This is a genomic window from Methylobacterium sp. NFXW15, assembly GCF_049887755.1.
Taxonomy (GTDB): Bacteria; Pseudomonadota; Alphaproteobacteria; order Rhizobiales; family Beijerinckiaceae; genus Methylobacterium.
Map to the genome: position 1 here is coordinate 504,662 of NZ_JAGEKG010000001.1, position 111,472 is coordinate 616,133.

Here is a 111,472-nt window from a genome sequence, read left to right on the forward strand (position 1 = left end):
GGACTTGGCTGCTGATAGCTGCCATCTGTTCCGGGCTCATCGCTCCGATCTGACCGGCGAAGCGGATGCCATCACCCAATCGAGCACGGGCAACCGCGCCAGCGTTGGCGGGAACCTCGTACTGTCGGGTCCAGATGTCGTTGCCCGCCCGCACGTCGTCACCAGCGGCCAGCAGCGCCTTGAGAACGTGCCTATGGCTGCCGTTGAGTTCGTTGCCGATGTGAGCCACCTGAGCGCGGGGATCGGTCCACGATGTTCCCATCTCCTGCGCCGTGCGACGCAGGGCCGTTGCTCGACCCTGGTTCCACTGGCCCATACCGATGCTGTCGGAGCCATCGCGACCATCACCGGGGTTGAGAGCGGCGGGGTTCAACTTCTCTCCGCTCTCGCCAATCATCGAACCCACCGCACCAGCAGCAGCGCCCGGCGAAATGCCCAGTTCAAGGAACTTGTTATAGAGTAGCAGTGCGTTGGGGCTGATGCTGTTCGCCATTCTTAGCGTGGCCTTTCAGTGTTTTTCTTATAGTTAGTTCACGGTGTAGGTTACACCGTCTGTTCCCCGGAACTGGTCGCCCTTCTTGAGAGAGCGCAACTTGGGATCGTTGGGGGCGAACGTGGGCAGGCTGGGAGCACCACCACCCAGCGCGGGAGGTGTTGCCGGTGCAGCACCACCACCGAGGGCGGGAGCACGAGCAGCGGCCTCCTGAGCGGCCTTCTCAGCCGCCAGTTCCTGCGGGCTCTTCCAAGCCCCGTGCAGTTCGGAGATATCCGGGATCACCATGGTGGGATCGATGCCACCAATCTTGCCCGCGAGCGCACGCTGGTTGTCGCGCTGCTTCTCGTATGTCTGGCGCTGATCCTGATACTTGCTGTCCATGTTCTTGAGGATCTTGATCTTGTTGTCCTCGCTCATGCCGCCGCCGTTGGCAGCCTGATTGATCGCCGCCACGAGGCTTTCAGGCATGCTCTGCGTCTTGGTGCTAAGCGAGTTGATTTCGTTCTGGCTCACAACCGAGCCGGGATCGTTCAACTTGTACCAGTCCAGCACCAGCTGCACCGTACCGAGGCCACTGTTGTCCTTGTAGGCGCGATCAAAGCCTGCGCGGATGTTGCTGGCAGCCAGGAACTTCTTGTTGTAGTCGCTCTGGTTCCAGCTGTTGTTCATGTCCTTGGCGCGGTCATCGAACGTCTTCTTATCGCCGCTAGCGTCCTTGGCAGCCTGCTCCTTGACGCGCAGATTGCTCTCGTAATCCGCCATGGTCATCTTGCCGGGCATTTCGCCTGCGCTCTTGCCAGCAGCCTCAGCCTGCGCGACCTGACCCTTGCCAGCGGCATAGCCGGGCACGGCACTCAGGGTGCCATCGGGCATGAGAACCTGACCGTTGTTGAAGGCATGCTTCTCCAAGGCCATGGCCTGATCGCTGTAACTCTGCGCTGCGGTGTCGTAGCCAGCCGCGCGAGCCTGACGGGCCTGCTCGTTCAACTGCTTGATGCGGGCCATGAGCACAGTGCCGGTGTCCATGGGCGCGCCCGATACGGCGGGAGCCGCAGAAGCCCCAGCAGGGGCGTTGGGCGCGGCAGGGGCACCAGGGGCAGCAACGGGCGGCTTCGCCCCTGCTGGGGCAGCCTGGGCGTTTCCTGGCTGCACGCCGGGCGGTAGGATCGGAAGCGGCTGACCGGTGGGCGCAGGAGCCTGACCCGGAACAGCAGGTGCGCCAGGAGCAGGCTGACCCGGAGCAGGAGCACCGGGGGTGGTGTTGATCACACCGTTGCCGGTTCCCAGCGGATTGGGCACGCCGTTAAACTGCGCACGAGCAGCAGCCTGAGCCTGCAACTGAGCCGCCTGTACGCCGTGCAGCGAGGTGTTGGCCTGTAGGTTGCCGATTTGGGCACGGGTGTAGGCGCGCTTAAGAGCGTCGTCCGCGCTGCCGCTGTAACTCTTGCCGAAAGCGCTCATGCCGTCGCCCAGCGCACCCAGCATGTTGTTGGGGGTGTAGCTGGGGCCACCTGCCTTCATCATGCTACCGCCGAGCGCGATGAGGCCCTGACCCAAGCGAGCACGCTTCTCCGGGTCATTGAGGCCGAGCATACTGAGGAAGCCACCACCGGCATCCGGCGATGCCGGGGCTGCGCCAGTACCGGGGGCAGCACCAGCGCCGCCACCCAAACCGAGAATGTCCAAAAGTCCCATGGATTGCTCCCCTTACTTCGCGAGCAATCCGAGAGCGGACGTTGCCAGTCCCATGCCCTGTGCTGCGGTGTTCGTGTAAATCGGCTTTGTCTGCGTGCCAGTGGTGCTGTTGTATCCGCCACCAGTGAGGATGTTGGCCTCGTTGAGGAGACCAGTCCAAACCGCGTTCTGCTGCCCGTTCCACTTGTTGATGTCGTCCTGCAAGAAGGCGCCCTGGCGTGCCTGATCTGCCTGACCCTTGGCCAATAGTGCCTGTGCATCCGCATAATCGTTCTGGCGGATGGCACCGGCCATACCCGCTGCCTGCAACTGCTGACCTGCCTGCGCGTTCTGCGCGGCGGTCTGGCCGTTGGCGGCGTTCAACTGCAAGTTGGCATTGCTCAGCTGATTGGCGTAGTCCTGATTGGCCAAGTTGGCACCAGTGTTCATCGCGTTGACGCGGTTGGTGGTGTCGTACTTGTACAGATCGCTCAGCGAGTTCAGGTAGTTGAGATTGCTAGTCTGCTGCGCAACACTCTGGTTTCCCAACTGGTTAGCCGCGTTCAGGAACAGGCCACTGGTGGCATTGCTGAGGTTGCCCGCGTTGAGCAGCGCGTTGTTGTTGGTCTGCTGCTGCTGAGCGTCGATGCCAGCTACGTTCTGACTGGCCGAGATCATGTTCTTGGCAACGCTGTCCGCAGTGCTGCCCATGCCGGTGATAGCCGCAAGGCGCTGGCTCTGCTGCGTGTTGTCGATGTTCGCGGCGTTCTGGTTGGCTGCAATGGCGTTCTTGGTGGCGCTGTCCACGGTGCTTCCGAGGCCAGTGATCGCCGCAAGTCGCTGAGCCTGCTGCGCATTGCTGGTGCTGCTGAGGCTATTGAGCGAGTTTTGTAGGTTGCCGATGTCGCTGTTATAGAGCGCGCCGATTGCGTTCTGCGCGTTCAATTGGTTGCTGCGTTCGTTCGCGTAGTTCGCACTCATCATGTTGCCAGCATTGGTGGCCATGGCATTTGCCGTGGTCTTTTCCGCGCTGTTGCGCAGGCTGGCGTATGCACCCGAGCCCAAGCGGCCAGCCGCTGCCATGGTGCTGTCGATGCCAGGAGCGATGCTGTTGTTGAACTGATCAACAGTGCTCTGGTTGGCGTTCTTAATTGCCTGATCGATGTAGGGATTGCTGTTGAGGTAGTCGCCATTGGCGGTCTTGCCCAACAGGCTAGCCGCAGGATTGCTGTTGCTGCCGAGGTACTGGCTAAGAGCGGTCTGACCGCCCATAGCTGCGTTGGTGTAACCGGCTTGACTGCCGAACAGGAACGAGGCCGGGTTGAACCCCGCTGTCTGGCTCAGGGCATTGGCCTGCGCGCCAGCGCTGTTGGTGTAACCGGTCTGGGCCGCATAGGCTGCCTGGGCAGGGTTGCTGCTGGCATTGGCCGCTGCCTGCTGCGCGAGAGGCATCCCGGCGTTACTGCCAGTCATGCCGTTCTGCATCAGTGCATTACCGGCATCGTTGTTGATGGTGCCTGCGGCTGCGCTGGTGGCTGCAACGCCAGGGTTCTGCCACTGCGCACCCTGAGTAAGCGCGCTGGTGCCGAGGAAGCCGTTGGCTAGAGCGCCGTTCGCTACACCGTTCACCATGCCCGTGTAGGGGTTGGCCGTGGGGTTTAGGCCCTGCTGCAAGCCCTGATAGGTGTTGGTGGGTGTTGGGCTGTAGGCAGCGCCAGTGAGAACGTTATTCGTCGCGTTGCTGGCGTTGCCCAGTAGGGGCGAGCCAGCACGGGCAGTGGCCTCCATGCTCGCATAAGCGTCCTGGGTGGGCTTGCTCCAATCGATCACCGTGCTGTTGGGATACGGCGAAGGGCTACCGTTCTTGCGGGCCTGATCGGCTGCCGCATAAACGTCGAGCAAGTAGGGCTGAGCGCCGTACCACGGTTCAGTCTTTTGGGTGGTGGTTGTGGTTTCGGTCTTTGGACTGCTTCCCATTGCTTCTCACAATCTCTTAATCAAATTTGTCGTCGAATAGGCGTATCCAAGCGTGCGCAATTCACGCTCCCAGCCGCGACGACCGCTCAAAACAATTGAAGTGCAGCCCTGCGAGCGAGCCCAGTCTTCAACAACGGGTCCAGCTACGTGCTCGATCTCCCGGAGATCGCCACCAGCGAGAAAGATGAAAAGCGTTCGGGTGTGCTCGTTGGCGTCGATCTGCGTGACGCCAGCGGCGTTGGCCGTGCGCCACAGTTGGTAATCGCCCTTGAGCAGGCCGCGAAGCAAAGTATCCTCTCGGATGCGTCCATCACCGTGGGCTAGCGCCGCCAGCAACCAGGCGCGGCAATGGGTGTATTCGGTTACGATGGTGGCAAGATCACTGCTGCAAAACTTAACGTTCAAACCGCCACCACATAACGAAAGGTTCTATCGGTCTGTGTGAGGTTGCGATGGGTGATCGTAAATGTGCCAGCGTTGTAGGCGCTCACGTAGCAAGCGCCGCTGGCCATCTCTGCCGCCGCAGTTGCGGTCTTGGCGCAAAGGCTCACAGCAGCATCGAACCCGGCTTGCAACACAGTCACCACGGTTGAGGTGGTGTTGGCAGCTAGGGTGACTTCGCCCTTGATATTCGTTTTGCGCTCCAGGCGATTGCACTGGTCAATCACCTGCTTGAGCGTTCCATCACTTCGTGTACTCATGCGTTTATTTATCTGGAACCAGTGGGAACCGCGTCGATTTCCACGCCCATTGCCTGGGTCCAGTTTCCCGAGAGGGTAATGCGGTATCGGTGATAGCGAGCATCACTGCGCAGGGGGCACCAGCCATTCACGTTGATGGGGCTGGCCGCGCCGTAGTTGGTGTTCTGCTGCGGAGTGACTTTGCCGCTTACCTGCACGCTGACATCGCCACTGCCGTGAACCTTTGGCGAAGCTGCGCGGACGAGAGCCCTGTCGCCCTTCACGTTCTGCATGATCTGAGCCAGCATTTGACCCGTGGGGTATTCGCCGGTCTCGATGGTGGCTGGCATGTTGGCACCGGAGAAGGAGTAGATCACTCCTGCCTCGTCCATTCCGGCCAGGAAGGCTCGACCGCCGCTCCACACCGGGCTGTCCAGCGAGGCCGGCACGTCATTGAGGCTGCCGTACTTGTCCAGCGCAGCTAGGGTGGTGGGCAGGCTGAGCGTGTTGAACAGGAACGTGGGCTTGGTGGTGGCTGTGCTCCATGCGCCAGTGTCGTAGTTGAAGACGAGAACCTGATCCGGCTTGAGGTCGTAGCTGTCCACGCTGGCGTACATCCAGACGACAAGTTTGTTCAGGGGATCGATACTCACGGTCATACGGTCAAAGCCTGCCTGATTGGCGTTGGCCTTGAACCACTGATCTACCTTGCCTTTGCCGATGGCGTTGAGACGGTCATCCTGCAACATGTAGAAGCCGTCTTCTCCGTAGAAGAAGATTTTGCCATCAGCGGCGATAACGCTCTGCGGAATGGCACAGCCCTTGTTCTGATAGATGCACTTGAACTCAAAGATCGCAGGGGAGCCCACGTAGATCATTTTCACGATCTGCGTCTTGAGCAGCACGGTGCCTTCTTCACCGCCCACAACCGCCTGCACGGGGCCGCCGCCTAGGATGTCCTGAAAGTCGGCCTGCGTGGTGGCGCTGAAGTTCCAATCCGCCGGGTTGCCGATGGCGCTCCATCGCACACGGTATGGAACTGCACCGTCGAAGGCATCGAAGGTGTTCCCCACGAGCACGAAGTCGCGCAGCGTGGTGATGTATCGGGCCTTTACCAGCGTGGTAAGGTCGCCAAACTTCGTTCCCTTGGTGGTGTCGATGAACTGGGGGCTGTCGCTGTAGTTGGTGCCGATCACGAGGCCGTAAGCCTCTGTGAAGCGCCATCCCTCGATGTCAGCCGTGGTGTATCCAGCAGCCCTGCCGATGTCGGTCCAGTTGGAAGTGCCGGGGTCCTGCGTGAACAGTTTGCGCTGGGTAGCTGTGTAGACGTGGGCGTTGCCGAGGTTGTCGCGCAGCGAGATAGCCGCATAGGGGCGGCTGGGCAGGCAGGTGGGCGCATACTGAGTGGCACTGGGAAACGGCTTGTAGAAGGGGCCGCTGCCGGGGATCACGTTCTGAGCGCGTGTGATGCCTGGATTGTTGAGCGCTGGCTGATCGGGAAGCCACTCCGCGAACGGCACATTGAGGCTCATGTGAACCTCCGTGTCTGCAAGGTGCTGCCGCTGAACGAGCCCTTGGCGTGATCCGCAGCGAGATTGGCCAGAGCCGTGGCGAACAGTTGGCTGTAGGCAGCCGCCTTGTCCTGATCCTGCGCCCAGATCGCGTACTCAAGCAGCACGCCGTAGAGGTACACATCGGGGAACGCGGTGAGCAGCCAGTTGGTCTGGTTGGCATCAGTGAGCGCGGGAACGCGGCTGTAATAGACGAGCGCAACCGTGGCATCCTTGGCCGGTCGGCTCTGCAACCGGATGGTATTGCCCACGATGGCATACTGGTTGGTGAGCCCGGGATCAGCGTTCAAGCTGTCGATGCTCGCAAGAGTGAGCGGCTGGTGATTGATCTTGATGCTGCGGCCTTCTTTGAAGTCCACGGGAAGCGGGAACGAGGCCGAGCCCGCTGCAACCGCGATGTCCACGTACTTCTCGGATAGGCGATGCTTGATCACGCTGGCGAACTTGGTTTCAGCCAGTGCGATCAGCACGTTGAGCGGCAGATCACTGCGGGTGGTATAATCGACTACAGCCGACTTGAGTTCGTTCACATTCGCCAGCGCCATCGTTACACCTTGAGATTGTTGGTGCGGATGTGCTGGAAGTCGCCGTCATTCAGTCGGCGCTTGAATGCTGCATCGTCATCGAGGATGCCTTGCTTGTGCCAGTCCCAGTACATACCCGTGGGGATGCTGGCCACTTTCACCATGTCGCCCAGTGCGCTGGTCTTGCTGAAATCTACCTGTGCGCTCTTGTTGGCATCGAGCAGGGCATCAACCTTCCACTCGGTTTCGATGATGAGGTGTTCGCCGTTACGGATGAACCAAACACGCTTGTCGGGAGTGTCCTCCCAAAGAATTCTCTCGCCCACGACGACCTCAAAATTTTTAAGAATTAAATGTTTTGCGCCCCAAACGAGCGCGAACATGTTTGTTCAAACAAACAAGTGAGGGGGTGGCTGAGCCACCCCCTCAACCCAATTAAGAGGCCTTCACGTCGGCAATCTTGGCGTTGCCGAGTTCGTTCTTGCTCTCAAGGGTCCACTCAGCCAGCAGTGCCACGCGGTCAGCGTCGCTGGTCTTCGCCAGCTTCTCAGTGGTGAAGTTACGAGCAACAGCCACGGCCCACAGAGAGGGATCGAACAGGATTACGGTGCTGGTGCGCATGTAGCGGTGGGGGATGATCTCGTGACGACCGAAGTCGCTCACGTATACGTCCACACCAGCGGTCAGCTGCTGGTCCTTGCTGAGGGTGTACTTGGTAGCACCACCAGTGAAGCCCGAGATGGCCTGCTTGAGAGCGGGGCCAACGATGACCTTCTTGACGTCGCCGCCGTTGGTCCATGCCTTCTGGATCACGCCCTTAAAGGTGGCCTCATCGAGAACACGCTGGGTGCCATCGGTGGGGGCAGCTACAGTGCCGCCAGTGAAACCAGGGGTAGCACCGCCGGTACCAGCGCTGACGTTGGTGGCAATCCACGATTCCATACCTGCGCTGCGACGAGCCACACCAGCACCACCAGCGTTGCTGGCGCTGTTGCCCACGATGGCAGCCTCGATGTCCTTGCGCAGTTCAACACCGGCCTTGCCCACCTGACGGCCAAACTCGTTGTTGCTGCCCACGGTCTTCACGGCCTGGAGGGTACCGGAGACGTTGATCACCTTGGTGCTGATCTGGGTGTAGTTGCCCAGACGAACCGGCGATGTGAGCGCGCTGTCAACGAAGTCTGCGCCTTCTGCGGCAGCGTTGCTGGCGTTGGGAGCGTTCAGGGTCTCCGTGAAGAACTCGTGACGGGTGTTGGTCGCCTTGGTCTTGGCGATCATGCTGTACACCGGGGTTTCTTCTGGTGTGATGTTGTTGATCACGCTGCCGATATCCTCAGCGACGTGTACCTGGGTGTTAGTAACGAGAGTGGCCATTTGCTGGCTCCTTATTATTGGGCTCTCTACGTCTTGTGTTAGAGTAGCCTGCCTAGGATGCTTGCAGCATCATCGATGCTGCCGGTTCGTTTGAGACGCGCCATCTGATCCTTGTGGCTGCTGTGTGCGAGCGTGGCTTTGGCAGTGGTGACACCGGGCTTTGCCAGCGGAGGCTTGCTTGCCACTGCCTGGATGGCCTTGGGCTCCTGTGCCTTCATGCGGCGATAACGCATTGCATCGTACATGAGGCTGAAAAGCCTTGCGTCAGTCACGCTCTGCAACAGTTCTTCGGGCAATCCCACCTCGTTAGTGGCGAAATTGACCAATTCTGCGCTGGCCTTGCTGACCTTGCCATCTTCAGTTCGGGCAAACTCCGGGTGCAACTGCACCAAGTTTGTATATGCCTCTGCCTGTGCCTGAGCGATTTGCGACTGACGCAGTGTGTTAGTTGCCTGCTCCTGCTGTGCTCGCAACTGCCTGACCGCGTTGAGATCAGTGATGCGCTTGTTCCACTGTTCCCTCTCGACTGCGTACTGAGCCGGGTTGTCCTCGGCTAGCTGCATCCAATTGGGCTCTTGTGGGAAGTGATCCACCAAACTTTGCTCAATACGAGCAAGGTGATTGGTGTACTGCGCAGTGAGTTCGTTACGAACTTGACTTTCGGCGTGCTGGCGCTGTGTTGCCAGTTCCTGGGTCTTGCGCGTGTAGTCCGACTGGCGAAGGTAGCCGCTCTTGAGGTCCTTGACCTTGATGCGCTCTCCATTCACCTCAACCTCGGTGTCCTCGCTGATGGCGGGGGCTTCGGTTGCTTCGGGCTCTGCATCCTCGGTGGGCTGCTCTACCTCGTCGGTATCCGTCTCCGGGTGTACCTCGGTGGTGTCTGCATCCTCGTGGGACGGTACTTCAGCCTCAACGGCCGGGGTTTCAGCATCACGGGGCTCGTCGTTACCGAAAAGTGCTGTGATCTGGCTTGCTGCGTCGTGCAGCGAAAGACTTGCAGTTCCCTGTTCGGGATTGTTGCTGTCTGACATCGATTGCCTCGATTGTTGTTTCTTGTCGTTCTATTTAGTGGGTGAGCCCCAGGAAGCCGCGTTTGCGGGCCTCGACTAGGGTTTCCAGTGCTCGCTTGTCGATTTCGCCGCTGGCAATGGTGCGGCCTACAAACTCGTCCAGCTTCGCCAACAATCCCAGCATGAGGTAGATGCGCTCGCGTGTGGCGGTGTCGCCGGCTGCGGTCTTGGGGAACGCATCCATGAGCGCTTCGCGTACCTTTTCCCAAGGTTCACGGAAGGTGGGATCGTTGTGGTATTGCTTGTAAAGTTCTGCCCTGCGGATGTTGTCTTCCATGAGTACTCCTTACTGCGGGTTGGGGATCTGAGGCTGAGTGTTCTGCTTAGTGAGGATCTGTAGGCCCTTGAGTTGTGTCTCAACGCCCACTTCCTGCTTTCGCAGTTCCATCTCCGCTTGGAACTTGGCCCATTCCAGCTGCATCTTGGCTTGGAATTCCTCGCGCTGCATCTGCATCTCCGCGACATGCTGCTGCTGCTTGATCTGCATTTCCATCTGCATGCGCTGCATTTCGGCTTGAGCCTTTGCCTGCTCGGCCTGCGCCTTGGGATCGGGCTTCTCCGGCGGCTGCGCTCCACCCTGCTGCATCTTGGCTGGGTCGTTCCAGAAGCGCTCAGCGTTCTTGAAGCCGCTGTTCTCCGCGATCAGCGCCAGGGTGTTGTAGATTTTGCCCATGTCCGTGATGGGTGCGCCCGTCTGCATGGCGGTCATCTGCTGGCTTAGGATGTTGCTGAGCGAGGCCAGTTTCTGCGGCTTGTCGGTGATGCCGAAGGTGATGTTGGCCTTGATGTCGAGGTCGGGGTTCCACTGGTCGGTGCCGTAGGGAATCCAATTACCGCGCAGCTTCACCGTCATGGCCTGCGTGTCTTCCATGTGGCCGATCAGCAGGCTGGTCACGAGGCGGAACAGGTAGCGGTAGCCGGTCTCAGCGAACATGCGGGCGATCAACTCCACTCGGAGTTGGCTCATGGTCTGGCGCTGGCTGCTGGCGGTAGCCGTGGTGTTCTGCAGTTGGGTGGGGTCCACGCCCATGAGGTTGGGACCCACGCCAGTGCGGTGCTCGATGCTCTGGTTGAGCATGTCGATGACGCCGAACGCCTGACCGCCCACGAATGGGGTTGTAGCAAAGGAAAGGGCGTCCTTGTCCTTGACCCTGATGATGCTATCGGGACCGCTGTTGAGCAGGTCGTCGATGTTGACGCCCTCAACATCGGCGATGCGCTGCGGACGAAGCACCTGGGTGAGGTTGTCGTTGATGCCTCGCATGAACATGCTCTTGAGGCGCTGATCTTTGCCGACGAGATCGCCCGTGCTCATGCCATTGATGGTGTTGGGCATCATGTACGGCACGAAGGGAGCGAACGGAGCCAGTTCCACTTCCTCAGTGGCCAGCAGCACTGCACCGCTGGCCGGGCTGCCACCGATGGTGAGGCGCAGCAGTTCGCGCACGCCGTCGCCGTTGGCATCGAGGCGCATGAAAATCTCATAGAGGTCCACTTCGGCCTCTACGTCGTTGGTGCCGTCGCTGAAGCCCTGATCCTTGTTGCGCTCCAGCGCATAGCTGCTGGTGTCGCCACCGCTGGCCGGGATGCGGTTCACCTTGGCAGCGTCGTAGCCCATCTCCACCAGCTCAGCGCGTGGGAGGATGCGCTTGAAGCCCTGTAGGTCGGCTGCAATGCCGCCGGTCTGGTAGTCGAACTGGGCATCCTTGCTGACGAAGAAATCCTCCGGGGGAACCACGCTCATGCGCACGCGGCTGCGGGTGTGAGCCTCGCGCACCTTGAGGTCGCGCATCTCCATGCCCGGAATGTGCTCCATGCCCGGCAGCGGATAGGGCTCACCGGCCTCTAGGATTTCGTGATCCTCGCTGTTCTCCAACTCCACCGCATGGGTGTTGGGAACGCCTTGCAGCACCTGCGCGGGCTTCCAGCGCTTGTCCTTGTAGAACTCGGCAGTGACGATGCCGAGGCCGCCGATGAGGCCATTCTTGAGCCAGTCGTGCAGCACCAGGGCGTGGTTGTTCTCCTGGGTGACAACGAAGTTCACAACGTCCGTCTGCTGCTCAGCTAGCGCCTCGTCCTCGGGTCCGGTGGGGGAGAACTGAACAACCTTCTCCTGCCCATCGAACAGGGCCATGAGGTTGGCCAGCGTCCATTCCACGTTGTCGAAGGTGTCGCTGGTGACGTAGCGGCTGCGGCCTACGATCTGCTCGTCGCCCGCAAACTGGTCCCTGTTGTACAGTTCCAACCCAGAGAGACGCTTGGTCTCCAACGTGTTCTGAGTGTAATTCTGCGTATGCGGGAATGCAGTTGCTACGCGGCTGAGAATTTCTGTGTCGTTGAGCGGCTTTGCGTCAGCCTCTGCGGGCTTGGGAGCCTTGGTGTTTTCCTCTTCCATCAATGCCTTTCACGGGCAGTTTTCCTGCCTCTTGTTGGTTAGACGATGTTCCAGCCACGATTGATGGCGATGGGCTTGTTCCAGGCGTATTTACCGAATTGGGTACTCCTGGCATCGCTCGCGAACGTGAGGCACAGAGCATCCGCCAAGTCAGGGCTTTTGCGCCCGTTCTTGCGAATGTCCTTCTTGCTCTCGACCTTGTGCTTGAGGCCTACGAATTCGTACTTGGGCAGGCAAAGTTCGCTGATGAGCGCGCTGTGGTTGGGGATGCTCACGTTGCCGGTGGCAAACCAGTCGCGGCACTGAAACCATAGTTCGTCGCGCAGGCTCATGTACCTGTCGGGATCGCGAGGCTTGTGGGAGACGATCACCTCTTTGACCGGCAGGCCCATGGTGCGCAGCAGCCCGGCGATGCCGTGACCCACGCCGATGCCGTCCACGCAGATTTCCGTGGGCTGATCCGCCTTGGGGGTGCGATCGAATTCCTCGCGCACACGGGCGGCCAGCTGCTCGGGCAGCATGGTGCCATAGATGATGGGATCGCCCATCATGAGGTTATCGCGGCGCTTGATGAGGACGCTGCGGTCCTTGCCCGTGCCCGATGGGTCGAAGCCCCAAACCACCGGGAATTTGGGGGTGGGGATCACTGCGCGGTCGATGGCCTCGACCACGATGTCCCTGGGGATCACACCGTCTTCGTCTTCCAGCGGGAACTCACCCAGCCCCTTCACGCGGTACTCGTTGGTGCCCACACCGCCGAACGAGGCCACCATGGCAGCCATGTCTTCCGGGGTGATGTTGGGGTTATCAGTGATCTTGCCGTGAACCTTGGTCCACCCTTTGCTGATTTCCGGGTGCTCCCAAGTGTCGAAAAAGAAGCCGCTCGTCTTGGAGGGGTTGCTGATGATGCACAGTTTGGGATTGCGGTCGGTGAAGATATTCTTCAACTCCGCAAACACCGCATCCGGTACGCCCGTGGCTTCGTCCACGAACACGAAGTTGTTGATTTGGTGGATACCTCGCGCTGTCTCGATATTGTCCTTATTAGCTAGACGCGTTTCCGCAAATGCGCCTGTGGGGTTCTCCACGCGGTACATCTTGGTAGCTGTGTAGTCGATGTTGTCTTTGAGATACGGAGGCAACTTCGCGTAGAGGTTGCCCACTTCCTTCCAGATGCCGCTTTTGATCTGGTCCTCGCTGGGGCCAAAGATCGTCACCTGCACATCGTTATGCGTGAGCAGCGCCCAGTGGATCAGTACCGCCATCGAAAACGTCTTACCGAAGCCGATACCCCCTCGGAACGTAATGCGCTTATTCCGCTGGTAGGCTGTCACGAACTCCACCTGTTTGGGTGTGAGCGTGCTACCAAAGGCCTGTTTGGCAAAGAAGGGAATGTCGTTGCGGAACTGCTCTAGTAGCAGTACCAAATCGCTGTCAGATGCCATAGAATACCGAAGTTTTTACAACTTAAGTATTTATTGGTAGAGCGGTTATGTCGCGCTTTCGGGGCTTGGCTTGGTTCGAGGTTTGCTTGCAGTTAGGTCGTATCTGACGATAGGCGAGAATGGGGTAATCGTCATGAGCCAGATGCCAATCCACGATGTGGTTGAGTTCGTAACTCAACCGAGTTGTAGCCCCAGATCCTACACGAGTGCCGCTGAAGATTTTCGGTCGATGGGCGCACTCGCCATCGCGATAGTTTCCATGGCCATTTTGGTCGCCGCAATGTCAATCTGGATCGATCGTGAGATTGAACGACGCTGGGCCGATGCTCAATACAAATAAGTTATTTACAGCTTACTTCGCTGGCTTGTTTTGTAATTCGCCAATCGTACTCAGCGCTTCTTTGATGGCTCGCTCGATCTCGTCTTCCGTTTCCGTGATGGCCGAGCGGTTGAGCCAGTCCGCGCTTAGTGCTGCAATCGGAAGGCCCTGCGGGCTCACTTGTCCGCATGCGATCTTGAGGTCAGTGCCGTTCTTGTCGAAGCGGCTGCGCAGATAGGCTCCTCGAATGTCCTCGGGGTGCCATGTGCCGCACGCTCCGTCCCTGTCTCCCTCGGGAAACATGCGGATCTGCATCTCGCTGCTGAGGCTGGCTGGCATGCCCTGCGCGCCCGCGAGATCGTAGTCCACACCGGGTTTCGGGTACACGCACACAGCGCTGATGTAGCGCCACGGGATGGGGTTCTGCGGGGTGGGCTGGCTCTCGCCGCTGTAGCGGAAGTAGATGAGCCGATGCGCGCTTACGCGCTTGCCCACGGCCTCAACCACGTTGCAAACGGCATCCTCTTTGCGGATGTCCTTGCGGGCCTTGCTGGCCTGCTGCTCCAATCGGGTGCTCTCGCTAGGCGGTAGGTAGCTGAGCAGCGTGTCTCGGAACGCTTCGTTGCTGTAGCTTGCGTACCCAACCGCGCCCACGGCCAGGATGCTGGTGACGAGCAGCGCCGAGACAGGGCTGCGCTGGAACACGCCCACGATGCTGCCGAAGGCGTTGGCGATGCTGCCGGGGTCTTTGTACGTTGGGGTGCCGCTCTTGCGCTTGCGCTTGGGGCGAGGGGGAGCCTGCTCTTGATCGCAGGTGATGTCTTCTTCTTGCACCTGCGGGTCTCCCAGTTTGGTGTTGCCGCGTATTTATCTCTGGCCCTCCATCTTGGGCTTTCTCTCCGTCCATTCCGGCCTATCTGCGGATGTGCCGGGCTTGGATTGCCCCCTCACCAAGCCCAGCAGCCTGACGGCCTCGGCAGCCTGTGTCCTCGCGACTTGGGATGCCGAGGCCGACAGAAAGGAAAGGCCCGCACTAGGCGGGCCTCGAAGTGCGTTAGGAGCGTGCTAGGCGGGCTTCTTGGCCTTGCGGCTGCCCTGCATGCGTTCGCTGCGCGCCTTGCTGTTGGTGGCGATCTGAGCCTTGAGAGGGTCGCTAGCCTCGATCACCTGCCGGGCCATGCTCAGCCGCTCGATAACATCATCGAGGCTGTCGGCCCGGAACCACTGATGCTCCCCGAACTTCAGCCCTTCCCGGCCGATCTTGAGCCGGTAGCCGCTGCCATCGCGCTTGAACCAGGCCACGCGGGCATTGGTGTCCTTTCCGTCTTTGGCCTCCCGAGCCAGCGCAATCTGCCGGTCGATCTTGCGGAAGAACACTGCAACGGGATCGCGGTCCGTGATGGTGTTCTGAGCCGGGGCAGCGAAAGCGATGAACTGATCCATGAGAGACTTCGTAGCCATTGGGTTTCTCCAAGTGCGCCGTTTGCGCCACTCGTCCCGGCTACAGCCGTGTGCCACAGGATCAACCGAAGAAATGCCAGAGTGTGAGAAATCCGCTCAACCGCGCTGTTCCTGTTAAATACGTGACGGCCATCCACAGAGCAGGAGACACATGGCAATTTCAATCACATCGGGCACCAGCGTTTCTAGCGCGCCCAAGGGCATCACCATTCGCGTGCGCATCGCCAACGGACACAAGCCGCAGCTGGACAACATCATCGAGAGCAACCCCGGCATGAGCGCAGCCGCAGCAGCCCAGCAGTGGGTGGCTCAGCGCTACGGGAGTTGGATCACTGGCAACCTCGGCAGCAGCTTCGCATTCCTCAACGTGTGCCCGGCATCGTTCGATGTGAGGTTCGACCTGCGCTCGGATGCAGAGGCTTTCCAACGGGCCATTGGTGGCCAGGAGGTTGCCGATGGCGCGTAAGCAGAACGAGCCCGACGCATGCAAGGCCCGAGGCTTCCAGAAGGGTAGGAGCGGCAACCCCAAGGGCCGACCACCCATCATCCGCGAAGTGCAAGAGATGGCCAAGGAACTCACCCCGGCGCTGATCAGCAACCTCTTTGAGATCGCCACCAACGACAAGGCCAACGCCAGCGCGCGAGTGCAGGCCAGCGTGGCACTGCTGGATCGCGGCTGGGGCAGGCCCAAGCAGAGCGTGGACGTGAAAGTGGACCACAACGCCAGCGGACTGGCAGCGGCCATCGCGGCGGCTCAGGACCGCATGCGGGTGAATTCGATCCCACAGCAAGCCACGGACATCATCGAGGGCGAAATCATCGCAACTGAGCCGGTGGCCTCCAAGCCGGGTTCTCTCTAGCTTGGCAGCGCATCCACTGCGCAGGCCCCCGCATGCCCTACGACCTCACCCCGGAACAGTTGGTTGTAGAGCGTGAAGTGCGACTGGGTTTGCATGGGCATGAGTTTTACACGCTACTCGGCTATTTCACGCTGAACTTTTGTACCTGCGAAGCCATCATCACCCGCCTGTTGAGTTGGGTTCTCGACATGCAGGACGAAAACAAATTCGATCTGCTCGTGCGTGGCATGGATGCACGCACAAAATGCGAGCGGTTGAGACAAGCTGCACAGGTGTACTCGCCCATGGAAGCCAAGTTGGAAGCTCGCGTCCTCCACTATTTAACAGTGGTCATCCCCACCCGAAACAAACTCATGCACAGTTGGCCCCAGATGCACGGGGACAGCATCTACTTTACCACTGTGAGCCTTAGAGCACCCGGACTGGAATTTCTAAATCCTCATACCACGCGGCCCCTCGCGCCTCACATCGAGATCAACGAGTTCTTCCGACAAGGCATGTGGCTGGGAGAGTTTGCGGATGACCTGTTGAGGGCCAGCCAAAATTTCACCGATCACCGGCACCTGGGCATCATCGCGCCGCATTCCAGCTTGCCCCAGATCAACCAACCCAAGAAGAAGAAAGCAACCAAGCGTTAGCCCTGGCAGCTTGGCATGCAGCAGCGGTGACATCACGTTAAGTTGAGCCCGGCTAAGCCTCCCTCATACGGGAGAGCAAACATGGCTAGGCACGAGTATCGCGTTCAAGTCGAAGAGCGGCGCTTCTACGAGGAAGATCGCAAGGGCAACGATGTTCTGTGCAAGAACAACCGAGTTTTCTTCCACATCGACAATCCCATCCAACAGGATCACAAAGCCCGTATTCAACTGCGCAGCGAAGGCGCACGTTGGATGGGAGTGGATGTCACTCGACCCAAAAACATGGATGGCGCCAAGTACACCCTGCTGCTGGCCACTCTAGCGGCGGAAATCCAAGAATGGCTCACGCTTACGAATGCCCATCAGGACATTCAAGTGATGCTAAACTACAGCGTGTGTGGGGGAACCCTGTTGGATGTGGTGTTTGCTCACACCAGCGAATATGATCGCGGGGAGTTCTCGTTCTTCTGGCACGACCGCGTGATCGAGTACAACGGCCGCAGCAGCATCCGGTACGCCAAGCCGGAAAAGGCCGAGCAGCAAGAGGCAGCCTAACGTGGCACTCACCACCATTCGGCTGCTGAGCGAACTCCAAGCTATGCGGGCCGTGGGCACGCGCAGCGTGGGCAACTGGACGTTCAGCGTGGTGGGGGACCGAGCGCACGAGGTGATCCAGTGGGTGGAGGGGCAACCGCTCCGCTGCACCATGAACGCCCACTGGAACCGCGATGAGCTGATGGCCGTGTACGTGATGTTTGAGCGCACGGCGCATTCCGAAGCCAACCGCACCGAGATCGGCGCTGCCCTTACAATGTTCGCCACAGCGTTCAAGGGAGTGGACGGCTGGCAGTGGGAGGATGGTGACGTAACGGCTAAGGTGAGCCGGGTGTGCTAGGACCGGGCAGCCACGGTGGCTATGAAGAAGAAGCGGCAATTCGCATTTCTAGTGAGTTCCGCCACGGACCACCCGGCTCCGGTTTATGTGGTGATAGCTGCGCGGGCCGAGGATGCGCTTGCAGTGGCGGCACCTGAATTTGCCGAGGATGAGCCGCCAAAAATCGTAGGGCGGCTGGCTGACCGGGTGGCCAAACGGTTGCGGCTCACAGCGGATCAAGCGCACCGGGTTTGAAGCATTGCAAAATCATACCAAATGGTAGCTGCACAACCTCGACCCGATCCAAGACAGAAAAGGGGGTGTATGCCCCCTGTGAAATCCAGGCTTGGTCCTGGCACTGTCCTCGCCACCTAATGGATAGGACTTACTCTTACAGCCTACTCCGCTCTCTCCTTGCTGTGCTCCATCACTCCAATAGTGTAGCACCACTATCCTTGTTCGCAACCGCTAAGGCGAACTAAAAGACGCTGCACCGATGTGGGATGCCACTGCCCGCCCGTGCGAGTGGCAATGCCCCGTGCGTTGAGCGCTGCTGCTGTGTCCCTGACGCTGTGTGCCCCGCTGGCTCGGATCTCTGACAGCGCAGCAGTGAGAGTGCTGGCGTAGGCATCCGCCGCTGCACGGGCTTCCTTGGCGTGCTGGGCGATGTTGTTGTTGCCCAACTTCACACCCCTTGCCTTTGCCGCTGCCAGCGCGGCCTTGGTGCGGTCTGAGATGGCCTTGGCCTCCTGCTCGGCTACGGCTGCCATGATGTGCAGTGTGAACCTGTTGGCCGTGGGCATATCCACGGCAACCATCTCCACGCCGCTCTCCATGAGATTGGCTATGAACGCCACGTTGCGGGCTAGCCGATCCAACTTGGCTATCACCAGCGTGGCCTTCTCCCGCCGTGCCATAGCTAGAGCAGCAGCCAGTTGCGGTCGGTCGTTGCGCCTGCCGCTCTCCACCTCCGTGAACGCTGCCAGCGGCGATCCCTGGCAGTGGGCGAGCACTGCGGCCTGCTGGGCTTCCAGGCCGAGACCGCTTGCACCCTGCTTGGCCGTACTCACCCGGTAGTATGCGACGTACCTCACAACCGCCTCCGTGCACGACAACAACGTGCGTTGTGTTCGTGTACAGCCGCGCTCCTAGCTGCGCGAATGAAGAATTCTGCGAGAACAGCGAAATCTTCGGTTGATTGCGATTGGTTATGGCGCTCCAATGGGTGCAAGAACAGCGCAAACGGCGCAGCGCAGCACTTGGTACTACGCCTCGCGAAGTGCTTTTCTAACTTGTTCAGAACATTGATGTTTTTTCGCAGTTTTCTACACTTTCCGAGTGCAGGAGATCGCTGGCGTTTGAGCGAACCAGGGCGGCGGCGCGCAGTAATACGATTGGAGCAATTGGATTGCGGAAATCGTATGTAATCTACAACTGCACGTTGTCTGTGATTGATGCTGTGTTGAAGTTTGACCTTCTCTGCGGCTCCTTGGACTTCCTAATCCTCTCGCTCGCTGATTGCGATTGCGTTCTCGATGTACCTGTCCTTGAAGTCCGAGAACCACATGTGTCCGCTCAGTTTGTTGCCGCTCACCCATTTCCTGAATGCAGCTAGGTCGGCTTTGCCCGAGCGGAACTGCTGACGCCTTGTAGTGTCGAGAAACCACAACTTGCCGTACGGTTGCTTGAACGCCAGCGATGTTCTGAACTTGGGATGTGTGAGCCTGAATGTGGTTTGCCAGTCTTGCGCTGGGCTGATGCTTACTCCCAACACACTGAATTGCTCGGGTTTCCTGGCTTCAACCGTCACATCCACTTGTGCACCCATGATGTCACCACGCAAGTGAGTGGGTGAAAGCCGCTCGGGGTCTTGCAGCATGCCATCTGGTGGATTGTCCACGAGGTCACGCATGTGAATGGTGATCCTGTTCTCTAGCATCCACAACAAGATGCCGTGGTAGAGAATTATGCTTGGTGCGGTTGTGCTCTTGATCATGCCACCGCTTGTAATGCCGTGTGCTTGCAAGAGCGAGCACAGAGGCTTTGTGGAGTTAACTGGCGCATTGTGTGCGGCGCCACATGCTCACGGCTTCACATGATCACTCGCTCGTTCGTTGGTGCGGCTGAGAACTTTTAACTGTTAAAGGTTTGGCCGCCCCATGTGAGTTTGTACCTCACGGCATCCCTGGGCTTGCGGAACTCGATCCATGCTCGGCGGCTGTAGCTGTGATCGCTGTGCCTCTGCTGGCTCATGTGCAAGCTGTACTCGCTGGGCACCATATTATCGTTCAGCCACTCGCGCAGTTCCTCCGGCAGCAGTGCTCGTGCAAATGCCTGCGGGTCCAACTCTGCCAGTGCTTGGTGAAAGCGCAGATCAGTCATGCTCTGGCTCAGTGCGATCCAAGCGCCGCCCATGAGATGCGTGGTGTCCTCGAAACTTTCTCGATGATATACGAATTGGTTGCTCATGTGGTGCCCTCCCTAGTGCTCGTATTTACTTGCACAGGGCCATTGGGGGCATCTTTGTGTCCGGCAGTGCACACAGCACGGGGAGGGCTTGACCGCAGGAACCCAATGGTGTTGTTCACGTTCCGTTCCCAAGGAGATTGCCCCATGAGCACTACTGCACACAAGCGCGCTCCCAGGGACATCGCAGGCACTGCCAGCGCCTACCTTGCCCGTGCCCGTGGTGATGCCGTGCTGGCCCTGCACGAGGCCATTTGCGATGCCATGTGGGAGCGTGACCTAGCCCAGGAGCGGCAGCAGCGGTTGGAGCAGGCTGTGAGCCACGGCTATGTGCGGGCGGCGTCTGCTCGTGGCCAATGAGCCGTGTGCCCACTCGGCTGAGCGACTTCCCCTATGTGATCGTGCGGTTCAGCTGCATCTTCTGCCCCACGCGTCGTGGCGTGTATCGGCTGGCGAGGCTGGCTGAGCGCTTTGGGGCGGAAGCATCGTTGGATACGGTGCGGGAAACCATCAGCGCAAGTTGTCCGCGCAGGCGCGCAAGGGGCAACCAGTACGTGCCTCGCTGCCACGCATGGTTCACCGACATACCCTGTTATCGCAATTGGGACGTGCCCAGCGACACGATTTGATCGCGCGAATTAAATTTCACATTTGCGAGTTTGTCGCCGCTGCACATTGGCAAAATATCGTACCATGTTTCAAAACGCCGTGCGCGCGGGTCCACGTGGCATCTGTCATGCCTATGTGGTCTCCGATTGGTAGCAAAGGGCAGTCAAGAATTCATTGCGCACAAGGAGAGCGGCACCATGCTCGAAGGCAGGACGAGTGAACCAGCCAGAGACCCGAACACGTTCTCAAGCAAGAAGAACGCCGTGTACTATCTGCGGAGGCTCAATGAACGGGGCCTGCCAGCGGAAACGCGCTGCATTATAGCGATTGATGACGAAGAAGCCATTGATTTGGCCTATATGTCTTGCGGTCGATACCGAGCCCAGCTGTGGCAGCGAGCGCGCTTGGTACACGAGATACCGGCTTTCGAGTTCAAGCATGCTCCGGGCAGCGGGTGAGCAGAGAGATCGCTTGTTGCTAGCGATACAGCGGTAGGCACAAGCCCAGCGCACCCAGCCCCACTACCACGAGCAAACCCGCGATGGTTTCCCAGCGGGCTGCATCATCTGGATTGCGAGTGGATACGTAAGCAGCAATGACGCCAGAAACGAGTATGGGAAGCGCTAGAACACACATGAATTAGGAACTCCGTGCGCTAATAGTCACGCGCGAATTCCGTATTCAATCAGCAGTTCGCCCCATTGAGCCGTTTACATTAACGGGGGTGCAAGCCGGGCAGCGGGTGAGCAGCCGACCTTTGAATGATGGGGATGCTGCCCAGCTGCAAGGCATTTACTCGAAAGAAAGCCCCGGACATGGCATCCAGGGCTTTCTCTACGTAAGGAGATTTTACAATGTCTGCAGGGGGCACCACTCCCTGCATTCTATCTATCTCTGGCCCCTCATCTCTCGCACCCACTGGTTCACGCTGAGAGTGCGAACGCCCTGGTTGATCAGTTGGGGTTGGCCCATGTCCTCACAAGGGTAGAACTCGCTGTTGCGCAGGCTCCATGGCCGGTTGGTGTCCAACCGAATGATGCGACCCGGCTCCGTGGGATCAGGCTGCCGCTGCCACAGGCCCAACCATTCGCGATGGGTGATGTTGAAGGGCTCGCTGTGTTTTGCGGCCATGCGGCGAGCGTGATGGTACTGTTGGGCAATCTGACGCTTGCGGGCTTCCAATATCTCGAACAGCACTAGGCTTGCCTCCACTCAATACCGTTCTTTTCACACCAATCAAGACACATGGGTCCATGTCTCATGCTTCTTGATTTTATATATGGTGGACATAGAGATGCTGAACTGCTGACCGAGAACTTTTGCGGTCTCGGCCGATGATCGGATTATACGAACGTCATGTTCGGAGAGATGAGTTTGAGGTCTATCTGTTCCTCGTACGACTGACACGTTGCGCCGCCCTTTGGCATCCATGTCAGCAACGTTGTCAGCCGGTGAGCCACACCAGAGATGCTCTGGGTTCACACATGCCGGGTTATCGCAGGTGTGGCACACGTACATTCCATCGGGTATCTCGCCTTTGAAATGTTCGTAACTCCAAAGATGAGCATACGTGCCACGGAATTGCCCATAGGGCTGCTCTGGCCAAGTGGTCTTCCAGCACCAGCAATTGTCGCTGGTGATATCGTACTTTGCATGAAATCGAGCCAGTATGTTTTCCGGCTTCATTTTTCTTGGTTTGTCTCTCACGCCTTACTCCATGCGATACCATTCTTCTGACACCAGTCTGCGTAACTGGTCTTGCTGTTCTTTGCGATTTTCGTTTGCGGATTCTGGAACCGGATCTCGATGCGATAGTCCGGGTGCTGCTTCCGGATGGCACGCATCTTGGCGCGGTCGCTCGCTGGGAACCGCCCCTTCACTTCGATGATGCGCTTGGCAACTGGGTCGATGAAGTCGGGCAGATAGCGATGCGCGAGGGTGTAGGGCAGGTAGGTGCTCTCGTAGCTGTACTCAGGTCCGAGGGTGGCACCCACGCGGGCTTCCAGGCGATTGCGATAGCCGCTCACGGGTGAAGGAACAGAGCGCGCTCTGCTTCCCTGCGGCGGGTGAGCCCCGCCAGTACGCGGCCACCGGCCTTGTTCCACACAACGAACTGATCCGCTGCCTCTTGGGTCTTGCCCGCGTTGAGCCGCCTGATCAGCGTGCTCTTGGACAGCGCAGCAGCGCCGATGTTGTAGGCGAGGCTGACGAGGGCACTGAACTGGTTGGCTGTGACAGGCACGCGGAGTGCAGCAGCTACAGCGCGCTCGAAGCGGGCTAGGTCCAGCTGCAACAGTTCCACCGCCCGTTGGGCTGTGATGGTGAGGCCCGGAGTAACGTCGTTGCCCGTGTGGCCATACCCGATTGTGAGAACCCCAGCGGGGCACTTGTAGGCGTGAAGTTCACAGCCCTCGAATTGGCGGATAAGATCAACGCCACTGTTGTTTGTCTTCATGCCGGTATTTACCGGCCATGCGCAAACTCACTCCCAGATGGGTGAAGGGTGAAGGCGGGTGAAGGCAGATACCCTTCACTTTCACTGCTGGGACAAAATAGAAAAGAAAATTATTACACCTAAGAAAGTACCCTTCACTCCCTTCACTCCCTTCACCCCATAAGAAAATCCATGTATCTCAATGGGATACACCCATCGGACGCATGGCTAAAGGGTGAAGGGAGGGTGAAGGGAGGTTGTTCTCCCTTCACCCTTTTGCTCACTTGTACTGATATCCGCTTCCACGCTTGGTGCTCTTGGACTTCCATCCCAGTTCGGGGTGGTTGTTGATCACTCGCTTCATCTCCTTCGCGAAGCTGTTGTAGTTGTAACTCTGGCCACTGAAGTAGGTGTTTGCCCAAAGGTCGTATTCCTTGAACAAATCCGCTGTGGCCTGCGGCCTGCCATGTTTGCAGCTGGGCACTTCGTGCTGTTCCAGCCACTGCTCTACCTGACTGCGCTCGCGCCATTCAGCCTGCTTGGCCTTGAGGATGGCCTTGAAGGGCTTCATGGGGTCTTCGCCGTGCTCGTCCACGCTCTGCCAGAGAACGCCAGCGTCGATGAGGTTGATGGTGGCGTGATCGGGAGTGCTGGTAAAGCGCAGCGCTGCAAATCGACGGTTGCCAGTCTCGTCTCGAATTAGCTGCTCGATTTCCTTGTTGCTGCACCCAATAAACGTGGCGTTCTGACGGATGTTCACGACATCGTTGCTGCCCATGGGGCGACGTTGCAGCATGGGCAGAGTGATCAGGTTCTTCACCGTGTCCATGTCAGCTTTGCCAGCGTGGCTCATCTCGTCCATGAACAGCACGTAAAAGCGCCACATGTCGTGGTTGCGATTGTCGGTGATCTCGGAGAAGTCCGTGTTCATGGTGACTTCCTCTAGGGGCTTGAGGAAGATGTCACGGATAAGCGTGCTCTTGCCCACGCCCTGCGGACCCAGCAGCACCGGCATGAGGTGATCCGTGATCGGTAGGCCCAGCATCTTGCGCTTGACCTGCCACATGAACTTGCTGAGCACCGCGCGAACGAAGTCGGCATCGTGCTCCTCGACACAGAATGCCCCGGTAATGCGCTGCCAGTTGGCTGCCACCGCTTCCTTGCTCTGGGGAGCGAACGCCACATCCGAAAACAGTTCCAGCTTGCGATCCTCAATGGCGTCGAGAAACCAAGTGGTCACTGCATCGCTGATGGCATCCTTGGAGAAGCCCAAGCCGTACTGCTCGTTGATCATGCGCAGTTCGCGCTTGAACGTTTCCGTGTTGACCTCTCGGCTCTCCTTGATCCGAGCCACGTTGTCGATGAGGCGATCACGAGCGCGATCCTCGGCAGTGATGATGTCGCCTTCAAAGGCTACCGGCGCGCTCCTGCTGATGCTGCGGTTGTAGGCTACGCGGATGCCCCTATCCCCGGACACAGCGCGCAGCAGTTCCACGGCTGTTGCCGGGAACAAGCCCAGCGCATCCTTGACCTTGGCGCGATGCACTGCGGCCTTCCAGTCGCGCTTGGTGTGCTCGGTGTGTTCGATGACCCACTTGCGAACCTGATCGAGGTTCTGGCTGTGGTCGAGCGCATCTACAAGGCTCTGTAGTTCGATAGCTTCGCTGCGGATGGCCTTCTCATGAAGGCCAGCGAGGATGTCGGCGATATAAGTTGTCGTGGTCATTTTCTTATTCCTTGGTCAAAAAGAAAGTCCGAGAGACCGCACGACCAGTCTCTCGGACACCAAGGAAGAAATGCAACAATGCCTGCTGCGTATCTATTTATAAGATATCCTTGGTATCGAGAGCAATATGAAAGTCGTGCATTGCCTCTAACGCCACTATGCATTCCTGCATTCTGTCCCGTCAATTTTATTTATGCGCACTAGTGCAGAATGGCGCTCAAACGGTTGCCATACTCTAATATCGCTCTTTTATGCTCACCTGTATAAATAAAATTACAACAAACAACAGGAGCACATCATGCGAAAAGGAACTCGACACACGGACGAAACCAGGGCCAAGATGAGCGCCACGCGCAAGGGCAGGACACGTTCGCCCGACCACTGCGCAGCCCTCAGCGCAGCTATGCGAGGCAAGACCCAAACCGAGGCCAGTAACGCCAAGCGCGCAGAAGCCATGCGGGCCTATTGGGCTGCCAAGCGTGCTGGCAAGTAAGAGGTTGGATGTAAGCAGAATTGATAAAAGGAAGAAGAAAATGAATGATCTATTCGAAATGCCCGACAGCACTCAGCCGCAGCCCCCCGTGGTTCGCACTCGCACGCCCAAGATGCTTCACGCTCTCAGCGAGCGAGTGAAGGTGCCTGCCAGCAACGGCAAGACTGTTGAGTATGCCCGTCTAAGCGATGCCGACCACCACGAGGTGCGCGAGGTGATCCGTTCCTTCTATGACTTTCGTGATGACATTCGCATCGTACTGGATCAGCCTAGCGGGCTGTTCGGCAGCAGGGGCAAGGGCAGTGCGCAGACCTTCTGGGACGTGCTGGTGGGCATGTACGAGAAGATGCACAAGCGCCATCCCATCCTGCACGCTCGCGTGGGTCAGGACCTAACCATCAAGCAGCTAGACGAACTCAATCGCCTGATTGACGCACTGAACAAGCAGTTCGGGGGCGACCTTGCCTACATCCCAGTGCCTTAGCATTGAGATCCAATAGATCAATGCTCACAGGGGCGCTGCCTATAGCGCTGGCTATGGCTAATTCCGGATGTTCCTAGGTGGCCCACTGCCGGGTGCTTGCGGTTGAGGCAGCGACTTTCGCGGATTGACCCATGCCTATATGGCTTCCTCAATCCGGCCACCCTTGTAAGTAGCACATGACGGCTTGGCCCGCTTTGACTTATGTTCAACCTTTAGTGGTCAGCGTAGATACCAGCCGCCGCAAATTACCTTCAGCAGCCCGTCTTACGGCAAGGCCGATCAGTTTCGACCTAAGGCTGCAACAGCCTGTCGTACAGCCGATCCCCTGAGAAGAACGGGGTTAGCTGCTGGCGGCAGGCTGAGAGATTGAATTCGTCTCTTTCCGCCCGGTCCAGTACCTTGCGGAGGTGGGCGAGGAGAGCCGGGCGGTTGGCCTCAGCCGTGAGCGGCATGGTCCAAGCGCTGGGGTACTGAAACTCCTTGGGGTACATCTCCCGATAGGAGAGCCTAGCAGGCACCACCGGCACAGCCCCGGCCAGCACGCCCTCATAGCAGCCAATGCCAAGCGTCTCCTGCAACGAGCACGAGAAAACCACCCGGCTTCGCGCCAGCAGGCTGTGGTACTCCGCTTTGCTCAGCGCAGTCTCTTGAGCCACCCGGAACTCCCAGTCCGGGAACTCCTTGCCCAACTCCCTGAACATGCTCTCCTGCTTCTCAGGAGCACGCCGATGGGGGAACAGCACGATCTTTTCTTTGGGCAGATCCCGGTAGGGTTCGATCTCCGCAGCTAGGTACTCCATGGGCCAGCCCACGAGCGCCCTGGCGAAGCGGGGATCGTCCTTGCTGACCTTCACGCCCTTGCGGAACAGATCGATGTGGGCCTGCGTGGCGAATGCGCTGATGTCGTAGGCCTCCCACAGTGCCCGCTCCATGGCCTCAGCCCAGGGCGCATCCTTCAAGGGAATGTCCCCGAGGAAGTCGTGGGGGTCATAGTGCCCAGCGTGCCAGAGGCCCACCGTCTTGACGGGCACCTTGAGCAGCGCACTCATGTAGCGGACCTGATGCACGCCAGGGTGCCATGCATCGGTGAACAAGAACACGTCGCCCGGCTGCACCTCATCCCGCTGGAAGTGCTCCGCTACGCGCGCAATCTGCGTGCCCTTGAACACGTTGGTTCCGGCGAAATCGAGGAACGCCCCCTCGGTGGGGACTTGCACCGGCAAGTCTCCATCCACCTCAATCACCCGCGCATCCACGCCGCGATCAGCCGCAGCATGCTCCAACTGCCGGGGCAGGTGTTGCCGCCACTGGTTGGTATAGCGCTGTTCGTGGCCCTCAATGGGCAGCAGCCAAACGTTCATCGGGCACGCGGCTCCATGGCCTCATACTGGGAGTAGCTACCGCACTCGCCGTCCTCGCTGATCTCGATCCAGATTTTGCGATCCAGGTAGCGAGCAGCGATGCGCGCGTGCAGTTCGTCGCTGAGTGTCTCGCAACTTTTACCGTCAGCTTGCAGCGTTTTGTCCGCGTACAAGCCCTCAAGCCATTCAAGGAAGTCGTGAAACTCAACCTCACGATCACCATGCCACACCTGTATCCACACCCGGAACTTGAACAGGTGGCGGTGTCGAGTGGCGAGGTAGTCTCGCCGTTCGGGAGCATCTTTCCAAAGGTGGAAGCCTGCACGCTGGAACGTCACCCAGATCATGCGGAAGGGTTCAACAGCGGCCATGATCACTCTGCGGGGTTCAACTGCGCGGCTTGGGAGCGCCGCTCAAGCAGGACGAGGACGAACCAGATGGCGATACTGGCGAGCATCTTACCGGTCCAATGCGAAGCGAAGTTCAGGGGCGTGAGGTGGCTGATGCCATAGAGAATGATCAATCCATCCAGCCAAACGCTGCACAGCGACGACCAAAGGATGCGATCACGCAACTTGGTCAAACCAAACCAGTGAAACAGTGCTTGATCCAATGCCTCACTCACGAGGAATGCGGCAGCGCTGTAGATCGCCACGTCCCCGTCGATAAAGATGTAAGTGGCAATCGACGCGAGTAGCGTCAAAGCGATCACATAATCACCGAACAATCGCTGGCCATAGTCGCGCAGCACGAAGATCAAGCCCACGAATACCGTTCCCCAGAATAGGGGAAACTGCACAGCCGGATCGCCGCTAAACGGAAGCGGTATGTCTACCTTGGGCCACCATTTGATCGTGAGGTTCACAAAAATGCCGAGGCCCACGTACAGCGCGGCAACGACAAGCGATAAAACAGGGTGGTCCCGCCACCGGGGACTGTATCGCCCGATGAGGAAGTCTTTCAGTTGTTGGCTTGTCATTACTCTATGCCAAACTTGTTAGAATGTGCTGGCTTTCTGCGATTACCGGACGCGGCTGCGGGCACAGCACGGGATTTAGAACCGTGTTGATCACCGCTTCCATCTTGAGCAGCGCAGCGGGGAAGCGCAGGCGGCTCTGGTCCGAGTTGTACCAGTTGCTGATCGCATTGCGATGAGCATCAACTGTGACCTGAATGTTGTGGCACGCCACAAGTAACATGGCATCTGATATTGGCTTCGGAACAGCGCCGCTGAAGTCCAGCAAGTCGCGCACTTTTACAAGGTTTCCCACGGAGGTGAAAGCCGCATACTGGCGATCTCGGCCGGATTTGCGGCAATCTTCGTTGCGCGCGTGCGTTAGATCCGCGCACCATTCGTTGAGAGTGCGATCATAGGCGTCTGGATGTGCCTGACTTGGAGCATCGTTGCTCACGCTGGCAGCTACATAGTCGAGCCCGTAAGAGGTAATAGCCTGATTGTATCGGAGCGCAGTCACACTTGGATTGCTGGTGTCGTAGGTGATCTGCAAATCAGTTTTGTCGTGCTCGCGGATCGCTCGCTGGATCACGGTCAGCATCACAGCACAATCCAGCGTGCTCGTGCCAAGGACGTGAATGTGCCGGAGCCGTTGCAGCGTGCCATCGGCTCGCATGTCGAGGATGCGATTGAGCATGAGCCCATAGTGGCGCACATGGCCGCCCGCGAACGCGATGCCATCGGTGATGCGGCTGGCGCTCTCGCGATACCAAGTGCTGCTCTCGGCCTCGTTGCGACCTTGCAGCACCGTGAGGAACCCCGCTTTGCCGGGGTCTCGATGCGTGAGCATGTAGTCGGTGTTGATCAGCGTTTGCAGCAGGCAGGCATTGTACTCAAAGCCCAGCCGGTTGGCCGCGTTGAGGCTGTCCAGCTGAGGACCCAATCCCTCGGCACGCATGCGCTGCACATGCGGGATCATGTTGCCCGGCGAGATGCCTCCCGTGGGGAAGTCCAGCGCCATCACCCAATCGCCGTTATCCTCCATCCAGCGGAGCATGCGCAGCACGGTGGCTTCGCCCTCCCAAGGCATTGTGCCTTCTTGGATTTGGAAGCCGCCGCTGTCTGCGACGGTAAAGGTGCTGCCCTTGTTGCGCTGGCTCACCACAGTGTTCCGCGCAGCCATTACCGGCGTCTTGGCGAACTGGCCCGCGCTCACCAGCGTGGCCGGGTAGTGAAACAGCCTGCCGGGCTCCAAGTAGTTCAACTGGGGACCGTTCACCCCGGCGAAACTCCAAGCGGCATCACCGGCCACATCCGCATAGTTCTTGCTGATGGCTGGCAGATAATGAGCGCGATTGGCCAGGGAGCCCTCCCTGGGGAACATCACTCGTTCGCCCGCGATCTCAAACACATGGTCGGGCTGATCCGGGAACAGTGGCTCGATCGCGCGCATGTGAGCGGAGTGGCTTCTGAGGGTTAATTTTTTGACGCTAGGCTGTGCTCGCGCCCAGCGAACGTGCCGTAAACTTTTAAGACTTAAAGGTTTGCAAAGGCACGAATGATATCAGGCCGGGTGTGATGAAGGCAAAAAGCAAGAAGAACACGGATGTACATGCGTCCGATCTTGAAGCCCTCGACCAGCAGTTCCAGCCAATTGTAGCGAGAGCCGAAGCCGCTATAGACCTTGGCATCGTGGCCGAACGTTCGCTCAACGATGTGCTGGGTGAAATCTACGACTTCGGTCAGGAGTTGATCAAGGACGAGGAACTTGCTCGCAAGTTCTTGGAAGCGCGTGGCGAGAAGTATAACGGCTGGGCCAAGAAGAACATCTATCAGCCACTCGTGAAGATTGCTTTTGCCGGACGCAAACAAAGCGCTGGCTTGCTGAGCCAACGAAGCGAAGCGCTGGACATCACCACGCGCGAGAAGCCCGCCACCGAAACTGCCAAGGACTTTTTGGACAACCACGGCGGCTTCAAGGGAGTGTACGACAAGTACAAGAACACCTCAGCCATCGACACCCTGCGCAAGAAGCACGGCGGCCAAATTCCTCAGGCAGTGCAACCGCCGCTGTTTGAACTCCACCGAGCTATCAAAGCACTCATGGACTTCACGCTTCCCATGATGGCGAAGCTGGACAAGGACGACAAAGCAGTGGCTACCCGCGCCATGCTGATCCGCAACTATGAGGATCGCTGTCGCATCGACATGGTGGGTGTGGGCCATGCGTTTCCATGCGGTAGCGCTGATCTAGCGCGAGCCATCCCCGGACTGGGGCAGGGTGCGTTCCTAATGAGCGATGCCCAAGCCACCCGCTTTGTGCACGCTTATCCGCAATCGCTGGGATGGGTCGCTGCCAGCACTGCTACCGAGGCCACGTTCACGAGCCCGGCGGGAGTGGTGATCCGAGCGGAGGAACTCAGCCTTGTGCCTCACCGTGCTCGGCTGCGTGCGTGCGCACAGATGCGCAACCACAGTGCCCATCTCACCCTGGATGCCACTGGCATCGCCTCATTCCGCAACTGGCGCAAGGTGATTGACGAGGAGTACGCCAAGCGCAAACGCAACATGCAGTACGTATGGAGCCATCGAGACAGTGTGCAGCAGTGGGGGCAAGGTGGCCGTCAGCCCATTTTTGGTCCCAAGGCGCCGCTGCTGGTTCCACCACTGCCGGTGCATCTCGATCTTGAAGCCAATGGCGGCATGACTGTGGGCTTCAACCGAGCGCACATGCCGTTTGGTTCACCCACATTCTTCCTTGTGAGCCAAATGTTCGGGGGTACTAGCGGCAACCTCACCGTTCTACCCGAGCGACAGCTGGCCGTGGCGGATGTGCAGCGGCTGTGTGACGTAATCGCTGGCCTACAAATCGGAACGCTGGCTACCTTCGCAGACACCGACATGGACCAAGCTGCGCTTTGCGTGGACGCGCTGGCGGACGATGACGCCCTGCGCTTTGTGCTGCCCACGGTGATCAGCGTGGCTGGCAACTATGCCACTGCCTGCGATAGCCTCCTGCGAATTGCTGGCCCTGCAATGGCCTTGCCCGCCCAGCCTCAATAGCAGGGGGAAGGGGCTGGGGGTGTTAGCGAGCCCCCAGCTTTCATTGTGAAAGCACCACTCTACCGCCTAGCGGTCCCACCCCCTTCGGAACGGGCACGCTGGTGCCTTCGTAGTTGGCGTTGAGATAGAGGTTGGGTCCTTCGTAGAGGTTGACCTGCTGCGCCAGTACCACGGTGTAGGCCGACTGATCCGCTACCGGTTTCTTCGCGTCGATCACGACGCGTCCGGCGGGGAGATAGATCGTTCCCAGCATCGTGCGGGCATTATCCGAGATGATACGGTAGATCCGCATCGGCTTCGTTGACCCTAGTGGCGGTGGCGTTGGGGTGATCGTCGTTCCAAAATCCAACGAGACGGATCCAGTAGGATCTACGGGAGTAGCGACTGCATGCTCCTCCGTCATCAGGAGGCCTGCCATCATCCCTGTTGTCGGGGCCGCCAGGCTGATGGTGGTCTGTTGATCGAAGACGAGGCCACCCTTGTCGCCTGTGAAGTAGAACGCGACGTCCGTGCCGCTCATCGTGGCCTTCTTATCTACGATGAGCGGGCCGTCCTTCATCACGTAAGTCCCCGCGCGCAGCGTGACGATGGCCTTTTTCGTAATGTGTAGTCCACCACAATAGGTGCCGGGGTCCAGTGTGGCGTCCTGATCAACCTCGTTCTTGCTGGTATCGCCCTTCTTATTCGCTGAGATGGGAATGGAGGCGCAAGCACCAGCGACTGGCATTGGCCTGCTTGCCAAGGGATCTGCAATAAATGGGCATTCCGTCTGCGGTGTGGGCGAGAAGTTCGCACGCAGGCCGACATATCCACCGCTTGAGCAGATCGTCTCCGCTTTTGCCATTGAATTGTCGCCACCCACCATGCCACTCGCGCTCGTGGAGTTTGAATAGAGCGAGCATCCCATCGCGGTGACCTGGGCGTTCTTCTGCAGGTTGAACGCACCCGGCGCACTTGGGTCGAGGGTGAGCATGCACAGGCGCATCTTGCCGACGATGGTGACCTTGGCCTGCGCCGCTACGGTCTGCGCGCCCATGCCAATGAAGCGGCCGAAGGTGAGCGACACTCTGTCCTCGGCGCGGGCGAACACGCTTGCCTTGTCATCCGCGACGGTGACGGTGATCGCCAGCGGGTTGTTCGGTGGCGCTGGCGCGTTAGTAACTATGATCTGTTCGGTGACGCCCTTTACTGAAGCGACGCTCGACGATGCGAGTTTGAGGGCGTTGCCGCCTGCCAAAGCGCCGGCATCGACCGCGTTCTGTAATTGCGAGCGGCGGGCCACGAGCCGGGCATAGTCGATGCCGCCACCGACAAGACCGAACAGCACTGGTGAAGTCAGCGCAAAAGTAAGGGCTACACCTCCTCGGCGATTGACGGCCAAGCCTGACCCGTTAGCCAACCACAGACTAAAGACTGTTCGCAAGCGGTGCCCCACCCAACCATCCTTCGCCGACATCTCGCCCCAGCCTCAGGGTTAGAATTTGGGCAAAGGTGGGCCACTTGAATGGCTAAGCCGTTAAAGTGGTCAGAAAAATGGCTGTTTTGCTCGTCCGACCATCAGAATGATGCTTTCAAAAATATGACCAAACTTATGATGCTAAACAGGTAGGAAAGGCGCTGCTCGCATGCAGCGCCTTTCGCACATGTTTGTATCATTCTGTACTTAAGCGCGGTCTCCGCTCTGCATGCCGCGCACTTCGATTTCAGCGCGTTGCAGGTTGCGCCAAGCGCGCCATGCACGGGCGCTGGGGAAAGTCCGGCGGAAAGCCTCGCCGTTGATCGTCCCCCAAACAGTGAGCGCATCAGCAGCAGTATTCTCGACCTTGGCAAAGCCGCCCTTGCGGCTACGACCAACCACTTGTTCTGCGTTAATGCTGCACATCTTGCTCTCCATTGCGTTCCCGCAACGGAAAATCTGCAGCCAGACAGGACGAAGAGCGAGCAAAGATTACCCGCTCTGATCAATCTGTTTCAAAATTTTCTTGGGCGATCTACTGCGTGGGTTTGGTGCGCTTGTAGTTGAGCGAGCCGTCCGCGTTGAACAGCACGGCACCTCGACGGACGTTCACGGGTTTGAGGTGTGGGGCCAACGGCACCTTGGCGTGATCGGGCGTGACCTCCCACAGGCCGGTAGCTGCAAGCGGCAGCATGTCCACCACGAGCGGCGTCTGGGTGGCTTTGCGGACCTTGCTGACGTTGAAGAACTTGTAGGCGCGAGCGCCGCCGAACAGGATCAGCGTGTACGAGCCTTCCACGCTGTTGAACTGTATGTCCTCGATGAAGTCCCGCATGGCGGTGTTGCAGCGGACACGAAGGCCATAACGGTCGTCTTCGGTTTCCGCCGACAGCCAAGCCTCACGCATGGCCTGCACGGCGCTGGCCGGGTCCAATGCGCGCTGCTTGGCTAGGGCTACCTCGCGCTCGTGCTTGAGCGTGCGGATCAGTGCCTCGGTATCTGAGCGCTCCTGCGTGCGCTTGCGGGCCAGCGCCAGCAGTTCCGGGATGTTGTCCACGTCCTCACTCTCGATCACCGTGAGCAACCGCGCTTCCTTGCGCTGTATGTCCTCCAGCTTCACCGTGAGGCTGGCCAACTCCTCGTCACGCTTGCGCAGATCGTCGTCCGCGCGGCGCATCTGCATGACATCGCTGATGCCGAAGTCGCTCACGTTATCGAGGATGAATTGCTCCGCTTGCTCATAGCGGAAGCGCATAGAGCCCTTGGTGCAAACGGGCTCTGCGTCCCCCTTGCTGACATCGCGAAAATTATTCGCGCATACCAAGTAGGTGTACTGGTTTTTGCTCTGGCTGTTGTTGTGGATGTACATCTTGCCGCGACAGTGCGCGCAGTGGACCATGCCATCCAGCAGGTTGGTGAAGTAGCGCCCTCCCCTGCCCCCCGTGCGGTTGCGATGCCTGATCTTCTGAGCCCGTAGGAACAGATCGTCCGAGACCACGCGGGGGTAGTAGTCGGCAATGGCATCCCCACGAGGCACACGCTTGCCGTCCACTTCCTCGTGAGGCTGGTACTCGCCGATAGCTGCGCGGTTGCACACGATGTTGCTCACGCTGGTGAAGTACCAACCTCGCGTGCTGGTCTTGAGCGTGGGTTCGGCTCGGCGGTTGAGTTCCTTGGCGATGCGGTCAAAGCCCACGCCCTGAGCGCTGCGCTCGAAAATCCATTCGATCAGCGGAGCACGGTCATTCAACGCATAGCTGAACTCGCCCTTGGCCACCTGCGTGGCCGTGATCCATCGAGGTGGGCTGCTGTTGGTGCGGATGCCGCGCTGACTTAGGTTGCGCTTGTTGGCGAAGGCTGCGCGGATGCGCTCGCTCTTGCGCTGGCTCTCCTCATGGGCTCGGGCCATCACCGTGAGTGTGATGATCAGCTGGCCGAAATCGCCGTTGATGCCTGCCCAGGTGTAAACCTGTTCGGGCGGACCCATGGTGACGATGTTGATGCCGCTGCGAAGGATGCCCGTGAACAGCGTGAGCGCGTCCATGACCTGCGTGCGGCTCAGTCGGTCCAGGCTCTCCACAAGCAGATAGCTGCCTCGGGGCACCTCACCGCGCTCCACCATCCCGAGGAAGGCTGCCAGCGCCCCACGCTTGCTGTTGTTGCCCTTCCATGCGCTCACGCCGATGTCGCGCAGGCCGTCGTCCAGTTCGAGGTTGTGGGCAGCCGCATACTGCTGGCTCCACTCCAATTGGCGGCGTAGGCTGTCACCCTTGATCTGCTTCTCCGTGCTCATACGCACGTAAGAAAACGCTAAGTGCTTGCCCCGCATAGGTATTCCTGCGCTACTCAACTCTGGAGTTTAATAGCAGGAACACAAAGAAGGGTTAGGGCTTGGCGGAGTACGGGTCGCGCAGCACGCGCAGGCCCGTGCGGTCGACCACGAGATAACCGCGCCGGAAATCGCCGAAGGCGACGGAGAGGCTGCCCGCCGCGATGTCGGGCATGGCCTCGGCCTCGGTAACGGGAAAGCCCATCAGCGTCGCGGCGCGGTCGGCGGCGAGCGGCGGCTGCCAGAGGTAGTTGCCGTCCGCATCCTTGAACTTGCGGATGGCGCTCTGGGTCTTGCGGTTCATCACGAACCGGGCGTTCTGCCGGTACGCCGCGCGCAGGGCGTAGACGAGATCGAACAGCACGTCGGCCGGGTTCGATGCGGCGAAGGCCGCCGAATTGCCCGTGCCGACGAAGCCGAGCTTGCCGGGCGCCCAGGAGGCGTTCGCCACCGTCTCGGAGGCAAGAAAGCCCTTCGGACGGCCATTGCCGCTGCCGGTGACGAAGGCAATGCCCTCCTGCTCCGCGAAGGCGGTCTCGACCTCGCCCGCCAACCATTCCTCGACATCGACCACCGCGTCGTCGAGGAGCGTCTGGGTCGCGGCGGGCATGGCGTAGAGTTCCGCCGCCGGGAAGGCGATCTGTGCGAGGTTCGGCGCGTCCGTGCCGGGGCGCTGGGCGGTCTCGGCCACCCAACCGGTCACGGGGGCGCCGATCGACACCGCCCGCTTGTATTGTCCGCCGGAGATCTGCTGCACGCTGGCGATGGCCCGGATCGGCGACAGGGCGGCGAGACGCTGCAGCACGGTGCGCTCCAGGTTATCGGGGGCGAGGTAGCCGCCATCCGGCCCCGACCCTGCCGACATCGCCTTGGCTTCCAGCCGCTTCAGCCCGCCGCTTTCGCCGGCACGGACATAGAGATCGAACGCCGCCTTGTGCTCCTGCGCGGCGCCGTCGTCGCGGGGGCGCGGATCGGCGAGCGGGGGGCGGGCGCGTTCCAGACCGATCCGGTCGAGCCGGGTGCGGGCCGCGTCGAGGGCGGCGTCGATGCGGGCGAGCTTCTCCTCGGTCACGACATCGGGGCCGAGGCGTCCTTCGATCTGGCGCAGACGGTCGTCGTTCGTTTCCTTGAAGGCCTCGAAGGCGGCGGCAAAGTCATCGACGGCCGAGCGGATCGGGCCGGGCTCGGCAGCCTTGTTCTCAAGCGGCGGCAGGACAGCCTTGGTTTCCAGGGCCTTGAACTCGAAACCCTCGGTCTCGATGGCGGCGTGGCGCGTCATGGGCGAACCTCGTCTGGGGGGGTGAAGGAAGGAAAGGGTCAGGCGGCGCGGTGCCGCGCGGGGGCGATCCGGCGGGCGAGGCCGCGGATCGCCTCGGGACTCGGGCTCGGGCTTGCCCGCGCCCCCGGCTGCAGGGGGAAGGTCACGACGGAGATCTCCCAGAGGTCGATCCCCTGCAGGCGGCGGGATCCATCGGCGCCGGGGCGGGCGCTGATCGTGCGGAAGCCGATGGAGAGACCGTCGAGGGCGCCCTCGCTCATCAGCGCCGCGATCTCGCGGGCGCGCTGGACGCCAAGGTTGAGCTGGCCCTCGGCGTAGAGGCCGCGCGCATCCTCGCGGAGCGACAGCCAACGGCCGATCGGCTCCGCCGGATCATGCTGGAACAGCATGCGCACGCCCGCCGCGCCGCGCCGGGCGAGGCTGCCGGAGAAGGCTCCGGGCATGACCACATCCCGGCCGAGATCGGGCACGCCGAACACGCTGGCGTAGCCGCTGATGAGGCCATCCATGGAAATCGTCCTCGCTGTGGGATCGTCGGTGTTCGGCCGCTCAGGCCGCCGGTGCGTCGGGCAGGTAGCCCACCGCCTCGCGCTTCTCGGCGCGGGTGAGGAATTCGGCGGCCTGCACCCGCCGCCAGAGGGATTCCCGCTCAGAGGCCAGGGCCTCGATCCGGTCGAGGTCGGGCTCCAGATCGACCGCGCCGAAGGCGGGCTCCAGCCAATGGGCGATGGCTTGGGCCGTCCGCCGAACGAGGGGGATCAGCGTCTGCCTGTAGAGCGCGCGGTTGGCCTCGGCGTAGTTGGCGTGGGTGCTGTCGCCCGGTAGGCCGAGGAGCAGGGGCGGCACCCCGAAGGCCAGGGCGATCTCGCGGGCCGCCGCGTTCTTGGCCTCGACGAAATCCATGTCGCGGGGCGAGAGCGCGAGAGGCTTCCAGTCCAGCCCGCCTTCGAGGAGGAGCGGACGGCCCGCATTGCCTGCTCCCTGATAGTTCGCCTCCAACTCGCCCTTGAGCCGGTCGAACTGTGCCTCGGAGAGAGAGGCCCCCGCGAAGACCAAAGCACCGGAGGGACGGGCGGCGTTGTCGAGAAGCGCCTTGTTCCAGGCCGCCGCCGCATTGTGGATGTCGAGTGCCGAGGCCGCCGCCTCGATCGGCGGCAGGCCGCCATGATCGTCGCCCGGATGGAACAGGCTGAGCGCGAGGATCGGCGAGACCACCCCCTCGCCGAGGTCGAAGCGGCGGCTGCGCCCACCGACCGTGTAGACATAGGCGCTGGGCCACCCGTCGGATCCGGTCACCACGCGGATCCGATCGGGCCGCAGTGCCTGCAGCCCCACGACGCGGCCCTCGATGCTCAGCGCTTCGAGATAGGCCGAGCCGGATAGCATCAGGTCGGCGTAGAGGGTTTCCAGCAGATCCACACCGCTTTCGCGCAGGTTCGGCCGGGCGAGCAGAGCCATGAGCTCCCGTCCCTCGCCCGAGACGGGCGTGAGCGGCAGGCTCGCGGCCGATTCCGCCACCAGCCGCACCGCCCGATAGACCACTGGGTTGCGTTGATAACCGGCTTGCGCGAGCGAGGCCGGATCGCGTGGCGTCCAGTTCGGGCGGCAATCGGCATAGAGCGCGAAGCCCGGCGGGGACGCCTTGGTGGCGAGCGCCGGGCGCACACGTCCGGCGGCTCTCGCGAGCCGGGCGAAAAGCTTGGGCATAAGCGTGCCTCGTGCGGGGGAAGATGAAGGAGCCCGGCGGCGAAGGCCGCGAGATATTGACGCAATGCGGACGAGCGTGTTGCTTTCGCAACAGCAGCCCGGCGCGTGATGCTGTATTCGGAATACGGTTCGTTCCAGAGACCACGGACCTACTGAACGGCGCGCCTCCGACGAGGCGCGCCGTTTTTCTTGAGGCGATGGCACGGCGAACTTCTTTGCGCCGGGTAACGTTGGACAGCGACACCCCATGCGAAGGGATCGCTCCATGCTCGTTCGTCACATCGCAGTGTCCGCCGCCTTCCTCACCGGCCTAACCGGGGCCGCCCTGGCGCAGACGTCTCCCGCCCAGCCCCCTGCCTCCTCGGCGCCCGTCGTCGCGCCGCAATCCGGTTCGACCGGCTCGCCGAATGCCGCGACCATCTCGCCGAACGGCAATCCGGCCGACACGGTGACCACCAATTCCTCGGCGGGCGGCAATGCGGGCCAGCCCTCCCGCGCCGTGCCGCAGGGCGGCGGCAACTCGAAGTAGCTAAACCGGCCTCGCCCGGCGGACCTCTCCGCCGGGCGAGGCCTATAACCGCCTGATCCTCGGCTCGGCCCGATTCCCGAGCATCAGTTCGGTGAGGGCCCAGACGAGGGCGTCGAGGCGATCTGGCGAGGCGCCGCTCGACAGGCCGTCCGGTCCGAAGTCGCACATCTCGTCTTCGAGAACCGGCAACGCGCCGACATGGTGGACGAGACCGCGGGCGTAGAGCAGCGAGACCGGCTCCGCCCGCAGATATTTCCCCCGGCTGGCCCGAACCGGCATCACGGGCACGGCAGGATCGCACTGAGCGAGAACCGCCTCGGCCATCTCGCCCCCCTGGTTCACCTCGACCACGAGCGCGTCGGCCTGAAGCCGGTGGTAGAGCGCGAGGGCCGCCGCCGACCATGCCGTCGGCGTGGCGCGGGCGAGACTCTCATCCGCCAGCACGAACGCGCGCTCACCCTGCCGACCGGCGGCGACGATCCCGCAGGAATCCGAACGCGCCCCCGAACTCGCAGGCGGATCCACCGCCACGACGATCCGCGACAGGTCCGGCGCCGCAGCGACCCGCGACGCCTCGATTCCCTCCCGTGACCAAAGAGCATCCGGGCGGTCGGCGATGAGTTCGCCATCGAGTTCCTGCCGCCCGAGCCGCGTCCCGGCGTAGCGCCCAACCACGGCCGAGAGAAAATCCGGTGCCAAGTTGTCGGCATTGTCGTGGGTGCGGGCCCGGGTCACGACGGTGCGCGGATCCGACAGAAGCCGCCGGATCAGCGGGATCGGCCTCGGCGTGGTGGTGACGAGGCTGCGCGGCCGGGCGCCGAGGCGCAGGCCGAATTGCAGCATGTCGAAGGCGGCCTCCGCCTCCCGCCACTTGGCGATCTCGTCACACCACGCTGCGCCGAATTGCGGCCCACGCAAGGAATCCGCCTCCTCGGCCGAGAAGGCCTGGGCCATCGCCCCATTGTCCCACACCACCCGGCGGCGGCTCGGCAGCCAGAGGGGCCGCGCCCGGCCTCGACGGGGCAGGTTGAGCAGGCCGGATTCGCCCTCGATCATCACGTCGCGCACGTCGTGCAGCGTCTCGCCGACCAGGGCGATGCGCCCCACCGGCTCGGGAGTGAAGGCCCGGTCGCCCCGTGCCAGGGCATCGACCCATTCCGCGCCCGCCCGCGTCTTGCCGCAGCCGCGCCCGCCGATCACCGCCCAGGTCGTCCAGTCGCCCTCCGGCGGCAGCTGATCGGGCCTCGCCCGATGAAGCCAGTCCGCGTCGAGCCCGCGCAGCACCGTCGGCGGCAGGCTCCCGAGAAAGTCAGCGAGCGTCCCCGCTCGCGACAAAGCGATCAAAGCGTCGCGCGATCTCCTCCCGGAGTGCGCCGAGATCGCCGGGGGCATCGTCGGATCGGACAGGCTCGTCACGCGGCTCGCCCTCCCCTTCGTCATCGGATCCGAGATCGTCCAGAAGCTTCTTCAGCCCGCCGAGATCGCGCAGAACCTTGCCCGAATCGATGACCGGCTTCGGCTCCGACAGGGCCGCGTCGAGCACGGCGATCTGCCGGGCGACATGCGCCCTCAGCCGTGCCCGCAGCCGGTGCGAGTCCATCGCATCACCGCCGGATCCGAAGGTGTCTCGCAGGAGGGGGCCGGACTCGCGGGAAAAACCCGTCGCTTCAGCGAGATCGCCGGGATCGACCTCCGCCACGGCGAGCAGACGGGACATGGCGTCCCGCCGAACCACCGGCCATTTTTCGAGAGTTCGCCGTTGCGGGCGGGGAAGACGTGCCCCGGCCTGACGGCCACCGTTGGATGCCATCGGCCGCCCCCACACTTCTTGAGCGTGCCTCTTGTCTACCGAACCAGCGCCCGGCTGTCAACGATAAAAATCATAATCGGAGTTTTTCATCCTGCAACACAGGTTAAGATCACATCTCCTGTGTGCGCAGCCGGAACGGCACCCTACCCGGCACGTTGACCGGCGCGTTCTGTTCGGCCACCCATCCCGATAGCGCATAGAGTAGAGCATGGGCGAAACCCCATCATCGGCCGGACGGAGCGGATCCCAGGTGTCGGACGATGCGGGCGCGGCTGCGCTGAGCGATAGCTTTCGCCGTTTTGCGGACGTGGTGCCGCTGATGTTGTGGCGCTCCGATCAATACGGTCAGGCGGTCCATCACAACGAGTGCTGGCTCGAATTCACCGGGCGCAGCCTGGAGGACGAGCTCGGCAAGGGCTGGCGCGACGGGCTCCACCCGGAGGATTTCGATCGGCACGCCGAGATCGTCGCCAAGGCGCTGGAAGCGCGCGAACCGTTCACCGTGGAGTTTCGCCTGCGGCGCCACGACGGCGTCTACCGCTGGCTACTCGATACGGCCCGCCCCCTCGTGGAGGACGGCCGGTTCCTGGGCTATCTCGGCTCCTGTTTCGACATCACCGACCGGAAACATGCCGAGGAGCATATCGAGCATTCCCTCGCCGAGAAGGAGGCGTTGCTCGCCGAGGTCTATCACCGGGTGCGCAATAACCTCCAGGTGATGGTGAGCCTGATCGGCCTCTACGGCCGCGCCGCGCCCGAGGCCTGCCGGGGCAGCTTCGAAGCCCTGGGCCAGCGGGTGCGCGCCATCGCCTTGGTGCAGCAGCACCTGCACGAGGCGCCCCACATCGCCTCCATCGATCTGCGTGACTATCTGCGCCGCCTCGCCTCCGGCCTCGGCCAGTTGCGCCGCGCCGGGCGCATCGGGGTGCAGGTGAATGGCGGCGGCAACGGGCTGGTGGAGCCTCGCACCGCCAACGCCCTCGGCATGATCGTCGCCGAGATCGTGGCCGAATGCCTCGACGCCACCGCCGAAACGGTCGCCTGCTCCATCGCCATCGGGATCGAGGCGCCGCCGGATGGGCCGATCACCGTCTCGGTCGTCTCCAACGTCACCGACGTGGCCGAGCCCAACCGGCCGAACGTGCCGAAGCTCGGCCCGCGCCTCATCTCGGCCTACGCATCCCAGGCCGAGATCATCGCGAGCGGCGAGGCGACCCCCGCGAACCCCCTGCGGCTCCGTCTCCCGCTGCCCCGGGTGGACGAGAACGCCTGAGACGGGGTTGCGGCGCGATGCCGATTCGTCACCACGGTTTGCCTGTCCTATAGGGGCGAGCCTCTTTCGGACTTTCCGACCATGCTGCCGCCCATCGCGACCATCATCGAAAACTTCGAGATCGTTGAGGACGAGGACATGCGCCTCGAGTACCTCATCGAACTCGGCAAGGCCCTGCCCCCGCTGCCCGAAGCCCTCCGCAACGAGACGAACCGCGTTCACGGCTGCGAAAGCCAGGTTTGGATCGATACGTCAGTCAGCGAGGACGGCGGCACGCCGCACCTCGTGCTGCAAGGCTTCAGCGACTCGTTCATCGTCCGCGGCTTCGTCGCTTTGATGATCGCGTTCTACACGGGCAAGACCCCGCAGGAGGCGGCCAAGCTGGATGGCCTGGATCTGTTCCGGCAGCTTCACTTCGGTGCCCACGTGACGTCCAAGCGCTCTAACGGGGTTCGGGCGATGGTCGAGCGCATCCATCGCGACGCCGTGCGGCTCGCGGCCTGACGGGACGCCTTGGCGAGGGCCTGCAAAAGGTCTCGGACCTTCTGACACCAGGACCTCGGCTCAGGCCCGGTGGCGCCACAGGCGCGTGCGGGCCTGGTCGGGACCGCGGGCTTCGCGCTCCAGGCCGTAATGCTCGGCGAGGCGGGCCAGCGCGATGCGGGCCACGACCTTGGCCGATCGCGCGGGCCAGCGCCGCTCCGCCTCGATGCGTTCGAGCCCCTTGAGAAAGCCGCACAGATCGAGGAGCAGATCCGACAGGTCGTGCCCCACGGCCGCCAACGCCGTGCGGACCCGCTGGCGGGCCGCCACCGCCCCGTCGGACGCCCCCGCCACATCGCGCACGCCGCCGCCATCGACGCGCGGCGCCGTCCAATCCGTGCCCATCTTCGGCAGCATCAGCGCCTGCGTGATGTCCCGGCGCAGGCGCTCACCCGCCTCGTACTCGATCGGATCGATCATCGGGCGTCCGTCGCGGTCCCGCCGCCGGGCCATCCAGGCGAGCGGGCTCTCACTCGCATCGCGCAGGGGCGGTTCGTTGGCGGCCCGGCCCCGCACGACGTCGAGATGCTGCGCCCGGAACGGCTCGATCTCGCCACCTTGCTCGCGCCGCAGCCGCGCAAGGCCCGCCGCCGCGATGGTAAGGCGCCCGCCTTCGCCACCCGCGACGAGGTCGGCCTCCTGCAACTCCTGTCCGGCCTGACGCGAGAAGCGCCCCCCGCCGACCGAGACCCCGGCCTCCTCCCGGCGAATGATCAGGGCGTCTCCGTCGAACGGGTCAGGCCGCGCATCGGCTCCGGGAGCGGCAAGCGCCGCGAGGAGGCGTGTGGCCTCGCGCGACAGGATCACGCCCGCCTGCTCCCGTGGCCTCTGAGGCTTCCGCAGCGTGCCGTTTCGACCCTGCATCTTCTCACCGACCCGCCGCCGACTCAGCCGGAACCCTGGAATGTCGCTGCGCTTGTTCATGTTTTGTTCCTGTGAGGGACTGCACTGGTCGGCCATCCAGGAACGTATCAGACAAAAGTCTTAAGTCAAGAAAATAGGCTGATTGCGTCCACAGGCCCCTATCGCCTGGGCCGCGTCGGCGGATGGCGCAGCACCTCTGCCACCTCCTCCTCTGACTTGCCGCGAACCTCGTAGCCCATGGACTCGAACCGGTCGACCAACGCCTCGCTGGTCTCGGCCGAGCGCGCCGCCCAGTCGGCGAGACGGGCATTCACCGCCTCGAGGTCTTCGGCGGGATGCGCCTCGCCGGTCACGGGATCGCGCACCATTTTCGCTCCTCGCACCACCATTTGCCGCAGGCTCGGCCCGTCTGAAACGCAGGGCGGGCCGAAGCGTTGCGGTTCCGCCCCGGATCGTGATCCGGGGCTCGGCGGTCAGGCGGCCCTGCTGACGCTTTCACGTGGCTGGCCGAGACCGATCGCCTTGGCGAGGTCGGAGCGGGCCTGGGCATAGTTGGGCGCCACCATCGGGTAGTCCGAGGGCAGGCCCCACTTCGCCCGGTACTGCTCCGGGCTCATGTTGTACTTGGCGCGCAGGTGCCGCTTCAGCGACTTGAAGCTCCGCCCGTCCTCCAGGCAGATGATGAACTCGTTGGTCACGGACTTCTTGATCGGAACCGCCGGCTCCGGTGCCGCGGCCGGGGCCTGCGCCACGACCTTGCCCGTGGCCACGCCGACCAGCGCCTGATTGATGCGCTCAATGAGCGGCACGAGTTCGTCAGCCGCCACGGACCTGCTGCTGACGTAGGATGTAGCGATCTTGATGGTCATCCGTGCCCGATCGAGCGCGATTTGCTGTCTTTGCATGGCCTTAAATCCTCACCCCTCTTCAGATAATGAAAAACGCAAGCTTAACGCCGAGAGACACTGCCGTAGTTAACGGTTTTACTGACTAATCGGCGATAAATGCTCCGGTATTTCGCAGAACCAAACTTCGATTTAGCCGCATCATGCAGCACAGACGTCGATTATGTCATCAAAAAACACGCTGCAAGACGCAGATGCGCGAAAATTGACGAATCAATTGCTTCAAGGAATGCGAATTTGACTTGGTAAATCTCTCCCTTGGTGGAAATACGCCCTACAATACTATCCGTAGTTGCTTTGCGGCCTAACCGCCTCCCCCGGCTTGCCTCCGTCGGCCGCTCGCGGCACACCCGGCGCGATGCAATCCAAGACGGAGCTGGCGCAGATGCTGAAGGGTAAGGGCGGGAACGCTCCGGTCGCCGAGGTCCGCCCGTCGCCGGTCGCCGTCCACGGGCAGGAGGTCCAGGACGACTATGCGTGGCTGAAGGCCGCGAACTGGCAGGCGGTGCTGAAGGATCCCGCCGAGTTGCCGGAGGACATCGCCGCCTATCTGCGGGCCGAGAACGCTTATACCGACGCGGCACTCGCCGACACGGCCGACCTGCGCAAGCGCCTCGTCGCCGAGATGCGCGGGCGCATCCGCGAGGACGATAGCGGCGTGCCCGAGCCGGACGGTCCCTTCGCCTATTACACCCGTCACCGGGATGGCGGGCAGCACCCGCTGGTCTGCCGCCGCCCCACCCGGCCAGAGGCGCCTCTGGGCCGGGACGGCGAGGAGACCATCCTCATCGACGGCGACCGGGAGGGCGAGGGTCTGCCCTTCTTCGAGATCGCCTCGGCTGCCCATTCGGACGACCACCGCTTGCTGGCCTGGGGCGCGGACACCAAGGGCTCGGAACTGCATGCGATCCGCGTGCGCGACCTCGCCACGGGCGAGGACGGCGCCGACCTGATCGAGGCGACCTCCGGCGAGGCCGTCTGGACGGCGGACGGCACGGGCTTCTGGTATGTCGCCCTCGACGCCAACCACCGCCCGGCGCGGGTGATGCTGCACCGGCTCGGACAGCCGCAGGCCAGGGACGAGACGGTCTATGTCGAGCCCGATGCAGGCTACTTCGTCCACATCTCGGAGACGCAGTCCGGCCGGTTCCTCGCCATCACCGCGAGCGACCACGAGACCTCGGAGGTGCGCCTCATCGACCGTGCCGCGCCCACGGCCCCGGCCCTGCTCGTCCAGGCCCGCGAGCCGTTGCTGATCTATTCGGTCGATGACCACGGCGAGACGCTGTTCATCCGCACGAACGCGGACGGCGCAGAGGATTTCAAGGTCGTCACCGCCCCGCTCTCCGATCCGGGGCGCGGCCAGTGGCGGGATCTGGTGCCGCACCGGGCGGGGGTGATGATCCGCCACCTACACGTGCTGTCAGGACACATGGTGCGGCTCGAGATCGAGAACGCGAAGCCCCGCATCGTCGTGCGCGATCTGCTCGACGGACAGGAGCATCTGGTCGCCTTCGAGGAGGAGGCGTATTCCCTCGGCCTCCAGCCCGGAGCTGAGTTCGACACGGCGCGGATCCGCTTCGTCTATTCCTCAATGACGACCCCGGCCGAGACCTTCGATTACGATTGCCGCAGCCGCGAACGCTACCTGCGCAAGCGGCAGGAGGTGCCGAGCGGGCACGATCCGGCGAATTACGTGACGCGCCGCCTCTTCGCCACCGCGCCCGACGGGCAGGAGGTGCCGATCTCCCTGCTGCACCGGAAGGGCCAGCCCCTCGACGGCTCGGCGTCGTTGCTGCTGTACGGCTACGGCTCCTACGGCACGCTGATGCCGGCGGCCTTCCGCACGAATCTCCTGTCCCTCGTGGATCGCGGCTTCGTCTACGCCATCGCCCACGTGCGCGGAGGGACGGAGAAGGGCTGGCGCTGGTATCTCGACGGGAAGCGCGAGAAGAAGCCGAACACCTTCACCGATTTCGTGGCCTGCGCCCGAGCGCTGATCGCAGCGGGCTACACGGCGGAGAAGCGCATCGTCGCGCATGGCGGCTCGGCGGGCGGCATGCTCATGGGGGCGGTGGCCAACATCGCGCCGGAACTGTTCGGGGGCATCGTCGCGGACGTGCCCTTCGTGGACGTGCTGAACACGATGCTCGACGCGAACCTGCCGCTGACTCCGCCGGAATGGCCCGAATGGGGCAACCCGGCCGAGAGCAAAGCCGCCTTCGAGACGATCCTGTCCTATTCGCCCTATGACAACGTGCAGGCGAAGGACTATCCGGCGATCCTGGCCTTGGGCGGCCTCACCGATCCGCGCGTGACCTATTGGGAGCCCGCGAAATGGGTGGCGCGCCTGCGCGCGACCATGACCGGAGGCGGCCCCATCCTCCTCAAGATCAACATGGAGGCGGGCCACGGCGGCGCTGCCGGCCGCTTCGACCGCCTGGAAGAGGTGGCGCTGATCTACGCCTTCGCCCTGGCCGCAGTGGGGGTGGAGTAGCCGAGGAGGCGCCGCCCTCGGCTTTGCGAGCGTCAGCGAGACAATCCAGCGATTCGCCACGCCTGGGAATGTCCCGCAGCCCTGGATCGCTCCACTGCGTTCGCGATGACGGTACGAATTATGGCTGTGGCGCCGCCGGCTCCGGCGCGGGCGAAGCTTGGTTTTCCAAGCGCTCGCGGGCTTGGCGTTCGGCTTCCTCGGCGGCGAGCTTGTCGGCGTAGGCCTTGAGGGCGGTGGCACGAGCCTTGTCGAACTCGATCCGGTCGCGGCGGCGCTGGCGCTCCACCTGATCCGCCTCGTTCAATTCGAGGGTCTCCAACTCGCGCTGGAGCACGAAGGCCGCAAGGCCCGACGAGAGCGATCCGACATCGACGGCGCGGGCCGGATCGGCAAGGCTGCCGGTGAGGGCGTATTGCACGGACGGCGCCCCCGCCGGCCAGCCTTGCGGAACCGTGCCGCCGCTGAGCGTTCCGCGCGCATCGAGACGGTCGTCGCGGAGATCGGCGGTGACGCTGCCGGTCCAGCGGGCGGGGCCGAGATCGACATCGAGGGGCCCGGCCCGCAGGACGCCGCCGACGATGGTGGCGGGAGCCGAGACCGGCGCCCTCGCCTGCGCCCCCGCCTTCCCGAGTTCCTGCGTGACCATGGCGAGGAGCCGCCCTTCACGAAGAGGATCCTCGGCTTCGCTGGCGACGGTGAGCGCGCGGCCCAGGGCGGCGGGATCGAGCCCCGAAACGCTGAGGTCCTTGAGGGTGAGGCGACCGCTGCCGGCGAGATTGGCGGCCAGCGCCGAAAGGGTTTCGGCACTTGCCGCGAAGCGCAGATCGGCGGTGAGGCGACCGCCGAGTGCCCGGCCACCCGACAGGCTGGTCAGGGAGAGATCCTCCGCGCGGCCCTCGCCCGTCATTGCGAGCGCGCTGGCCCTTCGTGCCAGGGTCGCGGTGCCCGACAGGCGCCCGTCGGCGAAGCGCGCCGTCAGCCCCCCGAGGGTCAACGTGTCGGGTTCGAGTCCGAAGGTGAGCGCCGCATCGGTCGCGATCAGCCCCCGCCCAAGGTCGAGCTGTCCGACGCGCAGGTCCAGGGTGCCGTGCGGCCGGTTCGGCAAGGGCGCGGCACGTCCGCCCTCCTGCGGCATCAGGAGCGCGGTGGCGAGGCGCGGCAGCGACAGGCGCGCGAGGCTCGCCCGGCCGCGAATGGCGCCATCCTCCGCACGGGCCAGGGTCGCCTCTACGGCACCGCCCGCGATCCGTCCGGTCACGGCCACCTGCGGATCACCTGCCTCGGTCGAGAGAACCAGGGTGAGGTCGGCGGGCCATGCGCCGGGTTCGAGCCGTGCCGCGCCCGCGAGCGTCAGGAATGGGGCGAGGTCGGTGGCGCGCAGGGTGACCTGTCCGCTCTCGGGCGTAAGGCTTCGCGCCGGAAGCAGGATCGGCGTGCCGGTGGTCAGGCTCAGGCCCGCCACAGTGCCTGTAAGGGTCAGGGACAGCCCCTCGCGACGGGGCTCGGCGGTGACGCGAAGGTCCGCAGGCTGCTGAAGGCCGAGAATGTCGCTGCGGCCGAACCACGATCCCGCCTTCGCGGTGGTGAGCGTACCGCTTCCGGCGGCAAGGCGACCATCCCGGCTGCGCACCGAGAGGTCCAGGGTGCCGCCCCCCGCATTGCCCTTGGCCTGGACCCGCAGGCCGCCATCGTCCTGCGCGGCCCTGTCGATGACCACGGCGAGGTCGAGGGGGGCCGTCCGGAGGAATTCGGGCACCGCCCGGATGTCGTCCGACCAGACCCGTTCGAGCAGGCCGATCAGGGGCGCGGCGGCGGGAGCCCGGAGCCGCCCCGCGATGCGGCCGGTCCCGTCCGCCGCGATCGTGCCGGAGAGCGTCGCGCTCGCCCCGGCGAGGTCGATCACGTCGAGACTATCGACCACGAAGCTCCGGCCATCGGACTCGATCCGTGCCGCGATGGTGCCCGCGCCGGATCCGACCGCACCGAAGCGGACATCCTTGGCTTGCAGGGTCAGGGCAAGATCCACGTCGCGCAGGGCCGCCAGGGTCGTTCCAAGGGGCGGCAGGGCGGCGACATCGAGGTTGCTCGCGAGCAGCTGGGCCTCGAACCGGCCCCTCGCCCCGCCATTCGGGCCGAGATAGCGGGCATTGCCGCTGATCCGCGCGGGCCCAAACCCAGCGCGAAGGTTGCGCAAGGAAAAGTCCTTGGCCGAGGCCGCGACATCGGCAGCGAGATCGATGGGCCGCCCGTCGAGCAGACCGACCAGGGGGCCCTCGGCGCCGAGGCGGCGCAGCAGGCGCCCGAGCCCGTCCGATTGCTGGGCGCCGATGGCGACCGGCCCGGTGAAGCGAAGGGGCGCGCCCTCGATCTCTCCGCTCAGCGACACGTTCGCCTCGCCAGGGGCGGTGGCCGACAGGCGCCGAAGCAGCAACCCGCCGCCCCGCTCCGCCGTGCCCGCCACCACGAGGTCTCGCCATTCGGCGACCCCGAAGGCGGCGCTCTCCACCGCGACGTCGAAATCGAGCATCACCGGCAGACCCCAGCCGCCCTGCGGGACGCCGCGTGCCAGCAGCGCCTGCCCCTCGGTCGCGGTGAGGAAGGCATCGAGGTCGAGCCGCCGCGCCTTGAGCGAGACGGCCGCGCGCCATTGGTGCAGATCGAGCTGCCCGGTGCCTTCGAGGCGCAGGGACTTGCCGCCGGGATCGATATCCAGGCTCGCCTGATCGAAGCGCACCTGCGTCCCACGCGACTTGAAGGCACCCGCCACCGTGAAGGGGAGATAGGCCCCCGCCGCCTGGGACGGCGGGCCGACGACGAGCTTCGCAGTGCCTTCCGCCGTCACATTGCTCGCAGGGGGCTCATCCTGGTCGGGGGTGAGGCCGAAGCGGGCATCCACCTCGAACACGGGCGTGGCGTCGCCGCCGCCGGAGATCTTCACAGGCAGGCGGCCCTCGGGATCGGGGGTTCCGCTCACGGCGCGGAAGGGCACGCCGCCGCTCGTCGCCTCGACCCGCCACGGCCCGATCAGGGCGGGCGATTGCACCCGGACATCCTCGGCCGTGAACTGATCGGTCCGCCCGGTCGTGACCACCGCCGTAGTGACGAGGAATTGCTGGATCTGCAGGTTCTCGATGGCGAGATCCCGGTCGCGGAGGCCGTCGAGCCATCCCTTGGGCAGGCGGACCGCCTCGCCCTCGCCGAGCGGCAGGCGGATCTCGGCCCGGCCGATCCGGGTTTCGGTGAAGCGCGCCTCGCCCTTGAGGAGCGGCGCCAGGGCGATCTCGGCCTTCACAAAGCGGGCATCGAGGGACGGACCGCCCTTCGCGCCGAGGACGAGCCGATCGACCCGGAGGCGCGGCGATGGCAGGAGCCGCACCTCGATGCGGCCCTGGCTCTGCACAGACAGTCCGAGGGATTGCGACAGCGTCCGGTCGATGAAGGCCCGGTGGGCCGTCCAGTCGATGAAGGGCGGAACGGCCAGCGCCGCGATCAGGACGAGGACGATCGCGCCTGCCAGCGCGGTCAGCAGATCACGCACCGTTCCGGTTCCAGACCTCACATCGCGATGCGCCATGAAACGCGCGGTCGCGTGCCCCCATGGGCCACCCGACCGCGCCTATAGCATGACGAGCGAGAGGCCGCGCGAGCCTCGCCGGGGCAATTTACGCCGCGGTGAATCCCGCGTCGCCGGGCAGCTCAGCGGCCGACGCGCGGGATCGGCGCGGGCGGCGGCGGCGGGGCCGCATTCTGGCTGCGCTGGATGGTCATCATCGTGGTGTTGTTCTGGCTCGTCGAGTCCTGTTGCATCGTGCGGTTGTTGCTCATGGTCGACATGGACTGGTTGGCCGCGTTCGGGTTGCCCTGCTGCACCTGCGCGAAGGCCGGGGCGGCCGAGAACGCGAGGGGAAGGGCGGCGGCGAGGGCGATCCCCGCGAGGCGGTTCGTGTTGGGCATGGCTCGGCCTTTCGGCTGTCGGGTGGGCCTATGGGAGAACAAGCCTCGGCCCGTGACGCGGTTCCGGGCGCGCGCTGGGGCCGCACGGGCGGCTGCGGCCTCGACGCCGTTCGCGATTTGGTCCAGTGAAGGACGATGCAGAACCGCCCGAACGCCCTGCCCGCCGCGGACGGCCCCTCCGCTTCGATCACCGCCCGCGCCCTCGGCGCCCTGAGGCGGGATTCGGATGGCTACCTCGATGGGCTGAACCCGGAACAGCGCCTCGCCGTCGAGACGACGGAGGGGCCGATCCTCGTTCTGGCGGGCGCGGGCACGGGCAAGACGCGGGTTCTGACCACACGCATCGCTCACCTCATCTCGACCGGCCGGGCACGGCCCTTCGACATCCTGGCCGTGACCTTCACCAACAAGGCCGCGCGGGAGATGAAACACCGGATCGGCACGCTGATCGGCCCGGCGGGCGAGGGCATGCCGTGGCTCGGCACGTTCCACGCCATCGGCACCAAGATCCTGCGTCGCCACGCGGAACTGGTCGGGCTGAAGTCGGACTTCACCATCCTCGGCACCGACGACCAGTTGCGCCTGATGAAACAGGTGCTGGCCGACCAGAACATCGACGAGAAGCGCTGGCCCGCCCGCTCCCTGTCCCACCTGATCGATGGCTGGAAGAATCGCGGCCTCACGCCGGATCAGGTGCCGCCGGGCGAGGCGACGTCCTTCGCCTTCGGCAAGGGCGGCGCGCTCTACACGGCCTATCAGGCCAGGCTCGCCACCCTCAACGCGGTCGATTTCGGCGACCTCCTGTTGCTCTGCCTGAAGCTGTGGCGGGACAACACCGATATCCTGGAAAGCTATCAGGACCGGTTCCGCTACATCCTGGTGGACGAGTATCAGGACACCAACGTCGCCCAATACCTCTGGCTGAGGCTGCTGGCCCAGAAGCGCAAGAACGTCGCTTGCGTCGGTGACGACGACCAGTCGATCTATGGCTGGCGCGGGGCCGAGGTCGACAACATCCTACGGTTCGAGCACGATTTCCCCGGGGCCACCGTGGTGCGCCTGGAGCGCAACTACCGCTCGACGGGGCACATCCTGGCCGCCGCCTCGGGGCTGATCGCCAAGAACGAGAGCCGCCTCGGCAAGACCCTGCGCACCGAGGACGAGCCGGGCGAGCCCGTGACCGTGACGGGCGCCTGGGATTCGGAGGAGGAGGCACGGCTGCTGGCCGAGGCGATCGAGTCGCTTCAATCCAAGAAGCATCCGCTCTCGGAGATCGCCGTCCTCGTGCGCATCTCGGCGCAGATGCGCGAGATCGAAGATCGCTTCGTCCAGCTCGGACTACCCTACCGGGTGATCGGCGGCCCGCGCTTCTACGAGCGGGCCGAGATCCGCGATGCGCTGGCGTATCTGCGCGTCACGATGAATGTGAGTGACGACCTCGCCTTCGAGCGGATCGTCAACACGCCGAAGCGGGGTCTCGGCGACGCGACGCTCCAGCAACTGCACGCCTACGGCCGGGCCGAGCGGGTGCCGCTGCTCGTCGCCGCCCGCCGCCTGTGCGAGACGGACGAGTTGAAGCCCAAGGTTCGCCAGACCCTGCGGGCCCTGACCGAGAGTTTTTCCCGCTGGGCGCGCCTCGTGGAGTCGCAACCCCATTCCGAGGTGGCCCAGACGATCCTCGAAGAGTCCGGCTACACTGAAATGTGGCAGAAGGACCGCTCGGCCGACGCCGCCGGGCGCCTGGAGAACCTGAAGGAATTCGTCCGCTCCATGGAGGAATTCCCCGACATGGCGGCCTTCCTCGAACACGTCTCCCTGGTGATGGAAGCCTCCGAGGCCGAGGGCGCCGAGCGCGTCTCGCTGATGACGCTCCACGCCGCCAAGGGGCTCGAATTCGACACCGTGTTCCTCCCCGGCTGGGAGGACGGCCTGTTCCCGAACCAGCGCGCCCTCGACGAGAGCGGCCGGGCGGGGCTCGAGGAAGAGCGCCGTCTCGCCCATGTCGGGCTGACGCGGGCGCGCAAGCGCGCCAAGCTCTCCTTCGCCGTGAACCGTCGCATCCACGGGCTCTGGTCTTCGACCATTCCGTCGCGCTTCATCGACGAACTGCCTGCCGCCTCGGTCGACGTGGTGGAGGCCCCGGCCCATTACTCGGCGGGCGCCTCACGCTTCGACCGCAACCCGCAGCCGTTCGGATCGAGCTACGGCACGCCCGGCTGGCAGCGAGCCCAGGAGCGGACGAACGCCAATTCCGGCGGGCGCGGCTTCGGCGCCTCCCCGGGGCGTCGGGGCGTCTCTTCCGGCCCACGGCAGATCGAGGGCGAGCTGATCGCCAAATCGACGGGCACACCTTCGGCCTTCAGCGAGGGCCAGCGGGTGTTCCACACCAAATTCGGCCCCGGCAACGTCGCGGCGGTGGACGGCAACAAGCTCACCGTCGACTTCGACAAGGCAGGCCGCAAGATGGTGCTGGAAAGCTTCGTCCAGCCCGCCTGAGCGTGGCCGCAGGGACACGGCGCGGCGGCAAGCTTCGCCTTTTCCTCGCCGAGGCCGAAAACCGTCACCCGCGAGTCACACCCGGCGAACAAATCTGCCGCGCAGCCGATTTTGGTGCGTCGGTTGCTTCGTCGGCTCCGTTCCGGGTGCGAAATGATTTACTCTCCACAGGCAACCTTCGAAGGCCCGGAACTTCGATGAGCGACAAGAATTGGCTCGTCGAAATGCTTGTGAACAGCAGGAGTACGTAGACTACGTCATTTCAGTAACACGTCCAGATAGGCCAGTCCCGTTGGAGTGTTGACCCATGAAGAGACGCCGTGCACGCCTTGAACTGGTTGAAGATCGTACGTCCCGCCTCCACCGCACACGCTTCGACGAAGAACGGCATTTAAGCCCGATCCAACCCCTGACGGATCGTCAGGCCGAATATCTCGAAGCCCTCGGCCGCTCCCCGCAAGTCATCGTCCTCGGCCCCGCGGGCACCGGAAAGACTTTCATCGCCGGAACCCGTGCCGCCGATCAGCTCCGTCAGCGACGCATCAACAAGGTCGTCATCACGCGGCCCAACGTTCCCTCGGGACGGTCGCTCGGCTTCTTCCCCGGAACCCTCGAAGAGAAGATCGCTCCCTGGGTCGCCCCGCTCACCGAGGCGATGAAGGAACGGATGGGCGCAGGCGCCTTCGAGATCGCCCTCAAGGCCGGCGACATCGAGATCGTGCCCTTCGAAGTGATGCGCGGGCGCACCTTCAAGAACTGCCTCGTGATCCTCGATGAGGCGCAGAACACCACCACCAACGAGATCAAGATGTTCCTGACCCGCATCGGCGACGATTGCCAGGTCATCATCAACGGCGACGTCTCACAGACCGACCTTCGCGAAACCTCCGGCCTGCGCACGGTCATCCACCTGATCAAGAGCCGGATGATGCCGATCCCGGTCGTGGAGTTCACCCGCGCCGACATCGTCCGTTCCGGCATCTGCGCCGAATGGGTCGCAGCTTTCGAGGAAACGAATCTGTGACTTGACCGTTACTCACGGCGGGCCGGCTGGGTCCGCCGTGCCGATCCGGCACGAGACTTCTCCCTCGAACCTCCCCCTGCGGGAGGACGAACCGGGCCTGATCCCGGCAAACGGAAGAATTGGAGTCTCCCTCGTGAGGAAACTGACCCTGACCGCCGCCGCCTTCGCGTCGCTGTTCGGCGCGGCGCTGGCGACCCCCGCCCTGGCCGTCCCCGCCTCCCCCGCCGGCATCGCCGCTCCGGAGACGATGACCGAAGCCGTGCGGATGACCCCGATGGAGCGCCGCATGATGCACCGTCGCATGGAGCGTCGCATGATGCACCGGCACATGGAGCGCCGCATGATGCGCCGCCACATGGAGCGCCGTATGATGCGCCGGGGCATGTAAAGCCCTTCTCGCCCTCCGGCCTCGCCGGGGGGCGTTTTCGTTTCAGGGGCATCGCGCGCCACCGACATTGCCCCGGCCGCGCGAGATTCCTATGTCGGAGCGCTTGCCGGTCCCGGATCCGCCTGCGCCGCCGGCGCGGCCTCCGGCGACCGATCCGGGAGACCGAGATGCCCCCCTCAAACCGTCTGTTCGACGACCTCGCCCGCCTGATGACGGATGCCGCCGGCGCCGCTCAGGGAGTCCGCCGCGAAGCCGAGACCGTCGTGCGCGCCCAGGCCGAAAGGCTGATCCGCGACCTCGACGTCGCCTCCCGCGAAGAGCTCGACGTGCTCCGCGACCTCGTCACCTCCCTGCGCACCCAGAACGAGGCCCTGACCGCCCGCGTCGCGGCTCTGGAGGCGAAAAGCACCACCGCGGCGGCCCCTGCGGCAGGCGCCGCGGGCCTGAGCGAGGGCGTCTGATTCCACGGGAATCGGTTTTGCACAGGAAGCGGCGGCGGCGATTCCGTTTCCTGTTCACCGATCCCGCAATCGGCTTTGTGTCGCGAGTCGCGCCCGGTCTATATTGAGCCATGGGCTGATTCGGGGGAGGCGGAAGGATGAGTTCGGGGATTTCCCAGTCGTTCTCTTCGTCCTTCTCTCTTTAAGGCCAAACTAACCTCGATTTCGGGGCGTCATGGCGCCTCCGCTCAAGTCTTCATGGTGCCGGCACGGAGTCAATCCGCGCCGTCAAGCTGGATCGTCATGCCGCTGCTTAACATCGACTATTTCGATCCGCATCGAACCGAGCACCCGCTCGACGTGGTCGAACGGTTGGCCTCGCTGCGCGATTGGATCTTCGACCGGGCCGAGACGGACGAAATGTCCGTCACCAGCCCCGGCCGGTGGACGGATTATCATGTGGCCTTCACCTGGATCGAGGATGTCGAGGCCCTCCACGTGGCCTGCGCCTTCGACCTGAAGGTGCCGGAGCGTCGGCGTGCCGAAATCCAGCGTTTGATCGCTCTGGTGAACGAGCAACTCTGGATCGGTCACTTCGACCTTTGGTCCAGCGACCATGTGGTGATGTTCCGCCACTCACTGCTTCTGGCGGGCGGCGTGGCGCCGACCCAGCCGCAATGCGCGACCATGATGAAATGCGCGGTCGATGCCTGCGAGCGCTACTTTCAGGCATTCCAGTTCGTCCTCTGGGCGGGCAAGAATGCCCGCGAGTCGCTGGACGCCGCCCTGTTCGAGACCGAAGGCGAGGCGTGAGCACCGCCGAGAGAGGCATGCCCGCCTCGCTGATGCTGGTCGGCGCGGGCAAGATGGGCGGGGCGATGCTGGCGGGCTGGCTCGATGCCGGGCTCGACCCCGCCGCAACCACGGTGATGGACCCGTTTCCCTCCGAGGGGATGACGCGGCTCTGCGCCGAGCGCGGCGTGGCCCTCAACCCCGCCGATCCGTCCCCGGCCGCGGTGCTCGTCCTGGCGATCAAGCCGCAGGGACTCGATGCGGCGGCGCCCGATCTCGACCGGTTGATCGGACCTGGGACACTCCTCGTCTCCGTTCTGGCGGGTAAGACGGTAGCGAACCTGCGCGGGCGCCTGCCCTCGGCGCGGTCCGTGGTGCGGGCCATGCCGAACCTTCCGGCCAGCATCGGGCACGGCGCCACGGGCGCCTTTGCGAATGAAGCCGTCGAGGCCGGCCAGCGGGCCAGCGCGGAGGTGCTGCTCTCGGCCGCCGGAATGACCGCGTGGCTCGATGACGAGGCGCTGATCGACGCCGTCACCGCCGTGTCGGGCTCCGGCCCGGCCTATGTCTTCCTCATGGTCGAGACCCTGACCGAGGCGGGCATCGCGGCGGGGTTGCCCGCCGAGGTGGCGGGTCGGCTGGCGCGGGCGACGGTCGCCGGATCGGGCGCCCTTCTCGAGGCGGACCCGACCGAGGCGGGTGCCCTTCGGCAGGCCGTGACCTCCCCTGGCGGCACGACGGCAGCCGCGCTCGCCGTGCTCATGGCCGAGGATGGGATGGCCCCGCTGATGCGTCGGGCGGTGGCGGCGGCGCAGCACCGGGCGGGTGAACTCGCGGGCTGATCGTCTGCGGCATCCCGCGCGCGCCCCTGACAGCGGCGGGATCGGCTCCTAAATGAGGAGCACGACCAATCAACCGACGACGGGACGATGACCGAACCCAAAGGCCCGACCAAGCGGACCCGCAAGGCTGCGGAGCCGGTTGCATCCGCCGAGACGAAGGCTCCCGCCGGAACCGAGACCAAGGCGTCTGCCGCGAGTGAGACGAAGCCCGAGGCTTCCGCACCCAAGGTGTCGCCGCGCGAGGCTGCGGTCGAGGCGCTGATGCGGCTGGCCGCCGAGCAGCCCTGGAACGACATCGAAGTCAGCGACATCGCCCGGGAGGCAGGGCTGACCCTGGCGGAGCTGCGCGAGCTGTTCCCGTCGAAGGGCGCGGTGCTCGGCGGTCTTGCCCGGATCATCGACCGCAAGGTGCTGGAAGACGACGGGACCGATCTCGCCGACGAGCCGACACGGGAGCGTCTGTTCGACGTGCTGATGCGTCGGCTCGACGCGATGACGCCGTACAAGACCGCCCTGCGGCGGATCTCCTATTCCCTGCGTGGCGATCCCTTTTCGCTGCTCGCCCTCAACGGGGTGATGCTGAATTCGCATCGCTATATGCTGGCGGCAGCCGGCATCGACACGGAGGGCCCGCTGGGTCAGCTGAAGTTGCAGGGTGTCGTGATCGCGTTCGCCCGCGTCACCCAGGTCTGGCTGGATGACGAGGATCCGGCGCTGGCCCGGACCATGGCGCGGCTCGACAAGGAAATTCGCAACGGCGAGCGCTTCATGGAACGGGCGGAGGATGCCCGGCGCCTCACCGCGCCGCTTCGCGCCATCGGCCGATCGCTGCTGGAGCGCCGCTCGCGCTCCGACCGCGAGGATCGCCTGCGGGACGAGCCCCCGATCCCCTGATCGGTCTTAGGACAGCCGCCCGGATAGGACGTCGCGAACCGTGCCGACCATCTCGCCGCCGGTGAGACGGTCTCGCTCGATGGTGAGAGCGTCGGGGATCAGGTCGGCGGCCTCGTCATCGAGGTCGTCGCTGGCGAACACGATTCGCAGATGGGGCCGCAACTCACGGGCCTCCACCGCGAGGCGAGCGCCGCAGAGATTGCCCTTCAATGCGGCATCGATGATCATGATGTCGACGGGAAGCCCCAGGGCCAGAACCGTCATCGCATCGACACCGCGATCGCACACAGTGGCCTGGAAACCGACCTGGTGAACCTGCGCCGCCGCTTCGTCGCGCCAGCGCTTGTTATGCCCGACGACGAGCACCTGAATGCGGTAACACCCCCCGGCGACGGAAGGAAACCGTTCGGCGGGTCCGACGGCGGCTGATCCCATCGTGCAAGACCACCACTTCGCGTTGCAATGCGATATGGTATGCCGCACACCGGGAAACACGCAAGGGCTCGACGCGCGATTTTGCCTCAAAGGATACCCTTGGTGCCCAAGGGCCAGGCATGCATGGAAAGCGGCGCGGATTTGGGCAACTGCTTCGGGATCGGTTGACGCCGACAGGCCACGGCGGGCAACACCTCGCCGCGGCCGGTCTCATACCGGATCACGGAGTCCTCGATTCGATGTCGTCCAAGCCGTCGCCCGTCTCGCCCCTCGCGCCCACAACCTATCCCGATCTGCCGCCCGTCGCGGGCGTCCGCCTCGCTACGGCCCAGGCGGGGATCCGTTACAGCGGTCGCACTGACGTGTTGTATGTCGGGCTCGACGCGGGCACCCGGGCGGCGGGCGTGTTCACGCGCTCCAAGTGCCCTTCCGCGCCGGTCGATTGGTGCCGGGACGCCCTCGCGAACGGCTCGGCCCGCGCCCTGGTGGTCAATTCGGGCAACGCCAACGCCTTCACCGGCCGCCTGGGCCGCGAGGCGGTCGCCAAGACGGCGGTGATCGCCGCGCAGGCCGCCGGATGCGCCGAGAACGAGGTCTACATCGCCTCGACGGGCGTGATCGGCGAGCCGCTGCCCGCCGAGCGATTCGAGGGCGTGCTCGCGGATTGCGCGGGCCGTGCGCAGGACGGCGCCGCGGCGTGGGCCGAGGCGGCCAAGGCGATCATGACCACCGACACCTTCCCCAAGCTCGCGACCCGCGAGGCGGAGATCGGCGGCAAGCGGGTGCGCATCAACGGCATCGCCAAGGGCGCCGGGATGATCGCCCCGGATATGGCGACCATGCTGGCTTTCGTCTTCACCGACGCCGCTCTCTCTCAGTCGGCGGCCCAGGCCCTGCTGAAGGGCGGCGCCGATGACAGCTTCAACTGCGTGACGGTCGATGGCGATACCTCGACCTCCGACACGCTGATGCTGTTCGCCACCGGCAAGGCTGGGAATGCCGAGGTCGCGGAGGCCAGCGATCCGGCGCTGGCTGGCTTCAAGGCCGCCCTCGACGATTTGCTGATCGAACTCGCGCAACTCGTCGCCCGCGACGGAGAGGGTGCGCGCAAGTTCGTAACGGTGAAGGTGGGCGGCGCCGAAAGCGACGCCTCGGCGCACAGGATCGCCCTCTCCATCGCCAACTCGCCGCTGGTGAAGACCGCCGTGGCGGGCGAAGACGCGAATTGGGGCCGCGTGGTCATGGCGGTCGGCAAGGCCGGAGAGCCCGCCGACCGAGATCGCCTCGCGATCTGGTTCGGGGACGTGCGCGTCGCCGTCGAGGGCGCCCGTGACCCCGCCTACAGCGAGGATGCGGCGAGCGCTGTGATGCGCGAAGCGGAGGTAGAGATCCGCGTCGATCTCGGCCTCGGCTCGGGCAAGGCCCGCGTTTGGACCTGCGATCTGACCAAGGCCTATATCGAGATCAACGGGGATTACCGCTCGTGAGAGCCGCTCCCCTCGCGCTGGTTCTGGCCGCCCTCGGCGGTGGGGCCGTGGCCGACGAGGCCCCCTGCGCCCGGAACGTCAGCGTGGTCGGCCACGCCTCGTCCGCCCAGGCCCCGGATTTCGCGGAGATCGCAGTGGGTATCGAGGCCAAGGGCCCCAATGCCGCGACCGCCCTCGATGCCGCGTCGAAGGCCGTGGCAGGGATATCCGCCCTCGCCCGCGAGGCCGGGATCCCACCGGCCGACATCGGCACGGCGGCGGTCAGCCTCCAACCCATCACTCGCCCGGTGACGCGGCCGGGCGGCGGCACCAGGGAGGAGCCGGATGGCTACATGGCGACCAATGTGGTCCGCCTGCGCGTCGGCGACATGGGCCGCCTCGGTGACCTCCTGAGACGCACGCTCGATTCGGGGGCGAACCGCATCGACGGCATCACCTTCGGCCTGCGCGATCCCGAGGCCGCCCGCGCTGCCCTTCAGGTCGCCGCCGCCAAGGATGCGCGCACCCGCGCTGTAGCCCTCGCCGAGGCGGTGGGCGCCAAGCTCGGATCGCTCTGCACCCTCTCGGCCCTCGACGGTGCTCCCCCGCCCTATCCGATGCGCGCCATGGCGAGCCGCGCGGTGAAGGCGGCGCCCGTTCCGGTGGAAGCCGGGACCATCGAGAGCACGGCCTCCGTCACCGCGACCTTCGCGCTCGCGCCATGAGCGGCCCTCGCCTTCTCCTCGTCGTCGCCGTCGCCCTCGTGGATGCGGACGGGCGCGTGCTGGTGAGCGAGCGCCCGGCAGGCAAGCAGCTCGCGGGGCTCTGGGAATTCCCCGGGGGCAAGGTCGAGCCCGGCGAACGGCCGGAGGAGACGCTCATCCGCGAGTTGTCGGAAGAGCTCGGCATCACGGTCGAGGAGCCCTGTCTCGCACCTCTCACCTTCGCGAGCCACGCCTATCCCGACTTCCATCTGCTGATGCCGCTCTACGTCTGCCGCCGCTGGGAAGGCACGCCGCGCTCGCTCGAAGGGCAGGCGCTCAAATGGGTGCAGCCCCGCGCGCTCCGCGACCTCGCCATGCCCCCGGCAGACGCGCCGCTGATCCCGTTCCTGATCGATCTGCTCGGATAACGTTCCCCCGTCATCGCGAGCGCAGCGAAGCGATCGAGGATAGCGGGTCCTAGCCTTATGTAGCGGGTCCCTGGATTGCTTCGCTCCGCTCGCAATGACGGCGTCGTTTGAATTTGCCGCCTTCGAAAAATATTTTTATCGGCGCTTCAAGTGAAAGCCGGGCGCCTCGCCGCGTCCGGCTTCGTCGTTTCAAGCATATCGCGATGCACCATTGCATACGATCGTTGCTGCGCGCGCGAGAAAGACGGGCTGGAGCAGCAAATCAAAAAATTTGACGGGCGAAATCGTGCGCCGCCAGTAAGATGAACGCCGAAAACGGGTCATCAAGAGACACGGGAGGAGGCGCCGCATGGACGTTCATGAGTACCAAGCCAAGGAGCTGCTCGCGAGCTTCGGCGTCGCGGTTCCGAAAGGTGCCATCGCGTTCAGCCCGGACCAAGCGGTCTACGCCGCCACCGAACTCGGCGGCTCGTTCTGGGCGGTGAAGGCGCAGATCCATGCCGGCGCCCGCGGCAAGGCGGGCGGCATCAAGCTGTGCCGCACCTATAACGACGTCCGCGACGCCGCCAAGGACCTGCTCGGCAAGCGCCTCGTCACGCACCAGACCGGGCCGGAGGGCAAGCCGGTCCAGCGCGTCTACGTCGAGACCGCCGACCCGTTCGAGCGCGAGCTTTACCTCGGCTACGTCCTTGACCGGAAGGCCGAGCGCGTCCGTGTGATCGCCAGCCAGCGCGGCGGCATGGAGATCGAGCAGATAGCCGCCGAGGAGCCGGAGGCGCTGATTCAGGTGGTGGTCGAGCCCGCCGTCGGCCTTCAGCAGTTCCAGGCCCGCGAGATCGCCTTCAAGCTCGGCCTCAACATCAAGCAGGTCGCTGCCGCCGTGAAGACGATCATGAACGCCTACCGGGCGTTCCGCGATTGCGACGGCACGATGCTCGAGATCAACCCGCTGGTCGTCACCAAGGACGACCGGGTGCTGGCGCTCGATGCCAAGATGTCCTTCGACGACAACGCCTTGTTCCGTCGCCCGACCATCATGGACATGCACGACCCCTCGCAGGGCGACCCGCGCGAGGCCCAGGCCGCCGAGCACAACCTCAGCTACATTGGCCTCGAAGGCGAGATCGGCTGCATCGTCAACGGTGCGGGCTTGGCCATGGCAACCATGGACATGATCAAGCACGCGGGTGGCGATCCGGCGAATTTCTTGGATGTCGGCGGCGGTGCGTCCCCCGAACGGGTGGCGACGGCCTTCCGGCTGGTCCTCTCCGACCGCAACGTGAAGGCGATTCTCGTCAACATCTTCGCGGGCATCAACCGCTGCGATTGGGTCGCCGAAGGCGTCGTGAAGGCCGCTCGCGAGGTGAAGATCGACGTGCCGCTGGTCGTGCGGCTGGCCGGCACGAATGTGGAGGCCGGGAAAAAGATCCTGGCCGAGAGCGGCCTCGACCTCATCACCGCCGACACACTGACCGAGGCCGCGCGCAAGGCGGTCGACGCCTGCAACGCCGCCAAAGACACTCACAACAACAACCGCTGACCGGGGGGAGATCAGGCCATGAGCATTCTCATCGACGAATCCACGCCGATCATCGTCCAGGGCATCACGGGCGACAAAGGCACCTTCCACGCCAAGGAGATGCTGGATTACGGCTCCAACGTCGTGGGCGGCGTCACGCCCGGCAAGGGCGGTCGCACCCATCTCGGCCTGCCGGTGTTCAACACCGTGAAGGAGGCCGTGGAGGCGACCGGCGCCACCACCTCGATCACCTTCGTCGCCCCGCCCTTCGCGGCGGACGCGATCATGGAGGCGGCGGATGCGGGCTTGCGCCTCGTCTGCTCCATCACCGACGGCATTCCCGCCCAGGACATGATGCGTGTGAAGCGCTACCTCTACCGCTACCCGAAGGAGCGGCGGACGATGGTGGTGGGCCCGAACTGCGCGGGCATCATTTCCCCCGGCAAGTCGATGCTCGGCATCATGCCCGGCCATATCTACCTGAAGGGCAATGTCGGCGTGATCTCGCGCTCCGGAACGCTGGGCTACGAGGCCGCCTCGCAGCTGAAGGAGCTGGGGCTCGGCATCTCGACCTCGGTCGGCATCGGTGGCGATCCGATCAACGGCTCCTCCTTCCTCGACCACCTCGCCCTGTTCGAGATGGACCCGGACACCGACGCGGTGCTGATGATCGGCGAGATCGGCGGTCCGCAGGAGGCAGAGGCCTCGGCCTGGATCCGGGACAACATGTCGAAGCCGGTGATCGGCTTCGTCGCGGGCCTCACCGCCCCGAAGGGCCGCCGCATGGGCCATGCCGGCGCGATCATCTCCGCCACCGGCGACAGCGCCGCCGAGAAGGCCGAGATCATGAAGAGCTACGGCCTCACCGTGGCGCCGGATCCGGGCTCCTTCGGCCAGACCGTCGCCGACGTGCTCGCCCGGGCGGCCTGAGCCGGAGGGACAAGCGACCGCCCTCTCGCAGAGGGCGGCCGGACATCGAGCCATCTCCCACCCTAGACCTCATCCTGAGGTGCCCGCGCCAGCGGGCCTCGAAGGAGGGGTCCAGAAGCCGCCGCGATCCCTGGAGCTCTCCTTCGAGGCGGCCGACGCCGCACCTCAGGATGAGGGTGACCGGGATAAGCCGGGGCTTCGGGAACGGGCCGCGACCATCAAAACGACCAACAGACAAGAGGGCTTCCCCATGCCCACGACGCTCCACGCCAGTCCCGCTTCCGCCTCGGTCACCGGCTTCGCGCCGCCGGTCATCACCGGCACCTCGTCGGAGGTGGCCCTGGACATCCTGTTCCAGGCCCTGCTCGACGTCGCCCGTCGGCACGATCCCGAGCTGGAGGCCGTGCTACACGGCACGGCCGACATCTCGCGCTTCTCGCCCGAGATGCTGGCTCGCGCCCTTCAGGTCCAGGGGATCTGGTTCCAGCTGATCTCCATCGCCGAGCAGAACGCCGCGATGCGCCGCCGCCGCCACACGGAGCGGACGGAGGGCCGCGCGGCTCTGGGCGGATCCTTCGCGAAGGTGTTCTCCGAGGCCCGCGCCCGGGGCATTCCGCCGGAAAAGATCCAGGCCCTGCTCAACGACCTTCGGGTGCGCCCGACGATTACCGCCCACCCCACCGAGGGCAAGCGCGTGACCGTGCTGGAGAAGTTCCGGCGCATCTACCTCGTGCTGCGCGAACTGGAGATGCCGCGCTGGACCGATCGCGAGCGCAACGGTCTGATGAACGAGCTGCGCGACCAGATCGAGCTGGTCTGGATGACCGGTGAGTTGCACCTCGAGAAGGCGACCGTCGAGCGTGAGGTCGCCTGGGGCCTGCACTTCTTCGATGAATCGCTGTTCGAGATGCTGCCCGAAACCATGGATTCCCTGGAGGAATCCCTGAGCGAGGCCTATCCCGACACCCAGTTCAAGGTGCCGCCCTTCTTCCAGTTCGGCTCGTGGATCGGCGGCGACCGGGATGGCAATCCCTTCGTCACGGCCGCGGTGACGCGCACCACCCTGCAGCGCAACGCCCTGGCCTCGCTGACCCGCTACCGCGACGGCGTGCGGGAACTCGGCCGCACGCTCTCGCTCACGGAGCGGACGCTCGCCGTGCCCGCCGCCTTCCGGGAGGCTCTGTCGCGCCAGCTCGCCGAGAGCGGGCAGGCGCGCGCCATCGAACGGCGCAACCCCGGCGAGGCCTATCGCCAGTACCTCTCCTGCGTCCTGCGCAAGATCGAGGCGACCATTGCCCGCAACGAGGGGCGCCACCCCTCCGGCCCGGATTATCCGAGCGCGGACGGCCTGATCGAGGACCTGCGGGTGCTGGAACGCGGTCTTGCCGAGGCGCAATGCGGTGCACTGGCCCGCGATCTCGTGCGGCCGGTGCGGCGGATGGTGGAAATCTTCCGTTTCTCGACGGTGCGCCTCGACCTGCGCGAGAACACCACCCGTACCACCGACACGCTGCGCGCCCTGTGGCGGCAGGAGAATGGCGACGGCGAGCCGCCCGCCCTCGATTCAGCGGCTTGGCGTGCTTGGCTCGATGCCAGCCTCGCGCGGACGCGCGATCCCGAGCGATCCTTCGAGAACCTGCCCGACGCGGCGCGCGAGACGCTCGCCACCTTCGCCCTGGTGGCGGAGATGCGTGAGAACCTCGACCGTGAGGCCTTCGGTGCCTTCGTGCTGTCGATGACCCGCTCGGTGCCGGACATTCTCGGCGCCTACCTGTTGGCCAAGGAGGCAGGCGTGTTCCTCGATGCCTCCGGCACCGAGATCTGCCCGCTGCCCATCGTTCCGCTGTTCGAGACCATCGACGACCTGCGCGCCGCACCCGCCATCATGCGCGAGCTGCTCGCCGTGCCGGTGGTGCGCCGCTCCACCCGCTGGCAGGGCGGGGTGCAGGAAGTGATGATCGGCTACTCGGATTCCAACAAGGACGGCGGCTACGTCGCCGCCAACTGGGAGCTCTACAAGGCGCAGAGCAAGCTCACCCGGCTTGGTCAGGAGCTCGGCGTGCCGATCGCCTTCTTCCACGGGCGCGGCGGCTCAGTGAGCCGGGGCGGCGTGCCGACCCATCGCGGCATCGCGGCCCAGCCACCGGGTTCGATCCGTGGGCGCTTCCGCATCACCGAGCAGGGCGAGGTCGTCTCGTTCAAATACGCGAACCGGGGCACCGCCGCCTACCAGATGGAATTGCTCGCGGCCTCAGTGTTCGAGCATGCCCTGGCGGGCGAGGGCAACGGCAACGCGGCCGGGCACGACGATGCCCTGGAAGCCCTCGCGGGCGCCTCGCGGGCGGCCTACGTCAACCTGCTGAACACGGACGGGCTCGTCGATTACTTCCAGGCGGCGAGCCCCCTGGACGAGATCGCCCTCCTGAACATCGGCTCGCGCCCGGCACGACGCTTCGGCGCCCGCTCCCTCTCCGATCTGCGGGCGATCCCCTGGGTGTTCGCATGGTCGCAGAACCGGCACGTCGTCACGGGCTGGTATGGCGTGGGCTCCGGGCTCGCGAGCTTCATCGACGTGCGTGGCCGGGAGGGGGAGGCGACCCTCAAGCGGATGTTCAACGACTCGCGCGTCCTGCGCCTCGTCCTCGACGAGGTTGAGAAGACCCTCCTGATGGTCGATCTCGACATCGCCCGCGCCTATGCCGGCCTTGTGCCGGATACAGGCATCCGCAACCGGATCTTCTCCGCGATCGAGGCCGAATATGCCCTGACGAAGGAGATGGTGCTGCGGGTGAGCGGCGGCTCGGAACTCGCCGAGCGCTTCCCCCTGTTCCGCGACCGCCTGAAGGGGCGGCTGCCGACGATCAACCAAGTCTCCCGCGAGCAGGTCGAACTGCTCGCCCGCTACCGCAGCGAGACGGACGAGGACCGGAAGGAGGCGGTGAAATCCGCCCTGCTCCTGTCGATCAACTGCATCGCCGTGGGCTTCGGGGCGACGGGGTGAGCAGCCGGACCACCCCGTCATTGCGAGCGTGAGCGAAGCAATCCAGGGCAGCGGGACATTCCCGAACGTATCGCGTCCTTGGATTGCTTCGCTCTGCTCGCAATGACGGTGAGAACCCTGTCCGAAACAGCCAGGAACACCAGTTGAACCCCCGGCGCGCCACACCCGACCCGCGCGGGACAAGACCACCCCAAGGAGGAACACGAAGATGAGCTTTACCCTGATCCAACAGGCCAAGGCGCGCCTGCACCGCTCCGAACTCGCCGTTCCCGGCTCGAACCCGACCTTCATGGAGAAGTCGGCCTCCTCGGCAGCCGACGTGATCTTCCTCGATCTGGAAGACGCGGTGGCCCCCGACGACAAGGAACAAGCCCGCAAGAACATCATCCAGGCGCTGAACGACCTGGATTGGGGCAACAAGACCATGATGATCCGCATCAACGGTCTCGACACCCACTACATGTACCGGGACGTGGTCGACATCGTGGAGGCCTGCCCGCGCCTCGACATGATCCTGATCCCCAAGGTCGGCGTGCCGGCCGACGTCTACGCCATCGACGTGCTCACCACGCAGATCGAGCAGGCCAAGAAGCGTGAGAAGAAGATCGGCTTCGAGGTGCTGATCGAGACCGCCCTCGGCATGGCGAATGTCGAGGCGATCGCCCAATCCTCGAAGCGCCTGGAGGCCATGTCCTTCGGCGTCGCCGACTACGCCGCCTCCACCCGCGCCCGCTCCACCGTGATCGGCGGTGTGAACCCCGACTTCTCGGTGCTGACCGACAAGGATGAGTCCGGCGCCCGGCAGACCCATTGGCAGGATCCGTGGCTGTTCGCCCAGAATCGGATGCTGGTGGCCTGCCGCGCCTACGGCCTGCGCCCGATCGACGGTCCGTTCGGCGACTTCTCCGATCCGGATGGCTACCGCTCGGCGGCCCGCCGCTGCTCGGCACTCGGCTTCGAGGGCAAGTGGGCGATCCATCCGAGCCAGATCGAGCTCGCCAACGAGGTGTTCACCCCCTCCGAGGCCGAGGTGACCAAGGCCCGCCGCATCCTCGAAGCGATGCAGGAAGCCGCCAAGGCCGGGCGCGGCGCCGTCTCCCTCGACGGCCGCCTCATCGACATCGCCTCGATCCGCATGGCCGAGGCGCTGATCGAGAAGGCCGACGCGATGAAGTAAGGATCCTAGGAGGCGCGACCTGGGTTGCGCCTCTTTATTCCGCCTTGATAGGGAAATTGTCGCGGGCTTCACCAGCCCGTCCGTGATGGGCCGCACGCGGTCGGTTGCGGCCGGGAGTGCAGCGAATGGTTTTCGCTCTGACGATCGTCAGAAGAGCAGACGGCGAGTGGAGAGTTCATCTCCGCCTCGCCGTCCACATGTTCGGTCTGACGTGGCTAAACCCTAACGGGTGATCGCCAGGAGCCGGTGTAGCCATCACCGGCTCCACTCCCGAATATAAGCGGATCCGCGCGGTTCGCCAATCGTCCTGACAGCTTTACGAGAACGGCCGGTCGTCCGGCAGCCGTGCCGCCGCGATCTCCTCAGGCGTCGGATCGCGCAGGGGTCTGATCCCCTCACGCCATTCCGGTGCGATCAATCCGAGCCGGGCAAACCCGTCGAGCCAGCCGTCCATCGGCCAGATCCCGTGGCGATCATGGAAAAGCTGGGCGTTGGTGGCGATATCGCGAAAATGCTGGAGTGGCGGATCATAGGCCGGATGGTGCTGGTGGAAGGCGAGCGGACCGCCCAGGAACAGCACCGGAACACCTGCCGCCTCCGCGCGGAAAGCGAGGTCCGTATCCTCGGCGCCATAACCGGAAAAGCTCTCGTCGAACCCGCCAAGCCTGTCATAGGTCGAGGCTCGCACCGCGAAGGCGAGTGACCAGAACAGGCCGGGCTGCGGCGCGGGAGCGACCCCAGAGACCGGGAAGTGCCGCACCGGGTGGAGATGCCCCGCCGCGATGAGGTCCGCCTCGGTCCAGCCGTCATGCACGGCCCCGGCGGGCAGGTAGCGCACCGCGCAGCAGATCAGCCCGTCATGGTCCCGCGCCGCCGCGGAGAGATCCGCGACGAGATGTGCCGAGGGGATGCAATCGACATCGAGATAGACCAGCACGTCGGCATCGCCCGCCGCGCGGCGCCCTGCGTTTCGAGCCGCCGCCAAGGGCAGGCCTTCCCTCGCGAGAAAGATCCGCTCCACGGGGAAGGGCAGTGGCGGCAGGGGCGAATCGTCCCCGCCCATCTCCACGACGATGCAGCGATCCGGCGCCTGTCCGCGGCCGAGACCTTCGAGCAGGCGGGCGAGATGCGCGCCTCTCCCCTTGTTGAGGGTGACGACCGCGACACTCATTCCGTGATCGCCACGAAACGCTCGCTCGGCCCGCACAGGCGGTCGATCATCGCGGGCTCCAGACGGAAGCCGGTCGGATCGTCGTGGATCAGATCCGTGGTCTGGGATTCGTGGGCATAGACCGCCTTAGCCTTGATGGCGCTGAAGGCGGACACGTCGAGGCGAAGCCCCTGCGGCGTTCCGCCGACCTCCGTCTCCGGTGGCAGGGTCCAGCCCCAGACGGGATATTCGTAGATCCGCACGCCCGGCATCCTGGGCCGGGCCAAGCCGACGATGGCGGCGGCGGCCTTGTGATCGCAATGGGGATCGTGCCGCCATGTCACGAACACCGCGCTCGCCGCGCAGGCCCGCGCGGCCTCGGCCACGGCGAGGGCCGCCGCCTCGGCGCGGTGGCCCTCGCTCGGCACATGGGCGTCGGGCAAGCGCAGGAAGGTGACGCGCGCAGGGTCCATGCCGAGCACGGCGACGGCACGACGGGTTTCGTCCTCGCGTAGCGTCCGCAGTTTCTCCGGCGGGTAGAGGGCGGAATGGGTGTGCGAGCCGCAGCCGTCGCTCACCACCACGAGACGGACATCGCGACTCTCGGCGCGGGCGGCGGCGATGAGACCGCCGCAACCGAGGCTCTCGTCATCGGGATGGGGCGCCACCACGACGAGGCCGCCCGGCCCGACCAGCGTATCGAGGGAAGCCAGCGGCAGGGTGTCGGCAGCGGCGAGAAAGGCGTCGGCACGCATCGAGCGGGGGTCTCCGGTCCCGGCGATCCCGGCCGGAACGAATGGCGGGGACCATCGGGCACACCGGCTGAACGGTGCCTGAGCAGCCTTACCGGTCGTTCTCCGTCGTCAGGTTGCCGAGCCGCGTGCCCTCATCGATGCCCTGCGCCTCGCCGAGGCGGACGCCCGGCATGGGTGATTCGGTGAAGACGATGCCCGCCGCCGTGAAGGCGCTGCGCAGCACCTCGATCTGGCCGGAGGGCGAATCGCCGTAGCCGGACTCGAAGGTCTTCACCAGGGATGGATCGCATCCAGCCTTGTTCGCCAGATCGGCCTCAGACCATGCGAGCAGTCCCCGTGCCGCCCGCGACTGGGCCGGAGTCATCACCAGGGGTACCTCTCCGCTCTGGACGCCTTCGTCGGATCCCGTCACGTCAAATCTCCTGCCAACGTGGTCCACAACGATGCCGGACCGGCAACGTTTCCCTTTCAAGTGGCCCGTGATCATAATTGTGCTGAAATTGAACGTCATGGAGCCCGACGCCGGAACCGCCGGGGGGCGGGACCGGACGGTCCAACCAGCGCGAACGCGCGACAAAGGGGCAGAACGATGAGAGCGGTGCTGATCGCCACGCTGGCCTGTACCGTGATGGCCGCGGGCATTTTCTCGACGAGCGAGGCTCAGGCCCAAATGGCTGGCCAGGGCACGGGCTTCGGCAAGGGCTTTCGCCGCCCGGGTGGCGAAGACGGCAAGAAGCCTCAGTACGTCCCCGGCGCGAAGGCGCAGGAGAAGAATTTCCCGCTCGATTCGACGTGGACCGCCGTGAGCCTGAACGGCAAACCGTTCGGCGGCAACGACCGTCCGAGCTTCATCGTCGACAAGCAGTACCGCGCCCGTGGCTACGGCGGCTGCAACACCTTCGCGGCTACGGCCTTCCCGCTGCGCGAGCAGCACATCGCCGTGGGCCCCCTGGCGCTCACGAAGCGCCCCTGCGACAAGTCCATTGCCGCAACCGAGCAGGCGTTCTTCGTCGCCCTGCGCACGGCGGGCGCCTGGGACATCGTCGGCTCGCAGCTCGTGTTGAAGAGCCCGAACGGCGAGCTCAAGTTCGACCGCGCCCTGTAAGAATCTGTTCATAACGCCGATCGAAAGCCGCCGGTCTTCAGGCGGCTTTCAGGGGGGCGGGTATTCTATCTCCCGGTGACAGGGGGGTGGCGTATGCCGGTCGGTTCGGGTTCTGGACAGGCTCATCTTTCCGGACACGGCCTCGCTCCTGCGAGGTCGGCCGGGCCTAGCGGATTCCATCCCCTCGCCCTGTGGATCGCCGCTGCCGCGCCGGTGGCCGCCACCCTTCTCCTTCTCGTCCGGCTGGCCGCCTGATCCTCACCGGCCGCCCTCACAGGCGGCCTGCCCAGCGAGTGACCACCATCTCCGACGCCGAATCGAAGCCCGCGGCGCGCGAGCGCGGCTCACGCCTGTTGCTCGGGCTGCTGCCGCCGCTTGTGCTCGCCCTGGGCTGGGAAGGTGGCGTCGATGCGGGGCTGTTCTCAGGCCGCCTGCTGCCGCCCCCGAGCCGGATCGCGGCGACCCTCTGGCAACTCACTGCGTCCGGCGATCTAGCGATGCATGTCGAGGCGACGCTGATGCGCGTCGGCCTCGGCTTCGCCTTCGGTGCGCTGACGGGCATCCTCGCAGGCGCCCTCGTCGCCACTCTGCCGCGCCTGCGCTGGCTGATCGATCCGTCCCTGCAGGCCCTGCGAGCGGTGCCCTCCCTTGCCTGGGTCCCGTTGTTCATCCTCTGGTTCGGCATCCTCGAGACGCCGAAAGTACTGCTGATCGCGGTCGGCGTGTTCTTCCCCGTCTATGTCGGGGTGGCGGGCGCCATCGCCTCGGTGGACCGTAAGCTCGTGGAAGTGGGACGGGTATTCCGCCTGTCGAAGGCAGCGCAGGTTCGCCGCATCCTCTTGCCCGCTGTGTTGCCCGCCACACTCACCGCCCTGCGCACGGGGCTCGGCCTCGGCTTCCTGTTCGTCGTTGCGGCGGAACTGATGGGAGCCTCCGAAGGCCTCGGCTATCTGCTGGTCGATGGCCAGCAATTCGGCAAGCCGGATCAGATCATGGCCGCGATCATCACCTTCGCGGTGGTGGGCAAGCTCGCCGACGCGCTGCTCGTCACCCTCACCGGGCCGCTGGTCCGCTGGCAGGATACGGCACGCGATTCGCTCTGATCAGCGCGGGGCACCATTTTTGGCCGGCGGCTTGGCGCAAGGCTTGGCGGACAGGCGTTCAGCCCCCTGCCGGGGCTCGGAGGACGTGACCGGAGGAAAGAGCTGCGCCAGTGCCGTGGCAACCCCGTAGAGGATGGGGTCGGCGTTGGGGCCGTCGCGCGGCGGACAGATATCGCTCTTGAGCATCGACTCAATCCGGTTCTCGCGACGGGTGGCGAACACCGGCCATCACAGCGCTAGGAAACTACGCTGCGACAATGCGGCATACGGAGCTTCGTTGCGCGGCAATTCATGTTTCTTTTGAATATGATAGTTTTTGATCCGCCATACGGCTGAACCTTGCGACCATGAAACGAAAGACATCATCCGCGGCTGCGGAGAATCGTGCCGTTGGGTGGAACCGGGAGAGGACATGCGGCGGGCCGAACCGTCATCACCACCGCACTCCGGCACTGAGCCTGGCACCCTTCGGCGGCGGCGATCTGGTCTCGCCCGCAGGCCTGCGCGAAGCAGAAGTGGCCGAGATCCTCGCAGGTGGCGATGAACCGCCCCACGGGCACGGGCCGGTACAGGTCGGCCGCGGAGGCAGGCGAGGCGGCGAACAGGGCCGCGAGTCCGAAGACGAGGTTCCAACGAGTCATCGCACCCTCCTGAGAAGGCTCACTTAGCATTGGCAGGGTGCGCGCACCTGTGCCATTCCCGCGACAGGGAGAGAAGGCCGTCGGGCCCACCAAGATCGGAGCGCGGCGTGCTCGCCATCGACGACCTGTCCAAGACCTATGCCGACGGTACGAGGGCGCTCGAGCGGATCACGCTCGCCGTACCGGCGGGGGAGATCCTCGCGCTGGTGGGCGGCTCCGGCTGCGGCAAGACCACCCTTCTGCGCCTGATCGCCGGGCTCGACCGGCCGAGCGCAGGCGCCATCACCCTCGACGGGGAAACCATCGCCGGACCCCATCCCGGCGTCGGGCTGGTGTTCCAGGAACCCCGCCTCCTGCCTTGGCTCGATGTCGCGGCCAATGTCGGCTTCGGCTTGTCCGATCTGAAGCGCGGGGAGCGGCGCGCAAGGGTGATGCACGCCCTGGAGCGGGTCGGCCTCGCCGAGCATGCCGGACGCTGGCCCCGCGACCTGTCGGGTGGCCAGCAACAGCGCGTCTCGATCGCGCGCGCCTTCGTGGCGGAGCCCCGCGTCCTGCTTCTCGACGAGCCGTTCTCGGCGCTCGACGCCTTCACCCGCAAGGATCTGCACGGCCATCTGCTCGCCCTTTGGGCCGAGCACCGGCCGACGGTGGTGCTGGTCACCCACGATGTCAGCGAGGCGGTCGCGCTCGCCGACCGGGCCGTGGTGATGCGCCCGCGTCCCGGCCGCCTGGACGAGACCCTCCGCATCGGCCTGCCCCGCCCGCGCGATCCGGCCTCGCCGCAGAGCGAGGCAGCGGTGCGCTCGATCCTCGCCGCCCTCGACCGCTCGCTGAAGCCCGCCCCCGCCCGGGCCGACGCGGCGCCTACCAACGCCAACTGGTGGTAGGCTCACCCGCCCTCCCCGCACGAGAGACCCCATGCCCCTCTACGCCCTCGACGAGCACGTTCCCCAGTTGGCCGACCCGGACCGTACCTGGATCGCGCCGGACGCGCAGGTGATCGGCCAGGTGCATCTCGGTGTCGATGTGGGGATCTGGTTCGGGGCGGCCCTGCGCGGCGACAATGAGCCGATCCGCATCGGTGATCGCAGCAACGTGCAGGAGGGTGTGATCATGCACGTCGATCCGGGCTTCCCGCTGACCCTCGGAGAGGACGTCACGGTGGGCCACGGGGCCATCGTCCATGGCTGCACGATCGGCGACGGCACCCTCATCGGCATGGGCGCGACGATCCTGAACGGGGCAAAGATCGGAAAGGGCAGCCTCGTCGGCGCCAACGCCCTGGTCACCGAGGGCAAGGAATTCCCGGACAACAGCCTGATCGTCGGCGCGCCCGCCAAAGCGGTGCGGCTCTTGGACGAAGCGGCGATCGCAGGTCTGCGGGAAGCAGCCCGCCGCTATGTCGAGAACGGCCAGCGGTACAGGAAGGGATTACGGCGGGTGGATTGACCCACGCCGCCCCCGTCATTGCGAGCGCAGCGAAGCAATCCAGGGCAGCGGGTCGCCTCAGGATGGCGCGGTTCCCTGGATTGCTTCGCCTTGCTCGCAATGACGAAGAGGGCGCGGACTCAGTTCACCTTACCCTTGACCACCTCGTAGACTTTCTCGGTCAGCGGTCCGGCTTCGGCGAGGATGCCTTCGAGTTCATCCAGGCGCTCCTGTGCGAAGTCCCGGTCTTCGAGGCCCTTGGCGTTGACGTAGACGTTGAGCGCCGCGCTTTTGAGGCCGGCATAGGCCGAGAGCACGGCCACGCCCGCGTCGGACACGACGTTGAGGTTGCCCTTGTCTGCCGTGATCGCCGCGAGGTCGATCACCGCGCGGCAGGCCCGGCAGCAGGAGAGCGGCACGTCGCAGGCTTCCTTGAGCGCCGCCTGGATGGCCTTGCTGCGGGCCTCCTTCTCCTCGTCCGTCCCCTTGGGCAGGCCGTAGGCGCCCATCACGGCGTCGAAGGCCGCGACGTCCTGAGCGATCATGCCGGTGAGGCCCGCGCGCAGGCCCTCCGACCGGGCCAGCACGTCCTTCAGTTCGTCCTCGACCTCGGCATACTTCTTCTTGCCGATGGTCAGGTTGCACACCATCGAGACCAGGGCCGCGCCCATGGCCCCGGAGATGGCCGCCGCCCCACCGCCGCCCGGAGTGGGGGCGGCGCTGGCGAGTTCCGTCAGGAACGTCTGGATCGAGTCGTTCTCGGGCCGGGCCTTGTCACCCATCACGCCATCTCCTTGGCGAGCGCGTAAATCTCTTCCGCATCGAACACCTTGTCGGTGCTCTCGAAGAGCTTGCCGATGCAGGCCCGGTGCAGTTTCAGCTTCAGGCCGCCGATGCCGAGCGCACCGAAGGCACTCTTACCGTGGCGCTCCTTGCCCTTGTCCATGGCGTCGAGGCCGCCGATGCCTGTCGGGGGCTGAGCGTTGTAATCGGCCAGGAACTCGACGGCCGGATCGTTGGCCCATGCCGATTCCGGCAGAAGCTCGACGCCGATGGCGCCCGCCGAGAAGATCAGGTTCTTGCCCTTGGCCAGCGCGATGCGCGACGCCTCATCCGGCGTGGCGGCGGCGGAGACGTTCACCCCGAAGCGCTTGTTGATGCTGTCGGCGGCGGCCTGGGTCTTGTCGAGGGCACGGCCCGCGATCACGACCTCAGCGCCCTCGCCCGCCAGCAGAGCGGCCGAGCGCATGCCCACCGGACCGGTGCCCGCGAGCACAACGGCGGTCTTGCCCTTGAGCGAACCGGCGGCCTTCGCCACCAGGGCGACGCCTGCGGCGGCGGTGGTGTTCGAGCCGTTCGAATCGAGCATGCAGGAGACGCGGAACGGGCCGAAGAAGCGCTTCTTCACGGCCTCGAACACCGCCTCGCCCTCGGCCATGTTGCCGCCGCCGACGAAGATCGCGGTCGACTTCTTCTCCGAGCCGCCACGGGTGTAGATCGTCCCATCGACATACGCGCCGACATTGTCCGGCGTGACGTTGCCGTATCCGGTGATGTGATCGGCCCCGCCATCGTAGCTCACCACCACGTCGAAGACGCTCGGGGCCGCATCGGTGTCGAACTGGAACAGCAGCTTTTTCATGGGTGTGCGGGTCCTGATCTCTGATCCGTCGGTGTTCTGAAGACGCTTACCGTCTTTGCGAGCGGAGCGAAGCAATCCAGGGCGGCGCCCCGTTCGGGACCGGCCCGGTTCCTGGATTGCTTCACTGCGTTCGCGATGACGGTTGCGGATTACCCCTCGACCACGTTCTGCGGCTTGCCCGCCACGAACGCCTCGACATTGTCGACGAGTTGGTCGGCCAGGATCTGCATGGCCTCCTTGCTCGCCCAGGCGACGTGCGGCGTGACGATGAGGTTCGGCAGGTCGGCGTCGCAGAGGATGTTGCCGTCCTTGGGCGGCTCCTGCGCCACCACGTCGAAGCCCGCGCCCGCGATGGTGCCGTCCTTGAGGGCTTCCAGCAGCGCCGCCTCGTCCACCAAGCCACCGCGGGCGGTGTTGATGAGGATGGCGTTCTTCTTCATCCGCTTCAGTTCGGCGGCGCCGATCAGGCCCTTCGTCTCCGGTGTCAGCGGGACGTGCAGGGTGATGACGTCGGACTGGCTGAGCACCGTCTCGAAGTCGGACAGGCCCTCCTGCGGGAAGGTGTCGTAGGCCAGGATCTTCATGCCCAGGGCCTCACCGCGCTTGGCGATGGACTTGCCGAGAGCTCCGTAGCCGACGATGCCCAGCGTCGAGCCGGCGATGTCGTAGATCGGGTAATCGAAGTAGCAGAACTGCCGCGACTTCGCCCAATCGCCCCGCTTCACCGAATTCGCGTAAGGGACGATGGCCCGGCGCAGGGCGAACATCAGGCCGATTACGTGCTCGGGCACGGTGTTGAAGGCGTAGTTGCGGATGTTGACGACGGTGATGCCCTGCGACTTCGCCTGGGCCTTGTCGACCACGTCCGTGCCGGTGGCGGCGACCGCGATCAGCTTGAGATCGGGAAGCTGCTTCAGCACGTCGGCGCGCATCGGCACCTTGTTGATGAGGGCGATCTCGGCACCCTGAAGCCGCGAGACGATGTCTTCCGGAGTCCAGGTCGATTCGTGCTCGACATATTCGTGCTCGAAGCTGAACGGCTTCAGCGTCGCGTCGAGCGATTCCCGGTCGAGGAACACGATCTTCTTCGCCATGGGTCGTCGGCTCCCTCTCCGGCGGCCGGGCGGCGGCCGGGTCTGTTTTTAGACGTCTTTTCTTATGGGTGTCCGGCGGAGGGATCGAGCCCTCCGCCGGAATTCAATCACGCCTTGTGCAGCGGATTCTCGCGCAGGTAGCTCGACGCGGCAGCGACGCCGGAGCCGGGCGTGACCTTCATGCCGCAATCGATCATCGCCATCTCGGCGCCCGCGATGGCGCCCAGCAGCGACAGCTCGTTGAGATCGCCCAGGTGGCCGATGCGGAACACCTTGCCAGCGACTTTGGACAGACCGGCGCCGAGGGAGAGGTTGTACCGCGCATAGGCGTGGCTGATGATCTTGGCCGCATCGACGCCCTCCGGCACGACGATCGCCGTGACGGTGTCGGAGTTCCACTTGGGCTCCTTGGCGCAGGGCTTGAGGCCCCAGGCGGCCACGGCCTGACGGGTCGCCTCGGCGAGCACGTGATGGCGGTGGTAGATGTTCTCCATCCCCTCCTCCTTCATCACGGTCAGCGCTTCCTTCAGACCGTAGAGGAGCGGCAGGGCCGGCGTGTAGGGGAAGTAGCCGCCCTTGTTCGCGTTGAGCTGGTCGGCCCAGGCGAAATAGACGTGGCCGAGACGGTCGTTGCTGCCGCCCTGGCCGCCCTCGGCGACCTTCAGCGCCTTCTGGCTGACGCAGAGCAGGCCGAGGCCGGCCGGCAGCATGAAGCCCTTCTGCGAGCCCGCCACCGCGCAATCGACCTTCCACTCGTCCATCTTGAACGGCAGCGAGCCGATGGAGGAAATGCCGTCGACGAAGAGCAGGGCCGGGTGGCCGGCGGCGTCCATCGCCTTGCGCACGGCGCCGATGTCGCTGGTGACGCCGGTCGCGGTCTCGTTGTGGACGACCATCACCGCCTTGATGGCGTGATCCTTGTCGGCGCGCAGCGCCTCGCCGATCTTCTCCGGATCGGCGCCGGTGCCCCACTCCTCGTCCTGGACGATCACGTCGAGGCCGAGACGCTGGGCCATGTCGACCCAGAGGTGGCTGAACTGGCCGAAGCGGGCCGCGACCACCTTGTCACCCCGGCAGAGGGTGTTGGTCAGCGCCGATTCCCAGATGCCCGTGCCCGAGGACGGGTAGAGCAGGATCGTGCCGTCGGTCGTGCCGTAGACCATCTTGGCGTCTTGGAAGAGCGGCTTGGCGAGCTCTGGGAAGCTCGGCGAGCGGTGATCCTCGGACTGCACCGACATCGCCCGGATCACCCGGTCGGGAATGGTGGTCGGACCGGGGATGAAAAGGTGGTTGCGACCGGGGCGCCGGGTTGCGGCCATGATGTCTCCTCCGAATGGTTTCGCGCGCGGGATCGGGCCCGGCGCGGGATCTGTCGCGCGTGTCGGGGTTGTGAGCGTCGGGGAATTGCCGGGAAGACCCCGTCCGCCTGCGCGGCCGTGGCCTGCCCTGGACCCTGGGCGCTGCGGAGCGGCAGGCGGCAAGTGCCGCTCGCGTCGCGGCGCTGCCCGCGCCGGTCGCCTCCGATGTGCCGTCCTATCCTCGCGGCGCCGGAATTCGCGCCGCCTTCCCTTCCGCGCTGGCCCCACCGGCGGCCCGGCCGGGGCCGTCGGATCTCATGTATTATGGGTTGGCATCGGTCGAAAGGAAAACCGGAAAATCTTCGGACAAGGGGCAAAAAAATTTGGCGTGCAGTGCAACCTGGCGGCCAGGAAGGTTGAGTCAACGATTTCACGAATGTTGCCGGGTCGTGTGACCGGCAGCGTCATCAAAACGAGACGTAATCGCGCTCTGGATCCCCGCGCAACTCGCAGGGAGACCGCCGTGGCAGAGGACGACGACAGGCCGATCCGCGTCCGCACCCTGTTCCTGTCCGATCTGCACCTCGGCACGCGCGGGTGCCAGGCGGGGATGCTGCTGGGCTTCCTGAGGGACTACGATGCGGACACCATCTACCTCGTCGGCGACATCGTCGACGGCTGGCAGCTGAAATCCGGCTGGTACTGGCCGCAGGCCCATAACGACGTGGTGCAGAAGCTCCTGCGCAAGGTCCGCAAGGGGACACATGTCGTCTACCTGCCGGGCAACCACGACGAGTTCCTGCGCAACTATGTCGGCACGACCTTCGGCGGTATCGAGATCGCCGATACGGCGATCCACGAATCGGCGGATGGACGCCGCTACCTCGTGATCCACGGCGACCAGTTCGACATGGTGATGCGCCACCAGCGCTGGCTGGCTCATCTGGGCGACGGCGCCTACACCCTCGCCCTGTGGCTGAACACGATCCTCAACCGCTTCCGGCGGCGGCTCGGCTTGTCGTACTGGTCGCTCTCGGCCTGGGCGAAGCTGAAGGTGAAGAACGCCGTCAGCTTCATCGGCAAGTTCGAGGAGATCCTGGCCGAGGAGGCCAAGCGCCGGGGCGCGCAGGGGGTCATCTGCGGCCACATCCACCATGCGGCCGACCGGTCCATCGGCGACCTGCGCTACCTCAATACCGGCGATTGGGTCGAATCCTGCACCGGCATCATCGAGCATTACGACGGCCGGATCGAGGTGATCCACTACCCGTCGCTGCTGCGGGCCAAGGAGGCGGAGACTCAGGCGCAGGCGCAAGCCCAGCCTCAGCTTCCGCCGGGGCGGAGAGCCGTCGCGTGAGACTCCTGATCGCGAGCGATGCATGGCACCCGCAGGTCAACGGCGTGGTGCGCTCCCTCGAACAGATGATGCGGCGCGCGCCCGCCCACGGCTTCTCGGCCTCCATTCTGAGCCCGGCCGAATTCCCGTCCATGCCCCTGCCGGGCTATCCCGAGATCCGCCTCGCCTGCCCAGTCCCGGGGCGCCTCGGCAGCCGGTGGGACGCGGCGGCGCCGACCCATGTGCACATCGCCACCGAGGGGCCGGTGGGCTTCGCCGTGCGGCGGCGCTGTCTCGCGCAAAGGTTGCCCTTCACCACGAGCTATCACACGCGCTTCCCCGAATATCTCGCTGCCCGCGCGCCCGTGCCTGAGGCGTGGTCCTACGCCTATCTGCGACGCTTCCACGGGGCCGCGAACGGCACCATGGTGAGCACGGGAAGCCTTCAGAGCGAATTGGAAGCGCGCGGCTTCGGCCGCATCATGCAGTGGACGCGGGGCGTCGACACCGATCTCTTCGCGCCCGCCGCGCCGGGCGCTGCGCTGCCCGCCGACCTCGCCGGGCTGCCCCGTCCGTTCTTCCTGTTCGTCGGGCGGCTCGCCATCGAGAAGAACGTCGCGGCCTTCCTGGCCCTCGACCTGCCGGGCACCAAGGTGGTGATCGGCGATGGGCCGGACCGGGCGCGGCTGGAGAGCCTCGCCCCGCAGGCGCGCTTCCTCGGCACCCGCACGGGCGCCGACCTTGCCGCGCTCTACGCCGCCTGCGACGTGTTCGTGTTTCCGAGCCTCACCGACACGTTCGGCATCGTGCTGCTGGAAGCCCTGGCCTGCGGCCTGCCCGTGGCGGCCTTTCCCGTGCCCGGCCCCCTCGACGTGATCGGCACGAGCGGCGTCGGCGTGCTCGACCACGACCTGCGCGCGGCGGCCCTGCGGGCGCTGACGATTCCCCGCGCCTCCTGCCGCGAGGACGCCCTGCGCCGGGGCTGGGACGAAAGCGCCCGGCAATTCTACGGGAACATCCTGGCGGCCCGCCGCCTCGCCCAGCCTCAAGCGGCATAGCAGGATCCCAAAGGACGAGTCCTTTGGTGGGGTCCAGGGGCGAGGCCCCTGGCGGTCCGCAGGGCTTGCTCTTTGGAAACCCGTGACGCCGTGTCAGATGGGCGCCATGCCGCCCTTCGATCCCGCCCGCGCCGCCAGCTATCCCATCGTGATCGGTTGCGACGAGGTGGGACGGGGTGCCTTGAGCGGCCCGGTGGTGGTCGCCGCCGTATGGTTCGACCCCGCCTCCATCCCGCCCGATCTCCTCGGCGCCTTGGACGACAGCAAGAAGCTGCCGGAGCCCGTGCGCAACCGGCTGGCCCCGTTGATCCGGCGGTATGGGCGGGTCGCCCTCGCAGCGGGCTCGCCCGCATTGATCGACCGGATCAACATCCGCGCCGCGACCCTCGACGCCATGGCGCGGGCGGTGCGCAAGCTTGCGATCGACGCGCCGGTCTACGTCGATGGGCGCGATGCCCTTTCGGGTTTCTCGGGGAAGGCGGTAATCGGCGGCGAGCGGCTGGTGCCGCAGATCGCCGCCGCCTCCATCGTCGCGAAGGTCATGCGCGACGCGTTCATGCGGCGGCTGGCCCGCGCCCATCCCGGCTATGGTTGGGAGCGCAATGTCGGCTACGGCACGGCTCTCCACCGCCAAGGTCTGGCTACCCTCGGCCGCAGCGCGCACCACCGGGTGAGCTTCACAAAGACGTTCGGGTAAAGCGGCTCAGAACAGGCTGAGCTGCGCCCCCGCCGGCCGGAAATCGTCCGTGTTCAGGGCCATGCGCCCGAACGAGAACCCGAGCCTTCTGCCCGCGAGGCGGACCCGCTGGCCGATCATCTCGGCATAGGGTCCCTCGCCCCGGAAGCGGTGGCCGAAGCGCGAGTCATTCTCCTTGCCGCCACGCGACTGGCGCAAGAGCGCGAGGGCGCGCTCCCGGCGCTCGGGGTAATGCTCCGCGAACCAATCGGCCACGAGATCCTTCACCTCGCCGGGCAGGCGCAGCAGAGCGTGGCCGATCCGGCTCGCCCCCTGCGCACGCGCAGCCTCCAACACCGATTCGATCTCGTGATCGGTGAGGCCGGGGATGATCGGCGAGATGTTGACCATCACCGGCACCCCCGCCTCCGCCAGGGCGCGCATGGCCGCGAGCCGCTTCTCCGGACGCGGCGCGCGGGGATCGAGCCGCCGGGACAGGGCCGGATCGAGGGTCGGCAGGGAGATCGCGACGAGGGCGAGATTGCGTGCGGCCATCCTCGAGAGAAGATCGAGATCGCGCAGCACGAGATCTGATTTCGTGGTCACACCGACCGGATGCCGGGCCTCGTCCAGCACCTCCAGCACGGCACGGGTGAGGCGGTACTCCCGCTCGATCGGCTGATAGGGATCGGTGGCGGTGCCGAGTGCGATCGTCTCCGGCCGGTAGCCCGGCGCCGACAATTCCTTCCGCAGCAGCCGTGCCGCCTCCGGCTTGGTGAACAGGCGCGATTCGAAGTCGAGCCCCGGAGACAAGCCGAGATAGGCGTGGGTTGGCCGCGCGTAACAGTAGATGCAGCCGTGCTCGCAGCCGCGATACGGGTTGAGCGACCGGTCGAACGGGATATCCGGCGAGGTGTTCCTGGCGATGATCGAGGCCGTCCGCTCCGGCCGAACCTCCGTCCGAAGGGGCGTGGGCGCCTCGCTCTCCCACCCATCATCGAAAGCCTCCCGCCGGGCAGTCTCGAACCGGCCGGTCGGATTTGCCGTGGCACCCCGCCCCTTCCGGCCCTCGGGCAGGGGCATGCTCTTGGTCAGGCGCAGGGTGATCGGCGAATCTTGACGCATGAAGCCTCGCTGGCTTCAGGAACATAACACGAACGACTGGAGCAAGTCTGCGGAAAATGCGGGCAAACGGAGAGACTTGCGGCCCGTGGCGCGGGAAGTGCGTTTATCCTTGCGCAAAATCGGGTATGCGCCCCGCATGCTCTCCGCCGTGACCCATTTGGACGATCCGGCCGACCCGGATGCGATCGACCGGTTGGCCGACACGCTCAGCGCCCTCGTGTCGGGCGTGGCGGGCGGCCTTGTCGGCGACGCGATCATCGTCGTGCCCCGTGAGGTCCCTGCCGTGGCGACCGTCGCGGAGGCGACCGGCGCGGTGCTGGTGGTACATACGGGCCATGATCCCTTCGGCGCCGGCGCAGCGATTGCGCGGCGCGACTGGATCTTCTGCCTCGACGCGGGCGACGTACCTGCAGAGGGCTGGATCCGCACCCTCGACCGGTTCGTCGGCATGGCCAAACCCGAGATCGGGATCGGCCGCCTCGACCGCCCCGAGCCCCTGCGCCGTCTCCGTAACCGCCTCGACAGACTGTTCGGCACGCGGACGATCCGGGCGGGGGATGTGGTGCGGCGGGAGGACCTGTCCGGCCGGACGAAGCGGCTGCGGGTCCGTGCCCTGCATGCGCGGATTGACCGGTCCTGAACTGATCATCGGCCGGGCGAAAACTCTTCTCAAAAGCCCATCAAATGTAATTCTCGCGCGCCTCCCTGGCGGAACAGCCCGAAACTTGCTCAGTTGCCGGCAACGATCCGCTGCCAAGCCGGCGGCACCGCTTTTGGGATGACGCCGATGGAAGCTTCCAACCTGATGGCGCGAAAGTCGGTGGACGATATCGTCGCCGGTGGGGAGGCCGAGTCGCAGACCCTCTCGCGTTCGCTGGGCGCGCTCTCCATCACGGCCATGGGCATCGGCGCCATCATCGGCGCGGGCATCTTCGTGCTCACCGGCACGGCCGCCGCGCAGTATGCGGGGCCGGGCATCATGCTCTCCTTCGTGCTGGGCGGCATCGCCTGCGCCTTCGTGGGCCTGTGCTACTCGGAAATGGCCGCGCTGATCCCGGTGGCGGGGTCGAGCTACACCTACACCTATGCGACGCTCGGCGAGTTCTTCGCGTGGCTGATCGGGTGGGACCTGATCCTCGAATACGCGATGGGCGCGGCGACCGTGGCGGTCGGCTGGTCGGGCTACATGACGAGCATCCTCAAGGATGTCGGCATTATCATCCCGGCCCGGTTCGCCCATGCGCCGGGCACCGAGATCGAGGGCGGCGGCACCGCTCTGTTCAACCTGCCCGCCGTGCTGATCGTGGCCGTGCTGACGCTGATGCTGATGCGTGGCACGAAGGAATCGGCCCGGTTCAACAACATCATGGTGGCGGTGAAGCTTGCGGTCGTCTTCGCCTTCATCGGGCTCGGCTGGAGCTACACCAAATCCGCGAACTGGAGCCCGCTGATCCCCGAGAACGATGGCACCTTCGGCCATTACGGCTACAGTGGCATTCTGCGCGGGGCGGGTGTCGTGTTCTTCGCCTTCATCGGGTTCGATGCGGTCTCGACGGCGGCGCAAGAGGCCAAGCGGCCGCAGAAGGACATGCCCATCGGCATCCTCGGTTCGCTCGCCGTGTGCACGATCCTCTACGTGCTGGTCGCGGCGGTCCTCACCGGCCTTGTCCCGTACAAGGACCTGAACGTGCCCGATCCGATCGCCAAGGGCGTCGACGTCATCGGGATCGGCTGGTTCGGGGCGCTGATCAAGCTCGGGGCGCTCACCGGCCTCACCACCGTGATCCTCGTGCTGCTCTACGGTCAGAGCCGGATCTTCTACACCATGGCCTCGGACGGGCTGCTGCCGAAGATCTTCTCCCACGTCCACCCGACCTACCAGACGCCATATCGCAGCCAGGCGCTGATCGGCGCCTGCGTCGCGCTGGTGGCGGCGTTGGTGCCGATCCACATCCTCGGCGAGATGGTGAGCATCGGCACGCTCGCCGCCTTCTGCCTCGTCTGCGGTGCGGTGATTCACCTGCGCCGCACGGAAAAGGGGATGAAGCGCCCCTTCAAGGTTCCGGCCGTACCGCTGGTGCCGATCCTCGGCATCGGCTTCTGCCTGCTCCTGATGGCCGGCCTGCCCCTCGATACATGGCTGCGTCTGGTGATCTGGATGGCGATCGGCCTCGTCGTCTACTTCGTCTACGGGCGGAAGCACTCGGTGCTTCGCAAGAAGAACGGGACGACGGCCTAGCCCGAGCGTCCCGTCATTGCGAGCGGAGCGAAGCAATCCAGAGTAGCGGGACCTCACCCCCGCCGCAGATGTTCGTCCAGGCGGGGCATGATCTCGACGAAGTTGCACGGCCGGTGGCGGTAATCGAGCTGCTGGCCGAGGATGCCGTCCCAGGCGTCCCGGCAGGCGCCGGGGGAGCCGGGCAGCACGAAGATGTAGGTCGCGCCCGCCACGCCCGCGGTCGCCCGCGATTGCAGGGTCGAGGTGCCGATCTTGTCGTAGGAGATGCGGTGGAACACCGCCGAGAAGCCGTCCATCCGCTTCTCGAACAGGGGCTCCAGCGCCTCGGGTGTCACGTCCCGTCCGGTGAAGCCGGTGCCGCCCGTGGTCAGCACCACGTCGACGGCCGGGTCGGCGATCCATTGTTCCACCTGCCCCCGGATCCGCGCCACCTCGTCGGGCACGATGGCACGGCCCGCGAGGCGGTGGCCCGCCTCGGTCAACCGCCCGGCGAGGGTATCGCCCGATCGGTCGTCATCGAGCGAGCGCGTATCGGAGACGGTGAGCACCGCGATCCCTAAGGGGATGAAGCGGCGGGCGGTCGAGGCGTCGGACATGGAAGGATTATGGCTCTCCGGCGCCCGCCGAACCACCCCCTCCGAAAAGGCTTCGCTGCGCTCGCAAGGACGGAAAGGTTTGTCAGGGCGTGGGAGCGGCCGGATCAGGCCGCGTGTCGTCGCGCAGCCGTTCCGGCGGCGGGCGCGGCCATCGGCTCGGGCAGACCCGTTGCCCGCAAGATGCCCTGTGCGCCCGCCAGCGCCCCCTCACGCAGTTCGAGGCCCAGGAACCGGGTGCGCTCGAACGGGCCCGGCATGGCGAGGCCGGCGGCGAGGTCGCCCCGGAAACCGAAGCGCGCGTAGTACGGCGCATCGCCCATGAGCAGGATCGCGCCGTGGCCCAGCGCCTCGGCCCGGCCGATGGCGGCCTGCATCATCACCGAGCCGAGCCCCTGGCCCTGCACCGCCGGATCCACCGCGAGCGGCCCGAGCAGCAGCGCGGGGCCCCCCTCGCCCGCCTCGACATGCCACAGGCGCAAGGTGCCGACGAGCCGACCCCGGCGCGTCGCGGCAAAGGCGAGCCCGCGCGCGGGCAGACGCCCCTCGCGCAGGCGCTCGGAGGTCTTGGCCCGGCGGTTGCCGGGGAAGCACACGTCCAGCAGGCGCTCGCGCGCCGGCACATCGTGGGGGAATTCCGCGCGGATCTCGATCATGACCGTCCCCTCCCAGGGTGTTCAGCGGGAGCAGCGACAATCCTCGCGGGCTGGCTCATGGGCCGCCCGTCCGGCACTCGGAAGAAATGAAGTCCGGGGCCTGAACGGTCCCGGAATCCGTGTGGGATCAGATCACGATCTGCTGAAGCGGGGGAAAGCCGTTGAAGGCCACCGCCGCGTAGGTCGTGGTGTAGGCGCCCGTGCCTTCGATCAGCACCTTGTCGCCGATCGAGAGCGAGACCGGCAGCGGGTAGTGCTGACGCTCGTAGAGCACGTCGACCGAATCGCAGGTCGGGCCGGCGATCACGCAGGGCTCGGTCCGCTCGCCGTCATGACGGGTGCGGATCGGGTAGCGGATCGCCTCGTCCATCGTCTCGGCGAGACCACCGAACTTGCCGATGTCGAGGTAGACCCATCGGACCTCGTCCGCGTCCGTGGACTTCTTCGAGACGAGCACGACCTCGGCCTCGATCATCCCGGCATTGCCGACCATGCCGCGGCCCGGCTCGATGATGGTCTCCGGGATGCGGTTGCCGAAATGCTTGGTCAGCGCGCGGAAGATCGCGTCGCCATAGCTCTCCACACCCGGAACGGCCTTCAGGTACTTCGTCGGGAAACCGCCGCCGAGGTTGACCATCGACAGGAAGATGCCGCGCTCCGCGCACTCGCGGAAGATCGTCGCGGCCGAGGCCAGCGCCCCGTCCCACGCCTCGGTGTTGCCCTGCTGCGAGCCGACATGAAACGACACGCCGTAGGCCTGGAGACCCTGGCGGTGGGCGTGCTCCAGCACGTCCGTCGCCATCTCCGGCACGCAGCCGAACTTGCGCGAGAGCGGCCAATCGGCCCCGGCCCCGTCGCAGAGGATGCGGCAGAACACCTGCACGGCGCCCGTCTCAAGGCCGGCGGCGGCAGCGGCGCGCGCGATCTTCTCGACCTCGGCCTCGCAATCCACCGCGAACAGGCGGATGCCGAGCGCCAGGGCGCGGCCAATGCAACGCTCCTTCTTGATGGTATTGCCGAAGGAGATCCGCTCCGCGGTGGCGCCGGCAGCCAGCACCATCTCGATCTCGGCGACGGAGGCCGTATCGAAGCAGGAGCCCATCTCGGCGAGCAGGCGCAGAACCTCGGGGGCCGGGTTGGCCTTCACCGCGTAGAACACGCGGGTGTCCGGAAGGGAGCGGGCGAAGGCGGTATAGTTCTCGCGCACGACATCGAGGTCGAGCACCATCACGGGCCCCTCGTCGCGGCCAAGGTCACGGCGCACGCGCAGGAAATCGCGGATCCGGTCGGTCATGGTCGGGCTCCCACCACGTCTCGAGAGCGCCCTCTGACGGGGCGCGTTGTCGAAATCAGACGGCTTCGCAGGCCGTCGGCGTCAGGGGGCGATGCACCGCGCGGGACCGGCACGCTTTGGAGACGCGCAAGTCCGAGCGGGCGCAGAGCACCCGGAAGCTGCCGTGGATTGGAAGGGAGAATCCCCACCGCACGCCGGGCAAAGAGAAACAAGCCTCTTCGGTGCCGACCTTTGGAGGGTCGGCGAGACCAAAAAAGCCCGTTCGTCGTTGCTTTAAGCTGCGTCCCCCGTGGAGAGCGGGGTTCGCCGGTTTCGCCTCCGGCTGCCGGTTGTTGTCGGGGTCCGGTGTTGCCACCTGGATTGCCGGAAGCGGGGGATCCACCCCCACGACCATCGATCCTAAGACCCCTGGCGGCTGTCCGGCAGTTGACCGGATACCCACCAACCGACACGCGGCCACAGGCACGTGCGAAATTGGGCAGGCGGGACATAATCGCCCTCGACCCGGAGGGCAAGACCGAATTGTACCCTATCCCCAAAATGCAATCGGGCGCAGCAGAGGTGTTGCAGCCGCGCCGCATCCGGGGCATCTCCCTGCGGCAGGCGGGATCCGGCGGACGGGCGATGGCAGGGCCGAGAGAACCGAAGTCGAGACAGACGCGGGCCGCCGCGTGACCGCGCCTCTCCGTGAGATGCCGCCGGTCCGGCCGGTGCCCGTGTTGCGTCCGGCCACCCTCGGCGACCTCGACGCCCTGGTCGCACTGGAACACGCGGCCTTCGCCACCGACCGCGCCGAGCGCCGGGCAATCCGGCACGCGATCCGCTCCGCCTCCATGGATGTGCTGGTCGCACTGATCGACGGCGATGTGCTGGTGGGGGCCGCCGTGTTGGAGCGCCGCAAGGCCAGCCGCATCGCCCGTCTCGCCTCCATCGCCGTGGCGCCGAACCGGGGCGGGCTCGGCCTCGGCGGACGCCTGCTCGACGCGGCCGAGGACACCGCCCGCGCCCATGGCTGCGACCGGCTGCGCCTCGAAGTCCGGGCCGATAACGGGGCGGGCATCCGCCTCTACGAACGGCGCGGCTACACCCGCTTCGCCGTGCGGCCGGATTACTATGAGGATGGGATGGAAGCGTGGCGCTACGAGCGCACGCTATAGGCGTCGCCCCGAAGACGCCCGATTAGGGGATTCTTACAGGGCCTCCGCGACATTCGTCGCGCCGTAGCACCGCACGAGTCTCGCCCCTTGGCCGTCATCGCCGCCTTCGTCATCAATGCGGGGCTGAACTTCGTCCTCGGCCTGCTGATCGCGAAGCTCCTCGGCCCGGCCGATTTCGGCCGCTTCGCCCTGGCGACGACCGGCGCCATCGTTCTCAACACCGTGTTGTTCGAGTGGCTGCGCCTGTCGGCCACCCGCTTCTATTCCGGCCGGGTGCGGGTGGACGAGCCGTGGATCCGGCACGGCCTGGACCGGGCCTATCTTCGCCTTGGGCTGCTGCTGGCCGCCGCCGCCGCCCTCTGCGGCGCCTTCGGCTTCGGCCAGGGGGCGGATGCGCGCGAGGCCGTGCTGTGCGGCACCGGGGTTGCCGCGCTCGGCATCGGGGTGTTCGACTACCATGCCGCGCTGGCCCGCGCCCGGTTCGACGGCAAGCTCTATCTCGGCCTCGTCGCCGTGAAGAACGTCCTGGCCCTCGTGCTGATGGCGGGGGCCGCGTGGTTCCTGCCGCAGCCCGCCTGGGTGCTCGCGGCGGCGGGCTTCAGCCAATTCCTCGCCGTCGTCCTGCTGCGGGGCTGGCTGCGCGACCCGGCCGCCACCTTCGAGCGGGCACGGCTCTCCACCACCTGGGGGGTGTTCGCCCGCTACGGCCTGCCGTTGATCGCGGCCAATGCTGCCTACCAGCTCCTGTCCTTCGTGAACCGGGGCGCGGTGGCGAGCCATGCGGGTTTCGAGGAGGCAGGGTATTTCGCGCTGGCCGCCGACGTGACCTCGCGGGTGCTGACGACGTTGGGCATGGCCCTCGATCTGCTGCTGTTCCAGATCGCCGTGCAGGCGGAAGAGCATCACGGCCGGGCGGCGGCGGAGGCGCAGGTGGCGCGCAACGCCGCGATGGTCTTCGCCCTTCTCGCCCCCTGCGCGGTCGGCTTCTGGGCGGTGCTGCCCGCCTTGCAGGCCCTCGTCGTGCCGGAAGCCTATCGCGGCCCATTCGAGACCTACAGCCTGGCACTTCTGCCCGGCTTGTTCGGCTTCGCGATGATGCTCTACGCGGTGAGCCCCGGCGTGCAGATTCGCCGCCGGACGATGCCGGTGATCGTCGCCGCCCTGGTGGCGCTCGGCCTGAACGGGATCGGCCTTCTGGTCCTGCCCCGAAGCTTCGGCGGGCTCGGCGTGGCGCTGGCGCAGACCCTCGGGCTGACCGGCGCCTGTCTCTGGCTCGGCTGGCGGGTGCTCAGCGGGCCTGAGAGACTGACCTTCCCCTGGGGCCAGATCGGCGCAGCGGCTTCGGCCTGCGCGGTGATGGGCTTCGCCCTCGCCCCCTTCCGCGCCCTTCCACCCGCCACGGCGCTGGCCGTGCTGGTGCCGATGGGCATGGGCCTCTACGGCGCGCTGGTCTGGGCGTTCGACATCGCCGGGTTGCGGAGCCAGATCATGGCGCGGCTCAGGACGGCGCGGGCTGTGGCGGCGGAATAGCCCTCCGTCATCGCGAGCGAAGCGAAGCGACCCAGGGCAGCGGGTCGCTTACCACCGTGGCGCGGCTGGATTGCTTCGCTCGCGCTCGCAATGACGGCGTGGACGAGACCGACCTAATCGATATCCTCGACGGCCTCGCCGCCGCCATAGACACGCTGGGCGAGGGAGGCTTCCATGAACGGGTCGATATGCCCGTCCAGCACCTCGTCCGGGTCGGTGGACTGGGTGCCCGTGCGGAGGTCCTTCACCAACTGGTACGGCTGGAGCACGTAGGACCGGATCTGGTGGCCCCAACCGATATCGGTCTTGGAGGCCGCCTCGGCGTTGGCCTTCTCCTCGCGCTTCTTCAGCTCGGCCTCGTAGAGGCGGGCGCGCAGCATGTTCCAGGCCGTCGCCCGGTTCTTGTGCTGCGAGCGCTCCTGCTGGCACGCCACGACGATCCCGGTCGGGTTGTGGGTGATACGCACCGCCGAGTCGGTGGTATTGACGTGCTGGCCACCCGCGCCGGAGGACCGGTAGGTGTCGATCCGGCAGTCCGACTCCTTGATCTCGATCTCGATCCGGTCATCGATCACCGGATAGACCCAGACGCTCGCGAAGCTGGTGTGCCGCCGCGCGTTGGAATCATAGGGCGAGATCCGCACCAGACGGTGCACGCCGGACTCGGTCTTGAGCCAACCATAGGCGTTGTGGCCCTTGATCAGGAGCGTGGCGCCCTTGATCCCGGCCTCTTCGCCGTCGGTCCACTCGACGATGTCGACCTTGAACTTCCGCCGCTCGGCCCAGCGGGCATACATGCGCTGGAGCATGTTGGCCCAGTCCTGGCTCTCGGTGCCGCCCGCGCCCGCATGGACTTCGACATAGGTGTCGAACCCATCGGCCTCGCCGGAGAGCAACGTCTCGACTTGACGGCTCGCCGCCTCCTTCTCGACGGCGCGGATCTGCTGCTCGCCTTCGGTGATCGAGGCAGCATCGCCTTCCATTTCACCGAGTTCGATCAGCGTCGCCGCGTCCTCAAGGTCGCGTTCGAGCTTGCGGATGGTCTGGACGGATTCATCGAGCTGCTGCCGCTCGCGCATGACTTTCTGCGCGGCCTCGGCGTCGTTCCACAACTCGGGGTCCTCTGAGCGGGCATTCAGCTCCGCGAGGCGTTTATCGACTGTATCCCAGTCAAAGATGCCTCCTCAGCAGTCCTATAGACTGCTTGGCGGCATCCGAGGCTTGCTCGATCTCGGCGCGCATCTGGTGTTTCGGAATGAGGAAAGTCAGGGCCGGGGTGATACCGGCGGCGCCCGGCGGTGTAAATGGGCGGTGACGTCGCCGCCGCGTTGCTTGCCATGACGGGAAGGACGAACTACCGGGCCGGGAGGACCGCCGATGCCGCGATGATTCTCGAAGACCGCCTCGCCCACCTGCCCATGCGCAAGCGTCGCGACCTCGCACGGGCGATGGCGATCCTGTTCGAGGAGTTCGAGGAATTCCAGAAACGCAAGACCTCGGACACGAAGAAGCGCGGACGCATCGTCCGCGTCGTGCTCTACGGCTCCCATGCCCGCGGCGATTGGGTCGAGGACCGCCGCTCGGGATACTTCTCGGATTACGACGTGCTGGTCGTCGTGAACCACGACGACCTCGTGGACGAGGTCGATCTTTGGGATCCGGTGCGCGACCGGATCATCCAGACCGAGATGCTCAAGCCGTGGCCGCACGCGACGACGAACATCATCGTCCACACTTATGCGGACGTGAACGATCAGGTCGCCCGGGGTCGGCCGTTCTTCACCGACCTCTTCCGGGATGGGATTACACTCTACGAGGCAATTGGCTTTCCGCTGGCCGAGCCGGGGCCTCTCACGCCGGAAGAGCGAAACGAGGAGGCGTGGCTACACTACGACACGTGGTTCGACGAAGCCGCTCGGGGTTTCAGAGGTGCCCGCTTCTATATGGGAGAAGGTTCCCATCGGAAGGCGGCGTTCGAATTGCATCAAGTCACGGAAGGCTTGTTCCACTGCACGCTGCTGGTGCTAACTCTCTACAGCCCAAAGCTTCACGCCCTTCGCCGACTGCGTCCCATGGCCGAGGGCGTCGATCGGCGGCTGGTCGAGGCATGGCCGCGCAATACCCGGCTCAGCCGGCGGCACTTCAACCTTCTGCACGACGCCTATGTGAAGGCACGTTACTCACGCCACTACACGATCACGGCCGAGGAGTTGGAATGGCTCGCCGAGCGCATCGGCGTGCTGCACCGGATCGTCCAGCAGGTGTGCCTGGAACATCTCGGCCCCCGGCCGAAGAGTGTGGCGACGCCGGATTAGCAAGCTGCTTATAAAAGTCTTGCCGTCATTGCAAGCGGAGCGAAGCAATCCAGCAGCGCCACGTTTAGAGGCGTCCCGCCGCCCTGGATTGCTTCGCTGACGCTCGCAATGACGGTGCGGGACCACGATCAGGCAGCACTTTTTCAGCAGCCTGCGAGAGCCGATACCGATCAAGTTGGGCCATTCCCATCCCCGACCTCATCCTGAGGTGAAGAGTGGGAAGGCGGCACTCTAAACCAACTTCGTCGGTGAAGGCTCTAGCCTTTCCGAGGCCGCTTACGGCTCCCACTGCATGAACACCGAACTGTCGAAGGCGAAGACCGGCTCGTCGCGCTGGTTCACCCCCGTGTTGCGGGCGAAGGCGAGGCCCCAGCCGGGGCGGGAGCCGGAGGCACGCTTGTCGGTGAGCTTCGTGGCGAAGCGGATCGTGTCGCCCGCATAGACCGGGCGGATCCAGCGCATGTTGCGAAAACCCGGCGAGGGCCCAGCCTCCGGCACCGGCCCCCGCTGCGCCGTAAAGGCGACGTCGCGGGCACGGGTGGTGAGCAGGCGGTTCATGTAGGCCGCCGCCGTGTGCCAGCCGGAAGCGCAGAGCCCGCCGAAATGCGTTTGCCGCGCGGCCCCGTCATCGAGATGGAAGGCCTGCGGATCGTAGGCCTTCGCGAAGGCAATGATCGCGTCCGCGTCGAAACTGTAGGGGCCGAGATCCCGCGTTGTGCCGACCTCGATGTCGCGCAGGTAGCGGACGGGCTCGGCGTCGTCGGGCTCCGGCAGGGGATGCGGCTCGCCGATCGTGACCGGGCGCGGCGGCAGGGGATGCGTGCCGCGCCGGGCCAGCATGAAGGTGAAGCGCTGCGTCATCACCGTCTGGTCTCGCCCATTCTGCAGGGCAAGCTGAGCGTTCACGAAGCCGAGCCCCGGCTTGGTGGATGAATCCCGCAGGCCCGTGATCGTCAGGCTCACCGCCAGCGTATCACCCGGCAGGACCGGGGCGAGCCAGCGCAACTCGTCGATGCCCGGCGCACCGAGCGACGAACCGCCCCGGAATGGCCCCTGCTGCAGGAGCCGCATCCCGAGCGCCGCCGTGTGCCAGCCGGAGGCGATGAGCCGACCGGCGAAGGTCCCTTCGGCCGCCGCCTCGTCCAGATGGAAGGGCTGGAAGTCGAAGGCCCTGGCGAAGGCGACGATGTCCTCGCGGCTCACCGTCAGCGGTTGGCCGGTCAGCACGTCGCCGACGGAATAATCCTCGAAGGCCAGTTCGGGCATTCGGCTCCCGGAGTCGTCAGTTGGCGAAGCGGAAATGCAGCACGTCGCCGTCCTGCACGACGTATTCCTTGCCTTCAAGCCTGAGCTTGCCCGCGTCGCGCGCTCCGGCTTCACCGTTGAGCGTGGTGTAATCCTTGAAGGCGATGGTCTCGGCGCGGATGAACCCCTTCTCGAAATCCGAGTGGATCACGCCTGCCGCGCCCGGCGCCCGCGTGCCCTTGGTGATCGTCCAGGCACGGGCCTCCTTCGGGCCGACCGTGAAGTAGGTCACGAGGCCAAGCAGATCGTAGCCCGCGCGGATCACCCGGTTGAGGCCGGGCTCGGCGAGGCCGACAGCCTCCAGGAACTCGGCCTGATCGGCCTGCGGCATCACCGCGATCTCACTCTCGATCTTGGCCGAGACCACCACCGCGACAGCACCCTCGGCCTTGGCGCGGGCGAAGACCGCCTGCGAGTGGGCATTCCCCTGATCGGCATCGCCCTCGTCCACGTTGCAGACGTAGAGGACCGGCTTGGCGGTCATCAGGCCGAGGGTCTGGAACAGGCGCTCCTCTTCGGGCTTGCGCTCCACGAGGCGGGCGGGCTTGCCGTCGCGCAGGAGCGGCAGGGCGCGGTTCACGAGGTCGAGGGCCTCCTTCGCTTCCTTGTCGGAGCCCTTGGCCTTCTTCTCCAGGGCGACGGCCCGGCGTTCCAGGCTGTCGAGGTCGGCGAGCATCAGCTCGGTCTCGATGGTCTCGATGTCGGCGGCGGGATCGACCTTGCCCTCGACGTGGGTCACGTCCCCGTCCTCGAAGCAGCGCACGACATGGGCGATGGCATCGACTTCACGGATGTTGGCGAGGAACTGGTTGCCGAGCCCCTCACCCTTCGAGGCGCCGCGCACGAGACCGGCGATGTCCACGAAGGTCAGGCGGGTCGGGATGATCTCCTTCGAGCCGGCGATGCGGGCGAGGTCATCCAGGCGTGGGTCCGGAACCGCCACTTCGCCGACATTCGGTTCGATGGTGCAGAACGGATAGTTCGCCGCCTGCGCCGCCGCCGTCTGCGTCAGCGCGTTGAAGAGGGTCGACTTGCCGACGTTCGGCAGGCCGACGATGCCGCATTTGAAGCCCATGACGTGTCCTAGCAGGTTGCTGCAGTAATCTGGTGTCGGATCGCCTCAGAGCGGTCGGCCGCTCCTCTTCGTCGGCATGGATTTCTCCAAAACCGCCCGCATCGTTCGGGGCCGATCGATCCGTTGGGCTGCGGCGCGCCCCGATATCGTATCCGCGTGTTTTCGTGTCAATTTTTGCTGCCGAGCGTCTTCACCTCATCCCAGCCGCGTCCGGCCATGGCGAGGTGGACCTTGTTCTGGAAACTCGCATCCTCGCCCGCCGCGAGCACGGCGGCGTGGTCGGCGACCGCACGGCAGAGATCTTCGACCCAGGGCATCTCGGCCTTGCCGAAATCGTTGAGCACGTAGGAATGGACGAGCGCCTTATCTCCGGGATGGCCGATGCCGAGGCGCACCCGGCGGTACTCGTTCCCGCACTGCGCCGTGATCGAGCGCAGGCCATTATGGCCCGCATTGCCGCCGCCCAGCTTCACCCGGAGCTTGGCCGGGGGCAGGTCGAGCTCGTCGTGCAGCACGATCACGTCGGAAAGGGCGATCTTGTAGAAGCGCTGCGCCTCGGCGACCGAACGCCCGGACTCGTTCATGAAGGTCTGCGGCTTGAGCAGGATCGCCCGCTCGGAGCCGAGCGCCACCTCCGCCGCCTCGCCCTGGAAGCGGCGCCGGAACGGAGCCGCCCGGTGGACGCGGGCGATCTCGTCGATGGCGAGGAAGCCGATATTGTGCCGGTTGGCGGCGTAGCGGGAGCCCGGATTCCCGAGACCGACGATCAGGCGCATCCTGTTGCGGGGCGACGGATCGGCCGCCCCGTCCTCCTATGGGGCGCTCACCCGAAGGAACAGCGCGCGGCGGGAAAGGCCCGCGCATAGCAGATCGCCGCGCGGGCCGACATCCACTTCGTCGGAATGCGCTCTAGACGGTCGCCCCGATCTGCCACGGCGCGAACTCGTCCGCTCCGAAATCCAGCGCCTCGCTCTTGGTCCGCTCGCCACCCGCGACCCGCAGGATCAATTCGAAGATTCGCTGGCCCGCCTGCTCCACCGTCTCGTCACCATCGACGATGGTGCCGCAATTGACGTCCATGTCCTCTTCGAGCCGCCGGAACATGGGAGTGTTGGTGGCGATCTTGATCGACGGCGCGGGCTTGCAACCGAACATGCTGCCCCGCCCCGTGGTGAAGCAGACGAGGTTCGCCCCGCCCGCCACCTGCCCGGTCGCGGCCACGGGGTCGTAGCCGGGCGTGTCCATGAAGGTGAAGCCCTTCTTGGTCACCGGCTCGGCATAGCGGACCACGTCCACGAGGTTGGTGCTGCCCGCCTTGGCCATGGCGCCGAGCGACTTTTCGAGAATGGTCGTGAGCCCGCCGGCCTTGTTGCCCGGTGTCGGGTTCGCGTTGATCTCGGCTCCCTCCTTGGCGGTGTAGTCCTCCCACCAATGCATCAGGTCCACGAGCCGCTGGCCGATCTCCGGGCTCTCGGCCCGGCGGGTGAACAATTGCTCGGCACCGTAGGTCTCGGTGGTCTCCGAGAGGATGACGCTGCCGCCATGGCGCACGACGAGATCGCTGGCGATGCCCAAGGCCGGGTTCGCGGAGACGCCGGAATAGCCGTCCGAGCCGCCGCATTGCAGGGCGACCGTCAATTCGCTTGCGGGCACCGGCTCGCGCCGGACGGAATTCGCCTCGTGCAGAACCTCCTTCACAAAGTCGATGCCCGCCTCGACCGTCTTGCGGGTGCCGCCCATGCTCTGGATGTTCATGTTGCGGATGCGATCGCCGAGACCCTGCTCCTCCAGGAAGGTGCCGATCTGGTTCACCTCGCAGCCGAGGCCGATCATCACGATGTGCGAGAAGTTGGCGTGGCGCGCGTAGCCCGCCAGCGTCCGCCGGAGAAGGCGCAACGGCTCGCCCATCGCCATGCCGCAGCCAGTCTTATGGGTGAGCGCGACGACGCCATCGACGTTCGGCGTGCCCGCCAACGGGTCGAGATCGAGGATCGGGTGACGCTTGAACGCGTCGGCGATCAAGCCCGCGACATGGGCCGAACAATTCACCGAGGTGAGGATGCCGACGTAGTTGCGCGTCGCCACCCGCCCGTCCGCGCGGCGGATGCCCGCGAAAGTGGCGGGCGAGGCGATGAAGGGCGTAGGCTTGACGTCGCGCCCGAACGCGTAATCGCGGGCGAAATCGCCCATGGCGAGATTGTGGGTGTGGATGTGCTGGCCGGGCGCGATGGGCTGCGTCGCGAAGCCGATCACCTGACCGTATTTCAGCACCGCCTCGCCGGGCGCATGGCCGCGGACAGCGACCTTGTGGCCGGCGGGAATCCGCTCGGAGGCGGCCACGCCCCCGGCCACGGCGGTGCCGGGCTCGATGGCGGTGCGGGCGATCACCACCCCGTCTGCCGCGTTCAGGGTGATCGTCGGATAGGTCACCACGGGTTTCCTCCCCGCTCCCTCGTGGGGAGCGTTGCCATTGTCTTTGCCCGGAGCGGAGCAAAGATCGGCGGAGGTTTCAAGGCCGCCGGATGACGGCCGCAGGAGGCTCTCAGGCGGCGGACGGCCGACGCAGGAGGTCGCGCACCATGCGGAAGGGCAGCAGCGGAAGCTTGATCAGCCCCCCCAGAGCCACGACGGCGAGAACGGTCAGGATCGCGAGGACGGTCTTGAACACGGCGGTCTCCGTGGCACTGCGGCCACAACGCGCCGCTAATCGGCAGGAAGCGCCTCAAAGCAGGCAACAGTGTGAACGCAGCGGGCCTGTCCCTGCGTCAGATCGCACATGCACATATTGCATCGCAGACATGGTCACAACGGGGGATCGCACTAGCCCCGTGCCACTCTCATGCCATCGTCGGACGCCATCCGCTGCACTGCCGCGAGGGTTCGCTCGAGCGGCCGTGAGTAGAAGGATGTGTCATGTCCAAGACCCTGGCGGCTCTGCTGGCCCTCGCCATTGGCGCGGCCCCCGCCGTGTCCCTCGCCGAATCCTCGCCCGCGCGTGAAGCGCTGAAGCGAGCCTGCACCGGCGACTACATGGAACTCTGCAGTGATTTCGCGCCGGGCGGCCCCGAGGTCGAGGCCTGCTTCCGCACCAACATGAAGAAGCTCTCGCCCGACTGCTCCACGGCGATCACCGCCTACAAGAAAGAGCAGAAGGCCACCCGCAAGGTGAGCGAGGCTCGCTAACGAGCCCCGCCCCGGCGGTCGCGTGGCCTAGGAAGCCCGCGCGAGGGTGATGATCGCCTCCCGCGGCACCGCCTCGGGGGGGATGGCGATGGCGGGCAGCTTGCCCGACGCCGCGTTGGCGAGAACATCGTCCATCTCGGATTTCGGCATGGCACGGCCGAACAGGTAACCCTGGCCGAAATCGCAGCCCTGGTCGGAGAGCCAATCGACGCTGGCATCGGTCTCGATGCCTTCGGCGGTGGTGGCGAGGCCGAGGCTGGAGCCGAGCTTGATGATGGCATCGACCAGCTTGGCGCGCTCATCGCTCATGGTGATGGCATCGACGTAGCTGCGGTCGATCTTCAGCTTGTCGAACTTCAATTCGCGCAGGTGGTACAGGCTGGAATAGCCGGTGCCGAAATCGTCCAGCGCGATGCGCACGCCGAGTCGCTGCAGCGAGGTGAGCGTGGCCCGCGTCGCCTCCAGATCCTGGATCAGGGCGCTCTCGGTGATCTCCACCTCCAGCCGCCCCGGCGGGAAGCCGGTCTCGGTGAGGATGGCGAGGATCCGCTCGGCGAGCCACACGTCCTGGAACTGGTGCGGGGCGATGTTCACCGCCAGGATGAGGTGGGCGGGCCAGTCGCGCGCGTCGAGGCAGGCCCGGCGGATCAGGTTGTAGCTGAGCTCCGCGATCATCCCCGTCTCCTCGGCCACAGGGATGAACTCGTTCGGGCTGATCAGACCCCGTTCGGGGTGGCGCCAGCGGGCCAGAACCTCGAGACCGACGATCTGCTTGTCCGGCAACGCGACCACCGGCTGGTAGAACGGCTCGATCGCCCCCTGCTCGATCGCCGTGCGCAACTCCGCCTCCAGGCGGGCGCGGGCGCGAAGCTCCTCGTCCATGGCGCTGCGGAAGAAGCGGTAGGTGCCGCGCCCTTCCTTCTTGCCCTGGTACATGGCGAGGTCGGCCGCGTGCAGGATGGCGTCGGCATCGATGTAGTCGGCGGACACGGCGGCCACGCCGACCGTGGCGCCGACCTTCAATTCGTTCTGGCTCCAGTTGATGGGCGCGGCGATCGAGGAGATCACCCCCTGCGCGAGGCGCGTCAGCCCGTCGCTGCCGTGAGAGAGTGGAACCAAGAGGGCGAATTCGTCGCCGCCGAGCCGGGCCGCGACGCCGCCTGGGGGCAGCAGGGCGGTCAGGCGTTCCGCGACGGCGCAGAGCACGGCGTTACCGGCGGCATGGCCGTAGAGGTCGTTGACCGGCTTGAACCGGTCGAGGTCGATCAGCAGCACCGCCGACAACTCTGTCGAGAGTTGCCCCCGCACCCGCTCGACCTCCTCAAGGAAGCGGCGGCGGTTGGCGAGGCCGGTAAGCCCGTCATGCCGGGCGATGGCCTCGGCATTGGCGGCGGCGGCATCGCGCTCCAGCATGAGGCGACGCATCAGGATCGACTTGCGGATGCTGGCTCCGCAGATCGCGACGCCCATGCAGGCGCCGAGGATCATGAAATCCCCGAGCCGGTAAGTCTGAACCGCCTCATGCAGCACGTCGAAGGAGCCGAGCGTGATACCCACGAACCAGATGCCTGCCCCGATGAGGAGCAGGCAGAGGGTTTCGTAGAGTTCGCCCTTCCGCCACTGAACGATCGTCGCCTTGGTCATTGCGCCTACCTCTTGCGGCCACAACGAACCACAAATCACCTAAGACGGGGTGAAGCCGAAACTCGAAAGGTGGTATCCAACGGTAGGATTTGGCTCTGACATTTGAACTCTGCTGTTCTTTACCCTGAAAACAGTTCTCCCTTGCTCCGCCGCAAAGCCCGTTTCGCCGTCAGGAAGCCCGCTGCATCGGTGATGCCGGGAGCGGCGGCTTCCCGCACGTCGTTGGGCGTGAGGCCGAGGCTCGCGAGTTCGTGACGAGGAGCGGTTGAGAGGCGATAGAGGATGCGGCGGTTCATCGCAGGGCGTCCGAACTCCTCGCGAAGCTCATCGGCCACACGCCGCACCGTCCTGCGCAATCGATCCGCCACCATGGTCCTCGTTCCCTCTGTGAATGGGCGGCCAGGATGGTGGCAGGACCCTGGGCAAGACAGGGACGATTTCGTACGGTTCGTCCGAATTGTCCGCCGCTGGGACCCGTACGGATGTCATTCGCTGACCAGCTCGGCCGCACGGAAGCGGTCGCCGACGGCATCCGCCAGCGCATCGCGGCGCGGGTGCTCGCCCCCGGCGCGCGGATCCCCTCGGTGCGCGCCCAGGCCGAGGCGATGGGCGTGTCGAAATCGACGGTGGTGGAGGCCTATGAACGCTTGGCGGCCGAAGGCGCCATCGTCTCACGGCCGGGCTCCGGCTTCTACGTGGCGGGCAAGACCCGGCCCCTGTGCCTGAAGTCGATGGGGCCGGAACTCGACCGCGCGGTCGATCCGCTCTGGCTAGCCCGGCAATCGGCGCTCGCCGGATCCACCATGATGATGCCCGGCGGCGGCAACCTGCCCGAGGCCTGGCTGCCGGACGACGCCGTGCGGCGGGGCCTGCGCGCCGTCGCCCGAGCCGAGACCGCCATCGTCACCCGTTACGACCAGCCGCAGGGCTTTCCCCCGCTGCGGGCGCTCATCGCCCGGCGGGGCGCGGAGAAGGGCGTCGTCGCGAGCCCCGACCAGATCGTGCTGGTCGATTCCGCGACACAGGCCTTGGACCTGATCGCCCGGTTCCTGCTTCAGCCCGGCGACACGGTGCTGGTGGACGATCCCTGCTACTTCAACTTCGTCGCGCTGCTGCGCGCCCAGCGCGCCACGGTGATCGGGGTGCCGATGACGACGGAAGGGCCCGACCTGACGGCCCTGGCGGCCCTTCTGGCGGAGCACCGGCCGCGCTTCTACCTGACCAATTCGGCGCTGCAGAACCCGACCGGCACGAGCCTCCTGCCCGCGACGGCGCACCGCATCCTGCGCCTGTGCGAGGCACACGAGACCCTCGTGGTGGAAGACGAGATCTTCGGCGATCTCGAACCCGACGCCGCTCCGCGCCTTGCCGGGTTCGATGGGTTCGAACGGGTGATCCAGATCGGCGGCTTCTCGAAGACGCTCACCGCCGCCGCCCGCTGCGGCTGGATCGCCCTCCGGCCGGACTGGGTCGAGCCGCTGGTCGATCTGAAGCTCGCCCTCAGCCTCGGGAACGGCCATGTCTGCGCCGCCCTGGCGCACGGGCTGCTGACCGATGGCAGCTACCGGCGCACCCTGGCCGAGACGCGCCGAAGATTGGCAGGCGCCATGGCGCAGGTGGCCCGCGATCTCTCGGGGTGCGGCCTGCGCATCTGGGCCGAGCCGCGTGGCGGCTACTTCCTTTGGATGCGCCTGACGGATGGACGCGACGCGGCGGACGTGGCCCGCCGGGCGCTGACGCGCAACATGCTGCTCGCCCCGGGGGTGGTGTTCAGCCCCTCGGGCAGCTGGCAGGATTTCCTGCGTTTCAATGTCGGCCACTGCGCCGACCCGCAGGTCATGAACTCCCTGCGGGCCGTGTTGGGATAACGCGCTCTACCAGACCAACCGCTCGATCACGGCATTCGGATGCACGCTCTGTCGGCCGAGCCACTCGGCGATGTCGCCGAGTGTATGGTGATCGGCCGTGACGCCGAGCTCCTCGGCGTGGATCCCACGGGCGACGAGGAGACTCGCGATGCCGAAACCGCTCGCCCCGGCGATGTCGGTGCGGATCGCGTCGCCGATGGCGATGACCCGCCCCTTGTCGTCGGGGGCACCGCCGTCGAGGGACGCGGCGACGGCAAGCGCCGCCTCGTAGACCGGACGGTGCGGCTTGCCTGCATAGATCACCTCGCCGCCGATCTCCGCATAGGCGGTCGCGAGCAACCCGGCGCAGGGGATGAGGCGGTTGCCGCTCTCCACCACGAGGTCCGGGTTGGCGCAGATCATCGGCAGGCCGCGCCCGGCGAGGCGGGTCAACTCGGGGCGATAATCCTCGGGTGTCTCGTTGCGGTCATCGAACAGGCCGGTGCAAACGATCAGATCGGCCTCGTCCTCCGGCACGAGGGTGAGGTCGAGATCCTTGAACACGCCGAGGTCGCGCTCCGGCCCGATATGGCGGATGCGCGCGCCGGGGCGGGCGGCGATCAGCTCGCGGGTCAGGTCGCCCGAGGTGAGGATCGCGTCATAGGCCTCGCGCGGGACGCCAAACCGATCGAGGATACGGCCAACCCCGTCGCCCGGACGGGGCGCGTTCGAGACCAGCACCACTCGCCGCCGCCGCGGGCCCGGCAGGTTGCGGAAGCGGATGAGCGCCTCGCCCGCCGCGACATGCGCCTTCTGCCCGTCGTGAAGCACGCCCCAGACGTCGCAGAGGATCAGGTCGCGCCCCTCGGCGATCCCGGACAGGCCGGAGAGGGTGGGGATCGGCGTGGTCATGATGCGGTTCGGTCCCTGGTGTTCAATGGGGCTTGGCCAGCCGGTGCTCGGCGAAGAAATCCAGCATCGCCCGTGAGGCATCCGGCCCCGCAGGGTCGGTATAGGTGCCCTCGGGCCTGCCGCCGGACCACGCATGGCCGACGCCGCGAATGCGCCAATCCTCCAGCACGACCCGGCCGGTGCGGTCGCTATAGCGCGTCCTGATGAATGGGTGACCGCCGAAACGGTCGCCCGCTCCCTCGAATCGCTCGGCACTGGCCTCCAGGCCCGAAGCCTCGGCCTGGGCGAGGATCTGGTCCGCGTTGCGCACGCTCACCGTGTTGTCGTCGGTGCCGTGGAACACGATGGTCGGGATGCGCTTCGGGGTGACGGTCGCACCGAAATTCGGGCCGGTGCCGAAGCCGGGCGCGCCGACCTGCATCGCCATGATCGCCGAGCCGAGGTCGCGGGCGCACCCCGCCGCGAGACCGGAATGAACGCCCACGGCGGCGTAGAGATCGGGATAGGCATGGGCGATGTTGAGCGCCGCCGCGCCCCCGGCCGACATGCCCGCGATGTAGACCCGCGCCGGATCGATCGGATAGGCCGCCATCACCGCCCGCGTGATGCCTGCGATGATCGCGGGCTCGCCGCTCTCGCGAGACTGGTCGGCGGGGTCGTACCAGTTCCAGCATTTCTGCGGATGGGCCGACCGGTTCTGGGCGGGATAGGCCACGAAGATCCCGAGGCGCTCGGCCAGAACGTTCATGCCGGTGCCGGCAGCGAAATCGTCCGGGTTCTGGGTGCAGCCGTGAAGCATCACGACGAGCGGGGCGGACTTCTGCGGCGTGCCCGGCACGAACAGCTTGTAATCGCGTGATCCGGCCGCCACCGCATGGCTGCGCGCCACGAAGGAGCCGGAGGACGGGCCGCGCTCCGGGGCGGGAGAGGGCTGGCGCTGGCCAAGCCCCTTCAGCACCGGGGCGGCGAGACCGCGCACCACCGTCTCCACCACCTCCCGGACGCGCAGGCTGGGGGACGCCTCGGCCCCGTGGCGCTGAGGGGTCGGCGTGGAGGAGGACGAGCCCCCCCGCCCGGTGAGGGTGCGCTGGATCAGGGCGGTGGCCTCCTCCAACCGGCCGAGGCCGGTCAGCCGCGTGGCCTCCGCGAGATCGGCCAGGGGATCGCCGGAGCCTCGCTTCCCGGACTTCGGGTCGAACTTGCCGAAGTTGTCGGACATGGGGGTCGCCTCGTCTCGGGTTGCGGTCAGCGCAGACGGTCCGCGAGGGCGGCACGGACCGCCGGGCTGGCCTGAAGGCTGCCCAGCACCGTCAGCGTGCCGATGGTCTCGCGGGCGAGTTCGGGAGTGACGTCGGGTCCGATGGTGGCGAGGCCGAGCACGCTGATGTCGAGCATCCGCCCCTCGGCACGGGCCGCCTCCAGTTCCGTGCGGCCGATCCGGCACAAGCCGAGCTCGACGCTGCGCCGCTCCACCGACTGCTTGGTGATGTCGGCATGGCGGCCGATCTGGTTGCGGATCGCTGTGCGGATGAAGTCGCTACGGTTGGCGTAGACGCCCTCCGCCACGAGAAGATCGACATAGCCGAGATCGACATGGCCCAGGTTGATCGTAATCTTCTCGCTCTCCGGCACCCGTACGCCGGCGAGCCCCTGGCCCTGTCGCATTACTCACCCTCACCATCCACGCGGATGGTATATAGAGGGTGAATTTTGCATTGCAATAGGATTGCGCTGCATCGCAGCAAAGACGGAAGGGGGCTCAGGCGGTCTCGGAGCCGCCGATATAGTCCGCCCAGATCGCCTGGGCGCCGAGACTTGCCCGGAAGGCGTCGTGACGCTCGCGCTCGGCATCGGTCAGGCGGCTGCGGAAGGTGCGGGGCGGGCTCCCCGCGACGCCGGGCAGGTTCGTGGCGGCGGGAGCGGCGGCCTCCGCGACCAGCAGGCCGAGGCTCGTCTGCTTGCCGCCCAGCAGCTCGACATAGACCTCGGCCAGGATCTGCGCGTCGAGAAGCGCGCCGTGCTTGGTGCGCCGGGAATTATCGATGCCGTAGCGGGAGCAGAGCGCATCGAGGTTGTTGGCCGCGCCCGGATGCTTGCGCCGGGCCATGGGCAGGGTATCGACCACATCCTCAAGCCGGATCGGCGGGGGGGCGTCCGCCCCGAGCCTCGCGTATTCCATGTTGAGGAAGCCCACGTCGAACGGGGCGTTGTGGATCACGAGGCGGGCATCGCCCAGGAAGGCCAGCAGGTCGGCCACGACCTTGGCGAAGACCGGCTTGTCGGACAGAAACGCGTCCGACAGCCCGTGCACCACATAGGCGCCCTCGGAGACCGCCCGCTGCGGGTTGATGTAGCAGTGGAATTCCCGGCCGGTCGGGATGTGGTTGAACAGCTCGACCGCGCCGATCTCGATCAGGCGGTCGCCATTCTGAGCCTCGGTGCCGGTGGTCTCGGTGTCGAGGACGATCTCACGCAGCATGTCGGGTCCTGCCGGTCCGGAAGGCGGCGACCCTACGCCCTTCGGCCACCCGGAGTCACCCCATGGCCCGAGGCGCCGGTCCGTGGGACGCCCCGCCCGAAGGCGGGGCTCCACCGATCGTTACTGGCCGCGGTTGGCGCCCGGCACCACGCTGGTGCCACGGCCGGAGCCGAAGGGCTCATAGCGGGTGAGGCCGCGGAAGAGCTGGCTGAGGAAGGCGCGATCCTGGCCGCTGGTGGGCGTCGTGCGTTCGATGAAGTCGAACACGCGGCCATCCTGCAGGCCGTAGAGCGCCACACGCTCCACCTTGAAGCCGGGGGTGAAGTAGACGGCGATGACCTTCTGGTCCTGCACGCTCTCGCCCAGGAACATCACCGTACGGCTGGTGTTCTGAGAGATGTAGTACCAGGACTTGTTGCCGACCGTGGACACGGTGGTGGGCGTGCCGAGGGTCTGGAGCACCTGCTCCGGCGACATGCCCGGCTTCACCGTGGCGAGGGCGGCCTGATCGACTTGATAGCCGTGGCGCAGTTCCTCGCCGATACAGCCGGACAGACCCGCGCCGACGAGGCCGAGCAAGGCAAGGCGCGCGAAAGACGAGACGAAACGGCGCCGCATCGGCCCCCCAAGAATTCCGTTGACGGCCAGCGCACGACAGCGCGCCCGCACATGCTGTGCGGTGGCGCTTGCGCCCTGGGCGTGGGTTGGCCTACCGCGTGGGTATGGCTTTGACAAGGCAAGCGTGGCCACACCGGGCCGACCACACTGATCACCGGCGCGCGGGGTCTCCCCGGTGATCGCCCGGTTCTTCCGGCGCGGGGCCGAGCGGCGGCGCCCGGTCGAGGCGCTGCACGCGGCCATCGTGGGCGCGTCCCGGCAGCCCGCGCTCTACACCGCCCTGCATGTTCCGGACACGGTCGAGGGCCGGTTCGAGGCCCTGTGCCTGCATGCCTACCTCGTCCTGCGGCGCCTCGACCGGCTGCCACCGCCCGCCGCCGACTTCGCGCAGGAGCTTGTGGATACGGTCTTCGCCAATCTCGATGCCAATGTCCGCGAACTCGGCGTCAGCGACGTCGGCGTGAGCAAGCGCATGAAGAAGCTCGCCTCTTCCTTCTACGGGCGGGCGCGGAGCTACGATGCCGCCCTGGCGACGGCCGACGATGCCGCGTTGCAGGCGGCCCTCGCCCGCAACATCGTCGGCCCGGATTCCGACCCGGCCGGGCTCGCCTCCTATGTCCGTGCGGCGGAATCCTCGTTGTCCGCTGCCGATTTCGAGACCCTGCTCACGGCAGGGCCGCCCCTCCCCGACCCGTCCGCCTTCGCGGCCGCACGACCTGACACGGACCAGCCGGCATGAGTGCCAACACCACCCCACCCCTCTCGCGTCCCATCGAGATCGGCCGCCTGCCGCGTGGCCGGGCCGAGGTCACGGTCGAGGCGAGCCCGGAGGAATGCGCCGCCCTCGCCCGCGATTTCGGCATCCCGGCGGTGCGCGACCTCGTAGGCCGATTCGTCCTGAGCGGGACCTCGACGCGATTGACCGTGACCGGCACGGTCGAGGCCGTGGCGACGCAGGTCTGCACCGTGACCCTCGAACCGTTCGAATTGGCCGTGCGCGAGCCGGTCGACGTGGTGTTCAGCGATGCGCCGCCGCCCGACGACGAGCCCGAGGACGGCCCGCCCGAGGGTGCCCCCGAGCCGCCCGATCCGATCGTGAACGGGCGCGTCGACCTCGGCGCACTCACCGGCGAGTTCCTGGCGCTGGGGCTCGACCCCTATCCGCGCAAGCCCGGCGTGACCTTCGAACCCGTCGCCAGCGGCCCGGAGAGCGGCCCATTCGAGGCCCTTCGCCGCCTTCGCGACGAAGGCGCCTGACTGACGGAACCCGGCCCCGCGCCGAATTCGTTTGCCCAAGCGGCGGGCATCGCTATGGTCCGCCGCGCCCGGCGGCTCCCGCCGGAATCCACCCCGCCGAGGCCGCGAACCGAGTTCATATGTCCAACCGCGTCCGCATCTCGCTCGACGCCATGGGCGGCGATCACGGCCCCGCCACGGTGGTGCCCGGAGCCGCCCTCGCCCGCGAGCGCCATCCCGACATGACGTTCCTGATGTTCGGGGACGAGGCGATCCTTGCGCCGTTGGTGGCCGCCGAGCCCCGGCTGAAGGATTGCGTCGAGATCCGCCACACCACCATCTCGGTGGCGATGGACGACAAACCGAGCCAGGCGGTGCGCCAGGGCCGTGGCAAGTCTTCCATGTGGCAGGCGATTCAGGCGGTGCGCGACGGCCAGGCCGAGGCCTGCGTCTCCGCCGGGAATACCGGCGCGCTGATGGCGATGTCGAAAATCTGCCTGAAGACCATGTCGGGCATCGAGCGCCCGGCCATCGCCTGCCTGTGGCCTACGGTGCGCGGCGAGAGCGTCGTGCTGGATGTCGGCGCCACGATCGGCACCGACGCCGAGCATCTGGTCGAGATGGCGGTGATGGGCTCGGCCATGGCCCGCATCGTGTTCGACCTCGACCGGCCGACGGTCGGCCTGCTCAATGTCGGCACCGAGGAGATGAAGGGCAACGAGGCGGTGAAGGAAGCCGCCCGGCTCTTGCGCGAGATGGACGCGGCGGGCCTGACCTATCACGGCTTCGTCGAAGGCACGGATCTCGGCAAGGGCACGGTCGATGTCGTCGTCACCGAAGGCTTCACCGGCAACATCGCCTTGAAGACCGCCGAGGGCACCGCCAAGCAGATCGGCGCGTATCTCCGCTCGGCCATGACGCGGACCCTCTCCGCCAAGATCGGCGCCTTCTTCGCTCGCCACGCCTTCAAGGCGCTGAAGGATAAGATGAATCCGAGCCGCGCGAACGGCGGCGTGTTCCTCGGGCTCGAAGGCATCGTGGTGAAAAGCCATGGCTCCGAGAACGCGCAGGGCTTCGCCGCCGCGATCGACCTCGCGCACGACATGGCCCGCCACGACATGATCCGCACCATCCGCGAGATGCTCGACCAGACGCCGGCCCTGGCCCCGGCGTGAGCTTATTGTCTTTGCATCACCTGTTTCAGACACGGCTGACGCCTCCGTCTGGATCGATGCACTAGAGGAGACGGGCGGGCCGCACGACGGGTCCGCCGGAAAGGACCACACGATGTCAGCCCTGCGTTCCGTCGTCGTCGGCACCGGTTCGTCCCTGCCCGAGCGGGCGGTGACCAATGCGATGCTTGCCGAGCGGGTCGAGACCTCGGACGAGTGGATCGTCCAGCGCACCGGCATCCGCCAGCGCTTCCTCGCCGGGGAACACGAGACGACCTCCGTGCTCGGCACCCGCGCGGCGCAGGCCGCCCTCGATGCGGCGGGCCTCGGGCCGGACGCGATCGACCTCGTGATCTGCGCGACCTCGACGCCCGACCACACCTTCCCCGCCACGGCGACGCAGATCCAGGCGGCGCTCGGCATCACCAAAGGGGCCGCCTTCGATCTGCAGGCGGTCTGTGCGGGGTTCGTCTTCGCGGTCTCGACCGCCGACAAGTTCCTTTCGACGGGAGCCGCCAAGCGCGCCCTGGTGATCGGCGCCGAAACCTTCTCGCGCATCCTCGATTGGGAGGACCGCACCACCTGCGTGCTGTTCGGCGACGGCGCCGGAGCGATCGTGATGGAAGCCCGCGAGGACGGGGAGCGCGGCGTGCTCTCGGCCTCCCTCCGCTCGGACGGGCGCCACCGGGAGAAGCTCTACGTCGATGGCGGCCCCGGCTCGACCGGCACGACCGGCCATCTGCGCATGGAGGGCAAGGAGGTGTTCCGCTTCGCCGTCGGGCAGGTGACGGACGTGATCGTGGATGCCTTTGAGAAGGCAGGCCTCTCCGCCGACGACCTCGACTGGTTCGTGCCGCACCAAGCCAACCGCCGGATCATCGAGGCCTCCGCCGACAAGCTCGGCATCCCCCGCGAGAAGATCGTGCTCACGGTGGACCAGCACGGCAACACCTCCGCCGCCTCGATCCCGCTCGCCCTCGACATGGCCGCGCGCGACGGGCGCATCAAGCCGGGGGACCTCGTGATGATCGAGGCGATCGGCGGCGGCTTCAGTTGGGGCGCGGCCCTGATTCGGTGGTGACGGTCAAGCCCAAAACCCACGGTTGACCGGGCCGTCACGGCGGATTAGCGTGGCGGATCATAGAGATACGTCCCGACAAGCCGAGGCGGCGAACCCGCCCGAAGAGCGCGGTCGGGACGAGGGCGAGCCGGCAAGGAAACACGGAATGGCGGGCAAGACGGTAACGCGTGCCGACCTGAGCGAGGCCGTCTATCATCAGGTCGGGCTGTCGCGGACCGAGTCGGCCGCCCTGGTCGAAACCGTTCTGTCGGAGATCTGTACCTGCCTCGCCAACGGCGAGACGGTGAAGCTCTCCTCGTTCGGCTCGTTCGTGGTGCGCAGCAAGGGCCGCCGCGTCGGCCGCAACCCCAAGACCGGCGTCGAAGTGGCCATCGAACCGCGCCAAGTCATGGTCTTCAAGCCCTCGAACGTCCTCAAGGCCCGCATCAACGGCGAGGCCGTGGAGGACGAGGACTAGCCTCATACTCGATCGAGGCTTGAGCGTTGCCCGCTGGGGCTGCAAGATCACCGGCACAGGCCCGCTCCAATCGAATCACGATGCCCCAAGCCCTTGCCGCATCCGACGACACCACCGAGGCGCGGGAGAAGAGCGCGGGCGCCTTCCGTACGATCAGCGAAGTGGCCGAGGCCCTGGACGTGCCGCAGCACGTCCTGCGTTTCTGGGAGACGCGCTTCGGCCAGATCCGGCCGATGAAGCGTGCTGGAGGGCGGCGCTATTATAGGCCCGAGGATGTCGACCTCGTCGCGGGCATCAAGCATCTCCTCCATGTCCGCCGCTACACGATCAAGGGCGCGCAGCGGATCATCAAGGACAACGGAATCCGCTTCGTCCAGGCCGTCGGCCGGGGGGAGGTCGTGGCTGCGCCGCCCCCGCTGCAGGATCTGGATGGCGGCGTCGAGGGCCAGTTGCCCGACGATACCACCGTGATCGCCCTGCCGGGCGAGGATCAGGCGGCGCTGGAGGACGCGCTCCATGAATTGCGGACCTGTCGCGCCCTCCTCGACGCCCTTCGGCAGCCTCCGGACTAGCCGAGACGGCCCCGGTCGAAGCTGAGCAAGGGCATGGCACGTCGGCCGAACTTTGCCGCAGCACCGGCGTTGTCGCCCGATGGCCGCCCCGCAGAACAAACTGTCGCCCAGCCAGGAGCTGATGGCCCGCATCCTGCGGATCGTGCGGGCGTGCCCCGACGCGGCCTCCGAAGTGCTCGAACTGATCACCCTGGTCAGTCAGGTCGAGGCCGCCACCGCCGTCGATCCGCGCTATCGCGACGCACGGCGGGTCATCGCCCGGCTGCGCGCGCCGCTCTGGGACATGGGCCCCGCCGACCGTGAACGCCTGCTCGCCGCCGCGGAGACGATCCGGAAGGTCTGCCGCCTGAAGGAAGAGGACATCCCGGCCTCGCCCATCGCCGATGCCGGGGAGCGCGAGAAGGTCGAGCAGCGGCTCGCCGCCGCGATGAGCGGTGAGTTCTCGCCCGCCCAGATCGCCCGCGTCACCGGCATCGTCGCAGCGGCGCTTCAGGACTGATTGCGGGCCGCGCCCCTCGACGCGCGGCTCTGCCATTCCCACATCCATCGTGCGGACGGAGTGCCGGACAGGGCGAGGCGCCCGCCGCCGGGCCGCGATGGAGACATGCCCCGTGACGATCGCCACCGCCCTCCCCGGCCGCTGCCTATCGGCCCTGTTTGGCGTCCTGCTCATCGCCGGTCCCGCGGCGGCGCAGACGACGGTGACGCGCTCCAAGACCGTGGCATCCGGCCAGACCGTGCGGCTGGAGATCGCGCCGAACCTCAAGAAGGATTGCAGCCCCGGCCCAATGCCGGAATTCAAGGTTTCCGGCGCGCCCAAGAACGGCGCGATCATCACGAAGGTCGGCAAGCTGAAGACGCCCGCCAGCTACCGCTGCCCGAACAAGGAGGCCGCCGTTCAGGCGCTCTTCTACCAAGCCAATGCAGGCTACACCGGATCAGACGAGGTAACCTTCGAGGTCAAGTCTTCCGACGGATCGGTGCAGACCCAGAACATCAAGATCACGGTCGGCGCCGCCAATTCCAAGCCGGCGGGCGATGCCAAGAAAGAAGGCACTGATCTCTGATCCTTAGGCAATCAAAATCGTCGAATGCATCGTTTTTCGGCGATCACTATTGCATTCTATGGAGAATTTCAGTCTCGTTTCCCGGCGAGGCTGGAATTCCAGACTATGGGTGTTGCACGTAATCAACGTGATTGCGGCGTGTTCGACGCACTGCGACAAATGGCGGACCTGTCGGTTGCATCCGAGCCGGGACAGGATGAAGCTATCCCGGTCTGAGAGGGTGACGCGAATGCCTATGCAAGCGACGAACGACCTCTTCCAGAGCTTCGCACGAGGGTACGAAGCCCGCCGAGACACGGAGATAAGCCTCTCCGAATATCTCGAAGCCTGCCGCGACGAGCCGCTGATGTACGCCTCCGCGGCGGAGCGTATCCTGGCCGCGATCGGCGAGCCGGAATTCGTGGACACGGCCAAGGATTCGCGGCTGGGCCGCATCTTCATGAACCGGACGATCCGGACCTACCCGGCCTTCCGCGAATTCTACGGCATGGAGGAGACGATCGAGCGGATCGTCTCGTTCTTCCGCCACGCGGCGCAGGGCCTCGAAGAGCGCAAGCAGATCCTCTACCTGCTCGGCCCGGTCGGCGGCGGCAAATCCTCCCTCGCCGAGCGGCTGAAGGCCCTCATGGAGGTCCACCCGATCTACGTGTTGAAGGCGGGTAACGAGGTGTCCCCCGTCTTCGAGAGCCCGCTCGGCCTGTTCGACCCCGAGACGATGGGCGAGGAGATCCAGCGTCGTTACGGCGTCCCGCGCCGCCGTCTCACTGGCCTGATGAGCCCCTGGGCGCTCAAGCGCCTCGACGAATTCGAAGGCGACATCTCCCGGTTCAAGGTGATCAAGGTGCGCCCGTCGCGCCTGCGGCAGATCGGCATCGCCAAGACCGAGCCGGGCGACGAGAACAACCAGGACATCTCGTCCCTCGTCGGCAAGGTGGACATCCGCCGCCTGGAGACCCTCTCCCAGGCGGACCCGGACGCCTACTCCTATTCCGGCGGCCTCAACCGGGCGAACCAGGGCGTTCTCGAATTCGTCGAGATGTTCAAGGCGCCGATCAAGATGCTCCACCCGTTGCTCACGGCGACGCAGGAGGGCAACTATGTCGGCACCGAGAATATCGGCGCCATTCCCTTCACGGGCGTGATCCTGGCGCACTCGAACGAAGCCGAATGGCAATCGTTCAAGACCAACAAGAACAACGAAGCCTTCATCGACCGTATCTACGTCATCAAGGTGCCCTACTGCCTCCGGGTGACGGAAGAGCAGAAGATCTACGACAAGCTGATCACCGGCTCGGAACTGTCCGACGCGGCCTGCGCCCCGGGCACGCTGGAGATGCTGGCTCGATTCTCGGTGCTCTCGCGCCTGCGCGAGCATGCGAACTCGAACCTGTTCTCCAAGATGCGGGTCTATGACGGCGAGTCGTTGCGCGAGGTCGACCCCCGCGCCCGCTCCATGCAGGAGTACAAGGACTCGGCGGGCGTCGATGAGGGCATGGACGGGATCTCGACCCGTTTTGCCTTCAAGGTGCTGGCTGCGACCTTCAACCACGACACGACCGAGGTGTCCGCCGACCCCGTGCACCTCATGTACGTGCTGGAGCAGTCGCTCCGCCGCGAGCAGCTGCCACCGGAAACCGAGAAGAAATACCTGGAGTTCATCAAGACGGAGCTCGCGCCCCGTTACGCCGAATTCATCGGCCACGAGATCCAGAAGGCCTATCTCGAGTCGTATCACGATTACGGCCAGAACCTGTTCGACCGTTACATCGACTATGCCGACGCCTGGATCGAGGATCAGGACTTCAAGGATTCCGAAACCGGCCAGCTCATGAACCGGGAGCTCCTGAACCAGGAGCTGACCAAGATCGAGAAGCCGGCGGGCATCGCCAATCCGAAGGATTTCCGCAACGAGGTGGTGAAGTTCGCGCTGCGCTCGCGGGCGCAGCATGGCGGACGCAACCCGAGCTGGACGAGCTACGAGAAGCTGCGCGAAGTGAT

General features: G+C 65.4%; 116 protein-coding genes (2 of these 116 cut by a window edge). 49 read left to right on the top strand and 67 right to left on the bottom strand.

Going from position 1 to position 111,472, the window contains the following annotated elements; all coding sequences use genetic code 11:
- From J4O73_RS02400 to J4O73_RS02470, 15 genes are all read right to left on the bottom strand, one after another.
- Positions 1-493 carry the 5' end (the start) of a phage tail tip lysozyme gene (locus tag J4O73_RS02400; protein WP_426214296.1) on the bottom strand. It extends 2,414 nt beyond the left edge of the window, so only the first 493 of its 2,907 coding nucleotides appear in the window; the start codon lies at positions 491-493; its stop codon lies off the left edge, out of view.
- Positions 494-526: 33 nt separating this feature from the next.
- Positions 527-2,191 (bottom strand): hypothetical protein, encoded by a 1,665-nt coding sequence (locus J4O73_RS02405; RefSeq protein ID WP_426214297.1) that lies wholly within the window; start codon positions 2,189-2,191, stop codon positions 527-529.
- A 12-nt stretch (positions 2,192-2,203) separates the two neighbouring features.
- Positions 2,204-4,072, bottom strand: a complete 1,869-nt coding sequence (locus J4O73_RS02410) for a hypothetical protein (RefSeq protein WP_426214298.1) — start codon at positions 4,070-4,072, stop codon at positions 2,204-2,206.
- Positions 4,073-4,153: 81 nt separating this feature from the next.
- Positions 4,154-4,552: a hypothetical protein gene (locus tag J4O73_RS02415; RefSeq protein ID WP_426214299.1), complete on the bottom strand. Its 399-nt coding sequence runs from the start codon at positions 4,550-4,552 to the stop codon at positions 4,154-4,156.
- Complete coding sequence (locus J4O73_RS02420) at positions 4,549-4,848, bottom strand: hypothetical protein (protein WP_426214300.1); 300 nt, start codon at positions 4,846-4,848, stop codon at positions 4,549-4,551. Before J4O73_RS02420 ends, J4O73_RS02415 begins: the two co-directional genes overlap by 4 nt.
- An 8-nt stretch (positions 4,849-4,856) precedes the next feature.
- Positions 4,857-6,359, bottom strand: coding sequence for a hypothetical protein (locus J4O73_RS02425; RefSeq protein ID WP_426214301.1), 1,503 nt, complete (start codon positions 6,357-6,359; stop codon positions 4,857-4,859).
- Positions 6,356-6,943 carry a phage adaptor protein gene (locus tag J4O73_RS02430; RefSeq protein ID WP_426214302.1) on the bottom strand — a complete coding sequence of 196 codons (588 nt, stop codon included), beginning with the start codon at positions 6,941-6,943 and terminating at the stop codon, positions 6,356-6,358. Before J4O73_RS02430 ends, J4O73_RS02425 begins: the two co-directional genes overlap by 4 nt.
- Positions 6,944-6,945: 2 nt before the next feature.
- Positions 6,946-7,305, bottom strand: coding sequence for a hypothetical protein (locus J4O73_RS02435; RefSeq protein ID WP_426214303.1), 360 nt, complete (start codon positions 7,303-7,305; stop codon positions 6,946-6,948).
- Positions 7,306-7,357: 52 nt separating this feature from the next.
- Complete coding sequence (locus tag J4O73_RS02440) at positions 7,358-8,296, bottom strand: DUF5309 domain-containing protein (RefSeq protein ID WP_426214304.1); 939 nt, start codon at positions 8,294-8,296, stop codon at positions 7,358-7,360.
- Positions 8,297-8,334: 38 nt separating this feature from the next.
- Positions 8,335-9,327, bottom strand: a complete 993-nt coding sequence (locus J4O73_RS02445) for a hypothetical protein (RefSeq protein ID WP_426214305.1) — start codon at positions 9,325-9,327, stop codon at positions 8,335-8,337.
- Between the two features lie 34 nt (positions 9,328-9,361).
- Complete coding sequence (locus tag J4O73_RS02450; RefSeq protein ID WP_426214306.1) at positions 9,362-9,643, bottom strand: hypothetical protein; 282 nt, start codon at positions 9,641-9,643, stop codon at positions 9,362-9,364.
- 9 nt (positions 9,644-9,652) lie between these two features.
- Positions 9,653-11,761, bottom strand: coding sequence for a portal protein (locus tag J4O73_RS02455; protein WP_426214307.1), 2,109 nt, complete (start codon positions 11,759-11,761; stop codon positions 9,653-9,655).
- A gap of 38 nt (positions 11,762-11,799) precedes the next feature.
- Positions 11,800-13,206, bottom strand: a complete 1,407-nt coding sequence (locus J4O73_RS02460) for a hypothetical protein (RefSeq protein ID WP_426214308.1) — start codon at positions 13,204-13,206, stop codon at positions 11,800-11,802.
- 352 nt (positions 13,207-13,558) lie between these two features.
- On the bottom strand, positions 13,559-14,359 hold the full coding sequence (locus J4O73_RS02465) for a hypothetical protein (protein ID WP_426214309.1): 801 nt from the start codon (positions 14,357-14,359) through the stop codon (positions 13,559-13,561).
- Between the two features lie 231 nt (positions 14,360-14,590).
- Positions 14,591-14,986 (bottom strand): hypothetical protein, encoded by a 396-nt coding sequence (locus tag J4O73_RS02470; RefSeq protein WP_426214310.1) that lies wholly within the window; start codon positions 14,984-14,986, stop codon positions 14,591-14,593.
- 151 nt (positions 14,987-15,137) lie between these two features.
- Here J4O73_RS02470 and J4O73_RS02475 point away from each other — a divergent pair, with 151 nt between their 5' ends.
- From J4O73_RS02475 to J4O73_RS02495, 5 genes are all read left to right on the top strand, one after another.
- Positions 15,138-15,452 (top strand): hypothetical protein, encoded by a 315-nt coding sequence (locus tag J4O73_RS02475; protein WP_426214311.1) that lies wholly within the window; start codon positions 15,138-15,140, stop codon positions 15,450-15,452.
- Entirely contained in the window at positions 15,442-15,846 is a 405-nt protein-coding gene (locus J4O73_RS02480; RefSeq protein ID WP_426214312.1) for a DUF5681 domain-containing protein, read from the top strand. Before J4O73_RS02475 ends, J4O73_RS02480 begins: the two co-directional genes overlap by 11 nt.
- Before the next feature lie 32 nt (positions 15,847-15,878).
- Entirely contained in the window at positions 15,879-16,484 is a 606-nt protein-coding gene (locus tag J4O73_RS02485; RefSeq protein ID WP_426214313.1) for a hypothetical protein, read from the top strand.
- Positions 16,485-16,565: 81 nt separating this feature from the next.
- Positions 16,566-17,039 carry a hypothetical protein gene (locus tag J4O73_RS02490; protein WP_426214314.1) on the top strand — a complete coding sequence of 158 codons (474 nt, stop codon included), beginning with the start codon at positions 16,566-16,568 and terminating at the stop codon, positions 17,037-17,039.
- A gap of 1 nt (position 17,040) precedes the next feature.
- Positions 17,041-17,379, top strand: coding sequence for a hypothetical protein (locus J4O73_RS02495; RefSeq protein ID WP_426214315.1), 339 nt, complete (start codon positions 17,041-17,043; stop codon positions 17,377-17,379).
- Positions 17,380-17,807: 428 nt separating this feature from the next.
- On the opposite strand, the gene J4O73_RS02500 is transcribed toward J4O73_RS02495, so the two are convergent.
- The 3 genes from J4O73_RS02500 to J4O73_RS02510 all read right to left on the bottom strand — a co-directional run bounded on the left by J4O73_RS02500 (position 17,808) and on the right by J4O73_RS02510 (position 19,827).
- Positions 17,808-18,452, bottom strand: coding sequence for a recombinase family protein (locus J4O73_RS02500; RefSeq protein WP_426214316.1), 645 nt, complete (start codon positions 18,450-18,452; stop codon positions 17,808-17,810).
- 404 nt (positions 18,453-18,856) lie between these two features.
- Positions 18,857-19,270, bottom strand: coding sequence for a hypothetical protein (locus J4O73_RS02505; RefSeq protein ID WP_426214317.1), 414 nt, complete (start codon positions 19,268-19,270; stop codon positions 18,857-18,859).
- A 221-nt stretch (positions 19,271-19,491) separates the two neighbouring features.
- Entirely contained in the window at positions 19,492-19,827 is a 336-nt protein-coding gene (locus J4O73_RS02510; RefSeq protein ID WP_426214318.1) for a hypothetical protein, read from the bottom strand.
- 144 nt (positions 19,828-19,971) lie between these two features.
- On the opposite strand from J4O73_RS02510, the gene J4O73_RS02515 reads away from it, so the two are divergent.
- The gene (locus J4O73_RS02515) at positions 19,972-20,184 is read left to right on the top strand and encodes a hypothetical protein (RefSeq protein WP_426214319.1); all 213 of its coding nucleotides are present in this window, start codon (positions 19,972-19,974) and stop codon (positions 20,182-20,184) included.
- 1,137 nt (positions 20,185-21,321) lie between these two features.
- Here the strand turns inward: J4O73_RS02515 and J4O73_RS02520 are convergent.
- From J4O73_RS02520 to J4O73_RS02540, 5 genes are all read right to left on the bottom strand, one after another.
- Entirely contained in the window at positions 21,322-21,630 is a 309-nt protein-coding gene (locus J4O73_RS02520; RefSeq protein ID WP_426214320.1) for a hypothetical protein, read from the bottom strand.
- A 39-nt stretch (positions 21,631-21,669) separates the two neighbouring features.
- Complete coding sequence (locus J4O73_RS02525) at positions 21,670-22,119, bottom strand: HNH endonuclease signature motif containing protein (RefSeq protein ID WP_426214880.1); 450 nt, start codon at positions 22,117-22,119, stop codon at positions 21,670-21,672.
- A gap of 17 nt (positions 22,120-22,136) precedes the next feature.
- Complete coding sequence (locus J4O73_RS02530; RefSeq protein WP_426214321.1) at positions 22,137-22,427, bottom strand: endodeoxyribonuclease; 291 nt, start codon at positions 22,425-22,427, stop codon at positions 22,137-22,139.
- Between the two features lie 29 nt (positions 22,428-22,456).
- Positions 22,457-22,888, bottom strand: coding sequence for a lysozyme (locus J4O73_RS02535; protein WP_426214322.1), 432 nt, complete (start codon positions 22,886-22,888; stop codon positions 22,457-22,459).
- A 259-nt stretch (positions 22,889-23,147) separates the two neighbouring features.
- The gene (locus tag J4O73_RS02540; RefSeq protein WP_426214323.1) at positions 23,148-24,593 is read right to left on the bottom strand and encodes a VapE domain-containing protein; all 1,446 of its coding nucleotides are present in this window, start codon (positions 24,591-24,593) and stop codon (positions 23,148-23,150) included.
- 533 nt (positions 24,594-25,126) lie between these two features.
- On the opposite strand from J4O73_RS02540, the gene J4O73_RS02545 reads away from it, so the two are divergent.
- Complete coding sequence (locus tag J4O73_RS02545) at positions 25,127-25,570, top strand: hypothetical protein (protein WP_426214324.1); 444 nt, start codon at positions 25,127-25,129, stop codon at positions 25,568-25,570.
- 290 nt (positions 25,571-25,860) lie between these two features.
- On the opposite strand, the gene J4O73_RS02550 is transcribed toward J4O73_RS02545, so the two are convergent.
- The 4 genes from J4O73_RS02550 to J4O73_RS02565 are packed head-to-tail and all read right to left on the bottom strand — an operon-like array spanning position 25,861 to position 29,339.
- Positions 25,861-26,931: a hypothetical protein gene (locus tag J4O73_RS02550; protein WP_426214325.1), complete on the bottom strand. Its 1,071-nt coding sequence runs from the start codon at positions 26,929-26,931 to the stop codon at positions 25,861-25,863.
- Entirely contained in the window at positions 26,928-27,302 is a 375-nt protein-coding gene (locus J4O73_RS02555; protein WP_426214326.1) for a hypothetical protein, read from the bottom strand. The genes J4O73_RS02550 and J4O73_RS02555 overlap by 4 nt, the downstream gene beginning before the upstream one ends.
- 2 nt (positions 27,303-27,304) lie before the next feature.
- Complete coding sequence (locus J4O73_RS02560) at positions 27,305-27,910, bottom strand: hypothetical protein (protein ID WP_426214327.1); 606 nt, start codon at positions 27,908-27,910, stop codon at positions 27,305-27,307.
- Positions 27,911-27,914: 4 nt separating this feature from the next.
- Entirely contained in the window at positions 27,915-29,339 is a 1,425-nt protein-coding gene (locus tag J4O73_RS02565) for a hypothetical protein (protein WP_426214328.1), read from the bottom strand.
- A gap of 125 nt (positions 29,340-29,464) precedes the next feature.
- Here J4O73_RS02565 and J4O73_RS02570 point away from each other — a divergent pair, with 125 nt between their 5' ends.
- Complete coding sequence (locus J4O73_RS02570) at positions 29,465-30,949, top strand: hypothetical protein (protein WP_426214329.1); 1,485 nt, start codon at positions 29,465-29,467, stop codon at positions 30,947-30,949.
- Positions 30,950-30,989: 40 nt separating this feature from the next.
- Here J4O73_RS02570 and J4O73_RS02575 read toward each other — a convergent pair whose 3' ends face one another.
- From J4O73_RS02575 to J4O73_RS02600, 6 genes are all read right to left on the bottom strand, one after another.
- On the bottom strand, positions 30,990-32,405 hold the full coding sequence (locus J4O73_RS02575; protein WP_426214330.1) for a TadE/TadG family type IV pilus assembly protein: 1,416 nt from the start codon (positions 32,403-32,405) through the stop codon (positions 30,990-30,992).
- Positions 32,406-32,612: 207 nt separating this feature from the next.
- On the bottom strand, positions 32,613-32,843 hold the full coding sequence (locus tag J4O73_RS02580; protein WP_426214331.1) for a hypothetical protein: 231 nt from the start codon (positions 32,841-32,843) through the stop codon (positions 32,613-32,615).
- A gap of 97 nt (positions 32,844-32,940) precedes the next feature.
- Complete coding sequence (locus tag J4O73_RS02585) at positions 32,941-34,734, bottom strand: recombinase family protein (RefSeq protein ID WP_426214332.1); 1,794 nt, start codon at positions 34,732-34,734, stop codon at positions 32,941-32,943.
- A 55-nt stretch (positions 34,735-34,789) separates the two neighbouring features.
- The gene (locus tag J4O73_RS02590) at positions 34,790-36,013 is read right to left on the bottom strand and encodes a phage major capsid protein (RefSeq protein ID WP_426214333.1); all 1,224 of its coding nucleotides are present in this window, start codon (positions 36,011-36,013) and stop codon (positions 34,790-34,792) included.
- A 38-nt stretch (positions 36,014-36,051) separates the two neighbouring features.
- A complete protein-coding gene (locus J4O73_RS02595) occupies positions 36,052-36,522 on the bottom strand; it encodes an HK97 family phage prohead protease (protein ID WP_426214334.1) in 471 nt (156 codons plus the stop codon).
- A gap of 40 nt (positions 36,523-36,562) precedes the next feature.
- Complete coding sequence (locus J4O73_RS02600; protein ID WP_426214335.1) at positions 36,563-37,720, bottom strand: phage portal protein; 1,158 nt, start codon at positions 37,718-37,720, stop codon at positions 36,563-36,565.
- Positions 37,721-37,985: 265 nt separating this feature from the next.
- On the opposite strand from J4O73_RS02600, the gene J4O73_RS02605 reads away from it, so the two are divergent.
- Complete coding sequence (locus J4O73_RS02605) at positions 37,986-38,249, top strand: hypothetical protein (RefSeq protein ID WP_426214336.1); 264 nt, start codon at positions 37,986-37,988, stop codon at positions 38,247-38,249.
- A gap of 42 nt (positions 38,250-38,291) precedes the next feature.
- Here the strand turns inward: J4O73_RS02605 and J4O73_RS02610 are convergent, their stop codons facing one another.
- On the bottom strand, positions 38,292-39,584 hold the full coding sequence (locus tag J4O73_RS02610; RefSeq protein WP_426214882.1) for a DNA-packaging protein: 1,293 nt from the start codon (positions 39,582-39,584) through the stop codon (positions 38,292-38,294).
- Complete coding sequence (locus J4O73_RS02615) at positions 39,559-39,966, bottom strand: hypothetical protein (protein ID WP_426214337.1); 408 nt, start codon at positions 39,964-39,966, stop codon at positions 39,559-39,561. Before J4O73_RS02615 ends, J4O73_RS02610 begins: the two co-directional genes overlap by 26 nt.
- Before the next feature lie 301 nt (positions 39,967-40,267).
- Here J4O73_RS02615 and J4O73_RS02620 point away from each other — a divergent pair, with 301 nt between their 5' ends.
- Complete coding sequence (locus tag J4O73_RS02620; RefSeq protein ID WP_426214338.1) at positions 40,268-41,332, top strand: sensor histidine kinase; 1,065 nt, start codon at positions 40,268-40,270, stop codon at positions 41,330-41,332.
- Between the two features lie 81 nt (positions 41,333-41,413).
- Complete coding sequence (locus tag J4O73_RS02625) at positions 41,414-41,836, top strand: SufE family protein (RefSeq protein ID WP_426214339.1); 423 nt, start codon at positions 41,414-41,416, stop codon at positions 41,834-41,836.
- A gap of 60 nt (positions 41,837-41,896) precedes the next feature.
- Here the strand turns inward: J4O73_RS02625 and J4O73_RS02630 are convergent, their stop codons facing one another.
- The 3 genes from J4O73_RS02630 to J4O73_RS02640 all read right to left on the bottom strand — a co-directional run bounded on the left by J4O73_RS02630 (position 41,897) and on the right by J4O73_RS02640 (position 43,644).
- Entirely contained in the window at positions 41,897-42,739 is an 843-nt protein-coding gene (locus tag J4O73_RS02630) for a DUF6456 domain-containing protein (RefSeq protein WP_426214884.1), read from the bottom strand.
- A 158-nt stretch (positions 42,740-42,897) separates the two neighbouring features.
- Positions 42,898-43,107 (bottom strand): hypothetical protein, encoded by a 210-nt coding sequence (locus tag J4O73_RS02635; protein ID WP_426214340.1) that lies wholly within the window; start codon positions 43,105-43,107, stop codon positions 42,898-42,900.
- A gap of 105 nt (positions 43,108-43,212) precedes the next feature.
- Positions 43,213-43,644, bottom strand: coding sequence for a MucR family transcriptional regulator (locus J4O73_RS02640; protein WP_426214341.1), 432 nt, complete (start codon positions 43,642-43,644; stop codon positions 43,213-43,215).
- Between the two features lie 358 nt (positions 43,645-44,002).
- Between J4O73_RS02640 and J4O73_RS02645 the strand changes: the two genes are divergently transcribed.
- Positions 44,003-46,141 carry a S9 family peptidase gene (locus tag J4O73_RS02645; protein WP_426214342.1) on the top strand — a complete coding sequence of 713 codons (2,139 nt, stop codon included), beginning with the start codon at positions 44,003-44,005 and terminating at the stop codon, positions 46,139-46,141.
- Positions 46,142-46,259: 118 nt separating this feature from the next.
- On the opposite strand, the gene J4O73_RS02650 is transcribed toward J4O73_RS02645, so the two are convergent.
- The gene (locus J4O73_RS02650; protein WP_426214343.1) at positions 46,260-49,679 is read right to left on the bottom strand and encodes an AsmA-like C-terminal region-containing protein; all 3,420 of its coding nucleotides are present in this window, start codon (positions 49,677-49,679) and stop codon (positions 46,260-46,262) included.
- 158 nt (positions 49,680-49,837) lie between these two features.
- Entirely contained in the window at positions 49,838-50,095 is a 258-nt protein-coding gene (locus J4O73_RS02655; protein WP_426214344.1) for a hypothetical protein, read from the bottom strand.
- 135 nt (positions 50,096-50,230) lie between these two features.
- On the opposite strand from J4O73_RS02655, the gene J4O73_RS02660 reads away from it, so the two are divergent.
- The 7 genes from J4O73_RS02660 (at position 50,231) to J4O73_RS02690 (ending at position 56,971) form a co-directional block, all read left to right on the top strand.
- Positions 50,231-52,591: an ATP-dependent helicase gene (locus J4O73_RS02660; protein WP_426214345.1), complete on the top strand. Its 2,361-nt coding sequence runs from the start codon at positions 50,231-50,233 to the stop codon at positions 52,589-52,591.
- A gap of 307 nt (positions 52,592-52,898) precedes the next feature.
- On the top strand, positions 52,899-53,615 hold the full coding sequence (locus tag J4O73_RS02665) for a PhoH family protein (protein ID WP_426214346.1): 717 nt from the start codon (positions 52,899-52,901) through the stop codon (positions 53,613-53,615).
- A 133-nt stretch (positions 53,616-53,748) separates the two neighbouring features.
- The gene (locus J4O73_RS02670) at positions 53,749-54,003 is read left to right on the top strand and encodes a hypothetical protein (protein ID WP_378968478.1); all 255 of its coding nucleotides are present in this window, start codon (positions 53,749-53,751) and stop codon (positions 54,001-54,003) included.
- A gap of 167 nt (positions 54,004-54,170) precedes the next feature.
- Positions 54,171-54,464: an accessory factor UbiK family protein gene (locus J4O73_RS02675; protein ID WP_426214347.1), complete on the top strand. Its 294-nt coding sequence runs from the start codon at positions 54,171-54,173 to the stop codon at positions 54,462-54,464.
- A 282-nt stretch (positions 54,465-54,746) separates the two neighbouring features.
- Positions 54,747-55,256: a YbjN domain-containing protein gene (locus tag J4O73_RS02680; protein WP_426214348.1), complete on the top strand. Its 510-nt coding sequence runs from the start codon at positions 54,747-54,749 to the stop codon at positions 55,254-55,256.
- A gap of 17 nt (positions 55,257-55,273) precedes the next feature.
- Positions 55,274-56,077: a pyrroline-5-carboxylate reductase gene (proC, locus tag J4O73_RS02685; protein ID WP_426214349.1), complete on the top strand. Its 804-nt coding sequence runs from the start codon at positions 55,274-55,276 to the stop codon at positions 56,075-56,077.
- An 87-nt stretch (positions 56,078-56,164) separates the two neighbouring features.
- Positions 56,165-56,971, top strand: a complete 807-nt coding sequence (locus tag J4O73_RS02690; protein ID WP_426214350.1) for a TetR/AcrR family transcriptional regulator — start codon at positions 56,165-56,167, stop codon at positions 56,969-56,971.
- 6 nt (positions 56,972-56,977) lie between these two features.
- Here J4O73_RS02690 and J4O73_RS02695 read toward each other — a convergent pair whose 3' ends face one another.
- Positions 56,978-57,406, bottom strand: coding sequence for a histidine kinase (locus J4O73_RS02695; protein WP_426214351.1), 429 nt, complete (start codon positions 57,404-57,406; stop codon positions 56,978-56,980).
- 239 nt (positions 57,407-57,645) lie between these two features.
- Here J4O73_RS02695 and argJ point away from each other — a divergent pair, with 239 nt between their 5' ends.
- The 7 genes from argJ to J4O73_RS02730 all read left to right on the top strand — a co-directional run bounded on the left by argJ (position 57,646) and on the right by J4O73_RS02730 (position 66,631).
- A complete protein-coding gene (gene argJ, locus J4O73_RS02700) occupies positions 57,646-58,893 on the top strand; it encodes a bifunctional glutamate N-acetyltransferase/amino-acid acetyltransferase ArgJ (protein WP_426214352.1) in 1,248 nt (415 codons plus the stop codon).
- Positions 58,890-59,597, top strand: a complete 708-nt coding sequence (locus tag J4O73_RS02705) for an SIMPL domain-containing protein (RefSeq protein WP_426214353.1) — start codon at positions 58,890-58,892, stop codon at positions 59,595-59,597. The genes argJ and J4O73_RS02705 overlap by 4 nt, the downstream gene beginning before the upstream one ends.
- Complete coding sequence (locus J4O73_RS02710; RefSeq protein WP_426214354.1) at positions 59,594-60,004, top strand: (deoxy)nucleoside triphosphate pyrophosphohydrolase; 411 nt, start codon at positions 59,594-59,596, stop codon at positions 60,002-60,004. Before J4O73_RS02705 ends, J4O73_RS02710 begins: the two co-directional genes overlap by 4 nt.
- Before the next feature lie 349 nt (positions 60,005-60,353).
- Positions 60,354-61,544 carry a malate--CoA ligase subunit beta gene (locus J4O73_RS02715; protein WP_426214355.1) on the top strand — a complete coding sequence of 397 codons (1,191 nt, stop codon included), beginning with the start codon at positions 60,354-60,356 and terminating at the stop codon, positions 61,542-61,544.
- Positions 61,545-61,562: 18 nt separating this feature from the next.
- The gene (gene sucD, locus J4O73_RS02720; protein WP_426214356.1) at positions 61,563-62,453 is read left to right on the top strand and encodes a succinate--CoA ligase subunit alpha; all 891 of its coding nucleotides are present in this window, start codon (positions 61,563-61,565) and stop codon (positions 62,451-62,453) included.
- 250 nt (positions 62,454-62,703) lie between these two features.
- Positions 62,704-65,454 (top strand): phosphoenolpyruvate carboxylase, encoded by a 2,751-nt coding sequence (locus J4O73_RS02725; RefSeq protein ID WP_426214357.1) that lies wholly within the window; start codon positions 62,704-62,706, stop codon positions 65,452-65,454.
- Positions 65,455-65,662: 208 nt separating this feature from the next.
- Positions 65,663-66,631 (top strand): HpcH/HpaI aldolase/citrate lyase family protein, encoded by a 969-nt coding sequence (locus J4O73_RS02730; RefSeq protein ID WP_426214358.1) that lies wholly within the window; start codon positions 65,663-65,665, stop codon positions 66,629-66,631.
- A gap of 316 nt (positions 66,632-66,947) precedes the next feature.
- Here the strand turns inward: J4O73_RS02730 and J4O73_RS02735 are convergent, their stop codons facing one another.
- The 3 genes from J4O73_RS02735 to J4O73_RS02745 all read right to left on the bottom strand — a co-directional run bounded on the left by J4O73_RS02735 (position 66,948) and on the right by J4O73_RS02745 (position 68,948).
- Positions 66,948-67,802, bottom strand: a complete 855-nt coding sequence (locus J4O73_RS02735; protein ID WP_426214359.1) for a glycosyltransferase family 2 protein — start codon at positions 67,800-67,802, stop codon at positions 66,948-66,950.
- Positions 67,799-68,536, bottom strand: a complete 738-nt coding sequence (locus J4O73_RS02740; RefSeq protein WP_426214360.1) for a PIG-L deacetylase family protein — start codon at positions 68,534-68,536, stop codon at positions 67,799-67,801. Before J4O73_RS02740 ends, J4O73_RS02735 begins: the two co-directional genes overlap by 4 nt.
- Before the next feature lie 88 nt (positions 68,537-68,624).
- On the bottom strand, positions 68,625-68,948 hold the full coding sequence (locus J4O73_RS02745; RefSeq protein WP_426214361.1) for an XRE family transcriptional regulator: 324 nt from the start codon (positions 68,946-68,948) through the stop codon (positions 68,625-68,627).
- Positions 68,949-69,125: 177 nt separating this feature from the next.
- Between J4O73_RS02745 and J4O73_RS02750 the strand changes: the two genes are divergently transcribed.
- Positions 69,126-69,641 carry an META domain-containing protein gene (locus tag J4O73_RS02750; RefSeq protein WP_426214362.1) on the top strand — a complete coding sequence of 172 codons (516 nt, stop codon included), beginning with the start codon at positions 69,126-69,128 and terminating at the stop codon, positions 69,639-69,641.
- Between the two features lie 293 nt (positions 69,642-69,934).
- On the top strand, positions 69,935-70,744 hold the full coding sequence (locus J4O73_RS02755; protein WP_426214363.1) for an ABC transporter permease: 810 nt from the start codon (positions 69,935-69,937) through the stop codon (positions 70,742-70,744).
- Here J4O73_RS02755 and J4O73_RS02760 read toward each other — a convergent pair whose 3' ends face one another.
- Positions 70,745-70,966 carry a hypothetical protein gene (locus tag J4O73_RS02760; protein ID WP_426214364.1) on the bottom strand — a complete coding sequence of 74 codons (222 nt, stop codon included), beginning with the start codon at positions 70,964-70,966 and terminating at the stop codon, positions 70,745-70,747.
- A 140-nt stretch (positions 70,967-71,106) separates the two neighbouring features.
- Complete coding sequence (locus tag J4O73_RS02765; protein ID WP_426214365.1) at positions 71,107-71,385, bottom strand: hypothetical protein; 279 nt, start codon at positions 71,383-71,385, stop codon at positions 71,107-71,109.
- Positions 71,386-71,492: 107 nt separating this feature from the next.
- Here J4O73_RS02765 and J4O73_RS02770 point away from each other — a divergent pair, with 107 nt between their 5' ends.
- Complete coding sequence (locus J4O73_RS02770; protein WP_426214366.1) at positions 71,493-72,272, top strand: ABC transporter ATP-binding protein; 780 nt, start codon at positions 71,493-71,495, stop codon at positions 72,270-72,272.
- A gap of 31 nt (positions 72,273-72,303) precedes the next feature.
- Entirely contained in the window at positions 72,304-72,834 is a 531-nt protein-coding gene (locus J4O73_RS02775; RefSeq protein ID WP_426214367.1) for a gamma carbonic anhydrase family protein, read from the top strand.
- Positions 72,835-72,953: 119 nt separating this feature from the next.
- On the opposite strand, the gene fchA is transcribed toward J4O73_RS02775, so the two are convergent.
- From fchA to J4O73_RS02795, 4 genes are all read right to left on the bottom strand, one after another.
- Positions 72,954-73,595 carry a methenyltetrahydrofolate cyclohydrolase gene (fchA, locus tag J4O73_RS02780; protein WP_426214368.1) on the bottom strand — a complete coding sequence of 214 codons (642 nt, stop codon included), beginning with the start codon at positions 73,593-73,595 and terminating at the stop codon, positions 72,954-72,956.
- Positions 73,595-74,455: an NADP-dependent methylenetetrahydromethanopterin/methylenetetrahydrofolate dehydrogenase gene (locus J4O73_RS02785; RefSeq protein WP_426214369.1), complete on the bottom strand. Its 861-nt coding sequence runs from the start codon at positions 74,453-74,455 to the stop codon at positions 73,595-73,597. The genes fchA and J4O73_RS02785 overlap by 1 nt, the downstream gene beginning before the upstream one ends.
- Positions 74,456-74,604: 149 nt before the next feature.
- Positions 74,605-75,549, bottom strand: coding sequence for a D-2-hydroxyacid dehydrogenase (locus tag J4O73_RS02790; RefSeq protein ID WP_426214370.1), 945 nt, complete (start codon positions 75,547-75,549; stop codon positions 74,605-74,607).
- Between the two features lie 107 nt (positions 75,550-75,656).
- Entirely contained in the window at positions 75,657-76,868 is a 1,212-nt protein-coding gene (locus J4O73_RS02795; protein WP_426214371.1) for an aminotransferase class V-fold PLP-dependent enzyme, read from the bottom strand.
- Positions 76,869-77,370: 502 nt separating this feature from the next.
- On the opposite strand from J4O73_RS02795, the gene J4O73_RS02800 reads away from it, so the two are divergent.
- The 3 genes from J4O73_RS02800 to J4O73_RS02810 all read left to right on the top strand — a co-directional run bounded on the left by J4O73_RS02800 (position 77,371) and on the right by J4O73_RS02810 (position 79,938).
- Complete coding sequence (locus tag J4O73_RS02800; RefSeq protein ID WP_426214372.1) at positions 77,371-78,204, top strand: UDP-2,3-diacylglucosamine diphosphatase; 834 nt, start codon at positions 77,371-77,373, stop codon at positions 78,202-78,204.
- Entirely contained in the window at positions 78,201-79,241 is a 1,041-nt protein-coding gene (locus tag J4O73_RS02805; RefSeq protein WP_426214373.1) for a glycosyltransferase family 4 protein, read from the top strand. The genes J4O73_RS02800 and J4O73_RS02805 overlap by 4 nt, the downstream gene beginning before the upstream one ends.
- 97 nt (positions 79,242-79,338) lie before the next feature.
- Positions 79,339-79,938 carry a ribonuclease HII gene (locus J4O73_RS02810; RefSeq protein ID WP_426214886.1) on the top strand — a complete coding sequence of 200 codons (600 nt, stop codon included), beginning with the start codon at positions 79,339-79,341 and terminating at the stop codon, positions 79,936-79,938.
- Positions 79,939-79,944: 6 nt separating this feature from the next.
- On the opposite strand, the gene J4O73_RS02815 is transcribed toward J4O73_RS02810, so the two are convergent.
- Positions 79,945-81,042: a PA0069 family radical SAM protein gene (locus tag J4O73_RS02815; protein WP_426214374.1), complete on the bottom strand. Its 1,098-nt coding sequence runs from the start codon at positions 81,040-81,042 to the stop codon at positions 79,945-79,947.
- Between the two features lie 136 nt (positions 81,043-81,178).
- Between J4O73_RS02815 and J4O73_RS02820 the strand changes: the two genes are divergently transcribed.
- Together J4O73_RS02820 and J4O73_RS02825 are read left to right on the top strand one after the other, a co-directional pair.
- The gene (locus J4O73_RS02820; RefSeq protein ID WP_426214375.1) at positions 81,179-81,682 is read left to right on the top strand and encodes a hypothetical protein; all 504 of its coding nucleotides are present in this window, start codon (positions 81,179-81,181) and stop codon (positions 81,680-81,682) included.
- A gap of 147 nt (positions 81,683-81,829) precedes the next feature.
- Positions 81,830-83,281, top strand: coding sequence for an amino acid permease (locus J4O73_RS02825; protein ID WP_426214376.1), 1,452 nt, complete (start codon positions 81,830-81,832; stop codon positions 83,279-83,281).
- A gap of 53 nt (positions 83,282-83,334) precedes the next feature.
- Here J4O73_RS02825 and moaB read toward each other — a convergent pair whose 3' ends face one another.
- The 3 genes from moaB to J4O73_RS02840 all read right to left on the bottom strand — a co-directional run bounded on the left by moaB (position 83,335) and on the right by J4O73_RS02840 (position 85,824).
- Complete coding sequence (moaB, locus tag J4O73_RS02830) at positions 83,335-83,877, bottom strand: molybdenum cofactor biosynthesis protein B (protein ID WP_426214377.1); 543 nt, start codon at positions 83,875-83,877, stop codon at positions 83,335-83,337.
- Positions 83,878-83,981: 104 nt separating this feature from the next.
- Positions 83,982-84,530 carry a GNAT family N-acetyltransferase gene (locus J4O73_RS02835; protein ID WP_426214378.1) on the bottom strand — a complete coding sequence of 183 codons (549 nt, stop codon included), beginning with the start codon at positions 84,528-84,530 and terminating at the stop codon, positions 83,982-83,984.
- A gap of 127 nt (positions 84,531-84,657) precedes the next feature.
- Positions 84,658-85,824: a type III PLP-dependent enzyme gene (locus tag J4O73_RS02840; protein WP_426214379.1), complete on the bottom strand. Its 1,167-nt coding sequence runs from the start codon at positions 85,822-85,824 to the stop codon at positions 84,658-84,660.
- 692 nt (positions 85,825-86,516) lie between these two features.
- Here J4O73_RS02840 and J4O73_RS02845 point away from each other — a divergent pair.
- The gene (locus J4O73_RS02845) at positions 86,517-86,981 is read left to right on the top strand and encodes a GNAT family N-acetyltransferase (protein WP_426214888.1); all 465 of its coding nucleotides are present in this window, start codon (positions 86,517-86,519) and stop codon (positions 86,979-86,981) included.
- Positions 86,982-87,068: 87 nt separating this feature from the next.
- Positions 87,069-88,511 carry a lipopolysaccharide biosynthesis protein gene (locus tag J4O73_RS02850; RefSeq protein ID WP_426214380.1) on the top strand — a complete coding sequence of 481 codons (1,443 nt, stop codon included), beginning with the start codon at positions 87,069-87,071 and terminating at the stop codon, positions 88,509-88,511.
- Between the two features lie 113 nt (positions 88,512-88,624).
- Here J4O73_RS02850 and prfB read toward each other — a convergent pair.
- Positions 88,625-89,753 (bottom strand): peptide chain release factor 2 gene (gene prfB / locus J4O73_RS02855; protein WP_426214381.1). Its coding sequence is split into 2 segments (ribosomal slippage): positions 88,625-89,683 and positions 89,685-89,753, totalling 1,128 coding nucleotides; the frame shifts between segments, so codons are not numbered across the junction.
- Positions 89,754-89,815: 62 nt separating this feature from the next.
- On the opposite strand from prfB, the gene J4O73_RS02860 reads away from it, so the two are divergent.
- The gene (locus J4O73_RS02860) at positions 89,816-90,826 is read left to right on the top strand and encodes a HEPN domain-containing protein (RefSeq protein ID WP_426214382.1); all 1,011 of its coding nucleotides are present in this window, start codon (positions 89,816-89,818) and stop codon (positions 90,824-90,826) included.
- Between the two features lie 276 nt (positions 90,827-91,102).
- Here the strand turns inward: J4O73_RS02860 and J4O73_RS02865 are convergent, their stop codons facing one another.
- The 5 genes from J4O73_RS02865 to J4O73_RS02885 all read right to left on the bottom strand — a co-directional run bounded on the left by J4O73_RS02865 (position 91,103) and on the right by J4O73_RS02885 (position 95,874).
- Positions 91,103-92,092, bottom strand: coding sequence for a MaoC/PaaZ C-terminal domain-containing protein (locus J4O73_RS02865; RefSeq protein ID WP_426214383.1), 990 nt, complete (start codon positions 92,090-92,092; stop codon positions 91,103-91,105).
- Positions 92,093-92,108: 16 nt separating this feature from the next.
- Positions 92,109-93,206 (bottom strand): redox-regulated ATPase YchF, encoded by a 1,098-nt coding sequence (gene ychF, locus J4O73_RS02870; RefSeq protein ID WP_426214384.1) that lies wholly within the window; start codon positions 93,204-93,206, stop codon positions 92,109-92,111.
- A gap of 167 nt (positions 93,207-93,373) precedes the next feature.
- Complete coding sequence (gene pth / locus J4O73_RS02875) at positions 93,374-93,982, bottom strand: aminoacyl-tRNA hydrolase (RefSeq protein ID WP_426214385.1); 609 nt, start codon at positions 93,980-93,982, stop codon at positions 93,374-93,376.
- Positions 93,983-94,115: 133 nt separating this feature from the next.
- On the bottom strand, positions 94,116-95,639 hold the full coding sequence (locus J4O73_RS02880; RefSeq protein ID WP_426214386.1) for a UxaA family hydrolase: 1,524 nt from the start codon (positions 95,637-95,639) through the stop codon (positions 94,116-94,118).
- A gap of 109 nt (positions 95,640-95,748) precedes the next feature.
- The gene (locus tag J4O73_RS02885; protein WP_378968398.1) at positions 95,749-95,874 is read right to left on the bottom strand and encodes a hypothetical protein; all 126 of its coding nucleotides are present in this window, start codon (positions 95,872-95,874) and stop codon (positions 95,749-95,751) included.
- A 245-nt stretch (positions 95,875-96,119) separates the two neighbouring features.
- Here J4O73_RS02885 and J4O73_RS02890 point away from each other — a divergent pair, with 245 nt between their 5' ends.
- Positions 96,120-96,389 carry a hypothetical protein gene (locus J4O73_RS02890; RefSeq protein ID WP_426214387.1) on the top strand — a complete coding sequence of 90 codons (270 nt, stop codon included), beginning with the start codon at positions 96,120-96,122 and terminating at the stop codon, positions 96,387-96,389.
- Between the two features lie 27 nt (positions 96,390-96,416).
- On the opposite strand, the gene J4O73_RS02895 is transcribed toward J4O73_RS02890, so the two are convergent.
- Together J4O73_RS02895 and J4O73_RS02900 are read right to left on the bottom strand one after the other, a co-directional pair.
- Positions 96,417-98,033, bottom strand: coding sequence for a putative bifunctional diguanylate cyclase/phosphodiesterase (locus J4O73_RS02895; protein ID WP_426214388.1), 1,617 nt, complete (start codon positions 98,031-98,033; stop codon positions 96,417-96,419).
- A gap of 119 nt (positions 98,034-98,152) precedes the next feature.
- On the bottom strand, positions 98,153-98,329 hold the full coding sequence (locus J4O73_RS02900; RefSeq protein ID WP_426214389.1) for a hypothetical protein: 177 nt from the start codon (positions 98,327-98,329) through the stop codon (positions 98,153-98,155).
- Between the two features lie 186 nt (positions 98,330-98,515).
- Here J4O73_RS02900 and J4O73_RS02905 point away from each other — a divergent pair, with 186 nt between their 5' ends.
- Positions 98,516-99,901 (top strand): PLP-dependent aminotransferase family protein, encoded by a 1,386-nt coding sequence (locus J4O73_RS02905; protein ID WP_426214391.1) that lies wholly within the window; start codon positions 98,516-98,518, stop codon positions 99,899-99,901.
- A 6-nt stretch (positions 99,902-99,907) separates the two neighbouring features.
- Here the strand turns inward: J4O73_RS02905 and J4O73_RS02910 are convergent, their stop codons facing one another.
- The 5 genes from J4O73_RS02910 to J4O73_RS02930 all read right to left on the bottom strand — a co-directional run bounded on the left by J4O73_RS02910 (position 99,908) and on the right by J4O73_RS02930 (position 103,889).
- Entirely contained in the window at positions 99,908-100,792 is an 885-nt protein-coding gene (locus tag J4O73_RS02910; RefSeq protein ID WP_426214393.1) for a TIGR01459 family HAD-type hydrolase, read from the bottom strand.
- Positions 100,793-100,814: 22 nt separating this feature from the next.
- Entirely contained in the window at positions 100,815-102,011 is a 1,197-nt protein-coding gene (locus J4O73_RS02915) for an extracellular catalytic domain type 1 short-chain-length polyhydroxyalkanoate depolymerase (protein WP_426214395.1), read from the bottom strand.
- 26 nt (positions 102,012-102,037) lie between these two features.
- Positions 102,038-102,457, bottom strand: a complete 420-nt coding sequence (locus tag J4O73_RS02920; RefSeq protein ID WP_426214397.1) for a CopG family transcriptional regulator — start codon at positions 102,455-102,457, stop codon at positions 102,038-102,040.
- Positions 102,458-102,551: 94 nt separating this feature from the next.
- The gene (gene dnaQ, locus J4O73_RS02925) at positions 102,552-103,271 is read right to left on the bottom strand and encodes a DNA polymerase III subunit epsilon (RefSeq protein ID WP_426214399.1); all 720 of its coding nucleotides are present in this window, start codon (positions 103,269-103,271) and stop codon (positions 102,552-102,554) included.
- A gap of 120 nt (positions 103,272-103,391) precedes the next feature.
- Entirely contained in the window at positions 103,392-103,889 is a 498-nt protein-coding gene (locus J4O73_RS02930; RefSeq protein WP_426214401.1) for an outer membrane protein assembly factor BamE, read from the bottom strand.
- A 175-nt stretch (positions 103,890-104,064) separates the two neighbouring features.
- Between J4O73_RS02930 and J4O73_RS02935 the strand changes: the two genes are divergently transcribed.
- The 9 genes from J4O73_RS02935 to J4O73_RS02975 all read left to right on the top strand — a co-directional run.
- Positions 104,065-104,628: a ubiquinol-cytochrome C chaperone family protein gene (locus tag J4O73_RS02935; protein ID WP_426214403.1), complete on the top strand. Its 564-nt coding sequence runs from the start codon at positions 104,065-104,067 to the stop codon at positions 104,626-104,628.
- Positions 104,625-105,146: a YceD family protein gene (locus J4O73_RS02940; RefSeq protein WP_426214405.1), complete on the top strand. Its 522-nt coding sequence runs from the start codon at positions 104,625-104,627 to the stop codon at positions 105,144-105,146. Before J4O73_RS02935 ends, J4O73_RS02940 begins: the two co-directional genes overlap by 4 nt.
- Positions 105,147-105,265: 119 nt before the next feature.
- Entirely contained in the window at positions 105,266-106,300 is a 1,035-nt protein-coding gene (gene plsX, locus J4O73_RS02945) for a phosphate acyltransferase PlsX (RefSeq protein ID WP_426214407.1), read from the top strand.
- Positions 106,301-106,412: 112 nt separating this feature from the next.
- A complete protein-coding gene (locus J4O73_RS02950; RefSeq protein ID WP_426214409.1) occupies positions 106,413-107,378 on the top strand; it encodes a beta-ketoacyl-ACP synthase III in 966 nt (321 codons plus the stop codon).
- Positions 107,379-107,427: 49 nt separating this feature from the next.
- Complete coding sequence (locus tag J4O73_RS02955) at positions 107,428-107,835, top strand: integration host factor subunit alpha (RefSeq protein WP_426214410.1); 408 nt, start codon at positions 107,428-107,430, stop codon at positions 107,833-107,835.
- A gap of 80 nt (positions 107,836-107,915) precedes the next feature.
- Positions 107,916-108,407 carry a MerR family transcriptional regulator gene (locus J4O73_RS02960; RefSeq protein WP_426214412.1) on the top strand — a complete coding sequence of 164 codons (492 nt, stop codon included), beginning with the start codon at positions 107,916-107,918 and terminating at the stop codon, positions 108,405-108,407.
- Between the two features lie 79 nt (positions 108,408-108,486).
- The gene (locus J4O73_RS02965; protein WP_426214414.1) at positions 108,487-108,906 is read left to right on the top strand and encodes a hypothetical protein; all 420 of its coding nucleotides are present in this window, start codon (positions 108,487-108,489) and stop codon (positions 108,904-108,906) included.
- Between the two features lie 112 nt (positions 108,907-109,018).
- Positions 109,019-109,474, top strand: a complete 456-nt coding sequence (locus J4O73_RS02970) for a VCBS domain-containing protein (protein ID WP_426214416.1) — start codon at positions 109,019-109,021, stop codon at positions 109,472-109,474.
- A gap of 229 nt (positions 109,475-109,703) precedes the next feature.
- Positions 109,704-111,472: the 5' portion of a PrkA family serine protein kinase gene (locus J4O73_RS02975; protein ID WP_426214418.1), read on the top strand. Its footprint extends 184 nt past the window's final position; the window shows 1,769 of its 1,953 coding nt (coding positions 1-1,769); it begins with the start codon at positions 109,704-109,706; its stop codon lies beyond the right edge, outside the window.

Bases quoted from the DNA above. Each gene is read 5' to 3' on its own strand.
- J4O73_RS02845 (WP_426214888.1), top strand. From the start codon at position 86,517: ATGCCGCCGGTCCGGCCGGTGCCCGTGTTGCGTCCGGCCACCCTCGGC.
- J4O73_RS02470 (WP_426214310.1), bottom strand. From the start codon at position 14,986: ATGGCTACGAAGTCTCTCATGGATCAGTTCATCGCTTTCGCTGCCCCG.
- J4O73_RS02565 (WP_426214328.1), bottom strand. From the start codon at position 29,339: ATGCGCGCGATCGAGCCACTGTTCCCGGATCAGCCCGACCATGTGTTT.
- J4O73_RS02900 (WP_426214389.1), bottom strand. From the start codon at position 98,329: ATGAACCGCCGCATCCTCTATCGCCTCTCAACCGCTCCTCGTCACGAA.
- J4O73_RS02545 (WP_426214324.1), top strand. From the start codon at position 25,127: ATGAATGATCTATTCGAAATGCCCGACAGCACTCAGCCGCAGCCCCCC.
- J4O73_RS02460 (WP_426214308.1), bottom strand. From the start codon at position 13,206: ATGGCATCTGACAGCGATTTGGTACTGCTACTAGAGCAGTTCCGCAAC.
- J4O73_RS02480 (WP_426214312.1), top strand. From the start codon at position 15,442: ATGGCGCGTAAGCAGAACGAGCCCGACGCATGCAAGGCCCGAGGCTTC.
- argJ (WP_426214352.1), top strand. From the start codon at position 57,646: ATGTCGTCCAAGCCGTCGCCCGTCTCGCCCCTCGCGCCCACAACCTAT.
- J4O73_RS02490 (WP_426214314.1), top strand. From the start codon at position 16,566: ATGGCTAGGCACGAGTATCGCGTTCAAGTCGAAGAGCGGCGCTTCTAC.
- J4O73_RS02840 (WP_426214379.1), bottom strand. From the start codon at position 85,824: ATGACCGACCGGATCCGCGATTTCCTGCGCGTGCGCCGTGACCTTGGC.
- proC (WP_426214349.1), top strand. From the start codon at position 55,274: ATGCCCGCCTCGCTGATGCTGGTCGGCGCGGGCAAGATGGGCGGGGCG.
- J4O73_RS02730 (WP_426214358.1), top strand. From the start codon at position 65,663: ATGAGCTTTACCCTGATCCAACAGGCCAAGGCGCGCCTGCACCGCTCC.
- J4O73_RS02690 (WP_426214350.1), top strand. From the start codon at position 56,165: ATGACCGAACCCAAAGGCCCGACCAAGCGGACCCGCAAGGCTGCGGAG.
- J4O73_RS02735 (WP_426214359.1), bottom strand. From the start codon at position 67,802: ATGAGTGTCGCGGTCGTCACCCTCAACAAGGGGAGAGGCGCGCATCTC.
- J4O73_RS02525 (WP_426214880.1), bottom strand. From the start codon at position 22,119: ATGAAGCCGGAAAACATACTGGCTCGATTTCATGCAAAGTACGATATC.
- J4O73_RS02675 (WP_426214347.1), top strand. From the start codon at position 54,171: ATGCCCCCCTCAAACCGTCTGTTCGACGACCTCGCCCGCCTGATGACG.
- J4O73_RS02430 (WP_426214302.1), bottom strand. From the start codon at position 6,943: ATGGCGCTGGCGAATGTGAACGAACTCAAGTCGGCTGTAGTCGATTAT.
- plsX (WP_426214407.1), top strand. From the start codon at position 105,266: ATGTCCAACCGCGTCCGCATCTCGCTCGACGCCATGGGCGGCGATCAC.
- J4O73_RS02570 (WP_426214329.1), top strand. From the start codon at position 29,465: ATGAAGGCAAAAAGCAAGAAGAACACGGATGTACATGCGTCCGATCTT.
- J4O73_RS02660 (WP_426214345.1), top strand. From the start codon at position 50,231: ATGCAGAACCGCCCGAACGCCCTGCCCGCCGCGGACGGCCCCTCCGCT.
- sucD (WP_426214356.1), top strand. From the start codon at position 61,563: ATGAGCATTCTCATCGACGAATCCACGCCGATCATCGTCCAGGGCATC.
- J4O73_RS02960 (WP_426214412.1), top strand. From the start codon at position 107,916: ATGCCCCAAGCCCTTGCCGCATCCGACGACACCACCGAGGCGCGGGAG.
- J4O73_RS02580 (WP_426214331.1), bottom strand. From the start codon at position 32,843: ATGGAGAGCAAGATGTGCAGCATTAACGCAGAACAAGTGGTTGGTCGT.
- J4O73_RS02640 (WP_426214341.1), bottom strand. From the start codon at position 43,644: ATGCAAAGACAGCAAATCGCGCTCGATCGGGCACGGATGACCATCAAG.
- moaB (WP_426214377.1), bottom strand. From the start codon at position 83,877: ATGTCCGACGCCTCGACCGCCCGCCGCTTCATCCCCTTAGGGATCGCG.
- J4O73_RS02655 (WP_426214344.1), bottom strand. From the start codon at position 50,095: ATGCCCAACACGAACCGCCTCGCGGGGATCGCCCTCGCCGCCGCCCTT.
- J4O73_RS02965 (WP_426214414.1), top strand. From the start codon at position 108,487: ATGGCCGCCCCGCAGAACAAACTGTCGCCCAGCCAGGAGCTGATGGCC.
- J4O73_RS02645 (WP_426214342.1), top strand. From the start codon at position 44,003: ATGCAATCCAAGACGGAGCTGGCGCAGATGCTGAAGGGTAAGGGCGGG.
- J4O73_RS02505 (WP_426214317.1), bottom strand. From the start codon at position 19,270: ATGCGTGACCTCGTGGACAATCCACCAGATGGCATGCTGCAAGACCCC.
- J4O73_RS02795 (WP_426214371.1), bottom strand. From the start codon at position 76,868: ATGGCCGCAACCCGGCGCCCCGGTCGCAACCACCTTTTCATCCCCGGT.
- pth (WP_426214385.1), bottom strand. From the start codon at position 93,982: ATGCGCCTGATCGTCGGTCTCGGGAATCCGGGCTCCCGCTACGCCGCC.
- J4O73_RS02820 (WP_426214375.1), top strand. From the start codon at position 81,179: ATGCTCTCCGCCGTGACCCATTTGGACGATCCGGCCGACCCGGATGCG.
- J4O73_RS02920 (WP_426214397.1), bottom strand. From the start codon at position 102,457: ATGCGACAGGGCCAGGGGCTCGCCGGCGTACGGGTGCCGGAGAGCGAG.
- J4O73_RS02750 (WP_426214362.1), top strand. From the start codon at position 69,126: ATGAGAGCGGTGCTGATCGCCACGCTGGCCTGTACCGTGATGGCCGCG.
- J4O73_RS02930 (WP_426214401.1), bottom strand. From the start codon at position 103,889: ATGCGGCGCCGTTTCGTCTCGTCTTTCGCGCGCCTTGCCTTGCTCGGC.
- J4O73_RS02630 (WP_426214884.1), bottom strand. From the start codon at position 42,739: ATGCAGGGTCGAAACGGCACGCTGCGGAAGCCTCAGAGGCCACGGGAG.
- J4O73_RS02860 (WP_426214382.1), top strand. From the start codon at position 89,816: ATGGGCGGTGACGTCGCCGCCGCGTTGCTTGCCATGACGGGAAGGACG.
- J4O73_RS02665 (WP_426214346.1), top strand. From the start codon at position 52,899: ATGAAGAGACGCCGTGCACGCCTTGAACTGGTTGAAGATCGTACGTCC.
- J4O73_RS02890 (WP_426214387.1), top strand. From the start codon at position 96,120: ATGTCCAAGACCCTGGCGGCTCTGCTGGCCCTCGCCATTGGCGCGGCC.
- J4O73_RS02825 (WP_426214376.1), top strand. From the start codon at position 81,830: ATGGAAGCTTCCAACCTGATGGCGCGAAAGTCGGTGGACGATATCGTC.
- J4O73_RS02865 (WP_426214383.1), bottom strand. From the start codon at position 92,092: ATGCCCGAACTGGCCTTCGAGGATTATTCCGTCGGCGACGTGCTGACC.
- J4O73_RS02515 (WP_426214319.1), top strand. From the start codon at position 19,972: ATGAGCACTACTGCACACAAGCGCGCTCCCAGGGACATCGCAGGCACT.
- J4O73_RS02740 (WP_426214360.1), bottom strand. From the start codon at position 68,536: ATGCGTGCCGACGCCTTTCTCGCCGCTGCCGACACCCTGCCGCTGGCT.
- J4O73_RS02775 (WP_426214367.1), top strand. From the start codon at position 72,304: ATGCCCCTCTACGCCCTCGACGAGCACGTTCCCCAGTTGGCCGACCCG.
- J4O73_RS02585 (WP_426214332.1), bottom strand. From the start codon at position 34,734: ATGCGGGGCAAGCACTTAGCGTTTTCTTACGTGCGTATGAGCACGGAG.
- J4O73_RS02485 (WP_426214313.1), top strand. From the start codon at position 15,879: ATGCCCTACGACCTCACCCCGGAACAGTTGGTTGTAGAGCGTGAAGTG.
- J4O73_RS02600 (WP_426214335.1), bottom strand. From the start codon at position 37,720: ATGCCCAAGCTTTTCGCCCGGCTCGCGAGAGCCGCCGGACGTGTGCGC.
- J4O73_RS02635 (WP_426214340.1), bottom strand. From the start codon at position 43,107: ATGGTGCGCGATCCCGTGACCGGCGAGGCGCATCCCGCCGAAGACCTC.
- J4O73_RS02620 (WP_426214338.1), top strand. From the start codon at position 40,268: ATGGGCGAAACCCCATCATCGGCCGGACGGAGCGGATCCCAGGTGTCG.
- J4O73_RS02715 (WP_426214355.1), top strand. From the start codon at position 60,354: ATGGACGTTCATGAGTACCAAGCCAAGGAGCTGCTCGCGAGCTTCGGC.
- J4O73_RS02420 (WP_426214300.1), bottom strand. From the start codon at position 4,848: ATGAGTACACGAAGTGATGGAACGCTCAAGCAGGTGATTGACCAGTGC.
- J4O73_RS02835 (WP_426214378.1), bottom strand. From the start codon at position 84,530: ATGATCGAGATCCGCGCGGAATTCCCCCACGATGTGCCGGCGCGCGAG.
- J4O73_RS02895 (WP_426214388.1), bottom strand. From the start codon at position 98,033: ATGACCAAGGCGACGATCGTTCAGTGGCGGAAGGGCGAACTCTACGAA.
- J4O73_RS02615 (WP_426214337.1), bottom strand. From the start codon at position 39,966: ATGTCCCGTCTGCTCGCCGTGGCGGAGGTCGATCCCGGCGATCTCGCT.
- J4O73_RS02785 (WP_426214369.1), bottom strand. From the start codon at position 74,455: ATGAAAAAGCTGCTGTTCCAGTTCGACACCGATGCGGCCCCGAGCGTC.
- J4O73_RS02475 (WP_426214311.1), top strand. From the start codon at position 15,138: ATGGCAATTTCAATCACATCGGGCACCAGCGTTTCTAGCGCGCCCAAG.
- J4O73_RS02435 (WP_426214303.1), bottom strand. From the start codon at position 7,305: ATGTTCGCGCTCGTTTGGGGCGCAAAACATTTAATTCTTAAAAATTTT.
- J4O73_RS02910 (WP_426214393.1), bottom strand. From the start codon at position 100,792: ATGACCACGCCGATCCCCACCCTCTCCGGCCTGTCCGGGATCGCCGAG.
- J4O73_RS02575 (WP_426214330.1), bottom strand. From the start codon at position 32,405: ATGTCGGCGAAGGATGGTTGGGTGGGGCACCGCTTGCGAACAGTCTTT.
- J4O73_RS02590 (WP_426214333.1), bottom strand. From the start codon at position 36,013: ATGACGCGCCACGCCGCCATCGAGACCGAGGGTTTCGAGTTCAAGGCC.
- J4O73_RS02440 (WP_426214304.1), bottom strand. From the start codon at position 8,296: ATGGCCACTCTCGTTACTAACACCCAGGTACACGTCGCTGAGGATATC.
- J4O73_RS02625 (WP_426214339.1), top strand. From the start codon at position 41,414: ATGCTGCCGCCCATCGCGACCATCATCGAAAACTTCGAGATCGTTGAG.
- J4O73_RS02455 (WP_426214307.1), bottom strand. From the start codon at position 11,761: ATGGAAGAGGAAAACACCAAGGCTCCCAAGCCCGCAGAGGCTGACGCA.
- J4O73_RS02540 (WP_426214323.1), bottom strand. From the start codon at position 24,593: ATGACCACGACAACTTATATCGCCGACATCCTCGCTGGCCTTCATGAG.
- J4O73_RS02560 (WP_426214327.1), bottom strand. From the start codon at position 27,910: ATGACAAGCCAACAACTGAAAGACTTCCTCATCGGGCGATACAGTCCC.
- J4O73_RS02940 (WP_426214405.1), top strand. From the start codon at position 104,625: ATGAGTGCCAACACCACCCCACCCCTCTCGCGTCCCATCGAGATCGGC.
- fchA (WP_426214368.1), bottom strand. From the start codon at position 73,595: ATGGGTGACAAGGCCCGGCCCGAGAACGACTCGATCCAGACGTTCCTG.
- J4O73_RS02815 (WP_426214374.1), bottom strand. From the start codon at position 81,042: ATGCGTCAAGATTCGCCGATCACCCTGCGCCTGACCAAGAGCATGCCC.
- J4O73_RS02765 (WP_426214365.1), bottom strand. From the start codon at position 71,385: ATGACTCGTTGGAACCTCGTCTTCGGACTCGCGGCCCTGTTCGCCGCC.
- J4O73_RS02905 (WP_426214391.1), top strand. From the start codon at position 98,516: ATGTCATTCGCTGACCAGCTCGGCCGCACGGAAGCGGTCGCCGACGGC.
- J4O73_RS02695 (WP_426214351.1), bottom strand. From the start codon at position 57,406: ATGGGATCAGCCGCCGTCGGACCCGCCGAACGGTTTCCTTCCGTCGCC.
- J4O73_RS02550 (WP_426214325.1), bottom strand. From the start codon at position 26,931: ATGAACGTTTGGCTGCTGCCCATTGAGGGCCACGAACAGCGCTATACC.
- J4O73_RS02595 (WP_426214334.1), bottom strand. From the start codon at position 36,522: ATGGATGGCCTCATCAGCGGCTACGCCAGCGTGTTCGGCGTGCCCGAT.
- J4O73_RS02425 (WP_426214301.1), bottom strand. From the start codon at position 6,359: ATGAGCCTCAATGTGCCGTTCGCGGAGTGGCTTCCCGATCAGCCAGCG.
- J4O73_RS02555 (WP_426214326.1), bottom strand. From the start codon at position 27,302: ATGGCCGCTGTTGAACCCTTCCGCATGATCTGGGTGACGTTCCAGCGT.
- J4O73_RS02790 (WP_426214370.1), bottom strand. From the start codon at position 75,549: ATGGCGAAGAAGATCGTGTTCCTCGACCGGGAATCGCTCGACGCGACG.
- ychF (WP_426214384.1), bottom strand. From the start codon at position 93,206: ATGGGCTTCAAATGCGGCATCGTCGGCCTGCCGAACGTCGGCAAGTCG.
- J4O73_RS02445 (WP_426214305.1), bottom strand. From the start codon at position 9,327: ATGTCAGACAGCAACAATCCCGAACAGGGAACTGCAAGTCTTTCGCTG.
- J4O73_RS02810 (WP_426214886.1), top strand. From the start codon at position 79,339: ATGGGCGCCATGCCGCCCTTCGATCCCGCCCGCGCCGCCAGCTATCCC.
- dnaQ (WP_426214399.1), bottom strand. From the start codon at position 103,271: ATGCTGCGTGAGATCGTCCTCGACACCGAGACCACCGGCACCGAGGCT.
- J4O73_RS02950 (WP_426214409.1), top strand. From the start codon at position 106,413: ATGTCAGCCCTGCGTTCCGTCGTCGTCGGCACCGGTTCGTCCCTGCCC.
- J4O73_RS02535 (WP_426214322.1), bottom strand. From the start codon at position 22,888: ATGAAGACAAACAACAGTGGCGTTGATCTTATCCGCCAATTCGAGGGC.
- J4O73_RS02915 (WP_426214395.1), bottom strand. From the start codon at position 102,011: ATGTCCGACAACTTCGGCAAGTTCGACCCGAAGTCCGGGAAGCGAGGC.
- J4O73_RS02405 (WP_426214297.1), bottom strand. From the start codon at position 2,191: ATGGGACTTTTGGACATTCTCGGTTTGGGTGGCGGCGCTGGTGCTGCC.
- J4O73_RS02605 (WP_426214336.1), top strand. From the start codon at position 37,986: ATGCTCGTTCGTCACATCGCAGTGTCCGCCGCCTTCCTCACCGGCCTA.
- J4O73_RS02510 (WP_426214318.1), bottom strand. From the start codon at position 19,827: ATGAGCAACCAATTCGTATATCATCGAGAAAGTTTCGAGGACACCACG.
- J4O73_RS02710 (WP_426214354.1), top strand. From the start codon at position 59,594: ATGAGCGGCCCTCGCCTTCTCCTCGTCGTCGCCGTCGCCCTCGTGGAT.
- J4O73_RS02725 (WP_426214357.1), top strand. From the start codon at position 62,704: ATGCCCACGACGCTCCACGCCAGTCCCGCTTCCGCCTCGGTCACCGGC.
- J4O73_RS02680 (WP_426214348.1), top strand. From the start codon at position 54,747: ATGCCGCTGCTTAACATCGACTATTTCGATCCGCATCGAACCGAGCAC.
- J4O73_RS02450 (WP_426214306.1), bottom strand. From the start codon at position 9,643: ATGGAAGACAACATCCGCAGGGCAGAACTTTACAAGCAATACCACAAC.